Below are 111,278 nucleotides of genomic sequence, written 5' to 3' on the forward strand. Positions count from 1 at the left end.
AAGCCCAGGCCGCGCCCAGTGTGTCGGCGATGCCCATCTGCACGCTGAGGCCCATATCGGCGCAGTCGGCTTCAAGCACGCTCAGCAACGCCTCTTCGCCGCCGAACAGATGCGCGCAGCCCGACAGATCGACGATCAGCCCGTCCGGGGTTTCCTCAGCGACCCAAGGGCTGAACTTGCCTGCCCAGCGGCGCAATGCGGTCAGAAACGCGGCCTCGGCCGGGGCGTTGCGGGGACGGGTGATCAGGGCCGCACACATGGCATGGGCGTCGCGCACCGGTTGCCCCACACGCAAACCAGCGTCCTGAGCTTCGGTATTCAATGAGGTGACGACCTGCATGTTCGATTGTTCGGTCACCACGGCCAAAGGTCCGGAATGCAGGCCCCGCGCAGCGCGGATCATCCGTTCAGCCCCCAGACGGGGGAACCATAGCGAAAGTATTCGGCGTTTGGGCATTGGCAGACATCACGATGTTCTCATTTTGTTCTTAGTTGAGAATCAGCACCTGAGTCGAGTCCGTCCTTATCCACAGGTCAGTCGCTGAATGACCCCGTCTCCATTCACGTACACGTTCAGCCGGTCGATGCGGTAGTCCTGCGTGGCGATGTCATCCGGTCCCAGCACACGCGACCGCTCAGGCAGGTTCGCCTGAATGGTCGAAACCGGCTGGCCAATGGTATCGGCAAAATCTTCGCCCAGACAAAAGGCCAGATCTACCGGGGCGGGCTCAGGCGGCAGCGAGGCGTCTTCGGGCGCGGGCGCAGTTTCAGCGCAGGCCGCTAATAGGACCAGGGTCGGCAAAAATCGGTGCATTGGCGTTCCTCATTCTGGCAATGTCGTTTCTGCAATATCAAACAATTAGCCAACCTGCCATGAAAGCACAGTTGAAAACACCCTGTAATTGACGCAGGGTCGGGGCAAAAGTGACAGGGAGATAAGCACCATGCGTACCCGTGCCGCCGTCGCCGTTCAGGCGGGCAAACCTTTGGAAGTGATGGATGTGAACCTTGAAGGACCCAAGGCGGGCGAGGTTCTGGTCGAAATCAAGGCCACCGGCATCTGCCATACCGATGAATTTACCCTGTCGGGCGCCGATCCCGAAGGCCTGTTCCCGGCCATTCTGGGCCATGAAGGTGCGGGCGTGGTGGTCGAGGTTGGTCCGGGCGTGACCAGCCTGAAGCCGGGTGATCATGTCATTCCCCTTTACACACCCGAATGTCGCGAGTGTGAATATTGCCTACACCCCAAAACCAACCTGTGTCAGGCGATCCGAGAAACCCAAGGGCAAGGGCTGATGCCCGACGGGACGTCTCGGTTCTCGACGCTGGATGGTGATCCGATCCTGCACTACATGGGCTGCTCGACCTTCGCCAACCATACGGTCCTGCCCGAGATCGCGCTGGCCAAGGTGCGCGAAGACGCGCCCTTCGACAAGATCTGCTATATCGGCTGCGGCGTGACCACCGGCATCGGCGCGGTGATCAACACCGCCAAGGTCGAGATCGGCAGCCGCGCCATCGTATTCGGACTGGGTGGTATTGGCCTGAACGTCATTCAGGGTCTGCGTCTGGCTGGCGCGGACCAAATCGTCGGTGTCGACCTCAACCCGTCAAAGGTTGAGATGGCGACCAAGTTCGGCATGACCGATTTCGTCAACCCGACTGAGGTAGAAGGTGATCTGGTGCCTTATCTGGTCAACCTGACCAAGGGCGGTGCGGATTACACTTTTGACGCCACCGGCAATGTCGGCGTAATGCGCGCAGCCCTTGAGTCGGCGCATAAAGGCTGGGGTGAGAGCATCATCATCGGCGTGGCGCCCGCAGGGGCCGAGATCTCGACCCGTCCGTTCCAGCTGGTCACCGGCCGGTCGTGGCGCGGCACCGCGTTCGGCGGCGCGCGGGGCCGGACTGACGTGCCCAAGATCGTCGACTGGTACATGGACGGCAAGATCGAGATCGATCCGATGATCACCCACACCATGGGCCTGGACGACATCAATCACGGCTTCGACCTGATGCATAAGGGCGAAAGCATTCGCTCAGTCGTAGTATACTAAGACTCTATACCGAGGTTTTTCGACAACGGCGCGCTGAGTGGTGCGCCGTTTTTTTGGAACTACTTTCCCGGCCTTGTGGCCCCGGTATCTGACCGCGGCGATCTCACGCGCAAAACAGGGGTGTTGGCCGACGACGTGTTCGCCCGGCTCTCACGCCAGACCACAAAAACGCCCGATGCGATGATAACGCTTGCCCCAACAGCGACCCAGCCATCCGGGCGTTCGCCGAAGAAGATCATGCCAAACAGCGTCGCCCAGATGATCTGGCTGTACTGGCTGGGGGCGACAACACCGGCAGGCGCAGCCCGATAAGCCAGAATGATCAGGTGCTGGGCGATAACAGAGAATACGCCCACCAGTGCCATCATAGCCAGATGCAACAGGGACGGCGGCTGATACACGGCCGGTTGGGCGAGGCTCATCACAACAATAGCCAGCAGCATCGGGTAGAGGATCAGGACGGCCGATCGTTCCTCATTTCCGATCTTGCGCACCAGAACCGAGGCAAAGGCGCTGCAGAAGGCGGCCGTCAGCGCAGCCAGATGGCCTAGCGTGATATCCGTTGCGCCGGGGCGCAGAACGATCAGGACACCGATCAGGCCGACGCCTACTGCCGCCCAGCGCTGAGCGCGGACTACCTCACCCAGTATCGGGATTGACAGGACTGTAACGATCAGCGGGAATGAAAACAAAAGTGAATAGACCTCGGCCAGTGGCAGGACCGAAAACGCATAAAACGCGCAGGACATGCCTGTGACCATCAATCCGGATCGCAACAGCACCAGCCAGGGGTGGCGTGGCATGAAGTTGCCCGTTGCCCGGTCGGTCAGGATCGTGACGGCCATCGGTACAAAGGAGAAGAGTGTGGCAAAAAAGATGATCTGCATCACCGAATAGGTCCCGCCCAGCACTTTGATCAAGGCATCGTGGCTGGCAAAGACCGCAAAGCCCAGAAATGCAAAGCCAAGCCCCCGTAGGGTGGTGTTTTGAGCGCTCATCGATGTGGCCTCGGTCAATGTTGGTGTGGTGGCGACATGCCATAGCAGCGCGGGCGGAGTTCCCGGCTGTCTTTTTTTGTTGCTTACCCTTATTTTGTATGCGCGAATAGCCCCAATTTTATCGCTAACATGACAAAGCTGCCATGATCTGAGATCATTGCAGGATCGGCGGGGCGTCCTTGGGTTGGCGCGCCGATTGCACACCGGCCTTCATCCCCACGCCAATCCGCCGGGCCAAAGCCACCCATGGCGTAGCGGTTTCGGAAGGCAGGGTCTGGGTCGCGACCTCTTCGAACAGGTCCAGCCAGTGGGCGAAGAATTCGGGTTTCACATCGGGCCGTTCGATGTGCACGCGTTGGGGATTGCCGTCATAGCTGCGCTCGTACAGGATGGCGTTGCGCCAGAAGGCGGCGATCTTTTCCTCATGCGCGGGCCAGTCGTCGACATGTTTGTTGAAGACCGGCCCCAGTATCGCGTCCTCGCGCACACGGGCGTAAAACGCGCTGACCTGTGCGTTGATCTGGTCTGGCGTCGCGGGAAAGCGCGGAGGCAGGGTTGGTCTGGTCATTTTGGGCCTGATTTCGACTCTGTTCTGGGCGGATACCCGGTTCAGGCGTCAGGCGACAGGCGTGGTTTTGTCGCGCTGCCCGGGCGTCAGCAGGTGCCGTAGCAAAGCCACCGGATGTGCCTTGAGACTGAGGCGGGTGGCGACGTAATCCTCGACCACCTGCTCGCCCAATGTCATCTGGGGCAGATAGGCTTCGGGTTCATCCAGCGCTTCGCCTTCCAGATCCTGAGAGAACAGCGGCAAGGGTTTGGCGGTGGCAATCGCCTTGGCCTGCCACAAAGCCTCGCGCCGGGTCAGGTCGCAGACGGCGAAGGCGTCGGCCTCGGCCAGCCGCTCGATCACTGACGGCCCTAGTCCTGCCCTACGCCACACGTCATCCACCTGATGGTAGCCATTGCCCCGCGCGGCGGTCAGCCAACTGGCATCCTCTTCACTCAGCCCCTTAATCTGGCGAAATCCTAACCGCAGGGCCAGCCCGCCCTGACCGTCGGGTTCCATCACATTATCCCAGAAGCTGGCATTGATGCAGACCGGGCGGATCTGCACTCCGTGTTCCCGCGCATCCCGCACGATCTGGGCGGGCGCATAGAACCCCATCGGCTGCGAGTTCAGCAGCGCGCAGGCGAAGATGCCCGGATGGTAGCATTTGATCCAGGCCGAGGCATAGACCAGCAGCGCAAAGCTGGCCGCGTGGCTTTCGGGGAAACCGTAAGAACCGAAGCCTTCGATCTGGGAAAAACAGCGTTCGGCGAAGTCCTGTTCATACCCGTTGCGCTTCATGCCGCGCAGGAATAGCGCGCGGAATTCGCTGACGGACCCATGCTTCTTGAACGTCGCCAAAGACCGCCGCAGCCGGTCCGCCTGTTCCGGAGTAAACCCTGCGCCGACAATGGCGATCTGCATCGCCTGTTCCTGAAACAGCGGCACACCTAGCGTTTTGCCCAGCACCTCGCCCAACGCGTCCGAGGGGAAGCTGACCTCCTCCTCTCCGTTCCGGCGGCGGATATAGGGGTGGACCATGTCGCCCTGAATGGGACCTGGGCGGATGATGGCAACCTCGATCACCAGATCATAGAAATTGCGCGGTCGCATCCGGGGCAGAAAGTTCATCTGGGCCCGGCTCTCCACCTGAAACACACCGACGCTGTCCGCCTTGCACAGCATGTCATAGACCGTCGAGTCCTCGGGCGGCAGGGTGGCCAGCGTATAGCTGGTCCGGTGGTGCTGATCGATCAGGTTAAACGCTTTGCGGATGCAAGTGAGCATGCCAAGGCTCAGAACATCAACCTTCAGGATGCCCAGCGAGTCGATGTCATCCTTGTCCCAGCAGATGACCGTTCGGTCCTCCATGGTGGCGTTTTCAATGGGGACAAGCTCGTCCAAACGCCCCTCGGTGATGATGAAGCCGCCTACGTGCTGGGACAGGTGGCGGGGGAAGCCGTCGATCTCATATACCAATGTTAGAGTCTGTTTCAAGCGGCGATCCTCGGGGTCGAGGCCGATTTCACGCATCCGTTCGGCCTCAAGACCCGCGGCTGAAAAGAAGCCCCAGAGCTGAGAGGACAAAGCCGAGATGGTGTCTTCGGTCAGGCCCATGGCGCGCCCGACCTCACGGATGGCGCGTTTGCCGCGATAATGGACGACCGTGGCGCAGAGGCCCGCGCGTTCCCGGCCATAGCGGTCATAGATGTGCTGGATCACCTCCTCGCGGCGTTCATGTTCGAAGTCGACATCGATATCGGGTGGTTCATCGCGCGCCTCGGACACGAAGCGCTCAAAAACCATCGTGCCCATTTCGGGGCTGACCTCGGTGATGCCGAGGCAGAAACAGACGACAGAGTTGGCCGCCGAGCCGCGCCCCTGGCACAGGATGCCGCGCGATCGGGCGAAATGGACGATGTCGCGGACGGTCAGGAAGTAGGGTTCGTATTTCAGCTTGCCGATCAGGGTGAGTTCATGCGCCAGCATGTTTTGCGCCTTTTCCGACGCACCCGCCGGATAGCGCCACTTCAACCCCTCATGCGCCAGACGATGCAGGCGTTGGCTCGGAGTTTCCTGCTCGCTGCCTTCGCTGGGATATTCATAGCGCAATTCGTCGAGCGAGAATGTGAGTTGTTCACTGAGTTCATGGGCGCGGGCAACGGCCCCTTCGTGACCTTTGAAGATGCGCAGCATCTCGGTTTCGGACCGCAGACGTTGTTCGCCATTGGCCAATGCGTTTCGGCCCAACTCGTCTACCTTGCGGCGCAGGCGGATGGCGGTCAGCACATCACCCAGTTTGCGACGCGTGCCGTGGTGCATCATCGGTGTCGCACTGGCAAGGGTAGGGATGCCAAGTTGCTTAAATTCAGTCTCTAATAAAGAGAAATATGCGCTATCTGCACCATCATACCGGGGATGCATCAACAGATGCATCCGCCCGTCAAAGCGGCGCGTCAGTTGGTACGCCTGTGTCCGCCATGCGTCCGCGCCGCCCGTAGACCGGGCCGTCTGTGGCCAGAGCAGCAGGTGGAGGCCGTCGGAAAACTCCAGCAGGTCGGACAGGTGCAGGATACAGTCGCCTTTTTCAGCGCGCAGGCGACCTGTGGACAGGATGCGGCACAGGTTGGCCCAGCCTTGCCGGTTCAGGGGCAGGGCGGTGACAGTGGGTGCGTCAGTAAAAATCAGCCGCGCTGCCGGGATCAGCCGCGGTATCGCGTGGATAGGGTAAGACGGTGGTTTCGGAATGTGATCGGGGCAGGGCGGGCCGATCAGGGTGTTCTGCGCCTCCCACTCCAGCCGTTCGCGGACCTTGCGGGCAATCTCGCGCCCTTGGGTGTGGGCGCGGACGATTCCGGCGACCGAGTTGTCATCGGCAATCGCAATGGCGGGGAGGCCCAGGGTAACGGCACGCTCCATATACTCCTCGGGGTGCGAAGCCCCGGTGAGGAAGGTGAAATTCGACGTGATCGACAGTTCGGCATACATGGCGATTCCATAGTATATTCACGTTTTGTTCTTTTTCGAGTCCTTTACGCCATTGCGCATGAAACGGGTCGCCTGAATGTGGGGTGGCGGGCATGTTCAGGGCAAAACAGGAGACCCGAGATGTTCAAGATCACTGCCTTATCCACCGAAGATGTACGTGCCCTTCAGGCCGGTGGCCCGGATGCCTATGGCGCTACGCCGGAACGTGTTGTCTCAAAAGGGGCAGGCAACCCTTGCCGCCACTGTCTACAGAACATACCCGAGGGCGACGAGATGTTGATATTGGCACATCGACCCTTCTTAGAGACACATCCGCACGCCGAAACCGGCCCGATCTTTCTTTGCGCCGCGCCATGTGAGCGGTATGAGGGAGACGCGCTGCCCGAGATTCTGACCTCATCCCCGGATTATCTGATTAAGGGATACGGACCGGATGATCGGATCGTCTATGGCACCGGTGCGATAACGCCCATCAATCGGATTGAAGCAAAGGTCAGCGACATCTTTGCTCGTGCGGACGTGAGCTATATTCACGTCCGTTCATCCCGGAACAATTGCTATCAGGCGAGAATCGACCGGGCCTAAAGCCTGACCCTGTGCATGCCCCGGCGCGGCTGATCCTGATCGTCTGCCGGGGTGTCCGCCTGTGCCGAGGTGAGGGCCAGAAAGATGTCCTCCAGATCCGCTTCTTCGGTGCGGACGTCGCGGATGCGGATGCCCGCCTGACGGACGGATTCCAGAACCTGCTCGGCGCTGGTCTGCGCGCTACGATACCGCAGGATCAGATTGCCATCTTCGTTCAGCGTGGCCTCGACACCCTCAGCCACGGGCAGGTCCGAGACGGGGCTGTCTGGGATAATCACCATGGTCCGGCTATCCATGCGGCTCAGCAGGTTGGCGGTGCTGTCTTGCGCGATCTTTTCACCCTGATTGATGATGGCGATTTCGTCGCACATCTCCTGCGCTTCTTCCAGATAATGGGTGGTCAGGATGATGGTCATTCCCTGTTCGTTCAGCTTGCGGACATTGGTCCAGAGCATCTGGCGTAGTTCGATATCGACGCCAGCGGTGGGTTCGTCCAGAACCAGAACTTTCGGATGATGTACCAGCGCCTTGGCCAGCAATAGGCGCCGCCGCATTCCACCCGACAGAGTGCGGGCATAGGCCTCGGCCTTGTCGCTGAGACCGACCAGCTCAAGGATTTCATCGCTGCGGCGCTCGGATTTCGGGACACCGTACAGGCCTGCCTGAACCTCCAACGCGCCGCGCGGCGTGAAGAATGGATCCAGGTTCAGCTCTTGCGGCATAACACCTATCGCGGCACGGGACTGTCGCGGATTCTGATCTTGATCGAAGCCCCAGATCGACACGCGGCCCGAGGATTTCACCACCAGCCCGGCCAGAATATTGATCAGGGTTGACTTCCCGGCGCCGTTCGGACCCAGCAACCCGAAAACCGAGCCCCTGGGAACAGTCAGGTCGATGCCTTTCAGCGCGTGCTTCTCAGGTTGACCCTTGCTGCCGCGATAGGTCTTGCGCAGCCCTTCGATCCTGATTGCCGCATCGCTCATGTGGCTCTTGCCCCCGGTTTGCTCATCGCTCATAAACGCACCTAATACATGCCCGCGAGGCCGACAACCGAAGAAGGATCGCCAGCCGTGACCATCAAAGCGCCGGAAACCAAGATCGTCGAAACCGCCCGTGTCGCCTGTGATGGCGGCGAAGGCGCATTGGGCCATCCCCGCGTCTGGTTGCAGATCCCCGAAGATGCCGGTTGGGTCGAGTGCCCCTATTGCGACTGCAAATATGTTCTGAAGGGTTCAGAGCAGGCCTGATTGCGCGCCAGGCACCGGGTTTGGCGAAATTCTGACAAAGCGTACCAGCGTCGACATCGCCATACTTGTTGATCAGGAACTAATCGACTTGGTGCCAAACCACACATGAAATATCTCCCCGGTGCTGAGGCGGCCAATTCCGCTGGCGGTGCCGGTTTCCGGGGGCTCGTATGTAAAGAAGGCTCTTCCAGTCAGCCCGTTGTCACATTCAAGTGTGGCTTTTCCGAATCCCAAACTTCCTTGGGCCCGCCACTCTCCATGACAGCCAAAATTCGCGCTTGTCCGGCCCGCATATGTTCCTTCGCCCCATCCTATGGCGCGGTCGGTGAAGAAAATTCCTCTGTCGCCCGGACAAGCAAAGATCAACTGGATGGGTTACCCTGATTTGGCGCGCAGATTGCGGGCAGTTTAAGCCCCGCCAGGGTAGCCGAGGCGACAAGAGCGATTGCGGTTGCGGGCGCGATGGCCGATAAAACGTGCAGACTGAACATGACGACGATCCAAGAAGGCAGGGCACCATGAGCAAGAGCGAATTCGGAAAAGGCTGTCACCTGCATCTGATCGACGGCTCGGCCTTTATTTTTCGGGCTTATCACGCGCTGCCTCCGCTGACGCGAAAATCGGACGGACTACCGATTGGTGCTGTTTCAGGGTTCTGCAACATGCTGCAGAAGTATGTCGAAGGAAACGCCGGGCCTGACGCGCCCACCCACGTGGCGGTGATCTTCGATAAGGGATCGCACACGTTCCGCAACGATCTGTATGACCTGTATAAAGCCAACCGCGAGGCGATGCCCGAGGATCTGCGCCCGCAGATGCCCCTGACCCGCGAGGCAACGAAGGCGTTCAACATCGCCTGCAAAGAGCTGGAAGGTTATGAGGCTGACGACATCATCGCCACCCTCGCTGTGCAAGCGCGCGATGCGGGTGGTCGCGTGACCATCGTGAGTTCCGACAAGGACCTGATGCAGCTGGTTGGCGGCGGCGTGGAAATGCTGGACGCGATGAAGAACAAGCGCATCGATCGCGACGGCGTGCTCGAGAAATTCGGTGTAGGTCCGGAACGCGTGGTCGATGTTCAGGCTTTGGCTGGGGATAGCGTCGATAACGTGCCGGGCGCGCCGGGGATTGGCGTTAAAACAGCGGCCCTGCTGATCAACGAATATGGGGATCTGGAAAGCCTGCTGGACCGCGCGGAAGAGATCAAGCAGCCCAAGCGCCGCCAGACCCTGATTGAAAAGCGCGACCAGATCGAGCTGTCGAAGAAACTGGTCCAGCTGGACGAGAACACGCCTCTGGATTTCGGTCTCGACGATCTAGAGGTGAAAGACCCCGATCCTGAAACCCTTTTGGGCTTTCTGGCCGAGATGGAGTTTCGCACGCTCACCAAACGCATCGCAGACAAGCTGGGGGCCGAGGCTCCTGTGATCGCTGATGCGCCCGCGCCTGCCACTGAAGAGGTCGAAGCTGAGGCGGTACCGTTTGACAGCTCGAAATACGAATGCGTGCGGGACGCGGCCGCCCTGCAGAAGTGGATTGATCAGGCGTATGAGCGCGGCTGGATTGCGGTGGATACTGAAACCACTGGCCTGAACGAAATGATTGCCGAGTTGGTTGGCATCTCTCTGTGTGTTGAGGCAGGCGAGGCTTGCTATGTCCCGCTGATCCACCGCGAAAGCGCAAGTGATGACCTGTTTGGCTCGGACGCGCTGGCGGAAGGGCAGATGCCGTTGCAAGAGGCGCTGACCCTGCTGAAACCGATGTTCGAGGACCCGTCGATCCTGAAGATCGGGCAAAACATGAAATACGACGCCAAGATCTTCGCCCGATATGGTGTCGACGTTGCACCCATCGACGACACCATGCTGATGTCTTACGCCATGCATGGTGGTGAGCATGGGCATGGTATGGATACCTTGTCCGAGCGGTATCTGAGCCACACGCCGATCCCGATCAAACCTCTTTTGGGTTCAGGTAAATCGGCGATCACCTTCGACAAAGTGCCGATTGATGAGGCGACCGCCTATGCCGCCGAGGATGCCGACATCACCCTGCGCCTGTGGAAGCTGTTCAAACCACAGCTGCACCATGTTCAGGTGACAACCGTCTATGAGACGTTGGAACGCCCGCTGGTGCCTGTTCTGGCCGAGATGGAGATGCACGGCATCAAGGTCGACCGTGATGTGCTGAGCCGGATGTCTAATGCATTTGCCCAGAAAATGGCCGGATTAGAGGCTGATATTCACGAGCTGGCCGGTGAGAACTTCAATGTCGGCTCACCCGCGCAGCTGGGAGAGATCCTGTTCGACAAGATGGGTCTGGAAGGCGGCAAGAAAGGTAAGACCGGGAAATACTCGACCGGGGCCGATATTCTGGAAGATCTCGCGACCGAGCATGAACTGCCGCGCCGGGTACTGGATTGGCGACAACTCAGCAAGCTGAAATCGACCTACACGGACGCATTGCAGACCCATATCAACCCCGATACGGGCCGGGTGCACACGTCTTATTCGATTACGGGTGCGAACACGGGCCGTCTGGCCTCGACCGATCCGAACCTGCAGAACATTCCGGTGCGGACCGAAGAGGGACGGCGCATTCGTGAGGCGTTTATTGCCGAACCGGGCAATGTGTTGGTCAGCCTGGACTATAGCCAGATTGAGCTGCGTATTCTGGCTCATATTGCTGATATTTCGGCTCTGAAACAGGCGTTTTCGGACGGTCTGGACATTCACGCAATGACCGCATCCGAGATGTTCGACGTACCGCTCGACGAGATGACGCCGGATATCCGTCGTCAGGCCAAGGCGATCAACTTCGGTGTGATCTACGGCATCTCGGGCTTTGGATTGGCACGGAACCTGCGCATTCCGCGGGCCGAGGCGCAGGGGTTCATTGACCGCTATTTCGAACGTTTCCCGGGTATCCGAGCCTATATGGACGACACGGTCGCCTTCGCGAAAGAGAATGGTTACGTCCAGACTCTGTTCGGGCGGAAAATCCACACGCCCGAGATCAACGCCAAGGGGCCGCACGCTGGATTCTCGCGGCGGGCGGCGATCAATGCTCCGATTCAGGGCACGGCGGCGGATGTGATCCGGCGTGCTATGGTGCGAATGTCGGATGCGATCGGCGGCTTGCCTGCCAAGATGTTGTTGCAGGTGCATGACGAATTGTTGTTCGAAGTGGCCGAAGACGCAGTGGACCGGGTTGTAGGTGTGGCACGCGACGTGATGGAAGGCGCCTCGGACCCGGCGGTGAAACTGGATGTGAAGCTGGTTGTGGATGCAGGGCAAGGCGCGAACTGGGCTGAGGCACACTAGCGGCGCTGCTCATCAGGCCCCGGCGGGCCATCTTCGCAGCGGGTCAGTCCTGAGGTCTGACCCACCCCTCGACCATACGTTTGACAGAAGGTCCGAGGGTCAGAATGACGATGAAAGCGATGGGCCAGCAAAAGGCCCAGGACGCCATCCAGTCGCCAAGAGTGCCAGGGCCGAACCCAACCGCCTTTACTGTGGCGATGCCGGTGACGATGCAAGACATCAGACCGGACATGATCAGGCCAAAGATGGAATGGGCAAAGCGGGCAGGGATCATTTCAAACTTCCTTGAAAACGGGTTGCCCAAGATGTGCGTTATTTAGGCAGTAAATTCCAGCCTGATGACCGGCGTTAAAGTCGCATCCATGCCAAAGTCGCAGCCGTTCGCGTGGCTGAAGACGTGTATTCGGCGCTAACCCATCCGCTATAGCCAGCGTCGTCCATCGCCGCGAAAAGTTCTGCGAAATCCGTGGGCCCGCGCCCCGGTTCAGACCGGTCAGGGGCGGCCCCGATCTGGGCATGGATAACCTTGGGGTGAAAACGCTCCCAGACAGCCAGCGCGTCACCGTGAATCATGTGCGCATGAAAACTGTCATATTGCAGACCGACATTCGGGCGATCCACACGGCTCAGCACTTCTGTCGCCAGATCATAATCGTTCAGGAAATAGCCGGGCTGGGACACTGGATTGAGCGGCTCGATCGTGAAGGTCTGTTGCGGCGCGAAATCGGCGGCCCACTGCAGGTTGCGCACGAAGCAGTCCGTCGCATCCACCCCGGCAGCGTATCCCGACATGACGTGAATAAATCCGGGTCGCAACACCTCGGAATAACGTAGAACGCGGCGGATATCTGACTGAAACCGCTCTTCACCGCCCCGGATGGCGGCGTAACCCGGTGTCCCACCTGTATAATTCGGCGGAGGCGCGTTGATCAGGACCAGGTCGAGCCCGTTGGACAGCAAAGCGCGCTGGGTTTCTTTTGCCGCAAGTTCGTAGGGGAACAGAATCTCGACTGCTTTGAACCCGGCGTCTGCCGCTGCCTGAAACCGGTCCAGATATGGAAGTTCGGCAAAGAGCAATGAGATATTCGCGGCGAATTTTGGCATTGGCGGCCCTTGGACAGCTTGTGAGCCGACCTTATCCGCGTGTCGGTTTCTGCGAAAGTGACAGAAAACGACAGTTTGTCGAAATTCGACCAGATCGAACCAGTGAAATCGGGGACGTTGCTTGCATTGCGGCGAATCATTTTACCAACGCCGTGCCAATGGAAGGTTTGAACACGATGGCCATGAGCCCAGACCCCGCACGCGGGAGCGGTCTTTCTGCGTCAGCAGGGCAGTATTCTGCTTTGTCGGGTAATGGGTTGGCTGTTGCCTCGATGCTGACCTGGGCGGCCGGGTTTCCGGCGGCCGAAGTTCTGTTGCAGACATGGCCGCCCGTCGCCTTATTGGCCGCGCGACTGGCACTGGCTGTTTTGGTGATGGTACCGGTCTGGGTGATGATGGATGGACCGCGCCGCGTTATTTCGGCCCGCTGGGGCCATGCAATGATCGTCGGCGGCTTTGGGCTTGGGTTGGGAATGTTTCTGTTGATCCTGGCGCAAAAACTGACCGATCCGGTGACGGTGGCGATCATCGCCTCTTGCGCGCCCCTGGTGGCGACATTGCTTGAATTGGCTGCGGGGACACGTCGGTTGAAATGGAACTTTGCACTGGGCGTGCTTGTGTCGATTGTCGGCGGATTGATCGCCACCAGCGCTTTGGCGCCGGCCCAATTGGGCTTGGGCGCGGCCTGCGCCGTTGTTTCAACGGCGCTGTTTTGCTGGGCCAGCATGGCAACCGCCCGGGATTTCCCTGAACTGAGCCAAACCGGGCGTACGACGATCACCTTTATCGGAGGGTTGGCTATGGCTTCGCTGTTGATATTCGGATCAGCGCGATTTGGTGTGGAAGTGACGCCTGCGACAGCCTTCGATGTGCCGCAGGCGGGTATGCTTGCGATCTATGCGCTGGTTGCCATGGGGCTTAGCCAGGTTCTTTTCATCACTTCGGTCGGCAAGCTGGGCGTGGCATTGGCCTCTTTTCACATCAACGTTGCCCCGTTTTACGTCATGCTGATTATGCTGATGCTTGGGGACGAGTGGAACTGGACCCGGGCGCTGGGCGCGGGCATTGTTGCACTGGCTGTCGTGCTGGCGCAGGATCGCATGCCCAAGTCAGCGCAGGTCGGATGAGGGGGTCAGCCCAAAGAACTGCCCGCCTGACCATACACCAAACCAGCCGCCATGGTGCGTTCCGATCTCAACGAGGCGGTAGAAGCTCTTGCGATCTATGCGGGCTTCGAGGTTAGCGCGGATCAATATGTAAGGTGAGGGTTCTTCTGTATCCGGGTTGACGACAACCCGGATTGGATGATCAATTCCGGCAATGGCGCTGTCGCCGACATGGGTTGTGAATGTCAGGGACTGGGTCTCACCTTCACCGTCCCGGTCGAAATCCACGGCGACAAACGGCGCGTCTTCGACAGTGATTCCCACCTTTTCAACCGGCGTTACCAGATAGTATTTTCCATCCTCTTTCTTAAGAATTGAGGAAAAAAGCTTCACAAGCTCGAAACGGTTGATGGGCGAGCCTAAATAACTCCAAGTGCCATCTTTTGCGATCTTGATGTCCAGATCGCCGCAAAACGGAGGATTCCAGAGGTGAACGGGCGGTAAACCCTTGGTTTTGGCTGCTTTGACTGATGCCGCCAGACCATCCGGCGACGGTTTCACAGGTTTTTGTCCGCTCATTGTTTTTGCCATTTCCTCTTAGCGCGATACACTTCAATCATATTAGTCCACGGAAGGGAAAGTCATGACCGAACCTGCCGACCTCGTAGCCGAGATCGAAGCGCTGGAAAACAAGCTGCAAGAGGCCAAGGCCTCGATCACCCGCCGCTTCATCGGGCAGGAGAGGGTGGTGGACCTGACATTGACCGCACTTTTGTGCGGCGGCCATGCCCTGCTGATCGGTCTGCCGGGGCTGGGCAAGACGCGTCTGGTCGAGACCTTGTCGACGGTGATGGGCCTGCATGGCAACCGCATTCAGTTCACACCTGACCTGATGCCTGCCGACATTCTTGGCTCTGAAGTATTGGACACTGCCGACGATGGCAGCCGCCATTTCCGTTTTATTCCCGGTCCTATCTTTTGTCAGTTGCTGATGGCGGACGAGATCAACCGGGCAAGCCCACGTACACAGTCGGCGCTGTTGCAAGCGATGCAGGAACGTACAGTGACCGTGGCCGGCGAAGACCGGTCGTTGGGTACGCCATTCCATGTGTTGGCCACGCAGAACCCGATTGAACAGGAAGGCACTTATCCGCTGCCCGAAGCTCAGCTTGACCGTTTTCTGGTACAGATAGACGTCGAATACCCCGACCGTCAGACCGAGCGGGATATTCTGCTAGCCACAACCGGGGTTGAAGAAGAGGAAGCGCATCAAATTTTCAGCAAAGAAGACTTGCTGGCTGCGCAGGTCCTGTTGCGCCGGATGCCGGTCGGAGAATCTGTTGTTGAACTGATCCTTGATCTGGTGCGGGCCTTCCGTCCCGAAGAAGCCGGTGTATCCGAACGGGTTGCCGAAACTGTCGCGTGGGGCCCGGGCCCTCGGGCAGCGCAAGCGCTGATGATGACAGTGCGGGCTCGTGCGATGTTGCAGGGGCGTTTAGCACCCAATGCCGAGGATGTTCTGGATATGGCACGCCCGGTACTCAGTCACCGGATGGCACTGAACTTTGCAGCCCGGGCTCGTGGTGACAGCCTTGCAGAGTTGATCGAATCCACTGCTGTTGGACTGATCCGGACCGAGGCGGCAGCGTGAATGCCGCGCTGACCCTTCGCGAAAGATCCGAAGCCGAGGCATCACGGCTGCCCGCTCTGTTGGCGCGTGCAGAGCATTTGGCCGGAACCGTTTTACTGGGCGACCATGGTAGGCGGCGGTCCGGTATGGGGGATGATTTCTGGCAATACCGCCCGGCCCAGATCGGTGACAGCCGTCGCATGATCGATCATCGTCGCTCAGCTCGTGGGGACCAGCAGTTTGTACGTGAACGGGAATGGCAGATCGCGCAATCAGTGATGCTTTGGGTCGATCAGGGGGCGTCGATGCGGTTTGCGTCCGACAAAACCCTACCCACCAAAGCGGATCGTGCCCGGCTTTTGGGGTTGGCAACGTCAATCTTGCTGGTCCGAGGTGGCGAGCGTGTTGGCCTGACAGGTACAACTTTGCCACCGCGCCGTGGCAATGCGCAGATCATCCGGCTGGCACAGGCCTGGTCCGAGGATGATCAAACGGATTACGCCCCCCCTGAACACCGCGCCATGATCCCTCATGCTCGTGCCGTGTTCATCTCTGATTTCCTTGGCTCCATGGACGAAGTCGAGCTTGCCTTGACCAAAGCCGCCGACCGCGGCGTGCGTGGCGTTGTTCTACAGGTGCTGGACCCGAGTGAAGAGTCGTTTCCCTATCGCGGGCGCACCATTTTCGAAAGCGTCGGAGGGTCCGTTCGGCACGAAACGCTCAAGGCAGCCGAGTTGCGGGACCGTTATCTGGAACGCCTTGCGCGCCGTAAGGACGCGCTGACGCAGTTATGCCGGGCGACGGGCTGGCAACTGGGCCTGCACCACACCGGCGATAGCGCGCAAGCGGCTCTGTTGTGGCTCTATCGTGCGCTGGACGGGGGAACGCGATGACGGTTCTGGCGGGCATCGGCTTTACCGCGCCTTGGGTTTTGCTGGGTCTTCTGACCCTGCCAATTCTATGGCTCATCCTACGTGCAGTACCGCCCGCACCGATCCGCCGTATGTTCCCCGCGGTTACATTGCTGTTAGGGCTGAAGGATGACGAAAGCGTTTCAGACCGCACACCGTGGTGGCTGTTGCTGCTGCGGATGCTGGCCGCCGCCGCGATCATTATTGGGCTGGCCGGGCCGGTCCTGAACCCATCACGGGATGAGACTGGAACCGGGCCGCTTCTGCTGGTGTTGGATGCCAGTTGGGCCGGCGCCGCGCGCTGGCCGGCGACACTGGACCAGATAGACACTCAACTGACCGAGGCGGGACGCGCAGGCCGCACTGTCGCGATCCTGCGCCTGACAGAGCCTGAAACGCCTGTTTTTCAGGCTGCGGAAGCGTGGCGCGGGCGTTTGCCGGGACTGACCCCAAACCCCTGGCAGCCGAATGAAGATCAGATTGCTCAGACCATCGCCGCTTTGAATGTCGTTGACGGTGGGTTTGATACCCATTGGTTCAGTGACAGGCTGGACTATGTAGACCACGCGGAGTTGGTTTCCAGCTTGCAGGCGCGCGGTGATGTGACGGTCTATCAGGCGGCGTCCAGGCCTCTTGCGCTCCTGCCTGCGGCCTATCAGGACGGGCTGATCCAATTGACCGTACAGCGCGCAGGCCCCGGACCGGAAGATCGAGTGACGGTACTGGCACAGGGGCGTGATCCGGCGGGTACGGCACGGGTGCTGCATTCTGTTGAATTGACCCTTGAAGCCGGCGAAATCACGGCGCAGGTCGATCTGGCGCTGCCATCGGAGTTGCGCGCCCGTATTACTCGGTTTGAAATTCAGGGTCTACGGTCGGCCGGGGCCGTGACCCTGACCGATGACAGCCTGCGTCGGCGCGAGGTTGCGCTGATTGCCGGAACTCTCAACCGTGAAGGGTTGGAGCTGTTGTCACCACTGCATTACCTGACACAGGTCCTGATCCCGACCGCGGATTTTGTCGATGGTGGTTTGCTTGAGGTTCTGCCCGCCAACCCGGATGTGATCGTTCTGTCGGACGTGGCGCAGATGTCGGAACCGGAAGAGGCCGCCTTGATCGAGTGGGTCGAACAGGGAGGCCTGCTTTTGCGTTTTGCGGGTCCGCGCATGGCGGCCAGCGATCTGGGGCGGGACAGCGAAGACACCCTGTTACCTGCGCGGCTGCGCAGCGGTGGACGATCTGTCGGCGGAGCGATGAGCTGGGGCGAGGCCAAGACGCTGGCTCCGTTCCCTGAGAATTCTCCATTCTACGGTCTGGATATACCTGATGACGTGGTTGTCTCGACACAAGTCATGGCCCAACCAGACCCTAATTTAGCGGATCGCGTGATTGCCTCGCTTTCCGACGGTACACCCTTGGTGACTCGCAAGGCATTGGGACTTGGGCAGGTGGTGCTGTTCCACGTCACTGCGGATGCGGAATGGTCCAGCCTGCCGCTGTCGGGTCTGTTCGTTGAGATGCTGGATCGTTTGGCCGTAGCCTCTGCTGCCAAGTCTCGGCAAGAGGCGCAGTTGCAGGGCACCACGTGGGAACCGGTACAGATCATGGATGGCTTTGGTGCCCTGTCGGATGCCGGAACACTGGCCGGTGTCGACGGGGTGCAGCTGATCTCGGGCCAGATCGGGCCGGATTTGAGGCCCGGTCTGTACGAAAGTGGCAAACAGAAGCTGGCATTGAACGTGGTCTCGGAAGAAACCGAACTGCGCCCGGTGATCTGGCCCGCAAACGTGCCGATCAAGGGGCAGGAGGTCAGCACCGAAACCCCACTTGGGGGTCTGTTGCTCAGCCTCGCACTGATCTTGCTGACGGTTGATGTGATTGCCTCACTGGCTTTGTCGGGCAGGTTAGGTCTGGCCCGAACGACAGCTGCTGTGCTGGCTGCCTTTCTGCTGGTGCCCGAAGTACAGGCGCAGACGCCCGAAGATACCGAGTTCGCCCTGGCGGCGACACGTGAACTTGTGCTGGCGCATGTGCTGACGGGTGACGCGCAGGTAGACGATATTGCAGAGGCCGGATTGCGGGGATTGGCTCAAACCTTGTTCTATCGCACCTCGGTTGAACCGGCGAACCCCATTGGAGTTGATCTGGAACGTGATGAGCTGGCATTCTTTCCACTGCTCTATTGGCCCATTACACCGAACCAGTCGCAACCTTCGGCTGAAGCTTACATCAAACTTAACGCTTATCTGCGCTCGGGCGGGATGATCCTGTTTGATACGCGCGACGCAGATATCGCCGGTTTTGGCGCGTCCAGCCCGAATGGCCGCAAGTTGCAACAACTGGCCGGACCGCTGAATATCCCTGCATTAGAACCGATTCCGCGTGATCACGTCCTGACCCGAACCTTCTATTTGCTGCAGGATTTCCCGGGTCGCTATTCCGGTACAGACGTTTGGGTCGAAGCCGCTCCAATGGACGCGGAACAGATCGAGGGGATGCCCTTTCGCAACCTCAACGACAATGTGACGCCGGTCGTTATCGGCGGCAATGACTGGGCCGGAGCCTGGGCCGTGGATCGCAATGGGCAGGCCCTGTTGCCCGTCGGGCGCGGCTATGCTGGGGAACGGCAGCGCGAACTGGCCAATCGTTTTGGCGTCAATCTGGTGATGCATGTGCTGACCGGGAACTACAAATCCGATCAGGTTCACGTGCCCGCCCTTCTGGACAGGTTGGGACAATGACCGGAACCGTCATTTTCGATCCGCTGATTCCGTGGCCCGTTTTGATTGCGGTGGCGGTGATTGCTACCGCTGGGATCACAATGGCTTTGTGGCGCGGCCTGTCAGGCTGGGCTCTGCGGGGATTGGCGGCTCTCGTTATCATCGCGGCGCTGTCCGGTCCGGTCTATCAGATTGAAGACCGCGCTCCGCTGACAGATATCGTTTTGATGATCGAAGATGAAAGCGCCAGCCAGACGCTTTCGGACCGGGCCGAGCAAACTGCGCAGGCCGCCGAGGAACTCGCTGCTGAGATCGAAGCACGAGACAATACGGAACTGCGCCGCATTCAGGTCGGCGACGGTGATGGGGATGAGGGCACGCAGGTCATGGCCGCCCTGAATGAGGCACTGGCCGAAGAACCGCGCGCGCGCATCGCGGGCATTCTGGTGTTGTCGGACGGAATCGTGCACGATGCCGATCAGGCCCCGGAACTGCCAGCACCGATGCACCTTCTGCAATCCGGGCGCGAAAGCGATTGGGATCGCAGGCTTATCGTGCGAAATGCGCCCGCCTTTGCCATTATCGGTGAATCGGTGACTTTGACCCTACGCGTTGAAGACAGCGGAGCGGCCCCGGCGGGTACCGCAACAGCGCCGCTGGAGATTTCCGTGGATGGTGGCGAGCCCGAGCGGTTGAGTATTCCAATCGATCGGGACGTTGAACTGCCCATCACTCTGCCTCATGGCGGGCGAAATGTGATCCAATTCTCAGTGCCTCAGGCCGACGGTGAGTTAACCGACCGCAACAACACCGCGCTGATCCAGATGAACGGCGTTCGGGATCGCCTGCGCGTTCTGCTGGTCTCGGGTGAGCCGCATCCCGGCGGGCGCACTTGGCGCAACCTGCTGAAATCCGACAGCTCGGTCGATCTGGTGCACTTCACCATTCTGCGCCCGCCCGAAAAACAAGACGGTGTGCCGGTCGATGAGCTTTCGTTAATCGCTTTCCCGACCCGCGAGTTGTTTCTGGAAAAGATCAACGATTTCGACCTGATCATCTTCGACCGCTACAAGCGGCGCGGCATCCTGCCTGCGATCTATCTGGACAACGTCACCAGTTATATCAATGACGGCGGCGCAGTTCTGATTGCGGCCGGTCCCGATTTCGCCGGAGCTGACAGCATTTTCCGGTCGCCGCTGGCGCCGATCCTGCCAGCGCAACCGTCCGCGCGTGTCTTCGAGGAACGCTTTGTTCCGAAGGTCAGCGACTTGGGTCAGCGCCATCCGGTCACAACAAATCTTGGCGATTCCGAAGATTGGGGAGCCTGGTTGCGCCAGATCGATGTGAACCATCGCTCGGGCGAGGTTCTGATGACGGGCATTGACGAACGCCCCCTGCTGGTTCTGGACCGAGTGGGCGAAGGGCGTGTTGCGATGCTGGCCTCGGACCATGCCTGGCTGTGGAGCCGCGGCTTTGAAGGCGGCGGCCCGCAGCTGGAACTGCTGCGCAGGCTGGCCCATTGGATGATGAAGGAACCCGAACTCGAGGAAGAAGCGCTGTGGGCCGAGGCCAACGGACAATCCATGCGCATTATTCGTCAGTCTCTTGACGACGAAGTGGGTTCGGTGACGGTGACACGACCGAACGGCGAGACATTGGAGATCACATTGGAAGAGGTTTCTCCAGGCCGGTTCGAGGCGCAGTATTATGGGCCTGAGATTGGTCTTTATCGTTTGCAGGAAGGTGACCACATGGCCGTGATTGGCCTTGGCCCTGCCGCGCCGAAGGAATTTGAACGCACCATCGCAACGGGTGATGTTCTTGAACCGGTTCTGGCCAGCGCGCGTGGTGGCTTGATCCGGTTGGAGGATGGTTTACCGTCGATCCGAAACGTGCGCGCTGGGCGTCCAGCGGCCGGTCGGGGCTGGATCGGCCTGACCCCGCGGAATGCCTATGAGACGCGGGACGTCACGCAGGCTGGTTTGCTACCGCCTTGGCTGGTCTTGCTGTTGGCTGGGGGGTTCCTGCTGGGTGGTTGGCTGCGTGAGGGGCGGCGCTAATCAATCCTGATTGCCGCTCGGTCGGATTGACCTTGTGCATCCACCACAACGAGCGATGTGAAACCGGTTCCCGGATTGGGGATTTCGAACTCTCGTTGCCGCTGCCCGGTCAGCACGGGTACACCATCCGCCAGTACAGAAAACGGCCCGACGCCCCCGCGCAGTTTGACTGTCAGAGGTGATCCAAACGTCTCTAACACGGCATTATTGGGGGGGAACAACAAGTCCGGCGCGGAAGGGTCGTCCTCGAAAGCTGCCGTGCGCGGGCGGAAACGTTGCAAGGGTTGAGGCAATTGAGCAGCGCCCACTAGCAAGGTCGAGGGTGGTGGTGGGCGCAAAGGTGTAAGTTCGGGTTTAACTAGGCGGAATGCTTCGGCCAGAAGCGGTGCGGCGAGGTCGCCTCCGAACGCGCCGGGAACTGGCGTTCCGTCTGCGCGACCCAGCCAGACCCCGATGACGTGCCGTCCGTCAAAACCAACGGCCCACGCATCGCGGTGGCCATAAGATGTGCCGGTTTTATAGGCAAGCGTCCCTGTTGCACCTCCTGCCGGTGGTACAAGCCCGGCCAGAATGTCCGCGACCTGCCAGGCAGAGATCTGTGACAAAACGCGCTGAGTTTGCCGCGCTTCTGCCAGCGTATCGTGATACAGGATCGGGCCTTGTCCTCCGGCAGCCAGAGTGGCGTAAATCTGTACCAGATCGTGCAGGCTCAACCCCACACCACCCAAAGAGATCGCCAATCCTGGGGTGTCGCCATTCAGACGCGGATCTGATCCGGCCGACCGCATTGCCGTCATGACACGGGCGGGTCCCAATTCATTCGTCAGCCGCACAACGGGGATGTTCAGCGACAGTTGCAATGCATCCCGCACCCGCACATCTCCACGGAATGCGCCGTCAAAATTGCGCGGGGCGTATCGACCGAACATCACGGGGCTGTCGCTGATCAGGGTCTCGGGATGGGCCAACCCCTGATCGAAAGCCAGCCCGTAGATCAAAGGCTTCAAGGTCGATCCGGGCGACCGTACGGCCCGGGTCATATCCACAAAGCCCTGTCGCGCGTCCTGATACCCGGCGGACCCGACCGAGGCCAAAACCTCTCCGCTTTGATGATTGGCTACGATCAGGGCCCCGGAAACGCGCGGTCCGATCCGGGTGGCGGCCTGAGCCACCAAAACCTGCAAACGGGCCTGCAACCCGGCATCCAGGGTCAGATTAAAGGCGCTGGTCGCGGGCACTTGTCGCTTCACGCGGTCAGTCAGATGTGGTGCAAGGCGTGGAAACGGGTTCATCCGATCTGGCAGGGGTTCCGTCAGAGCGGCGCGCACTTCAGCCCCGGTCAGGACACCTTGGCGCTCGAGTCTGCGCAGAACCCGGTCACGCGCTTCTCGGGCTGCCTCAGGCTTACGATCCGGGCGTCGGGCTTCCGGAGATTGCGGCAACGCAACCAGCAGAGCCGTCTGCGCGGCGGTCAGCCGGGTTGCGTCTTTGCCAAACCACGCGCGGGTACCGGCGCGTATACCTTCCAGATTGCCTCCGTATGGCGCGTGGGTCAGATAAAGGGTCAGGATTTGTTGTTTGCTAAGCTGCCGCTCCAATGCCAAAGCGACTCTAATCTGGCGGATTTTGCCGCTCCAGCGCCCGGTTGAGCCGTCTTCAATCAACCGCGCCACTTGCATGGTCAGGGTAGATCCGCCTGAAACCGTCCGCCTGTTCCACAGGCTTTGCCCTGTGGCCCGCAGCATGGCGATCGGGTCCACTCCGGTGTGGGTCCAGAACCGTTTGTCCTCATATCGGATCAGCATGGCCGTGAAGTTCGGATCGATTGCGCCGGGTTGTAGTCTCCAGATGCCATCCTCAACCGGAAACGCACGCAGAAGGTCGCCGTTCCGGTCCCGCATTTCGACCGAAGTTTCAGACAATACAGGGGGGAGCACGGTAGCGTCGATCCACTGGTCGGCGCCATCCCGAGCCAGCGCCGTCAGATAGAGCGCACCGGCCAGTGCAAACAAAAGCCGCGGCGGCCTAAGCATGACACCCACCCAAGCAGCGATATGGCGCACGACCGATCACTGAATCTCAACCCGACTTGTCGCCGTGCGCGCACGGTTCTGCGGGCGGTACATATCTTCGACCGAGGCCGCCGGGTGGTGGAAAACCCCCGGCGTTACGGCGCGAGCCACATAGGCCAGCGTCACAGTTTCGCGACCGTACAAGTCAATTGCGGCCAGGAACCGATCCGAGCGGAACTCGGTATGGGTGGCTTCAGACAGACTCAGCCAATCCAGAGACCGGACATCACCCAAGCGCAGAAGGCTCGGGTTGTCGATCTCGATCCCGGCCGCCAGTGGATCGTCCACCATCAAGCGCGCGCTTCCGCTTTCGAACGGCGTGACAGTCAGAACCGTGACGAACCGCTCACCCATGGCAAGGCTGCTTGCGTCGATCGGTTTGCCATCCATCGAATAGTAGTTCCGTTCGATTGCATAACCGGTCCCGCCTGCCTCGGGCGGAATCTCCGGGATGCCCGTGACCGTCAGTGTAATATCCGTTGCTTGACCGTCGGTGGCTGTGATGCTGACCTCATCCGTCTGACCGGATTGGACAATCTGAACAAATGGGCCAGAAACTGACGCGCCGTTGACCATCAAGCCCGATCGCGTTGGGTCAGAATCCAGTGCATGTGCTGCAAGCAACGACCACGAAGCTTCTTGCGTGGACAATGGCGTGCGGCCAGCGCTTACCCGTTGGATCAATACATCGCGGTCAATCGCCTCGCTGCCCGCATCCACGGCAAGGGTCAACAGACCGGCCGCGTCGCGCAGGTGGCTGCCATAGTCATCGCGCCAGACGTTCTGTTGCCCGTCCTGTTGCTGATCCAGCATCCGTGCGGCACGGGTGAACATCGTATCCGCTCGGGTCTGGTCTCCGTAAGAGGCCAGCGCCGCGCCCAGTTGTGCTGCTGCCAAGGGGGTGTCGAACGCGCCCCCTTTGACATCCGCGTAATAGCGCAGATCGCCCATCGAAGCTGCGCCTTCCCGCGCCAGAACCATAAGGGCATAAGCGATGTCCTGACCGCCTTCGTCAAAATCGGGCGCGTAATTGACCCTGTTCCGTAGATTATCCATCGCCTGAGCAAAGGCCCGGTCAGGCACAGGATGTCCCTGAGTGCGGGCGCGGGACAGGAAGTCGGTCACAAAGGCGTCCAGCCAGAAATCCCCGCTATCGGCGCGCCAGAGGCCAAAGGCTCCATTTGCGGCCTGACGGGTCAGAATGCTGCGGATTGAATCCGTGATGCGCTGATCCACCGCCGGACCGTCCCCCAGCCCCGAAGCTTGCGCGACCGAGGACAGATAGAGCAACGGAAGGGCTTTGCTGGTGATCTGCTCGGTGCAGCCATACGGGTAGCGGTTCAGTTGATCCAGCAGACCGGGCGTGTCGAACTTCGCCAGCGCACCGGCAGACAATATCGCTTTGGCTGAGCCGGGGTGAAATCCGTCAAACAGGTCCTGCGAAAACAGGAAGCTGTCGCCTGCGCCCAAAGCGAAGCGCTGCGTCTGGGCAATCAGCGGATCGTTGGACCGCACAGGCATTCGCAGGGTTTGCGACAGGTCGCGCCCATCGGGTGTGGTGATCGAGACGCTGATTTCGGGGTCTCCAATAGAATTGGCCGTGATCGGAATCTCGAACACCGCCTTGCCACCGTCCTCCAGCACAAAACTGTTTGGTGCCGCGCCCAGTTGCAATCCGTTGGATGCGGTCAGACCAAGTGCCATTTCTCCGGGTGTGCCATCGGCGTGGACAATCTCAAGCAGCATCCGACTTTGATCACCGGGGGCCAGGAACCGCGGAAGGCTGGCGGTGACGACCACAGGATCGCGGACGATCATCTCAGTCTCGGCCTGACCAACAGCTTTGGGCGACCAGGCGACGGCCATCAGCCGGACGGTGCCGTTGAAGGCGGGCAGAGGGATGTCGACCTCAACCTCTCCATCTGCGCCGACCTCTACCGGGCCGCTGAACACAGCCATCAAGTCTTGCGTCGGTGGAGGAGATTGGCGGCGCATCCCGTTGTCATTGTCACCGCCGGAGCGAACTGTGCCCATGTCTCCGTTCATGCCGTCGATCAGCCGCCCATAGACGTCTCTCAGATCCACGCCCAGACGGCGTTGTCCGAAGTAATACCCCTGTGGGTCGGGGCTTTCGAATCCTGTCAGGTTCAGAATGCCCACATCCACAGCAGCCAGGGTCAGCCAGACCGGATCACTGTTCGAAGAATTTTCGACCCTAACACGGGCTTTTTGCGTTTGACGCGGCGACGTCACCTCGGGCACATCAATGGCTACGGATAGTTTTTGATCCGCTGGATCGATGGTGGCATGGGTCACGCCCATCGCACGCGCCGGATTCTGGCCAGCGGCAACATCCATTGGGCGAATAACTGTGGCAGTGACATAAGCACCTGCGCCCCAATCTTGCGTAACCTCAATGGGGATCAGGGTTTCACCTTTTGGCACTTCAACCATCTGACGATGAATCAACCGGTTTGAAAGGACTTCGATCTGGGCGACACCCGCCATGCGCGGGACGATCCGCAACTGCGCCGTATCTCCCGCCTGATATGTGTCACGATCCAGCGACATTTCGAGCCGGTCCGGCGTGGTCGAGGCATCTGCAGCCTGATACCAACCCGCATAGAAGTCGACAGCAGTTTCGGCATAAGTACCGCCAATGCGTTGTACCACCAGTTCATAGCGGCCCCAATCCACCGGCTGTGTCAAAGTCAGAGGATCTGTAGTGACATCAACTTCTCCCGTGGCGACGCGGGTGCGGCGCGTTGTTGGCTCCCAATTCCAATCGCCGTAAAGCTGATACCATTGGTAGCGCATTTCAATCTTGTTCAGCGTCCAGCGCAAACGCATCGGACTGGGGGTCAGATCGGGGGCGAGGCCGACGATCTGAAACGCGGCCTCGGTGCCTTCAGGAATAACTTCGTCGAACATGGGTTTGACACCGATCACAGGTTGTGGCGGCAGAACGGGTGCCGTCACGCGGCGTTCAACCGGACGGCCGGAGCCATCGGCCAGTCGGGCGATGATTTCAGCCTCAATCGGCTTGCCATCAGTCTCTAACACGGGGATTTCGACTGCGATTGTAGCTTGGCCCGCCGTGTCAGTCCGCATGTCACCAAAATAGCTGCTCTTGATTGAGGTCTCTGAATCGTAGCGGCCAAAGCGATACCCTTCATAACCCGGCACTGCGTCGGTCGGGCGCGCAATGACCTGACCGTCGATGCTTAGGTCAGACCCCGGCGCACCAAAGAGGTAGCGCGCATCGATAGAAAGCGGCGGACTATCGCCGGGGCGCAGCGGCGCGTTGGGCAGGGTCAGGTCGAAATCGATACGCTCGGGCAGGAAGTCTTCCACCAACACTGTCTGACGTGCCAGCGCATCACCTTTGGGATCGGACTTGATCTCAATCTTCCATGCTCCACGCGGTACGTCTGCAGCGACAGGCAGGGCAAAGACATGCCCCCCGGCAACACCGCCATCCGAGACAGACCTTCGGTATTCTACCCCGTCCGGGCGATACAGGATCGCGGTCAGTGGCAGGCCTTCAATGGCCTGCGCCTCACCATCACGAGACAGGGCAATGACGTGGATCACCTCTCCGGCCCGATAAGCGCCTCGGTCGGTGGTCAGAAAGACATCGACCGGCCCCGCCGGCGCGCGCCCTTCAACGCCGCGATCCGACAGGTCAAAGGCAGGATCGGTCAGGGATAAAAAGCTGAAATCGCTGTCGCCCGCGGCGGCCATTACCAATGCAGGCGCACTGGCCCCCTTGCCGCGGGTCAGGCCGGGTTCAAACCTCACATAGCCGGTTTCATCGGTCTGCGCCGCTGCGATGACAGCGTTTGCCTTTGTGACCAGCGAAACCTCGATCCCTTCGCGCGGCGCTGCATCGCTTAGCCCGCGCACGGTCACGTGTAACCCATCTGTGCCAAGCGCGGTGCTGATCCCCAGATCAGATAGTACAAACCATTGTGTGGGGCCGGGGTCGTCATAGGAGTCGGCCCCCGGAACACGGGCGGTCAATGCATAGATGCCCGCGGGTTGATCGGCGATGGCTTCGGTCATGGGCAGACGCGCCGTCATGGTCTGATTCAACTGGTTTGAAACCTCTGCGGTACCGGTCCAGATGTCCTGGGCAATCTCGTCCGAGAATTCTTCTTCCTGCCATTCGCTGAGCGGGCGGCCAAAGAAATCCTGCTGCACCGCGCGCAGCAGGTTCCGGTCACTGACCCGCCGCAGGATCAGGTCCAGTTTGGTGACATTGACCGTTTCAACCGGCAGGGCCGCATCGACAGATTTCGGAAGGACGTAGCTGCGCCCGGGAAACCGAACCGCAGGTGTTCGGTCGCGCACGTAATGGATCAGTTCAACATTGCGGTTTAAGGCTTCGCCCGAGGCGGCGGGCAAGCCTTTGCGCAGCGTCAGGCGATAGCGCTGCCCATGCGCAACTCCGTCGACGCAGAGCTGTCTGTCCTCGGCTTGCACCACCAAACCGTCGTCGTTGCGCTGAATGAAGGGATCGTAATCGACCCCGGCCTTGACCAGCGGTTCCGAGAACTCGATACAAATCCTGGGGGCAGCCGCATCGCTTTCCACTGAACTGTCCACCACGCGGAAGCCGTATTTTCCAATGGCCTTGCTCAGTGCGGCCAGCACGTCTTCGCGTGGCTGCACCTGCTCGGCCAACCGAAGAACAGGGATCATGTCGCGCCCGCGCTCAACCTTTTCCAAGGCTTCCGCCAGTGTCATCAGGGCAGCAATCTGAGTGCCGGGAGCGTCGGCGCGCAGATAGCCATTGATTGCCGCATGCAGTGCGCGGTTGTGCAGATCGCGTCGCTCGCTCCAATCCGACGGGTTCATGGTCAGCAGCAGGCGCGCATATTCCACCCAAAGATCCGGGGTGTCGCCAAGCGACACGGCGACACCAGTCCACTGTATCGCTTGTATGGCACTGCCCGCGTTGCGCGCCGCATCCAGAACTGTTTGTAGATCGTACCCACCTGCCGGGTGCAGGAACCCCAAATCTCGGGCTTGTTCTTTAGATCGACCCAGATCGGCTGGGCTAAGGACACTCAATGCCTCAGCGCGTGTTTTTCCCAATGTTAGTGCCTGATCGAAATTTGGTACTTTTTGCGCAGACAAGGCCCCTTGATACGCCTCGTGCCGATTCACGCCACTTTTGGGAAAGCAGGCATCGGACCGGGTGTTATAGGTGAATGCCGTACATTGTGCATTGGCCGAGCAGGCCTGAATGCAGGACTTCAAATCGGTGTCGAACAGAGCGTCCAGATCCGAGCCATAAAAATCTGTGTCCCGAGAGGCGACATAGCGGAATTCAGGCACCGCGCTCTGTGCCAGAACGGCAGCGGGAAAGATCAGAAGTGAAAAGATGTAAGCTATTGAAATAAAAACAAAGCGGTGCATGGTGCCCTCCTCTTTGAGCTTAGCCTTGCATGGCGCGTGCCTGTAGCGCAACGGCTTAAACAGATTTTCATTCTCTGCAGGGATGCTGGGATTTGAACGTCTCGGAATCGATCACCATGAGTCTTGCAAACAAACTGGCACAGGAACGGCGCGCGCGTCTGGCCGCCGAGCGTATGCTGGCCCTGAAACAGGCCGAACTTTCGGCGGCCAATCGCAAACTGGGCCAGCACGCGATGGCTCTGACCAGACGTATCGGCGAAACGCAAGCCGAGGTTGAAACCGTTCGCGATGAAAACGAGAAGGTAAAATCCGATCTGACTGTTGCTCATGCCAAGATCGAAGTCGCTGAGCGTCGCCTTTGGCATTCGATCCAGACCATTCAGGACGGGTTTGCCTTTTTTGATGGTGACAGCAGGCTGATCAGCGCGAACGCTGCATATCTGGGCGTTTTTGAAGGCTTGGATGAAGTCGTGCCCGGAATTTCCTACCAGCGAATTCTGCAGCTGCTGACCATAGAAGGCATAGTCGATACTGGCGACGAATCCGCCGAGGAATGGCAGGCCAGAATGCAGGCGCGCTGGGGTCGTGCAAGTCCACCTCCGATCGTCATGCAATTGTGGAACGGCCATTACATCCGCCTGATCGATCAGCGAGGCAGCGGTGGTGATGTTGTAAGTCTTGCGCTGAACATCACCGCGTCGGTCCGGCACGAAACAGAGCTGAAGGCAGCGCGCGAACGGGCCGAAGCAGCCAGTCGGGCCAAATCAGCCTTTCTGGCCAACATGAGCCACGAAATCCGCACGCCGATGAATGGTATCGTCGGTATGACCGAATTGCTGAATGAATCTCCTCTGGATGAAGAACAGCGGCTCTACGTCAACACTATCCGCAACTCGGGTGAGGCGTTGTTGGTTATCATCAACGATGTGCTTGATTATTCCAAGATCGAGGCCGATAGGCTGGTTCTATACCCCGAACCTTTCGATCTGGAGCGTTGCATCCTTGAGGTCGCGATGCTGCTGCAACCCAGCGTACGGGACAAAGGGCTTACATTGCTTGTGGACTACGACCTGTTCCTGCCCACCCTTTTTATTGGTGATCCTGGACGAATGCGCCAGGTGCTGACCAATCTGGTCGGAAACGCGGTCAAGTTCACCACGGACGGGCATGTATTGGTTCGTGTGACTGGCGTTCCGCATTCTCATACACAAACCTGCGACATCCATATCGCCATTGAAGATACGGGAATCGGCATTGATGCGGAGAAAATCAGCCACATTTTTGGTGAGTTCAATCAAGTCGAAGACGAGCGCAATCGCCAATTTGAGGGCACCGGGTTGGGTCTTGCTATCTCCAAGCGTCTGATCACCATGATGGGCGGGTCGGTTTGGGTAGAAAGCGAACCGGGGCAGGGTTCCTGTTTCGGCTTTCGTGTGTCGTTGCCCACTGCGGAAGGTCCACAACCCGAACCTCCGAAACTGGCAGATTGCGTGAAACACGTCATGGTAGTCGAGGATTTGGCCGTAAACCGCGCCATTTTGGCAAAACAGCTTGGCCGGTTGGTGGCTGACGTGACGGTCTGTGCGTCAGGGGCCGAGGCACTGGCAGAAATGCATGACGCGATTGAACTTGTCCTGTGCGATCATGATCTGCCGGACATGGACGGGCTGGACCTTGCCGTCACTCTCAAGGACCGCGGGTGGGGCGCTGCCCCGGTCATCGTGATGTCTGCGAATCCTTCTCTGATCCACACGCATCCTGCCCGCGACCTGATCGACGGTGTTTTGCAGAAGCCAATCCCCAGGGCCGAGTTGTACTGCAGGCTCGTGGCTCTTAATGGCTCTTCGCCGCCCGAGTGTCGCCCAACGCAACGAAGTTACGTCTCTAATAAAGCCGAATCTACGAGGTCGGAAACAAGGCGTATGAAGATTCTCGCGGCAGAGGACAACCACACCAATCAGTTGATCCTGAAAAAGATGGTCAAGGACCTGCACATAGACCTTCGATTTGCGTCCAATGGGGTTGAAGCCGTTGAGATCTTTCAGGAGTTCGATCCGGATTTGATCTTCATGGATATTTCCATGCCGAAGATGGACGGCAAACAGGCCACCACTGAAATCCGCAGGCTTGAGATCGAAACAGGGCGTCATGTCCCGATTGTTGCCTTGACGGCTCATGCCATGGCCGGTGATGATCAGGGCATCCTGTCTGCAGGCATGGATCACTACATGACGAAACCGCTGCACAAAAACCACATTCATCAGATGATCCTGCAACATCAACCTGACGGGGTAAGCAGCGTTGTGGACAATCAACTCGTCCAGGAACTCTTCCCCATGTGCAACCGCAAACAGGATCCCTCTTCATCTGGTTAAAAATACCTCGGGAAGCGCGAGGGGCTGGCCCCTCGCTCAGGTTCGCAATCTACGACCCCAGTTGCAGATTCTATCGGTCAAGCTGCCGGAATCTCAGGCTGTATATGGTCGAACAAAAACGGGTTTATCCTCTTCCGACAGTTCAGCACGATATTCATAGCCGCCTGTATCGAAATCGAGCAGAGCTTTGGGATCAGTCAGGCGGTGCTGAATGATATAGCGCGCCATCGCACCGCGCGCCTTTTTGGCAAAAAAGCTCACGATCTTCGGGGTGCCATTCTTGTCTTCCATGAACACCGGCGTGATGACGCGCAGTTTCAGAGCTTTCGGGTCCACGGCACTGAAATACTCCTGACTGGCGCAGTTAATCAGAACGTTGCTACCGACCTCGTCGCCTTGCGTGTTCAGAGCTTTGCTCAATTGGTCGCGCCAATATTCATAAAGGTTCTTGCCACGCCGGGTTTTCAGCCTGCTGCCCATTTCCAATCTGTAGGGCTGTATCGCATCGAGTGGCCGCAATACACCGTAGAGGCCCGAGAGAATGCGCAGATGATCCTGTGCCCATGCCAATTCGTCGGCATCCAGCGATGTTGCTTCCAGCCCCTGATAGGTGTCACCCGCGAAAGCGAGCGCGGCCGGGCGTGTTGCTTTGGCGTCTGGCGCGTCCGTAAAAGCGCGATATCGGTCGCGATTCAGACGTGCCAAATCATCGCTCAGATCCATCAACTTTTTCAGCTCGCCAAGGGTCAGATTGCGTGCGGTTTTGGACAGTCTGATCGCGTCATCCTGAAAATCGGGCTGTGTGGCTTTAATATTCCGCTCTGCCCAATCCAACCGTTTGGCTGGGGAAATCACTACCAGCATATCCGCCCTCTTTTCTTACCTGCTCTGGCGTATCTAGCCCGCCTCTCGCAGCACGTCCAGAAAGGCAGTGCCAAACCTTTCGTGACGTCGGTTGCCGAGCACCTGTTCAATCCCGCGCAGGTCGTCAGGGCGCATCTGTGCAACCTTCGCCAATTGTGAGGCCGAGCAGGTGAGTGGTTTGTCTATCCCGTCAATCCCGCGGGACAATTGAGACTGAACTTCCAGCAAGCGGTCGTATATTTCGCCCTGATCACGCCCAGCCAGTTTGCGGCGCGCCGGGTGAACGGCTTCGACCGTTCCTGCGATCACTTCAAGGAAAGTGTTGCCATAACGCTCCAGTTTTTTCGCGCCGACCCCACCGATCCGGGCCATGTCGTCCAAAGTCATGGGGCGATTTTCGGCCATTTCGATCAGAGTGCGATCCGGAAAAATGACATATGCCGGGACCCGCGCGGATTCTGCCAAAGCGCGTCGCTTGGCTTTGAGGGCCGACAGCAGCGGTGCATCCTCTTCGGAGACCATGGCTTTCACGGCAGGCCGGCGTGTTGCCTTGCGCAGCGTGTCCTTGCGCAGGTTGATCTGTGCTTCGCCTTTTAGAATTGGTTTGGCTGCCTCGGTCATGCGCAGGGCGCCGTGACGTTCGGGATCGGGGCGCACCAGATCGTGCCCCATCATCTGGCGGAAGATGGCTTGCCATTGCGCGCGCGACCATTCTTTGCCGATGCCCCAGGTAGACAAGTTATCGTGACGGCGTGCGCGGATCTTGTCGGTTTCAATTGCCAGAAGGATGTCGATCAGATGACCGCTGCCGAACCACTCCTCGGTGCGCAGGATCGCGGACAGGGCCATGCGGACAGGGGTTGTCCCGTCAAACACCTCGGGCGGGGTATCGCACAGATCGCATTTCCCACAGGGCGCGGCCAGCTCTCCGAAATAACTCAGCAGTGTCTGGCGGCGACATTCCAGCGCTTCAGCCAAGCCCAGCAAAGCGTTCAGCCTTGCATGATCGGCCATGCGCCGCTCATGAGGCGCAAGACCTTCGTCGATCTGTGACCGCCGCAGGCGGATGTCGTCGGGACCGAACAGGGTCAGAGTTTCGGCGGGCCCGCCGTCGCGCCCGGCGCGGCCGATTTCCTGATAATAGGCCTCGATCGATTTCGGCAGGTCCGCATGGGCAACCCAGCGGATATCCGGCTTGTCGATACCCATTCCGAAGGCAACGGTGGCTACCACGATCAGCCCGTCCTCGCGTGCGAAACGGGTTTCGACGATACGGCGATCTTCAGCTTCCATGCCACCGTGATAATGACAGGCGGTGTGGCCTTCTGCGCGCAAGGCTTGCGCCAGTACTTCGGTCTTGTTCCTAGTGCCGCAATAAACGATGCCGGATTGCCCTTTGCGCGCGGCGGCGAAATCAAGGATCTGCTTGCGCGGCCCGTCCTTGGCAGCAAATGCCAAGTGTATGTTGGGTCTGTCGAACCCGCGCAGGAACTTGCGGGGTTCGGTACCGTCAAACAGCTTTTCGACGATCTCGTCCTGTGTCTCGGCATCTGCCGTCGCTGTGAAAGCAGCCAGCGGCACGTCCAATGCACGCCGCAACTCTCCGATCCGCAAATAATCAGGGCGGAAATCGTGACCCCATTGGCTGACACAATGCGCCTCGTCCACCGCAATCAGGCTGACATTGATCCGGCGCAGCATTCCCAGCGCCGAACCCGCGGCCAGACGTTCGGGGGCCATATAGAGCAGCTTCAGCCGACCGGCTTCCAGCGCGTCCCACACCGCATCGGTTTCCTCAGGGGTGTTGCCGGATGTAAGCGCCCCGGCCTCGACGCCGGCTTCCTGCAACCCGCGTACCTGATCGCGCATCAGGGCGATCAGAGGTGAGATCACCACGGTCACTCCGTCACGCAATAGGGCAGGTAGCTGAAAACACAGGGATTTACCGCCCCCCGTCGGCATGATGGCCAGAACGTTTTCGCCCGCGCTCACGGAATCGACAATCTCTTCCTGCCCGGGGCGGAAGTCGTCGAATCCAAAGACATCTCGCAGCAAAGGCGCGGCGTCGAACATGTGTGGGGCGACCCTGTTTTAAGATTATCTGCTCTTAAGACAGGACAATCACATACTAAGATTCGGTGAACAAGAGGTCAGTAGAAATAGACCGCGTTATTGATCAGGATGATCCGTAGCGCATAAACCCCGATCAGCACGACCAGAGGCGTAAGGTCCAAGCCACCCATGTTCGGAAGGATACGTCGGATCGGGCCATAGATCGGCTCTAACAAACGGTTCAGCCCGTACCAGATTTGCGCGACCAGCTGTTGGTGCAGATTGAGCACCTGAAAGTTGATCAGCCAGCTCATGATCACATGGGCCAGAATGATGAACCAGACAATGTCCAGGATCAGCAGCAGGATTTGGATCAGCGACAGCATAGGTTCTCCGTTTTCTTGTTGGCCGAGACCTAAGCACCAAGACAGCAAAGAGCAAGTGCGCTGAACTCAATGCTTGCGAATTGGGCTAAAGCCCCGTCTTATAAAAGTAACGATAAACAGGGGCAGAGATGGCAGAGATTTCCAAGCGCAAGCGCATTTGGGGCTGGTGGTTCTTTGACTGGGCCAGTCAGCCCTATCACACTTTGCTGGTCACGTTTGTCTTTGGCCCTTACTTCGCGGGCGTCGCGGCCGGGTATTTCACAAATGAAGGGCTGGATGCGCAGCAGGCTGCGGCGCGCGCTCAGGTTGTCTGGGCGAATTGCCTGACGATCACCGGCCTGATCATCGCTTTTGGCGCCCCTTTGTTGGGGGCAATGGCGGACGTGTCAGGGCGACGCATCCCGTGGATCTTTGCTTTTTCAGCCATGTATGCGGTCGGTTCTGCCGCGCTTTGGTACACGATGCCCGACGGCTCGAACATGTGGCTGATGCTGTCCGCCTTTGGTCTGGGATTTGTGGGCGCGGAATATGCGCTGATCTTCATCAACTCACAGCTGCCTGATCTTGGCGATGACAGTGAAGTGGGAGAGATTTCGGGCTCGGGCTTTGCCTTCGGCTACTTCGGTGGATTGATTTCCTTGGCGATCATGTTGGCGCTGTTTGTCGAACAACCCAACGGCAAAACACTGATCGGAATGGAACCCGCCCTTGGTCTGGATGCCACAGCTCGGGAAGGTACACGTTTTGTCGGTCCTTTCACGGCAGCGTGGTTTATTCTGTTCATGGTTCCCTATTTCTTGTGGGTTCGCGACGATGAGACGACGAACACGAAGGGCAGTGTGGGTGAGGCGCTGCGTTTGTTGGCAAAATCAGTTTCTAATCTCCGCCATCGCGTAAGTCTGGCTACTTATCTTGGCTCGTCTATGTTCTACCGCGATGCGCTGAACGGGTTGTACAGTTTCGGTGGTGTTTATGCGCGGCTGGTGTTGGAGTGGGATCTGATCAAGATCGGTATCTTCGGGATCGTCAGCGTTCTGGCCTCGGCCATCTTTGCATGGATTGGGGGCAAGGCGGATAAGAAATACGGCCCCAAACCGGTGATATTGGTGGCGATCTGGGTGCTGATCTTTGTTTGCGTCACCGTAGTGATGATGGATCGGACGCAGATCTATGGCATCAGATTGTCCGAGGGTTCCACCCTGCCAGACCTGGTCTTCTTTGGGTGCGGCGTGTTGATCGGTGGCATGGGCGGTATTTTACAATCTGCCAGCCGTTCGATGATGGTGCGCCACACCGACCCCGAAACCCCGGTGGAAAGCTTTGGCCTCTACGGCTTATCCGGACGCGCGACCGCTTTTGCGGCACCTTTGCTGATCGGAGTTGCAACAACTGTGACCGGCAGTGCGCGTCTGGGGGTGTCACCGATCATTCTGTTGTTTATTCTGGGGCTATTCCTGATGCGCTGGGTCAGACCTGAAGGGGATCAGAGCAGATGATTTTACTACGTTTTTTGGCACTACTGGCAATCATGGCGCTGGCGAATACGGCCGCTGCGCAGCCTTTGGCAAAACAGTTGTTCGGGGCACAGAAGTTAAGCTCGCAACAAAAAGCGGCTGCTTTCGGCAGTTATTCGCGCGGATGTGCGGCCGGATCGGTACAATTGCCCGAAACCGGGCCCACGTGGCAGGCAATGCGGTTGTCGCGCAATCGCAACTGGGGGCATCCCGAGGCGATCGATTACGTGCAGGACCTCAGCCGGTTTGCGGCAAAACAGCCGGGTTGGAACGGTCTCTATATCGGGGATATCAGCCAGCCGCGGGGTGGGCCAATGACCTCGGGCCACCGCTCTCATCAGCTGGGGCTGGATATCGATATCTGGATGCTTCCGGGTGATAACATGCGCCTCTCGCGCAAGGCGCGCGAGAATATCTCGTCCATATCGCTGCGCCGCTCGAATGGAGCTTACGTCAACGGCAACTGGACCAAACAGCACCACGCAGTGCTGCGCGAAGCTGCAAAGGACAAACGCGTGGCGCGTATCTTCGTGTTCCCTGGTGCCAAAGTTCAGATGTGCAACGATGAAAAAGGCAACCGCGCGTACCTGCGCAAGATCAGGCCTTGGTGGGGGCATCACTATCACTTCCATGTGCGTTTGAAATGCCCGAGGGGCTCAAAGGGTTGCGTCAACCAGGATGCGCCGCCCAAGGGCGATGGCTGCGCCGAGGCGCAACAATGGGTGCGAAACATCCTGAACCCGCCGCCGCCCGACCCGAACGCGCCGCCGCCCAAGAAACGCCGGGAATATGTTCTGGCTGATTTGCCAAAACAATGCACCGCTGTCTTGCAATCCAACTGACTGCAGCGCTGTTTCTGGCTTCGGCGGCCCTGGGAGTGGATGTAAAGGCTGCCACTCACCAAAACAGTTTTGCCTGGCGTCATCAGGCGGATGGGTTTGGTGGGTTCTCAGCGCTTCACATCTCGGACACTGGGCAACGGTTGATTGCGCTCAGCGACCGGGCAAATTTAGTGACGGCGCGCATTGAGCGTCACGGAGGCGAAATCGCCGGCATTCGCATTTTGGGACAATGGCCGGTTCTGTCCAGCGAAGGGCGCGTCATGTCAGGGAGTGTTGGCGATTCCGAAGGGATTGCGGCGGCTCTCGACGGTGGGTTCTACATTTCATTCGAAGGGGTGCACCGTGTCGCTTATTACCCCGCTCCGGGCACAAAGGCGCGCGTCTTACCGCGCCCGCGGGCCTTTGACGACCTTGTCGGCAATGGCTCGTTCGAAAGTCTGGCCATCGATGCAAGCGGCCGGCTGTATACGCTGCCGGAAAAAAACCGCACCGAACGTGGGGACATACCCGTTTATCGCTGGAACGGCGATGTCTGGTCGACACCATTTGTCCTACCGCAGCAAGGTGGGTTCAGGCCCGTTGCCGCTGACTTTGGTCCTGACGGGCGGTTTTATCTGTTGGAGCGTAAGCTCTCATTTATCGGGTTTCGCTCGCGTCTGCGGCGATGGGATCTGGCGGATGACGTGCCAAACGCCGAGGAAACCCTTTTTGAGACAGGAACAGGTGCTCATGACAACCTCGAAGGTTTGTCAGTCTGGCGCGATGATCAGGGTCATTTGCGGGCCACGATGATATCGGATGACAACTTTCTGGCGCTGCAACGGACTGAGCTGGTCGAATACCTGCTGCCCGATTGACACGAGGCAGATGAAGGTCTAAACGCACGGCTTGCCTTGGGACGAGCCCTTGGCCAAGTCGCCGCTACCTTGTCAAAACGGGCATCAAAACATGCAACGCGCTTACATTCCCGGCATCATTGCCATGGCCGCCATTGTCGTGGCCTCGAACATTCTGGTCCAGTTCCTGATCCTCGACGGGTTGTTGACCTGGGGTGCTTTCACTTATCCGCTGGCCTTTCTGGTCACCGACATCATGAATCGCGTCTATGGGGTGGGTCCGGCCCGCAAGGTCGTGTTCGCCGGTTTTGTCACTGGTATCATTTGCTCGCTGATCGGTAGCCAGATCATGCTGCAGGGAGACGGTTTCACCTATGCAGCCGTGCCGCTGCGTATTGCCGTAGCATCCGGTACCGCCTTCCTGATCGCGCAACTGACCGATGTTACAATCTTCAATTCACTGCGCGGTGGACGCTGGTGGCGCGCGCCGCTGGTCTCGACGCTGGTGGGGTCGGCACTTGATACCGCACTGTTCTTTACCATAGCCTTCTCAGCCTCGGTCACCTTCTTCGGTGCCAACGCAGATGCCGCGATCAATTGGGCGTGGGAACCTGTGCCATTCATGCTGTCCGGCCCGATGGCACCGCTCTGGGTGACGCTGGCATTCGCCGACTGGTTGGTGAAACTGTCGCTGGCACTGATCGCCCTGGTCCCGTTCAAGGTGATCGTTGCCCGCCTGACTGCGCAGCCCGCCTAAAAAAGTGCTTTGAGAATGGCACAAGTTGTGTCACCATCCTTGTTAACCGCAACAGATAGATAAGGAGGTGATCCAGTGTCGAGAAAGAGATTGGAGAGAGGTGTCGGAACAACCGGGGGGATCGCCTGTTAGGGCAGCCCTTGGCGGAGCGCTCGCTCCGGCTGGTCGATTGATCTAACCGACCCGACCTCCTGAACTTTCGAAGGGCTGTCCCACCGGGGCGGCCCTTTCTGTTTCCCTAAGGCCCTTGTAAGGTCGCACCCATGTTGCGCATCACCGACGATATTGCTCTGCAAGACTGGGAAATGACCGAGAGTTTTGTCCGCTCGTCGGGTCCCGGTGGGCAAAATGTGAATAAGGTCTCGACCGCTGTTGAGTTGCGGTTCGAAGCCGCGCGCTCACCTTCTTTGCCTGATCCGGTCAAAAACAGGCTGAAACGGCTGGCCGGGCGGCGCTGGACCAAGGATGGCGCGATCATCATTCAGTGTGAAGAAACACGTTCCCAGGCCCGCAACCGGGAAATTGCGCGTACCAGACTGGCTGAGTTGATCACCCGCGCGCTTGTCAAACCCAAGCGGCGCATTGCAACGAAACCCACCTTTGGCTCGGTCAAGCGTCGGCTTGCCGCGAAGAAAGCGCGCGGCGACGTCAAGGCATTGCGGGGCAAAGTGTCCGAAGATTGATCTGGCATCTTGTCCGGGCGTTGATAGTCTGACCGCCAAATGAGGTAGGAGGATAACGCCATGAGGCTGGAGGGAAAAACCGCAATCGTCACTGGCGGAGCATCCGGGTTTGGTGCGGGGATCGTAAGCAAATTCCTGGCTGAAGGCGCAAGGGTCATGATTGCGGATATCAATGGCGGGGCGGCAGAAGACCTGGCGGCACAGCTTGGTCCCAACGCTGTGGCGCAGCAGGTCGATGTCAGCGACGGTGCCTCTGTTGAAAAGATGGCGGATTCTGCACTCGCCTCGTTCGGGCAGCTGGACATCCTGGTGAACAATGCAGGCGTCACCCATCTGCCAACACCGCTGGAAGATGTCAGCGAGGAGGACTTTGACCGCGTCTTCAATGTAAACATGAAGTCTGTCTATCTGACCGCCCGTGCGCTGGTTCCGCATATGAAGGCACGCGGATCAGGCGCAATTCTGAATGTGGCTTCCACCGCTGGCCTGTCGCCTCGCCCCAACCTGAATTGGTACAACGCCTCCAAGGGATGGATGATTACAGCAACCAAAACGATGGCGGTCGAGCTGGCCCCCACCGGAGTGCGTGTGAATGCGATTTGCCCGGTGGCGGGCGAAACGCCGCTATTGAAATCCTTCATGGGCGAAGACACTCCTGAGATCCGTGCCAAGTTCCTGTCGACCATCCCATTGGGCCGTTTTTCAACCCCTGAAGACATGGCCAATGCCGCCTGTTTTCTATGTTCGGATGAGGCCGGCATGATCACGGGCACGGCGCTCGAGGTCGATGGCGGAAGATGCATCTGATCCGCTTTTCATCTGGCCAAAATATCTCCGCCGGAGGCGGCGCACATCAGCGCGCTTTCCCGCTCAACCACAGAGACTGAAATGACCCCCGGACCCAAAAACCTGATCACCGATGTCCCCGGCCTGATGGTCGGCAACGCTCAGGATGCCGCCTTGAAATCCGGTACGACTGTCCTGACCTCCGAAGACCCGTTCGTAGCATCGGTCCATGTTATGGGCGGCGCGCCGGGTACGCGCGATACGGATCTTCTCGCTGCGGATAAGACAGTGACTCACGTGGACGCGATATCGCTGTCCGGCGGATCTGCGTTCGGGCTGGATGCCTGTTCCGGTGTCTCGGATGCATTGCGCCAGCAGGGTCGGGGTTATCCGGTTGGTGATGTTGTGGTGCCAATCGTACCAGGTGCGATCTTGTTTGACCTACTCAATGGTGGGGACAAGACCTGGGATGAGAATCCCTATCGCGCCTTGGGGCGTGCCGCGTTCGAAGCCGCGTCGGACCAGTTTGACCTTGGTACCGCCGGCGCGGGAACCGGGGCGTTGGCGGCCATGCACAAAGGCGGGTTGGGCTCTGCCTCGCTGGTCTTGGACAGTGGTGTTACCGTGGGCGCACTTGTTGCGGTCAACCCGTTGGGAAGCGTGACCACGCCGGGTGACCGCCATTTCTGGGCAGCCCCGTTTGAAGTGGACGGCGAATTCGGCGGATTAGGGCCTGATTCCAGCGCGGGGCTCGGCTATCCGACTGCCAGTCTTAAGGCGCAGGCGATGCGGTCGGCGAGCCCGGACAAGGCCAATACCACGATTGCCATCGTTGCGACGGATGCGGTCCTGACCAAACCTCAATGCCAGAGGCTGGCCGTTGCCGCCCATGACGGTATTGCCCGCGCCATTGTACCCGCTCACACGCCGGGGGATGGCGATCTGGTGTTCGGGGTCAGCACGGGCGCGCGAGTGATCACCTCTGATGCAGAACCGGGTGTCATCGGGCACGCGGCTTCGATTTGTCTGGCGCGGGCCATTGCTCGGGCCGTTTATCTGGCGACTCCTGCAGCGGGCGACCTATTGCGCTGCTGGTCCGGGGTACATGACAAAAGTTAAGGACACCCTATTTGTCGCAGTGGCACAATATGTGCGCGCGGCAATCTGCGCGTTGACTCTTTTTTGCGCCGACGATCCATTCGGTGCAGCCAAATATGTATCGGAGCAAAAGCTATGAATCGCATCCTCGCTACCGCAATCGTCGGCCTTCTGGCCCTTCCCGCCTACGCTGAAGGCGACGCTGAGGCGGGCAAGAAAACCTTCAACAAATGCAAGTCCTGTCACATGATCGCCGACCCGGAAGGCGAAGTGATCGTCAAGGGCGGCAAAACCGGCCCCAACCTCTTTGGAATCGCTGGCCGCACCGCCGGAACCTATGAGGGCTTCAAATACGGTGACAGCATCGTTGCTGCAGGTGAGAACGGTCTGGTCTGGGACGAAGCGACCTTTGTCGAGTATTCGCAGGACCCCAAGGCATTCCTTAAATCCTATCTGGATGACACGGCTGCCAAGTCGAAAATGACTTTCAAACTGAAAAAAGGCGGTGAAGACGTCTTTGCCTATATCGCAAGCGTATCGGGTGAATAACACCTGATACTGTGCACCTGTGCACAAGGACCAAAGGCCGCAGCCCCTGCGGCCTTTGGTGCGATTGATAACATTGTGGAACAGCGACACTTTGATATCAGACGGCGTATCGCGGAAAACGCCGCAACGCCAAGCCGACCCGGCAACAGCTAAACTCAACATCAGCGCCCGCCAGGCGGATTGGCAGCAGGAGAGGACAGATGGGAATCATGATCCCGGCTTGGGTCAATGGTGAATTGACCCCGGTAGACAAGCTCGAAGCCCATGAAAAAGGGCTCAAGCACAAGGCTGTGTCGGTGTTTGTCGTGCGGGGTACCGAGATTCTGTTGCAGCGCCGCGCATTGGGCAAATACCATACACCGGGCCTTTGGGCGAATACCTGCTGCACCCACCCGGACTGGGACGAAAGCTCTTCCACCTGTGCCGTGCGCCGTCTGAGCGAAGAGCTTGGGATCACCGGCCTTTACCCCGAATACCGTCATCGTCTGGAATATCACGCCGATGTCGGCAACGGCATGGTGGAAAATGAAGTGGTCGATGTTTTTCTGGCCCATGTCCGCGGGCCATTGAAGATCGAGCCTAACCCGGATGAAGTCATGGATATCCGATGGATCGATTACCACGATCTGTTGGCCGAAGTGACACGTCATCCCAACCGGTTTACGCCATGGTTGAAGATATATCTTCACAACCACGCCGACACGATTTTTGGCCCTGATCTGATCATTTCGGCCAAATCCTGACCACAGCGGCAAATCCCTGCCTTGCAAGGGCGGCTCAAGCCGCCTAAATCAACGCGTCATGGCCAAGCAGAAGACAGACCCGAATTACAAGGTAATCGCCGAAAACCGGCGCGCCCGCTTCGATTACGCAATCGAAGAGGACATCGAATGCGGCATCATTCTGCAAGGGTCCGAGGTCAAATCCCTGCGCGCAGGTGGTTCGAACATCGCTGAAAGCTATGCCACCGTTGATGACGGAGAGCTGTGGCTGGTCAACAGCTACATCGCGCCTTACGAGCAGGCCAAGATGTTCAAGCACGAAGAGCGCCGCCGTAGAAAACTGTTGGTGTCACGCAAACAGATGTCTGACCTCTGGAATGCGACCCAGCGCAAGGGCATGACGTTGGTGCCGTTGGTTCTGTATTTCAACCATAAGGGACTGGCCAAGATAAAGATCGGCGTTGCCAAGGGTAAGAAAACCCATGACAAGCGCGAAACCCAAGCCAAGCGCGACTGGTCACGGCAAAAGCAGCGGCTTTTGAAAGATCACAGCTAGGGTCAGTGCTTCGGGTTAATCGTCTCGTCCGGGTTCATTCGGATTGCTTGAGAACAATGCGATCTTGTTGCCCTGAGGGTCGCGCAGGTAACCAACATAGAAATTGGGGCCATAATTGGCGCGAAATCCCGGTTGGCCCTCGTCGGACCCACCTGCGGCAACAGCTGCCGCGTGAAGATCCCGAACCTGCTTTTGATTGCGCGCTTCGAATGCGGTCATGGACCCGTTTCCGGCCGAAGCCGGACGTCCGTCGAAGGTAGGTTTGACGTAGAATTCAGGCAGAACGGAAGATTGGCCGGGTTCGACGGGCAACGCAAAGCTCAGCCCCTCGGGTCCCTCCTCAAGCTCGTAACCCAGCGCGAACATAAACGCCGAATAAAACCGCTTCGCACGTGTTACGTCATCGGCGCCAACTGTGATGTAGGAAATCATGTTTCGCCTTTCTGCCTAAACACTCCGGTTGACCGCTGAAAACTCAGGCCAACACAAAGTTTGGCTCAACAAGCGCGGCGGTTCAAAAGGCCATCGTCGCCTGTACGGCCCGCTGCCAGCGATCATAGGCCGCGTCGCGTTCGGCTTGCTCTTGCGTTGGTTCGAAGCGGCGATCCAGCGCCCATGTCTCTGCAAACCCGGCCGGATCCGGGTAAATCCCGGCTTTCATACCTGCCAGCCATGCCGCACCAAGGGCCGTTGTCTCTTGCATGACCGGCCGGTCCACAGGGGCGCCCAAACAGTTCGACAGGCCCTGCATGGTCCAGTCAGACGCGCTCATCCCGCCGTCGACGCGCAGGATGACGTCTGCATCAGCCCCCCAGTCGCCCTGCATGGCGTGCCACAGATCGCGGGTCTGAAAGGCAATGCTTTCCAGCGTGGCGCGGGCGATCTCTGCCCGGCCTGAATTGCGTGTCAGTCCGAACATCGCGCCGCGGCAATCAGGTTTCCAATAAGGTGCGCCAAGGCCGGTGAAGGCGGGCACAAGCACCACATGCTGGTTCGGATCAGCCTGCGCCGCCAGTTCGCCACTTTGCGGGGCCGCGTCGATGATCTGTAGCGCATCCCGCAGCCATTGCACGGCAGCCCCCGCAATAAAGATGGACCCTTCCAGCGCATAGGTCCGCTGACCGCCCAGCTGATAGGCAATCGTCGTCAGCAGGCGGTTTTTCGACTCGACCGGCTGTGCGCCTGTATTCAGCAAGGCGAAACAGCCCGTGCCATAGGTGGATTTCATCATCCCCGGCTGGAAACAGGCCTGCCCGATGGTGGCCGCCTGCTGGTCACCAGCAACGCCCAGAATAGCAACATCACCGCCAAACAACGTGGTGCTGCCGAAGTCCGAGGCGCAATCGCGCACCTCCGGCAAGAGGTTCAAGGGTACATCCAGCAGATCGCAAATCTCGGCGCTCCACTCACCTTTGTGGATGTCAAACAACAGGGTGCGGGCGGCATTGGTGGCGTCGGTTGCGTGCACAAGGCCTTCAGTCAGCCGCCAGATCAGGAAACTGTCGATCGTGCCAAACAGCAGTTCCCCGGCTTCCGCCCGCTCGCGGGCACCTGAAACGGTATCCAGCAGCCATTTGACCTTGGTGCCCGAGAAATACGGGTCCAGCAGCAGACCGGTCTGGGCGGTGACGTCATCCTCGCACCCGGCTTGCTTGTAGCGGGCACAGATATCGGCAGTGCGTCGGTCCTGCCAGACGATAGCGTTGTGGATGGCCTTTCCAGATTGCTTGTCCCAGATAACGGTCGTTTCACGCTGGTTGGTGATCCCGATCCCGGCGATCTGATTGACGGAAACGCCGGTGGTTTTCATGACCTCGCGGCACACGTGCAGAACGCTGGACCAGATATCTTCGGGGTCATGTTCAACCCAGCCCTCCCGCGGGAAATGCTGGGGAAACTCCTGCTGTGCGGTGCCAACAGGCTGCATCTGCGCGTCAAACAAAATGGCGCGCGAGGACGTGGTGCCCTGATCAATTGCCAGAATATAGGTCATGTCCGCTCTCCCCCGGTATCGTTTTGCGGGACTTTAGCGCAAACAATACCGAAGGGGCCAGTGCAGAAATCAGACCGGATTTACCGGGATATTGTCGATCAGGCGGACGCCGTCAGCCCAGGCCGTAACGAAAAGACGGGCGGGTTTGCTGGCGCTGGACAGGCTTTCCAACGTTGCAGCACAGCGAAGGTCGATATATTCGATCTTGGAGAACCCAGCCTTCAGCAAGGTTTCCTTTGCATCCTGCGCCAGCGCAGCAAACTCTTTTCCCGCAGCCAGGCCATCAGCCACCTGCCGCATGACATCGTTCATACGTTCTGCGATCTTCAACCCTTCGGGTGAAAGAAGAAGATTGCGGGACGACATCGCCAGTCCCGAAGGTTCACGCACAGTCGGGCAGCCAACAACCTCAATCGGGATGTCCAGATCGCGCGCCATACGGCGGACAACCAGCAGCTGTTGATAGTCTTTTTCCCCGAAATAGGCTCGATTCGCCTGTGTTTGCAGGAACAGCTTGGCGACTACAGTGGCCACGCCTTCGAAATGTCCGGGGCGGAAAGGGCCTTCCATCACGTCGGTCAGGCCGCCGACCGATACCGTTGTCGAAAAACCTTTCGGATAGACTTCCTGCGGGTCCGGCACATAGATCGCATCCACCCCATAGGGGGCCAGTTTCTCAGCGTCCTCATGTTCGGTGCGGGGGTAGTTTTCCAGATCGTCGGGGTTGTTGAACTGCTTGGGGTTCACAAAGATCGTCACGATCACCCGGTCGCAGCCCTCTTTCGCGGCTTGTGCCAGTGACAAATGCCCTTCGTGCAGCGCACCCATGGTCGGAACTACGCCGATCATCTCACCTTTTCGGTGCCATTCGGTGGTTTTGGCTCGCAGCTCGGCCAAAGAGCGCAAAATCGGAGCGGTCATGTCTTGGGTCCTTTAATCGGAGCCTGATCGGCAAAGACATGTTCGTCAGCCGGGAATGTCCGCGCGCGCACTTCGGCGGCGTATTCCGCGATAGCAGCCTCGGCCAACGGACCCAGCTCGGCATAACGTTTGACGAATTTGGGTTTGAAGGCGGTGAAAAAGCCAACCATGTCGTCCACCACCAGAATCTGCCCGTCGCAGCCTGCGGATGCTCCAATTCCAATGGTCGGGATCGCGATCTCATTGGTGATCTGGTCTGCCAGACCTTGAGGAACTTTTTCCAGAACGACAGAAAAGGCGCCAGCCTCAGCCACGGCGCGAGCGTCTGCCATGACGGCTTCAGCCTGCTCGTCACGGCCCTGCACCTTGTAGCCACCCAGCGTGTTGATGGATTGCGGGGTCAGACCGATATGAGCCATCACCGGGATGCCGCGCTTGACCAAAAAGCGGATGGTTTCGGCCATCTCGACACCACCTTCCAGCTTTACGGCCCCGGCGCTGGTTTCCGCCATAAGCCGCGCTGCGTTGCGGAAGGCATCGGCAGGTGAATGCTCATAGCTACCAAAGGGCATGTCGATGACCATCATCGCCCCTTCCAGCCCGCGGGACACGGCCTGACCATGCAGGATCATCATCTCCATCGTGACGCCCAGCGTGGATTCCAGCCCGTGCAGCACCATGCCAACGCTGTCACCGACCAGAACAAAGTCGCAATGCGCGTCCATCAGGCGCGCCATTGGTGTTGTATAGGCGGTCAGTGAAACCAGCGGTTCGCCACCTTTTCGGGCGCGAATATCCTCGGCGTTCGGGGCTTTCTTGCGGGCGGTGGCGCTCATGGGTCGCTCCTGCAGGTATTATGTTGCAGTGCGGCATAGCAGATCGGACGGGGCCGAAGAAACCCCGGTTGCGCGAACATTCCCTTGATTGACCTCAGGTTTACAGGAAGACTGTCAGTAAAACGGCCCCGAAAACAAGGGTACAGCCAGTTTCAGTAGGGAGAGTTTATATGACAAAAATTCTGATCCGGACATTCGCATCGACCCTGGCCGTTGGCGCCAGCCTGATTGCGACACAGGCTTTGGCCAAGTCCGACATCACCATCGCCATGCAGCTTGAACCCCCGCATCTGGATCCCACCAGCGCCGCGGCGCAGGCCATCGACTCGGTGGTTTACACCAATATCTTCGAAGGCCTGACACGTTTCATGGGCGACGGCTCGGTCGTGCCCGGTTTGGCAGAAAGCTGGGAGATTTCCGAAGACGGCACGGTTTACACTTTCAAACTGCGCGATGGCGTGACGTTCCATGACGGCACGACCATGGATGCAGAGGATGTCAAGTTCACCCTGGACCGCGCCACTGCAGACGACAGCGCAAATGCACAAAAGGCGCTGTTTGCCGGAATTGAAAGCGTCGAAGTCGTTGACCCGCTGTCTGTCAAAGTCACTCTGTCCGAGCCAAACGGCAATTTCCTGTTTAACCTGGCCTGGGGGGATGCGGTTATTGTCGCGCCTGACAGCATCGAAGACATCAAGACCAATCCGGTTGGCACTGGGGCCTATACCTTTGGCAACTGGGTTCAGGGCGACAGCATCACGTTGAATCGCAATCCCGACTATTGGGGCGATCAGCCTGCGTTAGAGACTGCTACGTTCAAGTTTATCTCGGACCCAACTGCCGCTTTTGCCGCCATGATGGCCGAGGACGTCGACGTATTTGACAACTTCCCAGCGCCAGAAAACCTGCCACAATTCGAGGCCGATCCACGCTTTCAGGTTCTGGTCGGTTCGACCGAAGGCGAGACGATCCTGTCCACCAACAACAAGCAGCCGCCGTTTGACGACATCCTTGTCCGGCAGGCACTGGCCCATGCCATCGATCGGCAGGCCATCATCGACGGCGCGATGTTCGGTTATGGCACCCCGATCGGCACGCATTTCGCACCGCATCATCCGGCCTATGTCGATTTGACGGGCAATTCGGCTTACGACCCAGAAAAAGCCAAGGCAATGCTGGCCGAGGCCGGGTTCGAAGACGGATTCGAGACCACCTTGCACCTGCCGCCGCCATCTTATGCCCGTCGCGGCGGGGAAATCATCGCTGCACAATTGGCCGAAGTCGGCATCACCGCCGATATTATCAACGTGGAATGGGCGCAATGGCTGGAATCGGTGTTCAAGGGCAAGGATTTCGGCCTGACCATCGTCAGCCATACCGAACCGATGGATATCGGTATTTATGCGCGCCCTGATTATTACTTCCAGTATGACAGCACGGATTTTCAGGCGCTGATGGATGCGTTGAATACCACCACTGATCCCGAAGAACGTACTCGCCTGATGGGGGAGGCCCAGCGTCTCATCTCTGACGATTATGTCAACGGCTACCTTTTCCAACTCGCCAAGCTGGGGGTTGCCAAAGCAGGTGTTCAGGGCCTGTGGGAAAACGCGCCCACGGCGGCAATTGATCTGACCCAGATCAGTTGGTCTGAGTAAGGAATAAACCGGGGCTGTCCGGTGCGGTCCCGGCACTTCACAAGGTTTGGTTGGGTATTGTTATGACGTTGTTTCGTGCCATTTGCCTTATCGTCTTAACCGCTTGCCTTACATCTTTTTCCCCGGGGCAGGCTGCGTCTCAGAACGTATTGGGAGGGCGATTGGATGCTCTGGCCGGTACGCCGGAAAACCCGTTGGAGGTCGGTATTGGCATCCGCATCGACCAGATCACAAGCGTCGATCAAAAGGCCGAAAACTATGGCGCGGTTGTTATTCTGCGGGTGGAATGGACAGATTCTGCACTGTCTTTCGACCGGGAAGAACTTGGGCGCGACATCCGTGTTTTCAACCCACCCAACCTGGCCAATCACGCGGCGGAAATCGGTGCAGTCCTGCCTGCGTTCGTCATTCACAACCAGCAATCCAACAAGTGGATACACGAAAACGCGGCCTCTTTGCGGTATGACGGTCGTGTCGTCTATGTCGAGAAATCCTCGCTGACGTTACAGGCACCGCATTTTGATTTCCGAAAGTACCCGTTCGACACGCAGGAGTTTCACTTCGAGGTCGTGTCCATCTTTCCAACGGAATACGTCTCTTATTACCCGTTGGAGGAATACTCGGGCCTTGGCGACCTGCTGGGGGAAGAAGAGTGGGTTTTGGACAATGCACGGTTGGAAAAGTCCGAGGTCATGGGGTTGTCTGGCAAGGAAAGCGACCAAGTCGCGCTTGTTTTTGAAGGAAATCGCCATCTGACCTACTATGTCATCCGGGTGTTCCTGCCGATGCTTGTCCTGATCTCGGTTGGCTGGGCGCTGTTTTTTCTGGATGAATATCGCCGGAGGATCGAGATTGCGGGCGGCAATCTGTTGGTCTTTGTCGCGTTCAACTGGGCCATCTCTGCCGATTTGCCAAAGCTGGGGTATCTGACCTTTCTGGATTTTGTCCTTCAGTGCATGTTCCTGATGACCGGAGCGCTGATCGTTTTCAATGTTGCACTGCGAAGACTGAAAGTTTCTGGCAAGGAGGGAGCAGCGCGAACCCTGGACAACTATGCGATCAAGTGGATTTATCCACTGGGATATGCAGCGATCGTAGCTTACGCGGTTTTCGCCTATCTTCTGGTGCCTTAGATGCTGGACCAGCGCCTGATGTGACCCTAACGTGGTGCCAATGCTCCGCTATGCCTTCAAACGACTGATTTCACTGCTTGTCAGCCTAGCCGTCGCCTCAGTAGTCATCTTCGCGGTGATTGAGGTGGCGCCGGGCGATCCGGCGTCGTTCATGCTGGGCGTCAACGCGCAGGAGGACACGCTGGCTGCGCTGCGGTCCGAGCTGGGATTGGATGGGTCTAAAATACAGCGCTATTTCAACTGGGTCGGCGGAATGCTGGTGGGGGATTTCGGCACCTCATACACCTACCGTACGCCAGTTTCGCAGATGATCGCAGACCGGCTGTGGGTGTCTCTGCCCTTGGCTCTTTACGCGTTGACCCTTTCTACGTTGATTGCCTTTCCCGCCGGGATTTACGCTGCGGCCCGCCGGGGTAAGCCGGGAGACCTGGCAGTGATGGGAGCAACACAGCTTGGCATCGCGGTCCCCAACTTCTGGTTCGCGATGATGCTTGTGCTGATCTTCGCCATCAACCTGCGCTGGTTCAATGCGGGTGGGTTTGTCGGTTGGGGCGACGGGGTTTGGGCCGGGCTGCATTCGCTGACCCTTCCCGCTGTGGCCCTTGCCTTGCCGCAGGCTGCGATTCTAGCGCGTGTGATGCGGTCGGCGTTGCTGGACATTCTGGGCGAGGATTTCATGCGCACGGCCCGGGCCAAGGGCTTGTCCCGCCGTCAGGCCCTTTGGCGGCATGGGGTGCGAAACGCGCTGATCCCGGTGCTGACCATCATAGGCTTGCAGTTTTCCTTCCTGCTGGCAGGTTCGATCATCATCGAACAGGTCTTTTATCTGCCGGGCCTTGGGCGGCTGGTGTTTCAGGCGATTTCTGCCCGTGACCTCATTGTCGTGGAATCTGTTGTGATGCTCTTGGTCTTTGCTGTGATCACCGTGAACTTCCTTGTCGACCTCGCATATGCCGCAGTTGATCCCAGACTGAGGAGCAGGTCATGAGCCGTAATCTGACCCTCGGCGCCATGCTGTCTTCATTGGTGCTGCTGGCTGCGCTGGTTTCGTATGTCTGGACGCCTTACGACTATGCTGCGCTGGACATTCCCAACAAATTGCAGTCTCCGAATTTACAGCACTGGTTCGGAACCGATCATTTCGGGCGCGACATGTTCTCGATGATCATGGTCGGCGCACGCACTTCGATTGCAGTGGCGCTGGTGGCGGTGGGAATTGGTATGGCGCTGGGCGTTCCACTTGGTTTGACTGCGGCCGCGCGCAATGGGTCCTTGCTGGATGAGGTGATTATGCGCGGCAACGATCTGGTCTTCGCGTTTCCTTCGCTGGTCATCGCTATCCTGATAACCGCCGTGTTCGGTGCCGGTGCGATCAACGCCATCATTGCCATCGGCATTTTCAACATTCCCGTTTTCGCTCGCATCACTCGTGGGGCCGCTTTGTCACTGTGGGAGAGGGAGTTCATCCTTGCTGCCCGTGTCTCGGGCAAAGGGGCGGTGCGGATATCAGCGGAACACATCCTGCCCAATGTCGCCAACCTGCTGATCGTGCAGGGCACCATCCAGTTCAGCCTTGGTATTCTGGCCGAAGCTGGCCTTTCTTATGTCGGTTTGGGCGCGCAGCCCCCGACACCCAGCTGGGGTCGGATGCTCGCGGATGCGCAGACGATGGTCAGTTTTGCCCCGCATTTGGCTCTGATTCCGGGCTTGGCGATCATCGTCACGGTGTTGGGTCTGAACCTGTTGGGCGATGGTTTGCGCGACTGGCTGGACCCTCGGATCAGGGTGGCGCGAGAATGAGTTTGTTGCAGATCGAAAAACTGGCGCTGGAGATCCACGGGGCACCGATCCTGAAAAAGATCAACCTGTCGATCGATCCCGGCCAGATCGTAGCCGTTACGGGCGAAAGTGGCTCGGGCAAGTCGATGACTGCCCTGGCAGTGATGCAGCTTTTGCCGAACGGAGCAGAGGTGGACGGTGCGATCCGACTGGACGGTGACGACCTGCTTACCCGGTCAGAGGTCGAGATGTGCGCCCTGCGCGGCGCGTCCATTGGGATGGTGTTTCAGGAACCGATGACGGCGCTGAATCCCGTGAAAACCATTGGTGATCAGGTGATGGAGACAATCCTGATCCACAAGGCGATGCCCCCGGTCCAAGCCCGTGCCCGCGCCGAGGACGTACTGACTCGCGTTGGCCTGCCGCCGGATCAATTCCCTCTGACCCGCTATCCACACGAACTGTCCGGCGGGCAACGTCAGCGCGTGGTTATTGCCATGGCCATCGCCCTGCGTCCCAGGTTGTTGATCGCGGACGAGCCCACCACGGCGCTGGATGTCACTACACAGGCGCAAATTCTTGATCTGCTCAAGGGGTTGGTGCGAGAATATGACATGGGCCTGCTGATGATCACCCATGATCTGGCCGTAGTGGCCGACATGGCGGACCAGATCACCGTCATGCGCGAAGGAGAAGTAGTCGAGAGCGGGGCGACCAATCATCTGCTGCACAACATGCAGCACCCCTATACCCGCATGTTGTTTGAGGCTTCCGATCATCAGGTCACGCTGCCGGAACCCGCGCGCCCTCATCCCTTGCTGGAGGTAAGTCAGGTTGTCCGGGATTACCGACTGCCCCGTAAAGGCTTGTTGGATGCGCCACGTCATCACCGGGCAGTGGATGGTGTCAGTTTCACCGTCAACAGAGGGGAGCGGCTGGGGTTGGTAGGTGAATCCGGATGCGGAAAATCGACCCTAACACGAGCAATTTTGGGCTTGGAAGAAGTGCAGTCCGGTCAAATCCATCTGGATGGCCAACCGGTGTTTACCGGCCACAAACCGAACCTTGCGGTGCGCCGGAAGATGCAGGTGGTGTTTCAGGACCCGTATGGCAGCTTCAACCCCCGCCATCGTGTCGCACGCCTGATCACGGAGCCTTTTCATTTGCTGGACACCCCGCCAACCGGGTCGGAACGGCTGGATCAGATTGCTGAGATGCTGACGGCTGTCGGCCTTGGTCCAGACGACGCGGGCAAGTACATCCATGAGTTTTCAGGCGGGCAACGGCAGCGGATCGCTATTGCACGCGCCCTGATCATTCGACCCGAACTGATACTGTTCGACGAGGCAGTGTCGGCTCTCGACGTGTCAGTCCGGGCTCAGATCCTCGATTTGCTCGCCGAACTGTGCGAAGTCTATGATCTGACGTATCTGTTCATCAGCCATGACCTGAGCGTTGTCCGCACGATCACCGACCGCGTGCTGGTGATGCAGTCCGGGCGGATTGTCGAGCAGGGTCAGACCGAACAGGTGTTCCAAGACCCGCAGCACCCATACACGCAAACTCTGATTGCCGCCGCGCCCCGATTGCCAGACATCGGCGTAAGTACCTTTTTAGAGCCTGAAGGGAGGCCCAAATGACTCAGAAGATTTGGTTTGATCCCACTTTGTGTCTGATCGGCGGACGTTGGACCCAATCGGCAACGGGAGACAACCTGCCTTTGATGGACCCTTCGGACGGAACCGAGATTTGCCGGATTGCCCGGGGCTCCGAGCGGGATATCAACGCGGCGGTCGAGGCCGCCGGGTCGGCGTTGAATTGCGACTGGGGACGCAAGACAGCGTTGGAGCGTGGCCGTATCCTGACGCGGCTGGGCCAACTGGTGCTGGAACGCGTGGACGATCTGGCGCAGCTTGAGGCAATGGATGTCGGAAAACCGCTGACGCAGGCGCGGGCGGACGCGGTCGCTCTGGCGCGGTACTGCGAGTTCTATGGCGGCGCGGCGGACAAGGTGATGGGAGAGACCATTCCCTATCTCGATGGCTACACCGTTTATACTCTGCGCGAACCACATGGGGTGACGGGCCATATCGTGCCCTGGAACTATCCGATGCAGATCATCGGGCGTTCGGTCGGAGCGGCCTTGGCTATGGGCAATGCCTGCGTTTTGAAACCTGCAGAAGAGGCTTGCCTGACCGCGCTGGCCTTTGCCCATCTCGCGCAACAGGCCGGGTTGCCAGCTGGTGCTTTGAACGTTGTACCCGGTCTGGGGGTCGAGGCGGGCGCTGCGCTGTCCGGGCATCCGGAGGTCAACCATATCTCGTTCACCGGTTCGGTTGCGACGGGTGCCTTGGTTCAGCAGGCTGCAGGACGCAATGTCGTTCCCGTGACGCTGGAACTGGGCGGGAAGTCCCCGCAACTGGTCTTTGATGACGCTGATCTTGATGCAGCCATGCCATTTCTGGTGAATGCGGGCATTCAAAACGCTGGGCAGACCTGTTCAGCTTCGTCCCGCATCCTGGTGCAACGGGGCGTCTATGAGCAGGTCAGATCCCGCATGTCTGAGGCATACAAGCACCTCACCGTAGGGCCCGCGATGCAGGATCTGCGTGTCGGACCACTGATCTCGGACCGGCAGAGGGAGATTGTCAGTGGCTTTCTGGAAAAAGGCATGGATCTGACCATCGCCGCGCAGGGACAGATTGTCAAAGGCGCGCCAAAGACCGGAGCCTATGTCCAGCCCACCTTGTTCGCAGATGTGCCTGCAGATCACCCGCTGGCCAGGGACGAGATTTTTGGCCCGGTCCAGGTTCTGATCCCCTTCGACACTGAAGAACAGGCTCTAACCATAGCAAATAGCACCGACTATGGCCTTGTCGCCAGTGTCTGGACACGGGACGGAGCGCGGCAAATGCGTTTGGCGAAAGCGCTGCACTCAGGTCAGGTCTTCGTCAACAACTATGGTGCCGGAGGCGGTGTAGAACTGCCGTTTGGTGGTGTGGGTAAATCCGGCCATGGCCGCGAAAAGGGGTTTGAGGCTCTGTACGGCTTTTCACAACTTAAGACAGTTGCCGCTTTTCACGGTTAAACGATCACTTTGATCGCTTCTTGCGCACCGACCCCAAACACTCGCTTATAGCGCTCGATCTGGTTTTTCGGGCCCATCGCCTTTTCCGGGTTGTCCGACAGCTTCACCGTTGGGCGCCCATTGGCGGATACTGCCTTGCAGACCAATGAAAACGGTGCCAGCGCGTCATTGGGAACAAGCCCGCGAAAATCGTTGGTCAGCAAAGTTCCCCAGCCGAAGGAAATATTGGCGCGATCTGTGAACTGGGCGTGCAATTCCTGAATTTTTTCGACATCCAGCCCGTCTGAGAAGATGATCCGTTTCCGTTTCGGGTCCTCGCCTCGTGCATTCCACCAATCGATTGCCACCTCGGCCGCTGCTGCCGGATCTCCGCTGTCGATGCGAATACCGGTCCACCCCGCCAGCCAATCAGGTGCGTTGTCCAGGAACCCCTTGGTGCCATAGGTGTCGGGCAGGATGATACGCAGGTTGCCGTCATGCTCGTCATGCCAATCGCTGAGCACGTCATAGGGGGCCTGCGCCAGTTCGTCATCAGAATCGGCCAGCGCGGAATAGACCATGGGTAATTCGTGCGCGTTGGTGCCGATGGCCTCAACCTCGCGCCGCATGGCGATCAGGCAGTTCGAGGTCCCGGTAAACGCGGATCCAAGTCCTTCGATCATGGCTTGTACGCACCAGTCTTGCCAAAGGAACGAATGCCGCCGCCTTGTGCCAAAATCCGCGATACCAAGCCCGTCGATGGCGCCCAGCTTTTTGATTTTCTCCCAAACGCGGGTCATTGCCTGGGCATAAAGCACTTGCAGTTCAAACCGGCGCATTTGATTCAGTACCGCGCGCGACCGCAACTCCATTAAAACTGCCAGAGCTGGGATCTCCCACAGCATGACCTCGTGCCACTTGCCTTCAAAGGTCAGCTCATACTGATCGCCTTTGCGCTCAAGATGATAGGGCGGCAGGCGCATATTCTCGAACCACTCCATGAAGTCCGAGCGGAACATCTGACGTTTCCCGTAGAACATGTTGCCGCGCAGCCACGTGCTTTCGCCCCGGCTGAGGCTGAGAGAACGGATATGATCCAGCTGTTCCCGCAACTCGCCTTCATCGATCAAACGGGCCAGTGGCACGTGATTCGACCTGTTGATCAGTGAAAAAACAACGTCCGTTTGAGGCTTGTTTCGAAACACTGACTGGCACATCAGCAGTTTGTAGAAGTCAGTATCGATCAAAGACCGAACAATCGGGTCGATCTTCCATTTGTGATTGTAGACACGGGTCGCGATGTCGACCATGGGGAACTCCTGCGATTTCCGTAGTTAGATCAATCGACTCCGGAAATGGCAAGAGTCGCTGATTTGGTGACAATGCCAGTTTGACGTCACAATACCGGCATATTGTGCATTGTTTTCTCCGGTTAGTGAGAAGTGGGGATGGAAAGACGAAACTGAGTTTGTGAATGAGTCTCGAGTACGATTTTGATATTGTTAACGTCGCACAGGACGACTTAGATCCTGAAAAGCTGGGGTCCGACTCCAATAGGGAACGACAGGTGCGTGCTGTGTTCCGAGATATCAGAGCCGCGGATGCGTTGCGTGGAACATCACCGAAAATTCGCAAGATTTTCCTGGATGCCGGATTCAGCCTCGAGTCGCGCGACAGCGGCATCGTGCCAGGCGTGTTTCCAGCCGAAGATCAGGCAGATCGGGCGCGAGTTCTGCGGTCGCTGTTTGAAAACATCAGAACCCGTGGGGTTCAGGGTGAGTATTGCGGTGATTTCAACCTTTGGGAGTTTCTGCGCTATGTCCGGACAGCGCAACCCATGGCCGGGATCGTACGCAGTCAGCCGATGCGCATTCAGGCACCTCAGTCAAGCCGGCCCAACCCAGAACGCCGCACAGTTCCGGGGCGCATTGGGTTTGCGCTCGGATTGGCGGTTGTTTTGTTCGTGATGATCAAGCTTTTGGCCGCTGCTGGCGCAACGCCTTAGGTCAGAACAACGCCAGCGTCCCGCATTGCACGTTCAGCTGCGGCAAGCGAGCCGTCCATATCAATCTCGCGACAAGCGGCCATGTGGACCGTGACGTCGAAACCCAAACCGGCGGCATCTACTGCGGAATAATGAACGCAGTAATCGGTGGCCAATCCCACAAGGGTCAATCGACCGATGCCTCGGGTATCCAAATAGCCTTTCAGACCTGTCGGTGTCTGGTGGTCATTCTCGAAGAACGCGGAATAGCTGTCGATAGCACTGCGGAACCCCTTGCGAAGGATAAGGTCGCCATCGGTGCGCAATTCGGGATGAAAGGCAGCCCCCCGCGTGTCTTGAATGCAGTGATCAGGCCACAGAACTTGCGGGCCATAAGGCATTTCGATCAATTCGAACGGGGTTTTGCCATCGTGGGAGCTTGCGAACGAAGAATGCCCTGCCGGATGCCAGTCCTGCGTCAGGATCACGGTCTCGAATTCATCCATCATGGCGTTTATCGGGGCGACGATTTCGTCCCCTCCGGCCACTGCCAATGCGCCGCCGGGGCAGAAATCGTTCTGAACGTCGATTACGAGCAGGGCGTGGGTCATGTCTGCCTCCTTTGACTGCTCTATCGGTAGGCGGCGGGGCGCGGGGCGTCAATGCAATCCCTTGCGACTCTGGGTCTGCAGGGGTAGATCGCGCATATGTATACAATCGCTGCTCTGTATCACTTTACCCGTTTTCCGGACCCCACCGCGCTGCGCGACCCGTTGCTGGATCTGTGCCGCGCGCAGTCTGTCACGGGCACTCTGCTGCTCGCTCACGAAGGGATCAACGGCACCATCGCTGGCCCGCGTTCCGGGATCGATGCCGTTCTGGCACATATCCGATCCTTGCCGGGTTGTGCCGGTCTGGAGTGGAAAGAAGCGACCTCGGACCATCCGCCTTTCGGCAAAATGAAAGTGCGGCTGAAGAAAGAGATCGTGACAATGGGCCAACCGGATATCGATCCACGTGCCCGTGTCGGCAACTATGTCGATCCGCAGGACTGGAATGATCTGATCCGTTCTGACGATGTGGTGCTGATCGACACGCGCAACGATTACGAAGTGGCTATCGGCACGTTTGAGGGCGCAATAGACCCTGAAACAGCCAGTTTCCGCGACTTTCCGGCCTGGTGGGAAGACAACAAGGACCGGTTTCACAACAAGCGGGTCGCCATGTTCTGCACGGGCGGTATTCGTTGCGAAAAATCAACCAACTATTTGTTGGGGCAGGGGGTCGAGGATGTTTATCACCTCAAAGGTGGCATCTTGAGGTATCTGGAAGAAATGCCTGCGGAAGACAGTTCTTGGCAGGGCGAGTGCTTTGTATTCGACAATCGCGTTTCTGTTGGCCACGGTCTCGTTGAAGGGCCACATAAGCTCTGCCACGGTTGCCGTCGCCCGATCCTGCCCGAGGATATGAAACGCCCCGAATATGAGCATGGCGTCTCATGCCATCAATGCATCGACGAGACGTCCGAGGCTGACAAATTGCGCTTTCGCGAGCGGCAAAAGCAGATTCTGCTCGCGCGGGATCGGGGTGAGGCGCATCTGCGGCAGGACTGAATTCGGGTTGCAGGCTTTAGCGTTAGGTTGGATTATCACTCATTAACCAGCTTGAGAGGGCGTTCGTGCACCGCAAACCCACCACTTTGGACGAATGGAAATCGACCCTGCTTGCAGCGTTGGGACTGGTTCTTGCAAGCTTTCTCGCCTGGTACGGCCTTTCGCGCCTGAACGAAGCGACCGCGGGCGACACGATCGGCACAATCGCATCGGTTGGCCTGTTGATCTGGCTGGTGTCGCAGTCCTGGTACTACATGACACAGGTGAAGTCGCCCCGCAGGCTTTTGTTTTTGATGGGCGTGTCGTTCATTCAAGTCGTCCCGTTCCTGTTCGCCGCTGTCTACGGGGCCTTCGGATATAACGACCACTGTGTCATCGGTGCGCACGGTCCGGGAGATATTCTGTATTTTTCCTATGTCACCTTCACCACAGTCGGATATGGAGACATGTCGCCGACCGGCTTGTGTCGCGGGTTGGCTGTGTCCGAAGCCGTGACGGGATACATCCTGCTAGGAATGTTTGTTGCGGCAGCAGTTGCGCTTTACGCCCGCAACCACAATCAGGAAAGACCCTAATTAGGGGTTATTTGTTGTGATCGATCCAGCGAGACATCATTTTCTTGTCACGGAAACACTCGGACGGGATCGGGCGGCGTTTGCTGCGTGATATCCGCTCGGCAAAGGCGACCTGCTTACCTGTCGGGTAATTGTCGAATTGCGAGGTTCCACGCGGTTTGTGGGCCGAAATCCAGTCGGACAACAACCGCCGGTCGCGTTGCGCCTCGACCGGAATTTCAAGGGCTGATTTCTCGGCTATCGCGCGCGCATACCGCATTTGCCGGTCGGTCACTGGCAGCAGGTGGTAGTCGTTATTCGGCCCATTCAGGGCTGCGAGACGTGTTTGCGGGGCCATCGGTTTATCCTCTGACTGTGTAGAACATAAATAGAACATTGGCCGAAAATTTCAAGGTTTGGGGGCGTTTCAGGCAAAAAACCGCCCTTTCGACGATTTTATTGACTGGTCAATCAATAACCGATAGGCCGATTTTCAAATGACCACTTGTCCCGCCAAAACGGGTGAGAAAGAAAAGGACACGGTATGAAGTTTCAGCCCAAAGCCAGCCATTTTATTGACGGCGAGTATGTTGAAGATACGAACGGCGCAGCCATTGATGTGATCTACCCCGCGACGGGAGAGGTGATCGCACGTCTGCATTCAGCAACGCCGGCGATCGTCGATAAGGCTCTAAACAGCGCGAAAAACGCTCAGGCGGCCTGGGCGGCCCTGTCCGGCACCGAACGTGGCCGCATTCTGCGACGCGCGGCTGATATCATGCGCGAACGCAACTACGACCTGTCCGTTCTGGAAACCCATGATACCGGTAAACCGATTCAAGAAACCACTGTGGCCGATGCCACCTCGGGCGCTGATGCACTGGAGTATTTTGGGGGCCTGACGGCCTCGTTGACCGGTGAACATATCCCGCTGGGCGGCGGTGATTTCGTTTATACCATCCGCGAGGCGCTGGGCGTTTGCGTCGGGATCGGCGCATGGAATTATCCCACTCAGATTGCCTGCTGGAAAGGTGCACCGGCACTGGCCTGCGGCAATACGATGGTGTTCAAGCCTTCGGAAACGACGCCCCTCTCGGCGCTGAAAGTAGCCGAGATTCTGGTCGAGGCAGGTGCGCCCAATGGCGTCTACAACGTAATTCAGGGCTATGGGGATGTAGGCGCTTCGCTGGTCACTGACTCGCGTGTGGCAAAGGTTTCGCTGACGGGTTCTGTTCCGACGGGCCGCAAAGTCTATGCTGCTGCGGCGGAAGGCATGAAGCATGTTACAATGGAGCTTGGCGGTAAGTCCCCGATGATCGTCTTTGACGATGCCGACATCGAAAACGCGGTTTCAGGTGCGATTTTGGGTAACTTCTACTCATCGGGTCAGGTCTGTTCCAATGGTACCCGGGTCTTTGTACAGAAAGGCATCAAAGAGGCCTTTCTGAAGCGCCTGTCCGAACGTCTGGCCAACGCAAAAATCGGCGACCCGATGGACGGGGATGTCAGCTTTGGCCCGATGGTCAGCGAAAACCAGATGAACATCGCGCTAAGTTACATCGAAAAAGGCAAAGCCGAGGGCGCGCGACTGGTTTACGGAGGCGAACGAATAGACGGAGACGGTTTTTACATGCAGCCTACTGTATTCGCTGACGTGACCGACAACATGACCATCGCACGCGAGGAAATCTTTGGGCCCGTCATGTCGGTACTGGATTTCGAGACCGAGGAAGAGGTGATGGCTCGCGCCAACGACACCGAGTTCGGCTTGGCTGCAGGCGTATTCACCAATGATCTGACCCGCGGACATCGTATCGTGGCCGGGTTCGAGGCAGGCACCTGTTATATCAACACCTACAACCTTGCCCCGGTCGAGGCACCGTTTGGTGGATCGAAAATGTCCGGCGTTGGACGCGAGAATTCGAAACTGGCAATCAACCATTTCTCGGAAATGAAAACCGTCTATGTCTCGATGAACGACGTTGAGGCTCCGTACTGACGCAAAGCCTTTGATCAGCTGTTATTGATACGTCTGCTCCCGGTGTCTGACGTCGGGAGTAGAGAAAAAGCCCGACCAATTGATGGCGGGCTTTCCCGCACTGGCGGCATCAATGACTGCCCGCGTAGCAGTAGAGTTTGGCACATGATGTGGGCGCGCCGAAGCTGTGAAGTGAGTTTACGGGTATAGCCTGGACAATCGCTGCGCCTGTTACTCTATCCCAACGACGCTCAGCATCTCATCGATCTGCTCACGAGTTGTCTGGCTGTCCTTCAACAGGTTTTCCGCGTCCGCCAGCGGTGTCTCTGGCAACCGCATCGGCGGGTCCAACAGTGCTTTGGCCGTTCGACTCAATGACGCGTACTTCCCGTCCGAAGATTCGAGCCTGCCATCAGAAAACCCGGCCAGCCAGAAATAGCGGTTTGCCGCTTCGTTTTGTTCGAGGCTGCGGAGCAAATCGCCTGCGGCCGCAAAATCCTCTGTTGTGCTTAAAGCTTGCGCCCGTAATGCAATTGCATCCGCTGAGTCGTCCTCGGCCAGCTCCAATAGGGCTTGATGAGGACGCTCCGACAACAGAGCTGCCCGAGCGCGCAATCGGGCCCGATCCGAACGCCGCGTCAGATCTTCCGTTCTGTTAGCCAGCGCAAAGGTCTGCGTAGCAAAGCCAAGAGCAGCAAGGCGTTCCGCCAACGCAATTGCAGTATCGGTTGACAATACAGTAGCCATGTCCGTCCGCATTACCTCCATTGTCTGGCGTAGAAAGGTCACATCGTCCGATCTTTCGGAAAGCAACTGCAAATGCCGATTGAGGGCGGTGTCGCTATCGGGCCCAGTCGGCAGTGTTTCGATCACGTCGAACGCGCGGTCAAATTCCTGGCTCAGGCTCAAAGCGATCGCATGAGTGCGTTTCATCATCGGGCCCAGTTCCGACCGCCTGAATTCGACCGCATAAGATGCAGCCAAATCAAGTTCCTGGGAAGAAACTGTTTTGCGGTCTGACCAGCGGTTTTCGACCAGACGTGCCAAAGCTAGGGGAGCCTCTGTCGCGGCCTCGGTTGAGGCAATAACTTCGGTTAGCAGTACTTCTTCACGTTCACTGTCACCTTCCGCTTCGGCAACGCGGGCCTTGGCTTGCGCGACACTTGGTGTTGCTACCGGTTCAATCCGGTCGACCGACCGAATGATTCTGCGTGCAGCCTCCAGCTGCCGCGCATTCACCAGTGTTTTTGACAACCGCGGCCCAAGCTGGCGGCGCAGATGATCCGGCAGTCTTGCATAGGCTTGTTCGATGGCCTTGATGTTCGCGTCGGGTGACAGTTCCTCTTCGGACAACACTGCCCAAAGCGCAGCGTCGCTGTCACACCGCTGCAGTCCGTTGAATGGGTTCGACGGAAGCGCTGACCGGTCATCAACGACCCGCGCAATTGCTGCAATCGATTTAGCGCTCTCTGGCGGTGTCTCCAACAACTTCAAAACACCCAGTGCTTCGGTGCCAAAGCCGTGTGAGGCGTAGAGCTTAGCCAGTTTTAGAGCCTTTTCACCGTCAAGAATGTCAAATTCCTTGTACAGCTCTGCGCGGAGAGCTGACATTTGGTCAGGAAGGGGAGATTCCCCGGACCATGACGCAAAATTCAGCCCACCGGTCGAGATGCACGCAGGTGTAGGATCGATTGGTTGCAGCTCAGCGTTCAGAACGCTCTGCAATTCGTCCAAAACCGTGGTCAGACGTAAGTTCGAATTCAACCGGGGTGAGACCGCTCTTGTATCGGGTGAGGCGGTGTTGCGTGGCCCTACGGGCGCCAGCTGCAAGTCAAGCAACTTACGATCGGTTCCTTGCAGAAGACGGGTAAACAGCTGGTCCGTTATCCCCTGCTCTGTCATTGTGAGCAGCGGCAGTTTCAGCCCTGTGCCACCGGACGGTGTGACCTCGGCCGTTCTTCCGTTTGTGGGTGGAGGTATATCTTCAAGAAGCGACGGCAATAAAACTCCCGGCGCGATGTCCAGTACGATCATCGAATCCCTGTATAGAAATGCCGACGCTACGCAATTGCATCCAAACTCCATCTCCAATGCGCTGCCGGGCTTTGTCTGTGACAAAGAAGCCAGGCGGTTTGTGTTCAAACGCCCAAAAACCGAGTTGGTCTGGAACGTTATGTCGTCCAAGGCAATTGTAAGGCTTGCGCCGTTTTTACGTTGCGCCAGCACCCAGCCAGTTTCCGGTGGCACGTTGAAAACCAGACGTGTGTATCCGTCATGTTCTCCGGATCGCACCGCCACTTCCTGAGCGGTCGCGACCGTTGCTGCCATGCCCCAAGCCGCGATCAGAAATCCGATACGGTTCATGCCGCAGCCTGCTTGAGCTCTTTTAATGCGTCCTCCAACTCGGAAAAGCCGGGGCGGTTATGCGTTGGGGTATTCTGGCGTCCGACCTCAATACACATGGCGGCATTATGATTATGCAGATTGGCGACCAGTACTTCCTTGATCAGTTGATAGAAGTGGTTGTCTTCTTCAACAACGGTTTTCAGCTTTCCTGCGAACGGGCCAACCAGGCCATAGGCGAGAAAAACACCCAGGAACGTACCCACCAGGGCACCCCCAATCAGCTTCCCTAGTACTTCGGGAGGCTGATCGATCGATCCCATTGTCTTGATCACACCCAGAACCGCAGCAACAATCCCCAATGCAGGCAGGCCGTCAGCTACTGTTTGAAGCGCATGACTCGAGTGCATAGCATGATGAAAATTCGCCTCCATGCGCTTCTCCAGAACCTCTTCAACCTGATGCGGGTCGTCATAATTCATGGCCGCGGACCGCATCGTGTCACAAATCAGGTCGACGGCCTCTTTGTCTGATTGAATCTTGGGGTATACCGAAAACAGGCTGGAATTTCCGGGGTCTTCAATATGCTGTTCGACCTCTACAGGGTTGGAGCGGGCAATACGGATCAACGAAAACAGAAGACATAGAAGGTCGCGATAATCTTCGGGTTTCCATTTCGGACCTTTGAACACTTTTCCCATGTCTTTGATCGTGTGTTTCACGCCGCCCATGTCGTTGCTGATCAGAAAGGCTCCCACGGCGGCACCGCCGATCATCATCATTTCGAATGGAAGGGATTTCATTATGATGGTCATCTTGCCACCAGCCGCGAGGTAGCCGCCGAAGACCATTGCAAAAATGACAACAATTCCAACAATTCCAATCATTTGAGATCTCCAGGTAAGTTCTGTGCAATACTGGGAAACACGAGCGACTATTCCTGAGGGGCCGCAGCATTGCGGCCCGCTATAACGACGCTGATCGTATAGGCCGCCTCGGGACTGAGGCCCGCCAATACCCCAGCCGCTGCATCCACCGGCATGCGGGACAAGAACCCTGCGGCAAAGGTCGGGTCCATGGTTTCAAACAATGCGGCCGCGTCCTTTGGTTTCATGTTCTGGTAGACATCAGTCAGACGCGTCAGATCGTTTTCTGCCGCCTTGTCCGCTACCGCCAGTGTGGCGCGTAGGGAGTCTTCTGCGCCCTGTAGGGCCGTCAGACGCGTTTCTATGGCCTGAGCTGCGATCTCCAGTGCTTTTTCCTGTTCGCGCAATGCGTCTTCTTGCTGTCTGACGCGTTTTTCCCGACGCAGAAGCTCTGTAAGCACAACCTGAACGTCGCGTGCGTCGGCCTCATCAGACTTGCTTTGCAAGGCTTCGGGAGGCGCCGGTTTGGCGAGGGCAGGTCCCGCCTCCAAACCGACGCGGATGACGGCCGAGCCAATCAATAGCAATGAGATAACCGCAAGGACACCGTCGCGCGGACGTGAGAGGCGTTTTTCATTCCGAGCAGGACTCATCCCTGAGCCTCGCCCTGTTTGCGGTCGTGCCGGAAGAACATCAGGCCCTCCGGTGCATTGGAACGCGCCGCACTCTCAACAGCTTCGGTCGGTTCCGCTTTTTCCGCCTGCTCGACCGCCTTCTCCTCTGCAGGCTGAGATTCGTCTGAGGATGAATCTGCAATATCCGGAGCTGCCGATTCTTTGTTGGGCACAACATCGTGCATCGACGCCATCATGAGTTCCAAGCGCTGTGCCACGGTTTCAGCCTTCTGCGTCAGTGCCTTAAGCTGATCCCCTGATTGATCAGAAGCACTCCGCGCGCTTTCCAACGACTTCTTCAGCTCTTCTGCTTGGGTTGACAGCACGGCTACTGCGCCACCGACGCCCCTTTCAAGATCGGTAAACCGCCTGAGACGACGCGACAGCACAAAGCAATAGAGACCCGCGCCCAACGCACCGGCGACCAGCAATATATCTGCAATCAACTCCAATTCCGCCTCCTAACTCAGTACAAATTCCATCACCAGAACATCGCGAACGCGCCCTTCACCAACGACAATTCCAATTCGTCGCAGCAGGTGCCCCCGGATGCGCATCAATGCCAGGGAATCCTCGAGGTCCTTCAACTCTACGGCCCGCAGATATCCGTTCAGGACATCCATGATTCGTGGCTGCATTTTTTCCACATCAGCTATGTACGGCGCGTTAACTTCGAGCTGTGCGTGAAACTTCAAATGCCGCGGCCCGCCGGAATTCACTGATACGACGACCGGCGGTAGATCAATGAATCCGACATCGGCCAGCCCTTTGGCTGGTCCTTCTTTCGTCACGTCTTTATCGGCCTCGATTGCAGCTTTTCCACCTAACGGAATCACTCCGAAAGAGGTCAGGAAATACCCACCCGCAGCCCCGCCAATCGCGAGAAGAAATCCAATGACTATTCCTTTTTTTCCTTTTTTTTCGGTGGCTTCCACCTGCTCTTCGGTTGCGTCGGTCATGACGTCCTCATTCATTCGTTCTGACCCTGTCATAACCTTGCAGGGGCTAACCGATTGTTAAGGGCAATCGTCCAAACAGGGTGTGCGTCGGGCAGAATGCCGGTGAGTCGGAGGTGAGCGTGCAGCAGATTGGAACTGTCTGGGCTAGTTTGGACAAGCGTAAACAATTCATCGTCGCTGGTGCGGTTGTGCTGGTCTTTCTGGGAATTCTCGGGATGTCGCGCCTTGTGACTGCACCGTCTATGACCCTGCTTTATGCGGGTCTGGAAAATGGGGCCGCCGGAGATATCGTACGTGCGTTAGACCAGCGTGGCGTCAAATATGAAATCCGGGGCGGATCGATCTACGTATCCAGCGCGCAGCGCGACGAATTGCGAATGACCCTGGCCAGCGAGGGCCTGCCTGCAAACGGTAACAAGGGGTACGAACTGCTCGATTCTTTAAGCGGGTTTGGTACCACATCTCAGATGTTCGATGCTGCTTATTGGCGTGCAAAAGAGGGTGAACTGGCACGGACTATTGTCGGTAGTCCGCATGTGAGTCAGGCGCGTGTCCATATTGCGAACGGATCCGCCAACCCGTTTCAGCGCAGCGTGGCACCAACGGCTTCGGTTTATCTCGTGCCGTCCGGGGCCGAAGTTACCGGCGATCAGGCCAAGGCCATCCGCTTCCTTGTTGCCTCGGCTGTCAGCGGACTGACGCCCGAACATGTAACGGTGATTGATTCGAACGGAACCGTGATTGGTGGGCAGGATACCGCTGTGGCCGCCGACACTGCCGACGACAAATCGCGTCAGTTGCGAGAACGTGTTTTGCGTCTGGTCGAGGCACGTGTCGGTACTGGTAATGCGGTGGTCGAGGTCAGTGTGGATACCGAAACCAAGACGGAATCCATTCGCGAGCGGCGCTTTGATCCCAAGGGTCGTGTGGCGATCAGCACGGATGTCGAAGAACGTTCGGACAGCGCCCGAAATCAGTCATCGGATGTCACGGTGGCGTCGAATTTGCCGGATGGTGACGGGGCCAGCGGGGACGAATCCAACTCGACCGCCACCCAGACACGTGAGCGGGTGAACTACGAAGTCTCCGAGACTGAACTGGAAGTGCATACGGCACCTGGCGCGATCAAACGCCTGACGGTTGCAGTTCTGGTCAACGGGACAAGATCGGTGGATGCGTCCGGTTCCGAGACATTTACACCTTTGCCCCGGGAGGAACTGACTGCGCTTGAAGAACTTGTGGCTTCGGCAGTCGGGTACGATGCGACGCGCGGGGATGTTATCACGCTGAAATCTCTGGATTTACCCTCGGTTGAACCTCAGGGTACGCTGGTGTCGTCATCACTCTGGCAAAACACCCATCTGGACGCCATGTCCTTGATACAGATGGTTGTGCTGGCCTTGGTTTCGCTGGTGTTGGCACTGTTCGTGATCCGTCCAATTCTGACGAAGCCAACATCGACATCTGCGTTGCTGGCTGCCGGGGATGGGGCGAATTCAGGCCCATTGGCTCTGACTGGTGAAGTAGCGCCGGATGAACCGGAAGAGTTCGCGACGCTGCCCGTGGAGGGCAGTGTTCCGGTACTCGGCTCAAATGTCACGGAAGATCCTGTCGATCGATTGCGAGCAATGATCGGTGACAAGCAGGAAGAGACTGTCGAGATCCTGCGCAGCTGGCTTGAAGAAGGCGAGGAGCGGGTGTGATGTCGATTGCCCATCTGCTTGAGGATTTCACCACTCAGACCGGTACGGGACCTGTCCTGCTTCTGGATGAGGACGCGCTGGAAGAACAACGCCTCGCTGCTTTTGAAGACGGTTATGGGGCGGGTTGGGAAGATGCTTCTCAGGCGCAGGAACAAAGCCGCGGCCAGGTATCGACCGAACTGGCCAGGTCGCTTGAGGATATGTCTTTCACCTATCACGAAGCGATCGCCCGGATGACGCTGTCTCTGGAGCCCATGTTTTCCAGCCTTGTTCAGACCGTTCTGCCTGAGATGGTCGAACGCGGCTTGGCTGCCCGTCTTGTCGAACAACTCTGCGAGATGGCGCGTTCTCAGGCGGGGCAGCCGATGCAGATTATGGTGCCGCCGGGATGCGCCGAGGATGTATCGGCGCTGTTGCCGCAAGACTTGCACTCCACCCCTCAGGTTGTCGAATTCACTGAGTTGGAGCCCGGTCAGGCCCGCCTTCAGGTTGGCACAAGTCGCCGCGAAGTGGATTGCAACGCTTTGCTGATCGCAATCGCACAGATCTTTGACGCTTATGTCTTTGAGGCAAGAGAGGCTTTGTCCAATGAATGACACCCAGATTCCGAAATCGGAAAAACCCAACCCGTTCGATTCGGTCCCGATTGAAGTGACCGTTTCAGTTGGTCGCGCGCGCCCACTGATCCGCGATTTGTTGAACATGGGGGAAAATGCAGTGCTGACCTTGGATAAGCGCATCGAAGACCCAGTTGATCTTTATGTTGGGGATCAGTTGGTCGCACGCGGGTTGCTGGAGGAAATGGAAGGCGATCAGGCGGGGCAACTTTCAGTGCGCCTGACCGAGATTGCGGATTTGCAAAATGGAATCGGTTGATGCGCTATGTGATCTGGCTGGCTTTGGTGGTCGTGTTGATGCCCTCACTGGCCGCAGCCCAGGACTTGACCTTGTCTTTGGGCGAGGGCGGGTCGATTTCCGCCCGGACAATCCAGCTGATTTTGCTGATCACAGTGCTGAGCATTGCTCCGGGGCTGGCGATCATGATCACCTGCTTTCCGTTCCTGATCACTGTTCTTTCAATCCTGCGGCAAGGGATTGGCCTGCAACAATCTCCGCCTAATATGTTGCTGGTCAGTCTGGCGCTGTTCCTGACCTATTTCATCATGGACCCGGTGTTTTCCGAAGCATGGGCCACAGGGATACGTCCGATGATGGACGAAACGATGGAGGTGGAACCGGCGATGGAGCGCGCGTTAGAGCCGTTTCGTGCCTTCATGGCGGCCCGGTTGGATGCAAACACGTTCTACTCCATGGCAGCTTTGCGGCCTGGCGGCGAGGCAATGGAGCTGTCGGCACAGGCACCGTTGTCAGTTTTGATGCCATCTTTCATGCTGTCGGAAATCACGCGCGCGTTTCAGATCGGGTTTCTGATTTTCCTGCCGTTTTTGATCATCGATCTTGTCGTGGCTGCTGTATTGATGTCGATGGGCATGATGATGGTGCCACCGGCCATTGTGTCTTTGCCATTCAAGCTGGCGTTTTTTGTGATCGCAGACGGATGGGCTTTGATCGCGGGGGCATTGGTGCGCAGCTACACACCGTGATCTTGACCTTAAAACCCGGTGAACCCTACAAAAGAGGGCAGACGACTCTGCCCCACTATTGTCCAAGACGTTTTTCAACGCTCAGGTACGCATGGACCGGATTAGCCTGTCTTTTTCAGGTCTTTGATCAACTGGTTCAGGTTGCCTTTGCGGGCATCCAGCATCGCGCCGATTTCGGTACGTTCGGTCAGCAACAGATTCACACCTTCGATGAACATGTTGTAGAACTTATCGCGTCCCGACTTGTCCGACACAAGGAAAGTCACGTCAAACGGGGCTGAGCCGCGCAGTTTGACCAATGTGCGTACTTCATATCCGGCCTTGATCTTGCGGGCATTGCGCACATTTACTTCACCGCCGATGAATTCACGGAAACGACGACCATATTTGCGCGAGATATAGCTCTGAAACGCCTTGGTGAATTGCTTAAGCTGGGAAGGCGAGGCCGTTCGGGCATCTGCGCCGAGGGCATAGCGCGCCATGATCGGAACGTCTGCATATTGCACAAAGATCTTCTCAAAGTCGCGCAACATCGCGTTTTCCGACTTACCCGACGCGATAACCCGGTTGATTTCGGTGACCACGCTATTGACCAGTGCCTTGGCGGCTGCCTCGGTCTGGGCAAACGCGGTTTTCGGCACCACGGCCAAAGCCAGACCAGCTGCGATAAAGTGACGGCGGTTCAACTCGTTATTCAGCATAGGGGTCCTCGTAGGGGTCTAGATAGGGGTCCCTGACCGGGTCTGTCCCGGTTTCGGCGTAGGGGTCAGAATACAAATCCAGATAGGCGTCTTCGTCATCTCTTGCCAGTTCAAAGCGACGGTTCTGCAGATAGATCAGGCGTGCCTGTGCATAACTGTCGGCACTTTCGTAGAGTATCGAGTCCACGGTGTCCGAGAACCGACCCCGATCACCCATGCGACGCACGACTTCGGCGTAGACGCCAAGGTTGTCGACGGGGCGGGTCGGGCTGAAGTTGATCGGGTTCGAGAACAGGTTGATCACGACTCCGATAGCATCCCTTTGTGTCGATGGGCCGTAGAAAGGCAATTCAATATATGCGCCTTCACCAACCCCCCAGACGTGCAAAGTCTCGCCGAAATCAGTGTCAACGGGCGGCAGGTTAAGCTCATCCGCAGGCGCGGACAGGCCAAAGCCGCCTACGGTCATGTTGATCACGAAGCGTAGCAGCGCATTGCCCATCTGTTTCGGGTTGCCCTGAAGCAGGTAGTCGACCGCTTGTCCGGGCAGCGAGATGTTTTCAGCGAAAGTGCTGAAACTGGTGACCATAGGATCAGGAACGATTTGCACGTAACCTTTAGAGGCAGGTCGGAACAGGAACCGGTCAACGCCCAGATTAAACTTATGAATTCCCCGGTTCGTGTTTTCGTAAGGGTCAAACACTTCGCTGCGCGAGGTTTCCTCCGGAGGCGTGGTTGCGCAAGCGGACAGAACGGCCATGAGTGATAGTACAACAATGTGTTTCAGGCGAAATCTGCTCGACACGATCTTTGCTTCTCCCAAAGGCCCGGCACCTGTTCTGTCGGGCTCACAATCACAAATCACCAATACTTACACGCTGGTGTGGCACAAGTTTTTGTCACATAGTCTTTTCTGGTCTCAAATGAAACACCTTGCGTGTAACCTGTCCGTTAGGTCCGGGTAAAGTGATTGAGTATCTACAAGTCATAATAAGTAAAGATATGCTCAGGCCGCGCGCAAGCCGGAAATTGCCGTATTCCGTCTTTCCCCGACCGTACTTCCCGGATAGCGTCCGGCAGAGTCAATTAGGGAAGGACCCTCTCAATGAGCATCGCTGCAAAACTGGAAAGCCTCGGTGTCACGCTAGGCGACGCACCTGCACCAGCGGCCAACTATGTGCCTTTCGTGCGTGTGGGTAATATCGTGTATGTGTCCGGTCAGATATCGAAAACAGATGAACTGATCACCGGTAAGTTGGGTGATGATATGGATGTCGAAGCCGGAGCTGCTGCGGCGCGCGTCTGCGCCATCAATCTGCTGGCACAAGTCAAAGCAGCATGTGGTGGTGATATTGATAAACTGGTGCGTGTGATCAAGCTGACTGGCTTTGTGAACTCGACCGCAGATTTCACGGCACAGCCGCAGGTGATCAACGGCGCGTCCGACTTCCTGGTCGAAGCGCTGGGCGACGCTGGTCGTCATTCGCGTTCCGCTGTCAGTGCGGCGTCACTGCCATTGGGCGTGGCAGTTGAAATCGAAGGCATATTCGAGGTCGAATGATACCAGCGTTGCCAGCCGCGTTTCTGCAGGCCCCGATTGCTCATCGGGCTCTGCATGACATATCGGATAACCGCCCGGAAAACAGCCGGGCGGCCATTCGCGCTGCCATTGATGCCGGATACGGGATCGAGATTGATCTTCAGCTGACTTCGGACGACCGGGCCATGGTGTTCCATGATTATGACATGGCGCGCTTGACTGGTCAGCCCGGGCCGATCCGGCAGGTGTCGGCGGTCGCAGCATCCGGTGCGACCCTTCTGTATGGCGAGGATGGCATTCCAACGCTGGATGATGTGTTGGAAATAGTCGCGGGCCAAGTGCCGTTGCTGATTGAGCTGAAAGATCAGGACGGGGTGATGGGCACAAATATCGGCGCCCTGGAGCGCGACACCGTGCGCGCATTGCAGGACTACGAAGGGCCGGTGGCCTTGATGTCCTTCAACCCCAACTCAGTCGCTGAACTAGCACGGCTAGCGCCGCATCTGCCGCGCGGTCTCACAACCTGCGCCTATGAGCCCAGCGTCGAGCTTTTACCGCAAGATATCTGTGATCACTTGCGTGATATTCCCGATTTCGATCGTGTCGAGGCCGGTTTCATCAGCCATGAAGCCGCTGACCTGTCCCGCGCACGCGTGGCCGAGTTGAAAGCGCAAGGCGTGCCGATCCTGTGCTGGACGGTTCGAACGCCTGAACAGGAGGCGGAGGCTCGCAAGGTTGCCGACAATGTGACCTTCGAAGGATATCTGGCAGCGCATTCAGCTTGAACCTTGACGCCGCCGTCACAGATAAAGGGCTGGCGTGGAGGACATATGGATCAGGCACAAATCGAAATTCAGGTACTGGGTGCCCTGTCGCAAATTTCTGCGGCCGAGTGGGATGCCTGCGCCTGCCCCGAAACTGATGATGGCGGACGACCTCTTGATCCCTTTACCACACATCGCTTTTTGCTGGCACTCGAGGAAAGCGGTTCGGTTGGGCGCGGCACGGGTTGGCAGCCGCAATACCTGACGGCCTTTCTTGACGGAATCCTGATAGCGGCAGCCCCGATGTATGCCAAATCGCACAGTCAGGGTGAGTATATCTTCGACCACAGCTGGGCCCATGCCTACGAAAGCGCGGGCGGGCGGTATTATCCCAAACTGCAAATTGCGGTGCCGTTCACACCCGCTACCGGGCGGCGTTTTCTGGTGCGCCCAGGGTATGAAAGGATCGGAATGTCCGCTCTGGTACAGGGTGCAGTGCAACTGGCGGCTGACAATCAGGTCTCGTCGGTTCACGCGACCTTTTGTACCGAAGAGGAAGCATTGACCGGTGAACAGATGGGTCTGATGCTGCGCAGCTCGCAACAGTTTCACTGGTTGAATGGCGGCTATGCTGATTTCGATGGGTTCCTCATGTCCCTGTCGTCGCGCAAGCGTAAAAACATCCGCAAGGAACGGGCGCAGGCCTGCGGCTTCGGGGGCGAAATCCACACACTTACAGGCGATGACCTGCGCCCGGAACACTGGGACACGTTCTGGCGGTTCTATCAGGATACCGGGGCGCGAAAGTGGGGTTCACCCTATCTGACGCGCCAGTTTTTTGACATCGCGCAAGAGACTATGGCAGATGACATGGCCTTGGTTTTGGCTGAACGGGACGGCTGTGCCATCGCGGGCGCGTTGAACTTTATTGGCCGAGAAACTCTATTTGGTCGGTATTGGGGTTGCATAGAACATCATGCCTGCCTGCATTTCGAACTGTGCTATTATAGGGCGATAGACTTTGCCATTGCCCACGGTCTGGCCCGTGTCGAGGCCGGCGCTCAGGGCGAACACAAGCTGGCGCGAGGCTATTTGCCGACGCGCACGTATAGCTTGCACTGGGTTGGCGATCCGGGTTTTGCCGATGCGGTCAAAAAATATCTGGACGCCGAAGGCCGCGCAGTGGGAGAAGAGATCGAGATTCTGACGGATTACGGTCCGTTCAGGAAATCGAACCCGGAGGAACAGCAATGACTGAACTTTTGTCGACCGAGACCCGTGGCCCGCTGCTGGATCCGCTGTTCAAAAACGGCTGGACCATGGTCGAAGGTCGCGACGCGATCACCAAGACTTTCATTTTCGACAACTTCGTGCATGCTTTTGGCTGGATGACGCAAGTGGCGATCTGGGCCGAGAAATGGAACCACCATCCCGAATGGTCCAATGTCTACCGCACGGTCGAGGTTGTTCTGTCCACTCATGACGTGGGCGGCCTGTCAGCGCTAGACGCCAAGCTGGCCCGAAAGATGGACAGTCTTTGCTAGCGATCGTTACCTGAACCTTCGCCACCGGCAAGGGATGCGGCAGTGCCCATCTGCCTGAACTCTGTGGGTGTTACGGTTCCGTCACCGACGTCAATGGATCTTGGTATACCCGTGGTTTTGTTCCCGATCTGGCGGACACTGCGTGCAGCCGGGTTGATGTCCAGACATTTGTTGTCATAACAGGTCAGGCCGGACAGGTTGATCTGAATGCGGGCCTGCCCGTCCGATCCCGTCACAACGGGAGCTTGCGGAACATCGCAGCCCGCAGCCAGTGCCAAAGCGCCTAAACCGATCCATTTGTTCATGCCAGGCTCCTGTCTATGGCAGGCCTAGTCCAGCTGGCCGTTTTCATTCCGATCTGCCGAATCAAAATCTTCGCCCATCTGCGCATCATATTCCGCTCTTGAAACAAAACCGTCCTTGTTCCGATCAACGTTCTGGAACTGCTTTATGTCCAGAAACGGCTTGGCTTCGTCCTGACCCAGTGTGCCGTTCTTGTCTTCGTCCATGGTCTGAAACGCATAGTCTGAAAAAGCGTCGAACTCGTCCCTGGACAGGAATCCGTCGTTATTCGCGTCGATTGTGTTCAGCTCTTTTTCATGCAGTTCGGCCACGCTTTCTGCGTTTGATGCCGTCGCGAGAAATGCAGCTGCGATTACGAGAATTGCCCGTTTCATACCCAATCTCCTCAGCACGCGTATCTTTGACCTTCAAAACCACCAGCGGCAGCGCCAGCCGCGGTCAGAATGGTCTTGCCCGACCCGCCACCAAACTGGTTGCCGATTGCACCGCCGATCAACGCACCGCCCAGTGTTCCGCCAAGGCACGCAATCTCGTGCTGCCGTGCGGCTTGTTGCTGAGGGGTCGGTGCCGGTCCGCAGGCCGCAACAAGACCCCCGCCGACCAGGATGAGTGAAAATACCTTAAGTTTCATGAAAACCTCCCCAAGTTATACGTGGAGTATTCGCGTATTGGGGCGGTGCATCAAGTTAAATTGAGACCTTGTGGCCCCGGGCAGACCGGGGCCAGCAAAATTCAGATCACCTCCAGCAGACCTTCACCTGCCGAAATTTCACAGGTGCCGGGGTTTTCTTCCAGGTTCAGCGCGGTGACCTTACCGTCCTCGACCAGCATCGCATACCGTTTGGAACGTGCGATCAGGCCCACAGGAGGAGCGTCGAAATCCATGCCGATGGCCTTGGTGAACTCTGACGCCGCGTCTGACACCATGGTCAATCCTGCTGCGGTCGCGCCGGTGGATTCACCCCAGGCCTGCATTACGAACGGGTCGTTGACCGACAAACACATGATCTCTTCCACGCCCTTGTCGTCGAATTGTTTTTTCGTACGCATGAAGCTTGGCACATGTGCCGTGGTACACGTGCCGGTATAGGCCCCGGGCACTGCGAAAATAACAACTTTGCGCCCTTTGGTCTTGTCTGAAATCCGAACTTCTTCCGGCCCTTCCGCCCCCATCTGGATCAGTGTGGCTTCGGGTAGGGTGTCTCCTGTTGAAATCATTTTTTAGCTCCTGTCATTTGGATTTGCAGAATTGGGCTTAGCCGCAATATAGGTGGTCGAAACAGAGTGACCACGGGAAAACTGCAGGGTGGGCAAAACATGAGCCATATTGTCGTGATTGGCGCAGGGCAGGCGGGCGCGTCTTTGGTGGCGCGTTTGCGCAAAGACGGGTTCGAAGGAGAGATTACACTGATCGGGGCCGAACCGCATTTGCCCTACCAGCGGCCGCCCTTGTCCAAGGCCTATCTGTTGGGTGAGATGGAGCTGGAGCGCCTGTTCCTGCGGCCCGAAAGCTTCTATGCCGACAACAACATCAACGTGCGCCTGGGGCAGCGCGTGACCGGTATCGACCCCAAGGCCAAAACGGTCACTCTGGGTGATGAGGTCATCTCGTATGACGAACTGGCGTTGACCACCGGATCGGACCCGCGCCGGTTACCCGCTGCCATCGGAGGTGATCTGGACGGCGTGCACGTGGTGCGCGATCTGGCCCATATCGACGATATGGAGCCCAAAGTAACCGAAGGTGCCCGCGCGCTGATCGTGGGCGGCGGCTATATCGGGCTCGAAGCCGCAGCCGTCTGCGCCAAGCGCGGTGTCAGGGTGACACTGGTCGAGATGGCAGACCGCATCCTGCAACGGGTCGCGGCCCCCGAGACGAGTGATTATTTCCGCGCGTTACACAGCGACTACGGCGCTGACATTCGCGAAGGCGTTGGGTTGGAGCGTCTGATCGGCGAAAGCGGCACGGTTACGGGGGCTGTGCTTACGGACGGCACCGAGCTGGACGTTGATTTCGTCGTGGTTGGTGTTGGTATCGCACCCGCGACCCAACTGGCCGAGATGGCGGGGCTTGAACTGGATAACGGCATCAAAACCGACGCCCATGGCCGCACATCTGACCCGGCTATCTGGGCGGCCGGCGATTGCGCCTCTTTCCCGCATGGCGAAGGTCGCATCCGTCTGGAAAGCGTCCCGAACGCGATCGATCAGGCTGAGATCGTGGCCCAGAACATGCTGGGTGCAGCCAAGGATTATGTGGCAACCCCTTGGTTCTGGTCGGACCAGTACGACGTCAAGCTTCAGATCGCGGGTCTGAACACCGGACACGACCGCGTGGTGACCCGAAAGGGCGAGGGTCAGACCGTGTCTTTCTGGTACTACAAGGGCGACACGCTGATTGCAGTGGATGCGATGAATGATCCGCGTGCATACATGGTCGGCAAGCGCTTGATCGAAATGGGCAAGACAGCTGACCCCGAGGTTGTGGCAGACCCGAACGCGGACCTGAAACCGCTGCTCAAGGCGTGAGGATCATTGCCGGAGAATTCCGGGGTCGCGCCCTGGCCTCGGTGGGTAAGGGTGATGCAGGCGCATATCTGCGTCCCACCACTGACCGCGTGCGTGAAAGTCTGTTCAATGTGCTGACCCACCAGATCGACTTTGACGGTTTGCGTGTGTTGGACCTGTTCGCGGGAACCGGGGCGCTCGGGCTTGAGGCGCTGTCGCGGGGTGCGGCACATGTGACGTTCGTTGACGACGGGCGTGTGGCTCAGGGATTGATCCGCAAGAATATCGACCTGACCCGCAGCGCTGGTCGCACCGATCTGATCCGCCGCGACGCAACCCGGTTGGGTGGCAATCCGGGCGCGCCTTATGATCTGGTCTTTTTGGACCCGCCTTACGGGAAATCCATGGGTCAAAAAGCCGTCGCCGGGTTGGTCAATGGCTGGATCGTGGATGATGCACTGTTGGTTTGGGAAGAAAACGCCCCAATGCAGGCTCCCGCAGGCTTCGTGCTGCAAGACAGCCGCAAATATGGCGACACCCACATCGCATTGATGTGGAAAGGTGTTTCAAACTGAAGCACTCTGCGCGGTTTGCCGCTGTGCCCTGATTTGCGTTTGAAACAAGCCTTGGATACTTCGTGCCTCAGGCTAAGCGGAGGCTCACAATGCACGACCTGGTGATCTTTGATTGCGACGGTGTTCTGGTGGACAGCGAGGTGATTTCGAACCAGGTGCTGGTGGACAATCTGGAAGGTTACGACCTGCATCTGACTCTACCTGAATGCATGTCCCTGTTTGTGGGCGGAACCATGGTTGACGTGCGCGACAAGGCCCGCGCGATGGGCGCTGAACTGCCCGAAGGCTGGATAGATCAGGTCTATACTGAAACCTACGACCGCCTGCGCGCAGGGGTGCCATTGGTGTCCGGTATCGCAGACCTTCTGGAAAGACTGGAACAAAAGGACATCCCTTTTTGCGTCGCGTCGAACGGTAGCCCGGACAAGATGAAGATCACACTGGGTCAGAACGGGCTTTGGGACCGGTTTAAAGACGTGATGTTCTCGGCCCATGTGCTGGGGACAGGCAAGCCGGATCCAAAGATGTTCCAACTGGCAGCCGAGCGTTTTGGCGCAACGACACCGGTGGTGATCGAAGACAGTCATAACGGTGTCACGGCTGCGATCCGGGCGGGCATGCGGTGTTTGGCTTATGCGCCACACGGCGGCGGAGAAAAGCTGGCTGATCTGGGGGCCGAAGTGATCACGGACATGTCACAGGCGCAGGGGTTGTTGGGACTTTGACCCACAGCTGTGTTAGGGTGCAGGCATGGACCGCACGCTGACACCCCTTGTCTGGACGTTTTCCAGCGATACCGAAGCCTCAACCGGCCCAGAGCGCAAACCCATGCGCGCGCCGGTCTTCATCCACGACGCGGTTACGCCGTGGGGGGCTGAAACGATGCTGCTGAAACTCCTGCGCGAACAGGCCGCTGATCAGGACGAATAAGTCGGGTGATATTTGCCACCGGGTGACAGGGTAAAGATTTCGACCCCATCTGTCGTTACGCCCACCGAATGCTCGAACTGAGCCGACAGCGATTTGTCGCGGGTCACGGCAGTCCAGTCATCAGCCAGAGTCTTGGTTTCTGGGCGGCCCAGATTGACCATAGGCTCGATGGTAAAGAACATACCCTCTTCCAGAACGGCACCTGTACCCGGACGGCCATAATGCAGCACATTGGGTGGCGCGTGAAACACGCGGCCCAGACCATGACCGCAGAAATCACGCACAACGCTCATGCGATGCGCTTCGACATAGGCCTGAATGGCGTGACCGATGTCGCCGAAGGTGTTACCGGGCTTGACCATCTCGATGCCCTTGAACAGCGCGTCATGGGTCACCTGAATCAAACGTTCGGCTTTACGCGGCAGTTTGCCCGCCACGTACATGCGCGACGTATCGCCGAACCAGCCATCCACGATGACGGTGACGTCGATATTCAGGATGTCGCCATCCTTCAGCTTTTTCTCACCGGGAATACCATGGCAGACAACGTGATTCACGCTAATGCAGCTGGCATGCTGATAACCCTTGTAACCAATGGTGGCCGAGGTCGCACCGGCGTCTTCGACCATCTGCGTGATCAGCCCGTCAAGTGCACCCGTGGTCTGACCGGGAAACACGTGCTCGGCAATATCATCCAGAATCCGCGCCGCCAAAGCCCCCGCCGCGTGCATCCCGGCGAAGTCGCTTTGTTCATAGATGCGAATGCCGTCCTTTGTCAGGCGGCCACGATGCTCTTTCATCGACGCTAAGCTCCAAATGTTGCGCGCAGCATTCCTTTTACGCTGCTTGTGCAGAAAGTACCAGAGGGTGCAGGATCGCAGGTCGCTTGCCGGGTCAAGTACAACTTTTTTTCAACAGATCAAGGCGGCAGGTTCTCCATGCCCGCAGCCGGAGGTTCCATAGCCGTTCTCAAAGGCCCTCGTTTTTGCTAGGGTATCAGTATAGATCAAAGCAAATTTGGAGAATGCAATGGCCTATCACGTGAATCGCGAATTATTCGCGAATGTTGTCGAAGCCGCCGTGCTGGACGAAGAATTCAGAGCCAGATTATTGGATAACCCAAGTTCAACAATGAATAGCGTTGGAATGTGTATCCCTGATTATACAATTGGAGAATTCAATGAAGTTTTCCGGAATCGTGTTGATCCCCTTTTGACGGAGGCACAAGAAATTCTGCAGGCCAATATGCCGCTGTCCGCCAAAAACCTACCAAGTTTTTCCTGCGCGGCCTGTACGGTAGCTGCCTGGGCGGTCGCCGCCATAATCGTGGCCGTTGGCGCAGCAGGCCTTGTAAACCTCACATTGACGTCGGGGCCTGTCTTAGCTCTGGCAAGTTTTGTTGGGACTTCCACCTTAGCTGCGTTAACGTTCATACAATCACTCGTTGCGACCATCGGAGGCGGAATTCTGGCAGTTGCAAATGCTATTTGCACTTGGATTGGTGCGTGCCCGTAGTCGAAGAAGCTCAGACACTAACGGTTGTCAGGGTTGCGCAGTTGCTGCGAGAAATGTGCGCAGCTTAAGCTTGTTGGTGAAATGCGTTGTTCAAAGTAACCCCTTCCGGCGAAATCCGTGTCCCATATACCAAACGCTCGACGCCCTTTGCCTGAGCGGCCTCGAATGCCGCCGCATAGGTGGGATCAATATCTTCCGCCAACGCGAACCGATCACAATCGGTCCGCTGAACCAGATACAGCATGATCGCCTGGTGTCCCTGTTCCGCCATGGCCGCCAGCTCGCCCAGATGCTTTGTCCCGCGAGCCGTGACGCTGTCGGGAAACTCGGCCAGTCCGGGTTGGCGTGAGAGTGTCGCGCTTTTGACCTCGACATAAGCATCCGGCAGGCCGGGTTGTGTCAGCAGGAAGTCGATGCGGCTGTTTTCGCCATATATGACTTCGGCCCGAACCGTTTCATACTCGGCCAGTTCGGGTACCGCGCGCGCTTCCAACGCCGCTCGCAGGGCCTTGTTCGGCACCGATGTATCGACGCCGGTAAAATGCCCGTTCTCGTGATCCACCAGCCGCCACCCGTATTTCAGCTTTTTCTTGGGATCGTCATTGGGCTCCAGCCAGATCTTCTCGCCCGGTTCTGCCAGCCCCATCATCGATCCCGGATTGGCGCAATGGGCCGTCACCTCGCGTCCGTCTTCCAGCGTGCAATCGGCCAGAAAGCGTTTGTAGCGGCGGATCAGGCGGGCGGGGACAAGAGGGGTTTCAAATCGCATGGTTCAGGGCCTATACCTGCCCCTACGGACGATCAAGAGGGGAGAGCGCCATGGCCAATCCAACCGCAGCGATGCTGGTGATCGGGGATGAAATCCTGTCGGGTCGCACCCGTGATGCGAATATGCACTTTCTGGCGCAGGAGCTGACCAAGCATGGCATCGACCTGAAAGAGGTCCGCATCGTCAGCGATGACGCCTCGGCCATCGAAGCGGCCGTCAAAGCGCTGTCTGACACCTATGATAACGTCTTTACCAGCGGTGGCATCGGCCCCACCCATGACGATATCACCGCCGATTGCATTGCCCGCGCCTTCGACACTCCGATTAACGTCCGCGACGACGCGCGCGCGTTGTTGCAGGCGCATTATGACAAGTCCGGACTGGAACTGAACGCCGCCCGCCTGCGTATGGCGCGCATTCCAGATGGTGCAGCGCTGATCGACAACCCGGTCTCAACGGCACCAGGGTTCACCCTTGCGAACGTGCATGTAATGGCTGGAGTTCCTTCGGTTTTTCAGGCGATGGTGGCCAGCATCCTGCCAAAGCTGACCGGAGGCAGCCCGCTTCTGTCGCAAACCTTGCGCGTGGATCGTGGTGAGGGCGACATTGCCGCAATCCTGTCTGCACTGGCTGAGGATTTTAGTGACTTGTCCATCGGTTGTTACCCTTTTCAGATCAATGGTGCGTTCGGGGCCAACGTGGTTGTACGCGGGACCGATGGTGTGCGCATTGACGCCGCCACAACCCGCCTGGCGAAAGAGCTTGAGCTTTGAGCCTCAACTGGGCGGATATTGTTGATGGCACGTGGCCCGCCGCACGCTATCAGACGCTTGGCCCGTTTCAACTGCGCGAAGGCCAGGGCGGAGGGTCGCGTGTGTCTGCGGCCAGTGCGTTGGGACCGGCCGGTGAAGCGGATATTGACGAAGCTGAGGCTGCAATGCTGGCCATGGGGCAAAAACGCATCTTCTGCCTTCGACCCGGGGACGAAGCTCTGGATGCCAAGCTGGCCCAACGGGGATACGACATTCTTGACCCGGTCAACATTTACGTCTGCCCTGTCTCGCGGCTGACCGATCAGCCGATTCCGCCGGTCATGGTGTTTTCGATCTGGGAACCGCTTGAGATCATGCGCGAAATCTGGGTCACAGGCGGTATCGGGCCAGAGCGGCTGGCGGTGATGGAACGTGCCAAAGGTCCTAAGACAGGCTTTTTGTTGCGTCACAATGATAAACCCAGCGGCGTGGCTTTTGTGGCGATGCATGGGGATGTCGCAATGGTCCATGCGCTCGAAGTATTGCCCGAGAACCGTCGTCAGGGGTTAGGCCACTGGACCATGCGCGCGGCGGCGCTCTGGGCGCGGGATCACGGTGCGCAAAATCTCAGCGTGATCTGCACCAAGGCCAATGAAGGCGCCAATGGTCTTTATCGCGCCCTCGGGATGGAGATCGCAGGCGAATACCATTACCGTCACCTTGTCTGAACTGAAGAGGTCGCCGTGACACAAAAAGACATGCCTACCGCGCTGAACCTGCCTATGGTCGATCCGTTGCCACCGGAAACGCAGAAATACTTTGATATCTGTGTCGAAAAACTGGGTATGGTGCCGAACGTGCTGAAAGCCAACGCATTCGACATAGACAAGCTGAACACCTTCACGGCGATGTACAACGATCTGATGCTGGCTGACAGCGGGCTGACCAAGCTGGAACGTGAAATGATCGCTGTGGTCGTCTCGGCGATCAACAAGTGCTTCTACTGCCTGGTCGCGCATGGGGCGGCGGTTCGTCAGCTTTCGGACAACCCGCAACTAGGTGAGATGCTGGTGATGAACTATCGCGTGGCCCCTCTGGAGCCCCGCCAGCGGGCGATGCTGGACTTTGCTGCGAAGATGACCACCGCCAGCGCCGAGATCGAGGAGCCCGACCGCCAGCGCCTGCGCGATGTAGGCTTTTCCGACCGCGACATCTGGGACATTGCCAATGTCGCCGGGTTTTTCAACATGTCAAACCGGGTGGCCAGCGCAACAGCGATGGTGCCCAACGAAGAATACCACGCGCAGTTTCGATGATCCGCGCTGCTGCCCTTATATCCCTGCTGATGACAGGACCGGTTGTGGCGCAGGACCTGACCCTACCGGCCAGCGCCCGCCAAATCAGCGACCGGACCTCGCCACTCGACAGCTATGACCTGCCAACAGGGCCTTATTCGAATGGCTCCGTGCCCTCTGACACTCTCGAAGGGCGGGTAGAACGCTATACGTGGCGGCTTCAGGCAGGGTCGAGCACGACTTTGCAGCTTCTCGCCCCGCTGCGGGATCAGATCGAGGCACAGGGTTACCAGATCCTGTTCGAATGCGACGCGCGGGCTTGTGGCGGTTTCGACTTCCGCTTTGGCACCGAAGTGGTGCCAACCCCGGACATGTATGTCGCCATTCAGGATTACCGATTTTTGTCGGCGACCAAGGGGCCTGTTGCCCTTAGTCTGCTGGTCAGCCGCAACCCCCCGGACGGCTATGTACAGATGATCCGGGTGACACCCCAAGATGCGCCGGACCCGGATCCGGTTGTGGTCGAGCAAGCCGTGGAAGGTACGGTCGGGTTGCTGGAGACTTTGGCGGCAACGGGCCATGTGATTCTGGATGATCTGCATTTTCCGACGGGCGAGGTTGCGCTGGGCGAGGGTCCGTTTGACTCGCTGAACCTGCTGGCCGGATACCTGTCCGACAACCCGAGTGCGCGGTTGGCCCTGGTGGGGCACACCGACGATACCGGTGCTTTGCAGGCAAATATTGCGGTCAGTAAAAACCGGGCTGCCGCAGTACGAACCCGCCTGATTGATGCACATGGCGTGGCACCCGACCGGATTGAAGCTCAGGGTGTTGGCTACCTGTCTCCTCTTACGTCGAACGCAACACCGCAAGGGCGCGATCTGAACCGTCGGGTCGAAGCAGTTTTGCTCGTCAACTGACCCACCACAGGTACATCGGCAGTCCGATCGTGATGTTGAACGGAAACGAAACGCCCAGCGACAGAGTCAGATAGATTCCGGCCTCGGCCTTCGGCAGTGCGATTTTCATGGCTGCGGGCACCGCTATGTATGAGGCCGAAGCCGACAGCACCATGAACAGGAACAGGCTACCCTTTGACAAGCCGATCATGACACCCACGGTCCAAGCCATCATCGCACCGATCAGGGGCATCAAGACGCCAAAGGCGAACAGGCCAACCGACAGCTTGTCTCGGTTGCTGATCAGGCTGCGGCCCGCCGACAGGCCCATATCCAGCAGGAACAGGCAGAGGATGCCGGTGAAGGGCGCGACGATGAAGGATGCGATCATCTGCATGCCTTTGCCACCTGTGATGGCTCCGATCAGGAATGCACCGCTGAGCAGCACAATCGAGCCGTTGGCCAGTAGGTCTCTCCACAGCTTGTCATCCTTTACGCCGTTGCCGCCGGTCTTGTGTGCAAGCCACAGCGCCGACAGAATTGCGGGCACTTCCATTGCTGCTGCTACGGCCACCATGAACCCGTCATGGGTCATTCCTACAAGGTCCAGAAGGCTGGTGGCAGTGACGAAGGTAACGATCGAGATTGATCCGTAATGCCCCGCCACCGCTGCCGCGTTCAGCGCATCCAGCCGTGTCATAACCCTCAGCAGGCCAAAGGCCACGAAGGGAATCGCAAAGGACAGGGCCACACCGCTCAGCAGAGTCAGGAACAATTGCAGGTGAATGCCATGCGCGGCCAGACTGGCACCGCCTTTGAACCCGATGGCCAGCAGCAAATAGAGCGACATGAACTTGGCCGCGCCCGCCGGGATCGACAGATCGCTGCGCACAAAGGCCGCCAGAAGCCCGAGAGCAAAAAACAATATGGTTGGCACAAGCAGGTTGCTGGACAGCGTCTCGATTACTCCGGGCATATTTTACTCCTGATCCCTCGCTTCGGGGGTAGGTGCCTTAAAAAAATAGCTTCGCCCAATACTATCTTTCTTAATTTAAATTAGTTTCAGGCTATGAAATGCGCCCAACCTTGCGCCAGTTGGAATACGTCGTCACAGTCGGCCGCCTAGGGCGGTTCAGTTTGGCTGCCGAGGTTCTGAATGTCAGTCAGCCCAGCCTGTCAGCGCAAATTGCAACGGTAGAACAGGAGCTTGGCATTCGTATTTTTGATCGCAACCGTGGCGGAATTCAGGTGACGACGAAGGGCGAAGAGTTCATCTCACGTGCGCAAAAGATACTCGCAGAGGTCAAGGACCTGCGCCACGCCATGTCGAACGATATGCCTGTCGGAGGAAGGTTGCGACTGGGTGTTTTGCCTTCGATCGGGCCTTATCTGTTGCCGCAAGCGATTAAAGAGGTGCACCGCCTCCGCCCCGGATTGCGCATTGTCGTGCGTGAGGAAAACACATTGGATCTGGAGCAGGGCCTGAAATCCGGTCGATTTGATCTGATCCTGTCGACGCCCGAGGACCACCCCAATACCGTGCAACATCGGTTGTTCAACGAAACTCTGTGGATTGCTGTGGCTGTTGATGATGTACTGGCGCAGGACCTGCAGGGTGTCAGTGCCGCAGACCTGCAAAATCGGTTGTTCCTGACCCTCGATCAAAGCCACCGTCTGTCGCGCATCGTCTATGCGTTGGCGGCGGAATGCGGTGGTGTTGTCTCGGATGAATATGAAGGCACGACGCTTGATTCCATTGTCCTGATGGCGGCCTCGGGTGTTGGTGTTGCTGTGTTGCCGGATCTTTATGCTCGCAGGCAGGGGATTTACCGCGATGAGGTGAAGCTGCGCCCACTCTCCATTCCCAATGCAAATCGCGACATTGCTCTGTTGGCACGCAATTCCGAGACCCCGCCACCGGGCCAGAACGTACTGATGGACAGCTTGCGCTCTTCAGCCCGGTCCATGGGTCTTTCGGTAATCGACCCCAAAAAAATGACCCGCACTATCACATGCAGGCCATAGGGTGGTCTTCAGGGAGAAATTACCAGTCCATCGGACCTTTGTCGTGGAATGAGTCTACGAGGAAATCGATGAAAGCCCGCACTTTAGGTTGCGTGAAACGGCCCGGCGGGTAGACGGCGTAAACGCCCTGAACCTCGTCGGGCAGGGACGGCATGGCATCGACAACCAGCCCTGCTTTCAAGGCTTCAGCGTAAAGATAGCTGGGCAGATAGGCGATACCAAGACCGGAAACTGCCGCGTTCAACAGAGATTGGCCGTCATTCACACTCAACCATCCTGCCGTTCGAACCTGGCGTTTTTCGCCAGACGGCGCTGTCAGTTTCCAGACATTGCCCGAGGATTGGCTGGAATAATGCAGCAGCTTGTGTTCGTTCAGATCGTCGATCTTCTGCGGCCGGCCAAATCTTTCGACATAGCTGGGCGCGGCGACCATGCGTTTGACTGTTTCGGTCAGTTTGCGGGCGCGCAGCGTACTGTCTTCCAACTCACCAATGCGCACAGCCACGTCAAATCCCTCGGAAATCAGCTCGACATAGCGGTTGTTCAATACCATGTTCACCGTGATATCTGGGTAGGCCGCAAGGAACTCGGACAGGACGGGAGACAGATGATTGACGCCGAAATCCGTGGCAACGCTGATGCGCAAAAGGCCGGAGGGGGCTGATTGCATCGACGTGACCAGCGAATCCGCTTCACCTGCATCATTCAGAACGCGCCGCGCGCGGTCATAATAGGCCAGTCCAATTTCTGTTGGTGATACCCGGCGCGTGGTGCGGTTCAACAGACGGGCTCCCAGCCGCGCTTCAAGGCTCGATACGTGTTTGGACACAGCCGATTTGGAGATGCCCATCTTCTTGGCCGCATCGGTGAAGCCACCCTGGTCCACCACGTTGGCGAAGGCTTCCATTTCGGTCAGTCGGTCCATACTCGTTCCCCAGATCTTGATTTCCGTCCTGACTATGGCGTTGAATCTGGGCGGAAACGGGGCAGACATGGGATAATATCAGGGATTTGAATCGGATCGTTTGCGTATGGGAAACGCCGAAACAGTGGTTTCCAAACTCGCCTCAGACACTGTGATGCTGTGTTTTTTGGGCAATCGCGCTAGGCTGTTAACTTGAGAATGGCATTTTTGTGACCAGGGAGGAGATCATGAAGACCTTTTTCGCCATCGCTGCCCTTTGTCTATCGGCCAGTGTTGCATACGCTGGAGGAGAGACGCCATCGAACCCAGATGCAAAGGTCTATTTCGTCAACCTGTCGGACGGCGACACCGTGCAATCGCCGGTCACCATTGTCTTTGGCCTCAGCGGTATGGGAGTCGCTCCTGCCGGGACAGAAAAGGAAAACACGGGCCATCATCACTTGCTGATCGATCGCCCCCCGCTGGGTGAGGGTGAGGATGGCGCGGATGAGCTGGCCTATGGCTTGCCATCAGACGACAATCATCTGCATTTCGGCGGTGGCCAGACTGAAGTGACGCTGGACCTGCCCGCCGGTCAGCACACGCTGCAACTGGTTCTGGGCGATGCAGGCCATGTGCCGCACGCCGCGCCGATTGTCTCCGATGTGATTACGATTACGGTGGAGTAAGCCTTTCCAGATGACGGGACGATTTCTAGAACACAGCCCTCGCCGCCAGAATCCACAGGGGCAGGGTCACTGCGCTCAGAAGGGTTGATTGCGCGATTAGCGTGGCCACAAGCTTTCTGTCAGCCCCAAACCCGGACGCCAGAACATGGGCGGCGGACGCGGTGGGCAAGGCCGCAAACAGGATCAACACAGGCGCCAGCCCATTGGCCCCGTCAGTCAGCAGGCAGACAAGAAAGGTTGCGCTCGGCACCAAAACCAGCTGGGTCAGGCAAACATATCCGCTGAACCGGTCCATCTTTGCCAGAGCGGTCCAGTTCATGGTTGCCCCGATCGAGATCAGCGCAATCGGAATTGCAGCTGCCGCGACCATCTCTAGCGGAGCCAGAATGGGCGCGGGAACGGTTATGCCGGAAAGGCCGACTGCCACGCCCAGTACACTGGCCAGCAAAAAGGGGTTCAGCGCCACTTTGGACAGGGTTTGCAAGATGCTCAGACTGCCGCCTTTGGACAGCACCAACACCGCCAGCGTGTTAGCGACGGGCACTGCCATTCCGATCGCTACCGCCATCTGACCGATTGTGCTTTGCCCCAGGGTTTGTGTTGCGACCAGAGCGATTGCCGAATTAAATCGCCATACGGTTTGCCAGCCGCCTGCAAAATCCAAAAACCGCTCCGGACCGATGGGCCGGGCTGCCCAACCCAATAGCATAGCAAAGATCAGAATGGCCCAGACAGCCGGTCCGATCTGCAACACATCTGCGACAGCAATGGGGCGTTTGCAGGCCGCGACAAACAGCAGCGCGGGAAACAGGATTTCAAAGTTCAGCTTGTCGAGGCCCTGCCACGCATTCACGGACAACCGCGCCCGGATGACGCCGCCCAACGCGACCATCAGGAAACTCGGGGCCAGCCCCGACAATATGGTGGCAAAGACCATGGCAGGCCGTCCCTACATTTAACGCTGCCACTCTAATCGGGCGTCAGTCGCTGGCAAGGTGATATCCGACGTGCCGATGTCGGAACTGACAGTTACTACAACCCCGCCGCCAGCCGTGTCCCCTGGTTGATCGCGCGTTTGGCGTCAAGTTCTGCCGCCACATCCGCACCACCGATCACATGTGGGGTGATACCCCGCTCGATCAGCGCGTCCGCCAACGACCGTTCTGAAACCTGACCGGAACACAGTACGACAGTGTCTGCAGGGATCACGGTCGGGTCTGCGCGCTCTTCGCCAAAGCTGACATGCAGACCATCATCGTCGATACGCTCGTAGTTCACGCCGCCCACGAAGTTGACGTCTTTCATCTTCAGCGTTGCGCGGTGAATCCAACCGGTGGTCTTGCCCAGCCCCTTGCCATGCGCCTGTTTCTTACGCTGCAGCAATGTGACCTGACGTGCAGGGGCGGCTGGTTGCGGCCCTTCAGGCGCCAGCCCTGAACGGTGCTCGGACGGATCCGTCACCCCCCATTCCCTCATCCAAAGCGGCAAGTCAGTCGCGGCGCTGTGGCTGTCCTCCAGCAGGAACTCGGAGACGTCAAAGCCGATTCCACCCGCGCCGATCACGGCGGCGGATTCGCCCACATCGGCCTTGTCGCGCAGCACGTCGATGTAACTCAGGACATTGTCGCGATCCTGTCCCGGAATCTGCGGATCACGCGGCGTGACACCGGTGGCGATGACCACTTCGTCAAAGCCGGTCAGGGCGTCAGCGGTGATCTCTCGGTTCAATTCCACCTTCACGCCCAGATCATCGATCATTGTGCGGTACCAGTCGACCAGCCCCCAGAACTCTTCTTTTCCCGGCACCTGCTTTGCCATGTTCAACTGACCGCCGACTTCGCTGGCACGGTCGAACAGGGTGACGTCATGGCCGCGCTGAGCAGCGGTTAATGCCGTCGACAGGCCTGCGGGGCCTGCGCCAACTATCGCAACGCATTTACGCGTTTTGGCCGGTTCAATGACCAGTTCCGTCTCGTGGCAGGCGCGCGGGTTGACCAGACAGGATGTCAGCTTGCCGCTGAACGTGTGATCCAGGCAGGCCTGATTGCAGGCAATACAGGGGGCGATCTTAGCCGCCTCGCCTTCGATCGCCTTTTTCACGAAATCAGCATCCGCCAGCATCGGGCGAGCCAGCGAAACCATGTCCGCACAGCCCGTTGACAGAACCTCTTCAGCGACCTCTGGTGTGTTGATCCGGTTCGAGGTGATGACGGGAATTGACACTTTACCCATCAGTTTTTTTGTCACCCAGGCAAATGCCGCACGCGGAACGCTGGTGGCAATGGTCGGGATCCGTGCCTCGTGCCAGCCGATGCCGGTGTTGATAATCGTGGCTCCGGCCTTTTCAATCTCCTGCGCAAGTTGCACGACCTCGTCATGGGTCGAGCCATTGGGCACCAGATCGATCATCGACAGCCGGTAGATAATGATGAAATCGGTGCCAACAGCCTCGCGCGTTCGGCGTACAACTTCGATCGGCAGGCGCATCCGGTTTTCATAAGACCCGCCCCATCGGTCAGTACGTTTATTGGTATGGGTCACAAGGAACTGGTTGAGGAAATATCCCTCGGATCCCATGATCTCGACCCCGTCGTAGCCCGCCTTTTGGGCCAGAAGGGCGGCGTTCACGATGTCGCTGATCTGCTTTTCGATACCCTCTTCATCCAACTCGTTCGGCGGGAATGGAGAGATAGGGGATTTCACCGGGCTGGGCGCCACGCATTTCGGTCCGTAGGCATAGCGGCCTGCATGCAGGATCTGCATGGCGATTTTACCGCCCGCCTCATGCACCCGCTGCGTGACGATGGAATGGTTCGCCACCTCTTTGTCATTGGTCATCATCGACGCGCCGGGCAGAACTGAGCCTTCAAGGTTTGGACCAATCCCGCCTGTCACCATAAGCGCCACACCACCGCGCGCCCGGTCAGCATAGAATTCTGCCACCCGGTTCCAGTCACCGGTTTCCTCAAGTCCGGTATGCATCGAACCCATCAGCACGCGGTTTTTCAAAGTGGTGAAACCTAGATCCAGCGGTGCCAGCATGTTTGGGTACGCAGTCATGGTGGAACTCTCCCTCCCGAATTTGCCTGCTAGATTGACGTTCGCGTCAACTTTGTCACGCGAAACCCCACGTCACCCTCTTTGCTGTCACGCCAGCGATTGCTAGAGGTGGGCGGAACAACCCGATGAGGCCGCGTATGACCCCTGAAGAAATCGCCAAACTGCCCTATCGCCCCTGCGTCGGGCTGATGCTGATGAATGCCGAGGGTAAAATTTTCGTCGGCCAACGAAACGATCGTCATAAGGACGCCTGGCAAATGCCTCAGGGTGGCGTGGACAAGGGCGAAGACCCGCGCGATGCAGCCCTGCGTGAGCTGTGGGAAGAAACCGGTGTAACTGCTGATCTGGTCGAGGTCGTGGCCGAAACTGATGGCTGGCTGCCTTATGATTTGCCCCATGACATCGTGCCAAAAATCTGGAAGGGCCGTTATCGCGGGCAAGAGCAGAAATGGTACCTGCTGCGCTTCACGGGCCGGGACGATCAGATCGACATCGAAACCCAACATCCCGAATTCACCCGCTGGAAATGGCAGGACCCTGCGCGCCTGATCGAAGAGATCGTGCCCTTCAAACGTGAGGTGTATGAAAAAGTAGTCGCGGTATTTGCCGGGCATCTTGGCCGGTAAGTCCCTCTAAATCTCACGTTTGCCTCGCTGATCCGCACGTTGGCGTGAGGGGGCGTGGCCCGGAACTTGGGGCGTCTATAGCTTGGTGCCCATGAAGGACACCACGCGCGATATTCCGATGCAAGCACCCGCCGGTCGCAGGTTCACCGGCACTGATCGTCGCGCTCCGTTGCGCGGTGGGCTGCAACGCTGCGGGGAATATGGTGCCGGTCAGACAGCCGGACGGTTTTACCCGGTCGCGTGTGTGGCGCTGGAGGTGACCCAGCGCTGCAACCTGGATTGCACGCTCTGTTACCTCTCGGATCGCGCCGAGATGACCTATGACCCGCCTCTTTCAGTTCTGCTGGCCCGACTGGCCACAATCCACGACCATTATGGCGAAGGTGTCTCGGTGCAGCTGACCGGGGGCGATCCGACCCTGCGCAAGGTCAAGGATCTTGAGGTTCTGTGCCGCGAAATCCGCAGGCTGGGTATGCGATCCTGTCTGATGACCAACGGTATTCGCGCCAGCCGCGCGTTCCTGACCCGCCTGGCGGCGGCGGGGCTGGACGACGTGGCCTTTCACGTGGACATGACGCAGGAGCGCTCCGGGTTTCACTCCGAGGTTGAACTGAATCGGGTGCGTCGAAAATACATCGACCGAACACGTGGCCTCGGGCTGCGCGTCTTGTTCAACACAACCGTTTTCGAAGGCAACTTCTCGGAACTTCCCGATCTGGCCCGGTTCCTGCGCGACCAGCCCGAAGTCGCCTTTGTCTCGTTCCAGATGCAAGCCGATACGGGGCGCGGTATTCTTCGGGCGCGGCCTGATACGATCACGCAGGATAGCGTGATCCGGGCGGTTGAAGCTGGATATGCGGCGCCGTTGAATTTCGATGCTGTCTCGGTTGGTCATTCCCAATGCAACCGCTATGCCAGCGTCCTGACGGCCGGGGGGCGGACCGTTTCGGTTCTGTCGAACCACGGTCTTGTGCGGCGTGTGATTGGTGCACTGGAACAGGTTGAGGAAGGACGCGCGGTGCATCTCGACATTCGGGCAACCGTCCTGCGACTGGCTGTTCGACAACCTTTTCTGGCCTTGCGTGTCGCAACGCATCTGGTTGCGTGTACGCTAAAATTGGGTCCGGGTCTGTTGCGGGGGCGGGTCCGGCGGCAGGCTATTTTCATCCACAACTTCATGGCGGCCGACGCGTTAGAGGAAGATCGCTGCGCCGCGTGTGTGTTCATGGTCGTCACGGCAAACGGGCCTTTGTCGATGTGTGTTCACAACGCAGAGCGGGATTTCCATTTGCAGGTGCCGGACAGGCTGGAGGGTCCAAAAGGTTCGCAATGGTGGAATGCAGCAAGCCGAAGCTTGTCCAGCCAACCTGACCTGCCGGGGCTGGGCGACCCCGATCTGGCACCGATCAAACGGTTGAAGGGCCAACTGAGAGCCCGACGCCGGAACCAGAAGGACACGTCATGAGATTTATGATTGCGGCATTGCTGCTGCCGTTGCTGGCCGCCTGCGCCAGCGTCGAGCGACTGGCTTTGCCCGCACCGGACCCGTTGCAAAACCCGGCACTGACGCAGGCGGCATTGCCGCCCGGCGCAAAGGTGGATCACAGCGATTGGAGTGCGTTTCTCTCGCGCTATGTCTCGCCTGACGCGAAGGGGGTAAATCGGGTGGCCTATGCGCAGGTGACGCAAGCTGACCGTGTCCGGCTGGCGGCGTATCTAACTGATCTGCAATCGGTTGACCCCGCCCAGCTGACCCGAGATCAGCAACTGGCCTATTGGATCAACCTCTATAATGCGTTGACGGTTGACGTGGTTCTGGACAATTACCCTGTTACCTCGATCCGCGACATCAAAGACGGCCCGCTGTCAATTGGCCCCTGGAATCGTTCTCTGGCGCAGGTGGCCGGGCAAAGCCTGACTCTGAACGACATCGAACATCGCATCATCCGCCCCACATTTGACGAGCCTCGTATCCATTATGCTCTGAACTGCGCCGCCGTGGGCTGCCCGAACCTGAAGGACCGGGCTTGGCAGGCCAGCACGCTTGAGGAAGACTTCGCTGCCGCTGAACGCGCCTACGTCAACGACCCGCGCGGGGTGCGGTTCGATGATCGTGGGCGGTTGATCCTGTCGAAGGTCTACATCTGGTTCCGCGAGGATTTCGGTGAAAGCGAAAAGGATGTGGTTGCGTCTATCGCGCAAGTGGCAGAGCCGGAATTGAATGCCCGGTTAACGCAAGCGCCCCGTGTCAGTGCCTACAAATACGATTGGGCACTGAACGTTGTGGGGGGCTCATAGTAGTGTGACTTAGCGACCTACAGCAAGCCTTCGGCGCGCAGCAATTCCTGCATATTGGCTTCGGGGCGTGGGCCGATATGGCTGATCACTTCGCGGGCGCAGACATTGCCGATTTTGGCACAGGTCTCGTAATCGCGGCCTGTGGCCATGCCAAACAGGAAACCCGCCGCAAACTGATCGCCCGCGCCTGTTGCATCGACGGGGACAACCTTTTCGACCGGAACGTCAATGCGGCTGTCACCATTCAGAACAGTAACACCGTCACCGGAACGGGTGCAGACCACTAGCGGACAGATCGCGGCGGTTTTGGTTAGAGCTCCCTCAAGATCGTCGGTTTCGAACAGGGATTTGATCTCAGCCTCGTTGCCGATCACGAAGTCCAGCTCGTTTTCGATCAGCAGCAGGAAATCGACCCGGTGGCGTTCCACGCAGAACGGATCGGAAATGGCGATACCCGCCTTGCCGCCACCTTTGTGACACGCACGTGCAGCCTCAAGAAACGCGGCTTTGCCTTTTTCCTTATCGAACAAGTAACCCTCGAGGAACATGATCTGGCTGTTGCCGGCGACATCATCGGATACGTCCTCGGACGACAGTTCCGAGGAAATCCCCAGATAGGTGTTCATTGACCGTTCGCCATCGGGCGAAACGAAGATCATCGAACGCGAGGTCGGCAATTCACCGCCCGGAACCGGCGGGTTCACGAAATCAACGCCATCTTCGTTCATCGCATCCGCGTAGAAACGGCCCAGAGCGTCATCGTGAACGCGGCCGATGAACGCGGCATCCAGCCCCAACGTACCAGCCCCCGCGATGGTGTTTGCGACCGAGCCACCTGGCGTTTGCACCCGGCCTTCCATCGAAGCATAAAGCACCTCACCACGCTCCTGCTCGATCAGCTGCATGATGCCTTTCTCGATGCCCATCAGCTCCAGGAAACTGTCATCGGCCTGGGAAATCACGTCCACAACGGCATTTCCGATGCCGGTCAGTTGGTAGGTCTTCATTCGGTTTTGTCCTCGAATTGACAGAGATCACGGATGATACAGGTCGGACATTGCGGCTTGCGCGCCTTGCAATGGTACCGGCCATGCAGGATCAACCAATGATGCGCATGGAGTTGAAAGTCAGCAGGTATGTTGTCTTCGATGGCGCGCTCGACCGCGTCAACGTCTTTGCCGGGACAGATGCCGGTGCGGTTGCCAACCCGGAAGATATGCGTATCCACGGCCTGAGCGGGTTGCCGCCACCACATGTTCAGAACCACATTGGCCGTCTTGCGCCCGACACCGGGCAGCGATTGCAGCGCAGCGCGGGAGTTGGGCACTTCTCCACCGTAGTCTTCGACCAGAATCCGGCTGAGCTTTACGACGTTCTTCGCCTTCTGACGGAACAGGCCAATGGTCTTGATATGCTCGATCAACCCCTCTTCGCCCAGATCCAGCATCTTTTGCGGCGTGTCGGCGATCTTGAACAGCTCGCGCGTGGCCTTGTTAACCCCAGCGTCGGTCGCTTGCGCCGACAGCGCGACGGCGACAACCAGAGTATAGACGTTCACATGCTCAAGCTCGCCCTTGGGTTCCGGGTCGGCCTCCTGAAAGCGCGTGAAAATCTCGCGGATCGTATGATAGTCGAGTTGTTTTGCCATCCGGGCCTTAATGCCGTCCGCCGTGCCGTGACACAAGCCTAAAGCCATTGCGCAAGTTCCGGGTCGCGGCAGCGTTGCCTGCGCGCTATGGTTTTGTCAGGAGATGAGGTGGAACCATGAACGTGCAAACCCCAGAAAGCGGATATCACTACAACGTCATGCGCCGGGCTATCGACCTGATCGATCAGGATGGTGAGAACCTGAGCCTTGAAGATCTGGCGCGCCAGATGGATATGAGCCCGGCCCATTTCCAGCGCCTGTTCTCGCGTTGGACCGGAGTGTCGCCGAAAAGATACCAACAGTACCTGACACTGGGCCACGCAAAGGCATTGCTGCGCGAACGGTTCACGACCTTGGAAACCGCGCATAACGTTGGTCTTTCCGGCAGCGGCCGCCTGCACGATCTGTTCCTGAAATGGGAATCCATGAGCCCCGGCGAATATGCCCGCAAAGGTGAAGGCCTGACGATCTATTGGGGTTGGTTCGAATGCCCCTTTGGACCTGCGCTGGTTATGGGCACCGGCAAGGGTATCTGCGGCATGGCCTTCGGGGCAGAGACCGGTGAAGAGGCCGCGATGGAAGACATGATTTCGCGCTGGCCCAAAGCAGAGTTTGTCGAGGATCCGATGCGTTTGCGCCCCTGGGTGCTGAGCGCCTTTGGTTCAGCCAGCGACCGGCTGGAGCCTACACCGCTCTATCTGATCGGCTCACCCCTTCAAATCAAGGTGTGGGAAGCACTGATGCATATCCCGTCGGGGCAGGTCACGACCTATTCCGAGATCGCGCAGCGCGTGGGTTCACCGCAAGCCGTGCGTGCTGTGGGCACGGCAGTTGGCCGTAACCCGGTCAGTTGGCTGATCCCCTGCCACCGCGCATTGCGCAAATCAGGTGGTCTGGGCGGGTACCATTGGGGCCTGCCTGTGAAGCGCGCGATGCTGGCCTATGAAGCGGCGCAAGCCGACGCCTGATTGACAGAGGACCCAGCCACTGCCAAAAGGCGCCGCAGGTTCGGGTCTCCTGCCGTTCGCGGCTATTTGGCTTAGGTGAAACCCGGTTTGAAGAACATCTGTTGCCCTTTTCTGGCGCACGGATGGCAATGCGAACCCCGTCCTGATTTCGCGCCCGTTCAAGGAAACGAGGCACATGATGACACGAATCCAAGCCGTCGCTCCGGTTGAAGAGCTGAAAGTGCAGGCGAAACGCCTGCGTGAAAAACTGAAAACGACAGGCGTATCGCTGTCGCATAGCGCCGCATTGGAACTGCTGGCCCATCAGCATGGCGTACGAGACTGGAACACATTGCATGCAATGGCCGGAAATCGGATGCACTTACGCATAGGTGACCGGGTTGAAGGACGATATCTGGGTCAGGCGTTCACTGCGGAAATTCGCGGCATAACCATGCTGGGCGATGGCGCGCGCCGCTGTGTGACCCTGCACTTTGATACGCCGGTTGATGTGGTACGGTTCGATAGCTTTTCCGCCTATCGACAGCGCGTTACCGGAGAGATTGGTTGGGATGGTCGATCCCTACGTCACACTTCCGATGGTGAGCCCCAGCTTGTGGTGCGGCCTGTTTGAAACACTAAGGGCGAGGCAACCGCGTTGCCCCGCCCAATCTGTCTGGCTCACCGGGAAGCTTATTCTGCGGCCCAACCGCCAACCGCTTTGACTTCAAGAAAGTCTTCAAGACCGAAGACACCGCCTTCGCGCCCGTTGCCAGATTGCTTCATGCCTCCGAACGGAGAGCCCGCGCTGCGTGATTGGCCGTTCATCTCAACCATGCCCGACCGCAGAACCCGCGCCATGCGATTGGCGCGCGCACCGTCTTGGGTCTGAACATAGTTGGTCAGGCCGTAAGGCGTGTCATTGGCGATTTCGATGGCCTCTTCTTCGGTGTCGAAGGGGATCATGGTCAGAACGGGGCCGAAGATTTCTTCGCGTGCGATGGTCATCCGGTTGTTGGCGTCGGCGAAGACCGTGGGGCGGACATAGTAGCCCTTGTTCAACCCTTCGGGACGTCCAGTGCCACCAGCAACCAGGCGCGCACCTTCGTCGATGCCTTTCTGGATCAGGTCCTGAATCTTGCTCCACTGGAGCTCGTTCACAACCGGGCCGATATGACGTCCGTTTTCAGCGGCAGGACCGACCTTGACCATGTTGGCAACTTCTGTTGCCGTTTCCACGGCCTTGTCGTAGATCGGGCGTTGTACCAGCATCCGGCTGGGGGCGTTACAGCTTTGGCCGGTGTTTTGCATCATGTGCAGAACGCCGCGCTTGACTGCCTTCTCATCCGCGTCCTCAAAGATTACGTTCGCACCTTTGCCGCCCAGTTCCAGATGAACTTTCTTCAGTGTCTCGGCCGCGTTCTTCGATATTGCGGTGCCCGCGCGGGTCGAACCGGTAAAGCTGACCATATCCACGTCCCTATGGCCCGAAAGCTGAGAGCCGACACCCACTCCGTCACCGTTGACCAAATTGAACACACCGGGCGGGAAGCCTGCTTCGTCCATCATCTCGGCAAAGATCATCGCGTTCAGCGGGCTTTGTTCTGAGGGTTTCAACACCATCGTGCACCCCGCAATTGCAGCAGCACCAACTTTGAGCGTGATCTGGTTCATCGGCCAGTTCCACGGCGTGATCAAAGCAGCAACGCCAACCGCTTCATGGATGATCCGGTCATTCGGTGCGTGATCCCCCAATGGGCGCTCGAATTCAAACGCCTTGGCAGCGCGGATGAAGTTCTTCAGGTGGTAGATGCCGGCGCCCGCCTGCGCCGAGCGGGCCAGATCGATCGGGGCGCCCATCTCAAGCGACATTGCCTGCGCCAGATCTTCGGCCCGGGTCGCGTATAGTTCGACCAGTTTTTCCACCAGCGCGATTCGGGTTTCTACCGGAGTCGCCATCCAGCCGGGCAAGGCGGCCTTGGCGGCTGCAACGGCCGCATTTGTGTCGGCCTCAGCGCCAAGCGAAATTACCGCGCAGGGCTCCTCGGTCGAGGGGTTGATGACTTCAAAATCATTGGGCTGCGAAGGTGCGACCCACTGACCGTTAATATAGAAATCTCGCTTTTCGATCATCGTGAGCCCTCCTGAAGGTTCGCCTGAAGTCGGCTGATCGGGGCCACTCTGTCACCCATGCACAGACGGAGCAATAGTGAATTTGATCAAATTATTTTCTCCTAATGCTCACAAATTCCGTACCCCTGGACGCGCTGGATGGTTTAACCTCCGCGCAAAGTGATTAGGTTTCAGGCAACCGACTCAGGTTTTTCACAGGAAAGGAGATGCCCCATGGGTTTGCGCATCAACGATACCGTCCCGAACTTCACAGCAGAAACAGATCAGGGTACCGTTCAGTTTCACGACTGGATCGGTGACAGCTGGGCCATTCTGTTCTCGCACCCGAAGGATTTCACCCCTGTTTGCACAACCGAGTTTTCGGCCGTTGCGCAGTTGAATGACGAATGGGCCGCGCGCAACACTAAAGTGATCGGCGTATCGGTCGATGGCGTAGAGGACCACAAGAAGTGGAAGAAGGACATCGAGGAATACGGCAAGGCCAATCCCGGTTTCCCGATTATCGCTGATGATGGTCTGGCTGTGTCCAAGGCTTTCGACATGCTGCCCGCCGAAGCTTATCTGCCTGATGGCCGCACACCAGCTGACAGCGCCACAGTACGCTCGGTCTTTATTATCGGCCCGGACAAGCAACTGAAGCTGTCGATGACTTACCCGATGACCGTGGGCCGGAATTTTGCCGAAATCCTGCGCGCGCTGGACGGGTTGCAGATGTCGGCCAAAGGCGTGGCGACACCGGCCAACTGGGTGCCGGGCGAAGATGTGATCATCCCACCGACCGTGTCGAACGAAGATGCCAAGGCCAAGTTTGGCGAGTTCGAAACGATCTTCCCCTATCTGCGCAAGACCAAAGCACCATCGTAAATCGGATGTCGGGTCAAGGGGGCGGTTAGCCCCCTTGGCTTATGACCCGGACACTGTTTTGGTGCAATCAGTGGTGGTCGGGACATCAGTGACGCGTTGCGGGTGCCAATACAGTTTGGTCCGGTAGGATGCGCGTTTGAATTCACGGGTCACCTTGTCACTCAGCGGTGGTCGTGTCTGAATTGTAGATCCGCCAATCTCGCTTGCGATTTCCTGATTGCCGCTGCCAAGCAGCGCGTGAACCGGCTGACCTGTCAACCAATGCATTTGCAGGAAGGTATCGACTGGGCGGTCGATCTGTTCGGTGACTTTCAGCAAGCGTTCAGCTGCGCGGCGTCCGACCATCTGACAGACGCATTGCAGACCTATAATCCAGGGCAGGATCAGGCGCTGATCATCTTTCTTGATCAGGGTCTGCGATGGCAATTCGCGTTGCTTCACAGGGATTCGGATATAGTGATCTGCCGTCGCAAACTGCTGCAGCAAATCCAGAGCGCGTTGCATCCGGCCGGGGTCAATCCGAAGATCATCTTCAGTAATGATCGCCAGATCAATTTTTTCGTCAACCATCTTCTGCCAGATCCGCCGATGGCTTTGAAACACACCGATTTCGGCAGGGCGAAGAACAAACGGGTAATGTGGACGATGCAGCGTTCCCATATGCACCTGCACATCCGCGATCTGATCCGGGTCGCGCCCATTTACGGCCTCGAACAGTTCGGCGTTGGGAAGGTCTTTGCACAGCTGCTCGGCATTCGCTCGTCGGGCCGTGCTGGATGACATATGGATAACAAAGGATCGCATGCCCCCGTGCATAGAGCACGAGGGCATGGGGGGGAAGGGTAACCGGAGAGAAACCCGACCCCCTAAGCGATCAGAAATTGTAGCGGAGTCCGAGGTTGACACTGAACGTATCCAAATCATCTTCTACATCGCCGGTCAGGGCTCCGTTCGGCGCCAGACGCTGTGACGAGACATCAAAGGCACGGGCATAACGGGCGTCAACGGTAAGGGCGGTTGACGTGTTGATGTCATACGCCACACCGGTGATCACCTGGGCGGCAAAGGTGGTGTCGCTGTCATCCAGCGCCACACCCGGGCCGTAGGAAAAATCCAAATCCGAATAGGTGGCACCCAGACCAAACCCGGCAAACGGGGTCAGCGCGCCAGCCTGTTTGAAATCGAACAGCACATTGGCAAACAATGAGGTCTGCGTGATATCACCCGAGATATTACCCTCGACCCCCGGCCCGTTGCCGGTAAAGTTCACGCCGTCCACGTCACTGTCGCGATATGACAGCTCCAGCTCGATCCGCGTTCCGATGGTGTCATTGGACCATTGCGGAATCTCTTTACCGATCGCGACACCCAGACCGAAACCTGCGTCGAAATCAGTATCGACCGACTGCGTCGCACCACCGATCGTGCCAGCGAAATCGCTGCCCTGTAGCTGGCTGTAACCGATGAAGCCCTGAATGTAAGTGCCGTCGCCCAGACTCTGCGCGGCAAGCGCCGTTGAGCTGACCGCCAGAGCTGTAGAGGCGAGAATGAGGCGCGTGAACATAACCTTCTCCATTATTCCAAAGTCCGCATGGCACGGATGTGGGCAAGGCGGACAAAAAAGAAAGCCGCCGGACCTTCACTTCGTTTCACAGGTTTTTAGGAATGCGTGAGTGAATAGACCCGAGTTATTACGGGCACATCCCGCCGCTGTTTCAGGAGCTTTGACCCGAGGGGTCTGAAACGCCCTTTACCAACGGCTCGCACAAAAGCTCATCGACAAAAAAGCTTAGCAATTGCAACCGGCTGGAGACGCCTGCCTTTCGATACACCGCTGCGCTCTGCGCCTTGATCGTCCCCTCTTTGGTCTGTCGCATTTCGGCGATTTCAGCGATTGACAGACCTTTGATCGACAACATGGCAACGTCACGCTCGGCGTCACTCAGCTTCCATTCGCTGAACTGGCGTTCGATGATCTGGGCAAAGGCCCCCTGCGCCACACCCAGTTGCCGTTGCATGTTGCGCACCCGCCTGGTCTGAGAACGGATCAGGGCGATTGTGGCGCTCAGGCCTCCGACAAGCGCCAGCGCCAGAAACAGCTCAAACGAATGAAAGTGACGAAACCCCGCGCTTTCACCGCCTGTCCAATCCAGCGCTGCATCCGTCATGAAAAAGGCGGCGCAAAAGGCCTGCACCACCAGAAGGAGCCAGAGTAAAGACGTCTGAGATACTTGCATACAGCCCCTTGGATATTGAAAATTCAGTCGTCGTCGTCTTCTTCAGACTCGATGGCGGTCACCACCCCGTCTGTGTCAGACAGGACCAGTTCAGTTTCCACACCATCCTTGATGAGTTCAACCTCGATTTCGCCATCTTCAAATTCGATCTCTTCGATCTGGTATCCTAGAGCTTCAAGAGCCGAGCGGATTTCGGCTTCGCTTGTACCCAGTTTGTCGCCCAGTCCGACATTGGCCAAAGCAAGTACCGGTGCGGTGGCGATCAATCCTGTCAGTGTCAGCAGTTTCAAGGTTTCCATATCGCATCTCCTTTTTTGCGTTGTGGCGATGTTGTTGAACTGGGGACATGGGCAGGGCGCTGCGATTGGCTTTTGGTTGAAATGGGGCGAATTGAACCAAGGTTTATGCACTTTGCGGCCATTCCTGCCCGTCAGGTTCTGGTCGCAATCAAAATGTGATAGTTTGTCTAAGGGAAACATACAGGCATGTGACCAACGATGTCGGGCTTTCTGACTGTCTTGAACAGGAGAGGACCATGGCTTTTACAGATTGGTACGTCGAGGGGGAAAGCTTCGGAAACTGCAATTGCGGCTATGCCTGCCCCTGCCAGTTCGAGGAATTGCCGACGCATGGCAATTGCCGGGGCTTTGAAGTGCTTGAAATCGGCAGCGGGTATTTTGGAAAAACGGATCTCAGTGGAACCAAGGCTGCCTTGATCTATGCATGGCCCGGGCCAATTTTCGAAGGTGGCGGTGAAATGCAGGTGATTGTCGACCCCGCAGCTACGCCAGCGCAGCGCGATGCGCTGGAAAAGGTCTTTCACGGGGAAGAAACCGAAGAGATGGCAACGCATTGGTACGTGTTCCGGGCCATGTGTGAGACGGTGCATGACACGTTATACCTGCCGATTGAGTTTGAGATGGATATCGAAGGGCGAACAGCCAGTGTTACTGTTGGTGACGTTCTAAAGTCGACCGGGCGTCCGATTCAGGCCCCGCATGGCGGCGGAGAACATCGCGTACGCATTGATATTCCCGGCGGGATCGAATTCACCATTGCCGAGATCGGCAGTGCCTCGACCCGCGCCGATGCGGCGATCAAGCTGGATTTGAATGACAGTTACGGCCAGTGGCACGTGTTGAAACACGGCCCGGGTGGTGTCGCCCACTGACCGGAGGGCTGTCAGGCGGCTTTTGCAGGTGCGTTTAGGCGCGCTTTCCAGCATGGAACCGTCAGATCCGCCGTCAGCACCTGGACCTCAAAGGGTTTCAGGACCGGCAATACGGTTGAACCATAACCGCCTCTGCCATTGGACAGTTCCGGGAACAGTTCGAGCAGTTCTCGCTGGGTGGCTGGTGCCATTGCGTCAAGGGTAGTGTCACCGGGGTAAAAGGACTCGGACCAGATTCCTTCGACATTCACCAGTTCATGCTGATCAAACAGGATGTGAATATACTCCACTCCTTGCGCTGGCATTTCCTGAACGATGGTTTGTCCGTTGATCAGCGCCTTTGCCGGGGCCAACATCGTTGCCTCGCAATGCATCAGTTCCATCATTGCCGATGTGACAGCAATCCGATGCTGCGGGGAGATGACGAGATCGCGGCTGGGACCGTTCGGCCCGAAACAACCCGTCTTGATCCGTACCGGGCACAGGTGAGGGTTTCGCTGCAACTCGGACGCTGACAAACGGCGTTTGCCGATCCAGCGTACCGGGCAGGCGTGGCCGTCAGCAGTGACAACCGGGTCGCCGGGCCTCAATGCTTCGACCCGGCGCAGCCCCGTCGGGGTCTGGATCAGCGATCCGGCGGTAAAACACACGAAAGAAGGCAAAGACTGATACGCGGATGACGGCGCGGTTCCGGCAAAGCTGGTATCTGAAATCGTATCATTCAATTCGGCCTGACCCGAAGTGAATATGACGTAACGAGGGTTTGAAAACTGGATCAGGATGAATGTAACCGGTGCGCCATCGACCGTGCCTGTGTAGTTTTCAAAGGTACTGAAATCCTGGGTTGATCCGGAAAATCCGGGCAGAGATCCAAGATCAAGTTGCGAACTGCCGTCCGGGTCAGGGTCTTGCAGCAGGGCGTCATTATCCGTGATCTCGACGGAGATCGCGGCAGTAACTTCAACGCTGCGGTTGCTGAACGGGTCTGCGCTGATTTCGTAAACAGTAATTGAGGCCACGGTCGAACAGCTTCCCTGAAAGCGGCAATTCCCCCCTTAAGGTTGAGCTAATACACGCAATAAGTGTTAATATTTGATTTACCAATACTGGGCGCAACGACCCGTCATTCTGCCTGCAAACAAAAAAGGCCCCGGTCGAAACCGGGGCCTTTCTCAGTCAGTCTGAGGGGCAGATTACTCTGCGCTTTCCTCTTTCTTTTCTTTCTTCTCGGGAACGATCTCTTCGCCGGTTTCCTGATCGACCACTTTCATCGACAGGCGAACCTTGCCGCGATCGTCAAAGCCCAGCAGTTTGACCTTCACTTCCTGACCTTCCTTCAGAACATCCGACGGATGGTTCAGGCGGCGGTTTTCGATCTGGGACACATGAACCAGACCGTCGCGCTTGCCAAAGAAGTTCACGAAGGCGCCGAAATCGACGATCTTGACCACTTTACCGGTGTAGATCTGACCTTCTTCCGGCTCTGCCACGATCGAATAGATCATGTCATAGGCCTTCTGGATCGATTCACCATCAGGCGAGGCAATCTTGATGACACCGTCGTCGTTGATGTCGACCTTGGCACCCGAAACCTCGACGATCTCACGGATGACTTTACCGCCCGAGCCGATCACTTCGCGGATCTTGTCGGTTGGGATATTCATGGTCTCGATGCGCGGCGCGTGGACCGAGAATTCGTTGGTCTCGGACAGGGCTTTGCCCATTTCACCCAGAATGTGCATGCGGCCGTCTTTGGCCTGAGCCAGAGCAGTTTCCATGATCTGCGACGTGATGCCTGCGACCTTGATGTCCATCTGCAGCGAGGTGATGCCGTTCTCGGTACCCGCCACTTTGAAGTCCATGTCGCCCAGGTGGTCTTCGTCACCCAGAATGTCGGTCAGAACAGCATACTCGCCGTCGTCTTCCAGGATCAGACCCATGGCAACACCGGCAACCGGTGCTTTCAGCGGAACACCTGCATCCATCATCGACAGCGAACCGCCGCAGACAGACGCCATCGAGGACGACCCATTCGATTCAGTGATCTCTGAAACCACGCGAACGGTGTAAGGGAAGTCGGTTGGCGCAGGCAGAACCGCCTGCAACGCGCGCCATGCCAGTTTACCGTGACCGATTTCACGACGGCCCGGACCACCCACACGGCCAACTTCACCAACCGAATACGGAGGGAAGTTGTAGTGCAGCAGGAAGTTCGATTTGAAGTTGCCATGCAGCGCGTCGATGAATTGCTCATCGTCACCGGTGCCCAGCGTGGTCACAGCCAGCGCCTGCGTTTCACCACGGGTGAACAGGGCGGAACCGTGTGTACGCGGCAGCAGCGAGGTTTCGGCTTCGATGGCACGCACGTCGGTAGTCGAGCGACCATCGATACGCTTGCCGCCTTTGACGACGTCACCGCGCAGAATGCCTGCTTCCAGCTTTTTCATCGCCGAGCCCAGGTTCGCGTCTTCCAACTGTTCCTCGGTCAGCGCTTCTTTGATCGCTTCACGTGCAGCCGCAACAGCGGCGGTGCGCTCTTGCTTGTCGGTGATCGCGAAAGCGGCGCGCATCTGCTCTTCACCGGCAGCGGAAACAGCGGCGTAGAGATCCGAGTAATCGGGGGCGACGAATTCAAACGGCTCTTTCGCGGTTTCTTCGGCCAGATCGATGATCAGGTCCAGAACCGGCTGAATCTGCTCATGCGCAAAGTTCACGGCGCCCAGCATCTCGGCTTCGGACAGTTCGTATGCTTCGGATTCCACCATCATAACGGCGTTCTTGGTACCGGCCACAACCAGGTCCAGACGCTGTTCGGGGTTCAGGCGCAGGTCCTGCATGTCGTCCACGGTCGGGTTCAGGACGTACTCGCCATCCACGAAACCAACGCGAGCGCCAGCGATCGGGCCGCGGAACGGCGCGCCGGAAATGGTCAGAGCAGCCGAAGCGGCAATCATCGCAACGATGTCGGGGTCGTTGACCAGATCGTGGCTCAACACGGTGCACATCACCAGAACTTCGTTCTTGAAACCGTCAACGAACAGCGGGCGGATCGGACGGTCGATCAGACGCGCGGTCAGCGTCTCTTTCTCGGTCGGGCGCGCCTCGCGCTTGAAGAAGCCACCCGGAACCTTACCGGCGGCATAGTATTTTTCCTGATAGTGAACGGTCAGCGGGAAAAAGTCCTGACCGGGTTTTTGCTGCTTGGCAAAGGTCACGTTGGCCATGACGCTGGTTTCGCCCAGCGTTGCAATCACGGTGCCGTCGGCCTGACGGGCAACCTTGCCGGTTTCCAGTGTAAGCGTCTCTTCGCCCCACTGCATCGATTTCTTCGTTACATCAAACATATGCGTATCCTAAAAGGGAGCACTCCCGGCCCTCCGGGTCTCCCGTTTGCATGGCGGCCCCATTGCCGCCGACCCCACTTTATCTTCCATTCGAGTGCCGGGGTCAGGGCACAACGTCTCAGATATCGCGCGCATACATTAGAATGCGGGTAAAGGAAAGCGAAACCGCATGGAAGAAAACGCCGACTAGCGTTGGAATGGCGCGATCGCGCCTTAAAAGGGCCGCTCACGCGATTTACGCAGCGCCCGGATATCTTTCGCGGGTTCTGCCTCGGGTGTCTGGGCCATTTGTTCTGCGTCACTGCCCTCGGACTTTAGAAACGCCAGTGCTGCGATCGACCAGAGCCAAGAATACAACCACAGCAACGCCCCGCTTGCAGCGACCCCTCTGAGAATGATCTCAGGATCGAAATTAGGCAAACTTTGCGTGGTAAGGATCGAGACAAGCGACACTAGGATCGGCATCATGGCGTACAAAGCTGTGAAAAACCCAAAATAGAACTGCAAGAAGATCGAGACGAAAAACACGCAGAACAGGGGGAAAAAGCTGCGCCCGAACCCGTTGAAAAAGGCGTGACTTGGAGCGCGATGACCAGAGGAATGTGCGGCGCTGGCCATGGGCACGGCCATGGCCGCGCAGAACGCGGCCAGTACGAAGGTCATCACGATCAGTTTGCTGCCCACGGCAACAAACGCAAATGCAATCTGTGTGGATTTCGCGGCATTCTGAATTGCGGTCCATGAGAAGGGTTCTCCCACCTGCCACATGGCAAAAGCTATCGCGAGTAGATTGACCACAAGAACCAATACGGTCAGCGCCGCGGCGTAGAACAATCCAATCATCACCGAATACAGGGCCATGGCCCGGTAATCCGTGTGTCGCTTATCCCCTTTCAGTTCCAGCGCTGTGCGTATGCCAAACAGGGTAAAAAACGCGGTTGTGATCGGCTCACTGACAAAGCTGGCCATGCCGAGCGTGAATACCCCCAGAACCGTCCAGACAACAATCGAGGCAAGACTGATCACAAGGACCGGGACGATCATGCGCAACATCACGCGGATCGACAGCAAAAGAGAGTTGAGGATAAGCATCATGGGGGAAGTGCCCGTCAAAATCACTGAAGTAACAAAGTGCGAAACTACCTGAAGGAGAGTAGCTTGCAAGAGGTGGGGCGAGATAAATACATTCTCGTGTGTGAATGCGTTTTGTAAAAAAGTGGTTGCAGTGTAGGTTGTTACCATTGAACCTGCGGTTGAAAGGACGGAAACGCGCCAGGGAGTAGAACACTCATACCCGTCGGCCGCCCGAATACCTTGGCGTTTGCAGATAGCGAACAGAAGGGCAATCGAATGGCACAATCAAAGAAGATGCTGGATCCGGATCCCCGGGTTTACGACTTCGAAACGGAATATGAGCTGGGGCAGGATAACGTCCGGCCGTTTGGCCTGGACATCCACAACCCGGTCTTTCTGATCTCGAGTATCATGATTTTTGCGTTCGTCCTGATCGCATTGGCCAACCAAGAGGCGGCAGCTGCGTTTTTCGGCTGGCTCCGGCCTTGGCTGACCAGCACATTTGATTGGTTTCTCGTCCTTTCGGTCAACGCAATCACCCTGTTCTGCCTCGTTCTGATCATCCTGCCGGTCGGCAGTGTGCGGATCGGTGGTAAAGACGCCAAGCCTGATTATTCCTATGCCGGATGGATCGCGATGATGTTCGCCGCTGGTATTGGTATCGGTCTGCTGTTTTTTGGCGTGATGGAGCCGGTATATTATAACTTTGCCGAAGGCGGAAATGCACGGCCTCTGGGTATTGATATCGCCGTTCCCGGCAATGAGTATGTCGGCGTTGTCGGCACTATCCATCACTGGGGCCTGGAAGCTTGGGCGGTTTATGCCGCGGTCGGCCTGAGCCTTGCGATCTTCGCCTATAACCTGAACCTGCCGCTGACCCTGCGCTCGGCCTTCTATCCGATCCTAGGTGAACGCGTCTGGGGCTGGTGGGGTCATATCATCGACACTCTGGCCGTTTTCGCCACGTTGTTCGGGCTGACCACCTCTTTGGGACTGGGCGCACAGCAGGTTGCAGCGGGTCTTTACGAGGTCTTCGGTATCGAGCCCAGCCCGACCGTGGTAGTGCTGCTGATCATCGGTATCACGATGATTGCATTGGGGTCGGTTCTGATGGGGATGGATGCCGGTGTCAAACGGCTGAGTGAGATCAACATGATCATGGCCGTCGGCCTGTTCGTCTTTGTAATCGCAGTAACGGGTATTGGCACTGCGATTGCCCGGTATTTCAACGTGATGCGGGATTACGTCATGCATCTACCTGCGTTGTCCAACCCGTTCGGGCGAGAGGACACCAGCTATTTCCATGGCTGGACAACTTTCTACTGGGCGTGGTGGATCGCGTGGTCACCCTTTGTTGGCATGTTTATTGCCCGAATTTCAAAGGGTCGTACCGTTCGTGAGTTCATCATCTGCGCGCTGCTGGCACCGACAGCGGTCTGCGCCCTTTGGATGTCGACCTTCGGCGGCGCTGCGATCGACATGTTGAACGCAGGCGGAGCAGAAGGTGTTCGCGCAACAGTGATTGACAGCTACGCTCCGGAAGGTGCGTTGTTCGGCTTCCTGAAGGAACTACCGCTTTACAGCATCGTGGCCCCGATCGCTCTTGTCTTGATCGTTATCTTTTTTGTCACCTCGTCCGACTCAGGCTCGTTGGTGATCGACACGATCACTGCAGGCGGCAAGATGGACGCGCCGGTGGTTCAGCGCGTGTTCTGGTGCACTCTGGAAGGTCTGGTCGCCATTGCGTTGCTGTTGGGAGGCGGTCTCTCCGCGCTACAAGGTGCGGCTGTTTCAACTGGCATACCTTTTACGCTGGTGGTTTTGATCATGTGCTATTGCCTGTGGCTGGCGCTGAAATCGGAAAAAGCAAAGATGTAGGGAAGGTCCATGAAGGCCGTAACGCCCGCTTTTCAGCGGGCGTTACTTTGGGGAGACGAACATGGCCGCACCGAGATCGAAAAGACACTGGATCTACAAGTGCTCGTTCATCCAGAGCCAACAACCGCATTGATCAATAAGGGTCGATGCACCTTCACCGTCTCGCTGCATAGTTCACCACCCAGGCCAGATTGCGCGTGCGTAGTGCGAGGTTCGCTGTGGTCCCAATTTGCGGCAACATGCCTTTCTTTCTATTCTATGTCAGCCCAGCGTATTCATTTGTAATCTGTGCGACGTAATACGCCCGGAGGATACCGTATGAAGTTCAGCAAAAGAGCGCCCAGCATATTCGGGATCCGACTTGTCCATCTGCTAATCATCTCCCTCGTCTGCTTATTGGTGTCGGAGGTGCTTTCACGCATCTATATTGCGAAATTTTGGACCGAAACCAAAAGATCGTATTTTCTGGACAGCGGTGAAGTGCGGGGGCGGTTGGCCAGCCACACATACCTCCCGTATATCCCGGCGTCCGGTTACTCGACTTTGACGAACCGCCATAATTCTCTTGGGTTCAGGGGCGAAGAAATCGACATCGCGAAACCGGCCGGTACCACGAGGATCGTGGCGATCGGAGGGTCAACGACCTACGGAACTCATGTTCAGAACTACAGTCAAGCCTACCCGGCGCAACTCGAAGCTTTGCTGAACGTCGACTCCCAGGACTTTGAGGTTGTGAATGCCGGTGTTCCCGGCTGGGTTTCGACGGAACATCTCATCAATCTTCAGACACGAGTTCTTCCGCTCAACCCTGATATTATTATCATATTCCAGGGCAGGAATGAGCTATTTGCGCAAGCTTTCAATAACTTCAAGCCAGACTATTCTCATCTCAGAACGTCGAATTACAGTTTCCTTCACACGAACCACTCGCTGAAACGTGTCTTCAATTTTTCCAGATTGGCGATGCTGGTGGTTTCGATTCAACCAAGATGGTTTGGATGGGACCGGTATGAAGAGCACCCGGGATACGGTCAGAACCGGTACGAAAACAGGCCAACTTTGGAAGAACTAATCGACAATCTCGAAAAACCTGAGAACATTGAAACTTACCGCTCCAACACGATGTCAATGATCGGAATGGCCCGGGCAAACGGTGTCAGGGTGGTTTTGGCGACTATGCCATTTCAGGCGGAAAAATTTGCGAGCGGGGTTCTGCCGGTTCGTATCGTCGCTCCAACACCCGAAGATCGCGCAACCCTGTATGAAGCCCTATCCTCACAGGTCGAGGAGAACAATCAGGTCGTCCGGGCGCTGGGTAAAGAATACGGAGTTCCAGTTGTGGAACTGGCCGACCTGAACTCAAGGCCAGAGCTGTTCCTGGATGATGTCCATTTTGACGAAGTCGGAAATGAAGAGCGCGCCAAAATCCTGTTTGAAGCGCTGAGAAGCCACGAGCTTCTGGAGCAATAGCCGCATCATCGCGTCAGGGTCATTTGAGCGGTAACTTGACCTGCATTGCCGACGCCCTCTTGGTGTGCCTGCGGCAATTTTGGCTTTCCACTAGCTGTCAAAAAAAAACGCCCGCCAAAATGGCGGGCGTACAAATCAGACGGTCCGGGTTTCAGAACCGGTACAAAACGCTCAAAATGGCGCTTAGCGGCGGATGCCCAGCTTTTTGATCAGGTCCTGGTAACGCGCTTCTTCTTTGCCTTTCAGGTAGTCCAGCAGCTTACGGCGCTGGGCAACCATTTTCAGCAGACCGCGACGACCGTGGTTGTCTTTTTTGTGGGTCTTGAAGTGCTCGGTCAGGGTGGTGATGCGCGAGGTCAGGATAGCAACCTGTACTTCAGGCGAACCGGTGTCGCCGTCTTTGGTTGCGAATTCTTTCATGACGCGTGCTTTTTCAGCGGCAGTGATCGACATCGGGGTCTCCTTTGAAGGTTAGAGTTGATGGCGCAGGCCGGGATGTCGTCCAGCACAGGCCCATGGAGAAAACCGCACCGATTCCGATGCGGATGGGCGCGTATAGGCGCATTTTCATCAAATGGCAAAGGGAATCTGCGGGCTCAGACCATTTGCCCATACTGCGCCAGCTGCGCTTCAGTGATCAACTGAATATCGGCCACTGTCATACCTTCAGCCCCGTAAACTTGTGCCACTTCCTGACCGTTGATCATGACGCGCGTCAGGTTGGCGTTTTCAGCGTCAGGTTCCACCTCAATCTCCGGGTCGACCTCATCCTTCCAGGTTACAAGCAGCTTGTCCTCACCGGGTTGGAAGCCCATGACAGTGACGTCTTTCTCACCTGGGCCCAACACGATGTCATCGGCGCCCTGCCCACCGGTCACCACATCCCCGCCGCCTGCCACAATGGTATCTTCACCAGCGCCGCCATTCAGGAAATCCTTTTCGGCTGCGCCGTTTTCGATGCCGAAGACAAAGTCGTCGCCGTCGCCGCCGAAGATCGTATCTTCACCAGCGCCACCGTTCAGGGCATCGTTTCCGAACCCGCCCTGCAATGCGTCATCATCGGCTCCGCCCGTCAGAGTATCGTCGCCCTGACCGCCATAGAGCTCGTCTTCTCCGTCGCCCCCATCCAGTGTGTCGTCCCCAAAATGGCCGAACAAGGCGTCGTCCCCCTCGTTGCCGAACAGAAGGTCGTCATCCGCCTCTCCGTGCAGAACATCATCACCCTGACCGCCCGAAATCGTATCCGTACCGTCGCCCCCGTGCAGAACGTCATCGCCCTTGCCGCCGTCGATGGTGTCATCGCCGCCAAACCCGTTGACCTGGTCGACACCATCCTGTCCGGTGATCTCGTCCGGGCCATCGCTACCGGCAATCACAAGGTCACCTTCAAATTCCGAGATGACAGTGCCAGTGGACGGGCTTTCGATGTCGGGGTTTACCGGGTCTTCGACGTTTTCGCTAATCTCAAGAAACTCTCCGGTATCAGATTCAGTTTCTGCGTCCTCGTTGGGTCCGTCCTCTGAAACGTCCTCGTCTTCGATCAGCATTTCGCTCATTGCGTATGCAGCGCCGCTGATGGCGGCCAGTCCGATTAATCCGGCTAGAAACATGACACCCCTCCGATGGCAGAATGCTCCGAGGGTGAACATCCCATGCGATCGGCAATCGGATCAAAGTCAAGTTGTTGAAATGGTTAATAATTTGTCACCAAAGCTCGGGCTGTTGAGTGTAGGCGATATAAAGTGGGTGCTTGGGGTGACCGCCTTTGGTCAACCCCAGATGGAACAGCGGCTGGCCAGTGCGGCGCAGCAGAGTTTCCACCGCCGGGCCCCGGCCCAGATGTGTACCATGGGTGCCCCAGGCGGCGATAACCTGATCAGCCCACTGAACTCCGTCCAGAATGGCGGCGTCATTTTCCGGGCCTACCGGATCGGCAGCAGCGCGCATCTTGCGCGGGTCGGTGTCGCGCCAAGCAAAGATGTTGGTCACCTGAAACGCGCCAAACCCCAAGGCCCGCGCGCGACGTTCGCAGCGTTCAACTGTCGGGTCGTTCTGCACCTCGGTCGCGGTCGATGGGTTCAGCATCACAAACAATGCCTTCCGCCCCGCAGTATCCCAGGCGCGGGTGAGGCTATAGCGGTACTTTTCGCAGTCGGAATAAACGGCGGTCGAGGGCGCGTCGCCCTTGGTATGGGAACGGGTGATCATGCCCAATCGCCTAACACGTGATTTAGGCGACGAACACCCGGCTGGGGTGCAATTCGCCGGATTTATAAACCCCCACGGCCACGGCCTTGCCATCCAGCGAGGCCCATGCCTCGTCGCCGTATTCAACATCTGAGGCCAACACCATGC

General features: G+C 57.9%; 110 protein-coding genes (2 of these 110 running past the window's edge). 58 read left to right on the forward strand and 52 right to left on the reverse strand.

The genetic code is table 11. From position 1 onward, the window contains the following. A protein-coding gene (locus tag ACR0K5_RS15190; protein ID WP_480630496.1) for a DUF6504 family protein crosses the window boundary here: on the reverse strand, positions 1-457 show its 5' portion. 1,196 nt of this gene lie to the left of the window's left edge; only the first 457 of its 1,653 coding nucleotides appear in the window; it begins with the start codon at positions 455-457; the stop codon falls past the left edge of the window. Positions 458-523: 66 nt separating this feature from the next. Further along, positions 524-814, reverse strand: a complete 291-nt coding sequence (locus tag ACR0K5_RS15195; protein ID WP_480630497.1) for an I78 family peptidase inhibitor — start codon at positions 812-814, stop codon at positions 524-526. 130 nt (positions 815-944) lie between these two features. Between ACR0K5_RS15195 and ACR0K5_RS15200 the strand changes: the two genes are divergently transcribed. Beyond that, complete coding sequence (locus ACR0K5_RS15200) at positions 945-2,057, forward strand: S-(hydroxymethyl)glutathione dehydrogenase/class III alcohol dehydrogenase (protein ID WP_480630498.1); 1,113 nt, start codon at positions 945-947, stop codon at positions 2,055-2,057. Between the two features lie 59 nt (positions 2,058-2,116). Here ACR0K5_RS15200 and ACR0K5_RS15205 read toward each other — a convergent pair whose 3' ends face one another. The 3 genes from ACR0K5_RS15205 to ACR0K5_RS15215 form a co-directional block, all read right to left on the reverse strand. After that, positions 2,117-3,055, reverse strand: a complete 939-nt coding sequence (locus ACR0K5_RS15205; protein WP_480630499.1) for a DMT family transporter — start codon at positions 3,053-3,055, stop codon at positions 2,117-2,119. Between the two features lie 154 nt (positions 3,056-3,209). Beyond that, on the reverse strand, positions 3,210-3,623 hold the full coding sequence (locus tag ACR0K5_RS15210; protein ID WP_480630500.1) for a group III truncated hemoglobin: 414 nt from the start codon (positions 3,621-3,623) through the stop codon (positions 3,210-3,212). A gap of 48 nt (positions 3,624-3,671) precedes the next feature. Beyond that, a complete protein-coding gene (locus tag ACR0K5_RS15215; protein ID WP_480630501.1) occupies positions 3,672-6,590 on the reverse strand; it encodes an error-prone DNA polymerase in 2,919 nt (972 codons plus the stop codon). 120 nt (positions 6,591-6,710) lie between these two features. Here ACR0K5_RS15215 and ACR0K5_RS15220 point away from each other — a divergent pair, with 120 nt between their 5' ends. Beyond that, entirely contained in the window at positions 6,711-7,175 is a 465-nt protein-coding gene (locus tag ACR0K5_RS15220) for a DUF1203 domain-containing protein (RefSeq protein ID WP_480630502.1), read from the forward strand. On the opposite strand, the gene ACR0K5_RS15225 is transcribed toward ACR0K5_RS15220, so the two are convergent. After that, complete coding sequence (locus tag ACR0K5_RS15225; RefSeq protein WP_480630640.1) at positions 7,172-8,161, reverse strand: ABC transporter ATP-binding protein; 990 nt, start codon at positions 8,159-8,161, stop codon at positions 7,172-7,174. The two genes, ACR0K5_RS15220 and ACR0K5_RS15225, sit on opposite strands and share 4 nt — an antisense overlap. Positions 8,162-8,248: 87 nt before the next feature. Here ACR0K5_RS15225 and ACR0K5_RS15230 point away from each other — a divergent pair, with 87 nt between their 5' ends. Both ACR0K5_RS15230 and polA read left to right on the forward strand, forming a co-directional pair. Then, complete coding sequence (locus tag ACR0K5_RS15230; RefSeq protein WP_480630503.1) at positions 8,249-8,425, forward strand: zinc-finger domain-containing protein; 177 nt, start codon at positions 8,249-8,251, stop codon at positions 8,423-8,425. 518 nt (positions 8,426-8,943) lie between these two features. Continuing rightward, positions 8,944-11,748 (forward strand): DNA polymerase I, encoded by a 2,805-nt coding sequence (gene polA / locus ACR0K5_RS15235; protein WP_480630504.1) that lies wholly within the window; start codon positions 8,944-8,946, stop codon positions 11,746-11,748. A gap of 43 nt (positions 11,749-11,791) precedes the next feature. Here the strand turns inward: polA and ACR0K5_RS15240 are convergent, their stop codons facing one another. After that, positions 11,792-12,022, reverse strand: coding sequence for a DUF2798 domain-containing protein (locus tag ACR0K5_RS15240; RefSeq protein WP_480630505.1), 231 nt, complete (start codon positions 12,020-12,022; stop codon positions 11,792-11,794). Between the two features lie 74 nt (positions 12,023-12,096). After that, on the reverse strand, positions 12,097-12,852 hold the full coding sequence (locus ACR0K5_RS15245) for a hydroxypyruvate isomerase family protein (protein WP_480630506.1): 756 nt from the start codon (positions 12,850-12,852) through the stop codon (positions 12,097-12,099). A 158-nt stretch (positions 12,853-13,010) separates the two neighbouring features. Between ACR0K5_RS15245 and ACR0K5_RS15250 the strand changes: the two genes are divergently transcribed. Next, a complete protein-coding gene (locus ACR0K5_RS15250) occupies positions 13,011-13,979 on the forward strand; it encodes a DMT family transporter (RefSeq protein WP_480630507.1) in 969 nt (322 codons plus the stop codon). Here ACR0K5_RS15250 and ACR0K5_RS15255 read toward each other — a convergent pair. After that, positions 13,962-14,537, reverse strand: a complete 576-nt coding sequence (locus ACR0K5_RS15255) for a DUF1285 domain-containing protein (RefSeq protein WP_480630508.1) — start codon at positions 14,535-14,537, stop codon at positions 13,962-13,964. The genes ACR0K5_RS15250 and ACR0K5_RS15255 overlap by 18 nt on opposite strands. A 64-nt stretch (positions 14,538-14,601) precedes the next feature. Between ACR0K5_RS15255 and ACR0K5_RS15260 the strand changes: the two genes are divergently transcribed. From ACR0K5_RS15260 to ACR0K5_RS15275, 4 genes are read left to right on the forward strand one after another with little or no spacing between them, the layout of a single operon-like run. Beyond that, positions 14,602-15,609 (forward strand): AAA family ATPase, encoded by a 1,008-nt coding sequence (locus ACR0K5_RS15260; RefSeq protein ID WP_480630509.1) that lies wholly within the window; start codon positions 14,602-14,604, stop codon positions 15,607-15,609. Further along, the gene (locus ACR0K5_RS15265; RefSeq protein WP_480630510.1) at positions 15,606-16,481 is read left to right on the forward strand and encodes a DUF58 domain-containing protein; all 876 of its coding nucleotides are present in this window, start codon (positions 15,606-15,608) and stop codon (positions 16,479-16,481) included. The genes ACR0K5_RS15260 and ACR0K5_RS15265 overlap by 4 nt, the downstream gene beginning before the upstream one ends. Further along, positions 16,478-19,240: a DUF4159 domain-containing protein gene (locus ACR0K5_RS15270; protein ID WP_480630511.1), complete on the forward strand. Its 2,763-nt coding sequence runs from the start codon at positions 16,478-16,480 to the stop codon at positions 19,238-19,240. The genes ACR0K5_RS15265 and ACR0K5_RS15270 overlap by 4 nt, the downstream gene beginning before the upstream one ends. After that, positions 19,237-21,279 carry a hypothetical protein gene (locus tag ACR0K5_RS15275; RefSeq protein WP_480630512.1) on the forward strand — a complete coding sequence of 681 codons (2,043 nt, stop codon included), beginning with the start codon at positions 19,237-19,239 and terminating at the stop codon, positions 21,277-21,279. The genes ACR0K5_RS15270 and ACR0K5_RS15275 overlap by 4 nt, the downstream gene beginning before the upstream one ends. Here ACR0K5_RS15275 and pbpC read toward each other — a convergent pair. Next, complete coding sequence (pbpC, locus tag ACR0K5_RS15280; RefSeq protein WP_480630513.1) at positions 21,276-23,312, reverse strand: penicillin-binding protein 1C; 2,037 nt, start codon at positions 23,310-23,312, stop codon at positions 21,276-21,278. The genes ACR0K5_RS15275 and pbpC overlap by 4 nt on opposite strands. Before the next feature lie 36 nt (positions 23,313-23,348). Continuing rightward, positions 23,349-28,775, reverse strand: a complete 5,427-nt coding sequence (locus ACR0K5_RS15285; RefSeq protein WP_480630514.1) for an alpha-2-macroglobulin family protein — start codon at positions 28,773-28,775, stop codon at positions 23,349-23,351. 116 nt (positions 28,776-28,891) lie between these two features. Between ACR0K5_RS15285 and ACR0K5_RS15290 the strand changes: the two genes are divergently transcribed. After that, positions 28,892-31,150 (forward strand): response regulator, encoded by a 2,259-nt coding sequence (locus tag ACR0K5_RS15290; RefSeq protein WP_480630515.1) that lies wholly within the window; start codon positions 28,892-28,894, stop codon positions 31,148-31,150. Positions 31,151-31,243: 93 nt separating this feature from the next. Here ACR0K5_RS15290 and yaaA read toward each other — a convergent pair whose 3' ends face one another. The 3 genes from yaaA to ACR0K5_RS15305 all read right to left on the reverse strand — a co-directional run bounded on the left by yaaA (position 31,244) and on the right by ACR0K5_RS15305 (position 34,452). Further along, positions 31,244-32,014, reverse strand: a complete 771-nt coding sequence (yaaA, locus tag ACR0K5_RS15295; protein WP_480630516.1) for a peroxide stress protein YaaA — start codon at positions 32,012-32,014, stop codon at positions 31,244-31,246. A gap of 33 nt (positions 32,015-32,047) precedes the next feature. After that, positions 32,048-34,087 (reverse strand): DNA helicase RecQ, encoded by a 2,040-nt coding sequence (gene recQ / locus ACR0K5_RS15300; RefSeq protein WP_480630517.1) that lies wholly within the window; start codon positions 34,085-34,087, stop codon positions 32,048-32,050. Positions 34,088-34,164: 77 nt separating this feature from the next. Continuing rightward, positions 34,165-34,452 carry a YggT family protein gene (locus tag ACR0K5_RS15305; RefSeq protein ID WP_005980077.1) on the reverse strand — a complete coding sequence of 96 codons (288 nt, stop codon included), beginning with the start codon at positions 34,450-34,452 and terminating at the stop codon, positions 34,165-34,167. 128 nt (positions 34,453-34,580) lie between these two features. Here ACR0K5_RS15305 and ACR0K5_RS15310 point away from each other — a divergent pair, with 128 nt between their 5' ends. From ACR0K5_RS15310 to smpB, 10 genes are all read left to right on the forward strand, one after another. Next, a complete protein-coding gene (locus ACR0K5_RS15310) occupies positions 34,581-35,948 on the forward strand; it encodes an MFS transporter (RefSeq protein ID WP_480630518.1) in 1,368 nt (455 codons plus the stop codon). Further along, positions 35,945-36,808 carry a penicillin-insensitive murein endopeptidase gene (mepA, locus tag ACR0K5_RS15315; protein WP_480630519.1) on the forward strand — a complete coding sequence of 288 codons (864 nt, stop codon included), beginning with the start codon at positions 35,945-35,947 and terminating at the stop codon, positions 36,806-36,808. Before ACR0K5_RS15310 ends, mepA begins: the two co-directional genes overlap by 4 nt. Further along, the gene (locus tag ACR0K5_RS15320; RefSeq protein WP_480630520.1) at positions 36,781-37,665 is read left to right on the forward strand and encodes an esterase-like activity of phytase family protein; all 885 of its coding nucleotides are present in this window, start codon (positions 36,781-36,783) and stop codon (positions 37,663-37,665) included. Before mepA ends, ACR0K5_RS15320 begins: the two co-directional genes overlap by 28 nt. Before the next feature lie 91 nt (positions 37,666-37,756). After that, positions 37,757-38,401: a queuosine precursor transporter gene (locus tag ACR0K5_RS15325; RefSeq protein WP_480630521.1), complete on the forward strand. Its 645-nt coding sequence runs from the start codon at positions 37,757-37,759 to the stop codon at positions 38,399-38,401. Between the two features lie 263 nt (positions 38,402-38,664). Next, positions 38,665-39,084 carry an alternative ribosome rescue aminoacyl-tRNA hydrolase ArfB gene (gene arfB / locus ACR0K5_RS15330; RefSeq protein WP_480630522.1) on the forward strand — a complete coding sequence of 140 codons (420 nt, stop codon included), beginning with the start codon at positions 38,665-38,667 and terminating at the stop codon, positions 39,082-39,084. A gap of 60 nt (positions 39,085-39,144) precedes the next feature. Continuing rightward, positions 39,145-39,891, forward strand: a complete 747-nt coding sequence (locus tag ACR0K5_RS15335) for an SDR family oxidoreductase (RefSeq protein ID WP_480630523.1) — start codon at positions 39,145-39,147, stop codon at positions 39,889-39,891. An 81-nt stretch (positions 39,892-39,972) separates the two neighbouring features. After that, positions 39,973-40,989 (forward strand): P1 family peptidase, encoded by a 1,017-nt coding sequence (locus tag ACR0K5_RS15340; protein WP_480630524.1) that lies wholly within the window; start codon positions 39,973-39,975, stop codon positions 40,987-40,989. Between the two features lie 114 nt (positions 40,990-41,103). After that, a complete protein-coding gene (locus ACR0K5_RS15345; RefSeq protein ID WP_480630525.1) occupies positions 41,104-41,517 on the forward strand; it encodes a c-type cytochrome in 414 nt (137 codons plus the stop codon). A 200-nt stretch (positions 41,518-41,717) separates the two neighbouring features. Continuing rightward, positions 41,718-42,260: an isopentenyl-diphosphate Delta-isomerase gene (gene idi / locus ACR0K5_RS15350; protein ID WP_480630526.1), complete on the forward strand. Its 543-nt coding sequence runs from the start codon at positions 41,718-41,720 to the stop codon at positions 42,258-42,260. Between the two features lie 58 nt (positions 42,261-42,318). Next, positions 42,319-42,795, forward strand: a complete 477-nt coding sequence (smpB, locus tag ACR0K5_RS15355; RefSeq protein WP_480630527.1) for an SsrA-binding protein SmpB — start codon at positions 42,319-42,321, stop codon at positions 42,793-42,795. A 15-nt stretch (positions 42,796-42,810) separates the two neighbouring features. On the opposite strand, the gene ACR0K5_RS15360 is transcribed toward smpB, so the two are convergent. From ACR0K5_RS15360 to panB, 4 genes are all read right to left on the reverse strand, one after another. After that, positions 42,811-43,227, reverse strand: coding sequence for a VOC family protein (locus tag ACR0K5_RS15360; RefSeq protein ID WP_480630528.1), 417 nt, complete (start codon positions 43,225-43,227; stop codon positions 42,811-42,813). An 82-nt stretch (positions 43,228-43,309) separates the two neighbouring features. Further along, on the reverse strand, positions 43,310-44,788 hold the full coding sequence (gene glpK / locus ACR0K5_RS15365) for a glycerol kinase GlpK (RefSeq protein ID WP_480630529.1): 1,479 nt from the start codon (positions 44,786-44,788) through the stop codon (positions 43,310-43,312). Between the two features lie 69 nt (positions 44,789-44,857). Then, complete coding sequence (gene panC, locus ACR0K5_RS15370; protein ID WP_480630530.1) at positions 44,858-45,709, reverse strand: pantoate--beta-alanine ligase; 852 nt, start codon at positions 45,707-45,709, stop codon at positions 44,858-44,860. Further along, positions 45,706-46,545: a 3-methyl-2-oxobutanoate hydroxymethyltransferase gene (gene panB / locus ACR0K5_RS15375; RefSeq protein WP_480630531.1), complete on the reverse strand. Its 840-nt coding sequence runs from the start codon at positions 46,543-46,545 to the stop codon at positions 45,706-45,708. The genes panC and panB overlap by 4 nt, the downstream gene beginning before the upstream one ends. Before the next feature lie 170 nt (positions 46,546-46,715). On the opposite strand from panB, the gene ACR0K5_RS15380 reads away from it, so the two are divergent. The 6 genes from ACR0K5_RS15380 (at position 46,716) to ACR0K5_RS15405 (ending at position 54,203) form a co-directional block, all read left to right on the forward strand. Further along, positions 46,716-48,203 (forward strand): ABC transporter substrate-binding protein, encoded by a 1,488-nt coding sequence (locus ACR0K5_RS15380; RefSeq protein ID WP_480630532.1) that lies wholly within the window; start codon positions 46,716-46,718, stop codon positions 48,201-48,203. A 161-nt stretch (positions 48,204-48,364) separates the two neighbouring features. Continuing rightward, entirely contained in the window at positions 48,365-49,336 is a 972-nt protein-coding gene (locus ACR0K5_RS15385) for a ligand-gated ion channel (protein WP_480630533.1), read from the forward strand. Positions 49,337-49,376: 40 nt separating this feature from the next. Continuing rightward, positions 49,377-50,324 carry an ABC transporter permease gene (locus ACR0K5_RS15390; protein WP_480630534.1) on the forward strand — a complete coding sequence of 316 codons (948 nt, stop codon included), beginning with the start codon at positions 49,377-49,379 and terminating at the stop codon, positions 50,322-50,324. Beyond that, entirely contained in the window at positions 50,321-51,136 is an 816-nt protein-coding gene (locus tag ACR0K5_RS15395) for an ABC transporter permease (RefSeq protein WP_480630535.1), read from the forward strand. Before ACR0K5_RS15390 ends, ACR0K5_RS15395 begins: the two co-directional genes overlap by 4 nt. Beyond that, positions 51,133-52,755 carry an ABC transporter ATP-binding protein gene (locus tag ACR0K5_RS15400; RefSeq protein ID WP_480630536.1) on the forward strand — a complete coding sequence of 541 codons (1,623 nt, stop codon included), beginning with the start codon at positions 51,133-51,135 and terminating at the stop codon, positions 52,753-52,755. Before ACR0K5_RS15395 ends, ACR0K5_RS15400 begins: the two co-directional genes overlap by 4 nt. After that, positions 52,752-54,203, forward strand: coding sequence for an aldehyde dehydrogenase family protein (locus ACR0K5_RS15405; RefSeq protein WP_480630537.1), 1,452 nt, complete (start codon positions 52,752-52,754; stop codon positions 54,201-54,203). Before ACR0K5_RS15400 ends, ACR0K5_RS15405 begins: the two co-directional genes overlap by 4 nt. Here ACR0K5_RS15405 and pncB read toward each other — a convergent pair. Continuing rightward, a complete protein-coding gene (pncB, locus tag ACR0K5_RS15410) occupies positions 54,200-55,492 on the reverse strand; it encodes a nicotinate phosphoribosyltransferase (protein ID WP_480630538.1) in 1,293 nt (430 codons plus the stop codon). The two genes, ACR0K5_RS15405 and pncB, sit on opposite strands and share 4 nt — an antisense overlap. Before the next feature lie 164 nt (positions 55,493-55,656). Here pncB and ACR0K5_RS15415 point away from each other — a divergent pair, with 164 nt between their 5' ends. Then, complete coding sequence (locus ACR0K5_RS15415; protein ID WP_480630539.1) at positions 55,657-56,187, forward strand: hypothetical protein; 531 nt, start codon at positions 55,657-55,659, stop codon at positions 56,185-56,187. Here ACR0K5_RS15415 and pncA read toward each other — a convergent pair. Then, entirely contained in the window at positions 56,184-56,777 is a 594-nt protein-coding gene (gene pncA / locus ACR0K5_RS15420; protein ID WP_480630540.1) for a bifunctional nicotinamidase/pyrazinamidase, read from the reverse strand. The genes ACR0K5_RS15415 and pncA overlap by 4 nt on opposite strands. A 96-nt stretch (positions 56,778-56,873) precedes the next feature. Here pncA and trhO point away from each other — a divergent pair, with 96 nt between their 5' ends. Together trhO and ACR0K5_RS15430 are read left to right on the forward strand one after the other, a co-directional pair. Continuing rightward, positions 56,874-57,779, forward strand: coding sequence for an oxygen-dependent tRNA uridine(34) hydroxylase TrhO (trhO, locus tag ACR0K5_RS15425; RefSeq protein ID WP_480630541.1), 906 nt, complete (start codon positions 56,874-56,876; stop codon positions 57,777-57,779). Between the two features lie 65 nt (positions 57,780-57,844). Then, positions 57,845-58,354: a potassium channel family protein gene (locus tag ACR0K5_RS15430; protein WP_480630542.1), complete on the forward strand. Its 510-nt coding sequence runs from the start codon at positions 57,845-57,847 to the stop codon at positions 58,352-58,354. Positions 58,355-58,361: 7 nt separating this feature from the next. Here ACR0K5_RS15430 and ACR0K5_RS15435 read toward each other — a convergent pair whose 3' ends face one another. After that, positions 58,362-58,691, reverse strand: coding sequence for a hypothetical protein (locus tag ACR0K5_RS15435; RefSeq protein WP_480630543.1), 330 nt, complete (start codon positions 58,689-58,691; stop codon positions 58,362-58,364). 186 nt (positions 58,692-58,877) lie between these two features. Here ACR0K5_RS15435 and betB point away from each other — a divergent pair, with 186 nt between their 5' ends. Continuing rightward, positions 58,878-60,332 (forward strand): betaine-aldehyde dehydrogenase, encoded by a 1,455-nt coding sequence (betB, locus tag ACR0K5_RS15440; RefSeq protein WP_480630544.1) that lies wholly within the window; start codon positions 58,878-58,880, stop codon positions 60,330-60,332. 210 nt (positions 60,333-60,542) lie between these two features. On the opposite strand, the gene ACR0K5_RS15445 is transcribed toward betB, so the two are convergent. The 5 genes from ACR0K5_RS15445 to ACR0K5_RS15465 are packed head-to-tail and all read right to left on the reverse strand — an operon-like array spanning position 60,543 to position 65,153. Next, the gene (locus tag ACR0K5_RS15445) at positions 60,543-62,675 is read right to left on the reverse strand and encodes a hypothetical protein (RefSeq protein ID WP_480630545.1); all 2,133 of its coding nucleotides are present in this window, start codon (positions 62,673-62,675) and stop codon (positions 60,543-60,545) included. Continuing rightward, a complete protein-coding gene (motA, locus tag ACR0K5_RS15450; RefSeq protein ID WP_480630546.1) occupies positions 62,672-63,541 on the reverse strand; it encodes a flagellar motor stator protein MotA in 870 nt (289 codons plus the stop codon). The genes ACR0K5_RS15445 and motA overlap by 4 nt, the downstream gene beginning before the upstream one ends. A 47-nt stretch (positions 63,542-63,588) precedes the next feature. Next, positions 63,589-64,173, reverse strand: a complete 585-nt coding sequence (locus ACR0K5_RS15455; protein WP_480630547.1) for a MotE family protein — start codon at positions 64,171-64,173, stop codon at positions 63,589-63,591. Next, positions 64,170-64,646, reverse strand: coding sequence for a hypothetical protein (locus ACR0K5_RS15460; RefSeq protein WP_480630548.1), 477 nt, complete (start codon positions 64,644-64,646; stop codon positions 64,170-64,172). Before ACR0K5_RS15460 ends, ACR0K5_RS15455 begins: the two co-directional genes overlap by 4 nt. 9 nt (positions 64,647-64,655) lie before the next feature. Further along, positions 64,656-65,153, reverse strand: coding sequence for a flagellar basal body-associated FliL family protein (locus tag ACR0K5_RS15465; protein ID WP_480630549.1), 498 nt, complete (start codon positions 65,151-65,153; stop codon positions 64,656-64,658). A 119-nt stretch (positions 65,154-65,272) separates the two neighbouring features. Between ACR0K5_RS15465 and fliF the strand changes: the two genes are divergently transcribed. The 4 genes from fliF to fliP are packed head-to-tail and all read left to right on the forward strand — an operon-like array spanning position 65,273 to position 68,460. Next, complete coding sequence (gene fliF / locus ACR0K5_RS15470; protein ID WP_480630550.1) at positions 65,273-66,856, forward strand: flagellar basal-body MS-ring/collar protein FliF; 1,584 nt, start codon at positions 65,273-65,275, stop codon at positions 66,854-66,856. Beyond that, positions 66,856-67,452, forward strand: a complete 597-nt coding sequence (locus ACR0K5_RS15475) for a FliH/SctL family protein (RefSeq protein ID WP_480630551.1) — start codon at positions 66,856-66,858, stop codon at positions 67,450-67,452. The genes fliF and ACR0K5_RS15475 overlap by 1 nt, the downstream gene beginning before the upstream one ends. After that, a complete protein-coding gene (locus tag ACR0K5_RS15480; RefSeq protein WP_480630552.1) occupies positions 67,445-67,732 on the forward strand; it encodes a FliM/FliN family flagellar motor switch protein in 288 nt (95 codons plus the stop codon). The genes ACR0K5_RS15475 and ACR0K5_RS15480 overlap by 8 nt, the downstream gene beginning before the upstream one ends. Next, positions 67,732-68,460, forward strand: coding sequence for a flagellar type III secretion system pore protein FliP (gene fliP, locus ACR0K5_RS15485; protein WP_480630553.1), 729 nt, complete (start codon positions 67,732-67,734; stop codon positions 68,458-68,460). The genes ACR0K5_RS15480 and fliP overlap by 1 nt, the downstream gene beginning before the upstream one ends. 101 nt (positions 68,461-68,561) lie before the next feature. Here the strand turns inward: fliP and ACR0K5_RS15490 are convergent, their stop codons facing one another. Next, the gene (locus ACR0K5_RS15490) at positions 68,562-69,161 is read right to left on the reverse strand and encodes an MlaC/ttg2D family ABC transporter substrate-binding protein (protein ID WP_480630554.1); all 600 of its coding nucleotides are present in this window, start codon (positions 69,159-69,161) and stop codon (positions 68,562-68,564) included. Continuing rightward, positions 69,151-69,921 carry an MlaA family lipoprotein gene (locus tag ACR0K5_RS15495; RefSeq protein ID WP_480630641.1) on the reverse strand — a complete coding sequence of 257 codons (771 nt, stop codon included), beginning with the start codon at positions 69,919-69,921 and terminating at the stop codon, positions 69,151-69,153. Before ACR0K5_RS15495 ends, ACR0K5_RS15490 begins: the two co-directional genes overlap by 11 nt. A 345-nt stretch (positions 69,922-70,266) precedes the next feature. Here ACR0K5_RS15495 and ACR0K5_RS15500 point away from each other — a divergent pair, with 345 nt between their 5' ends. The 4 genes from ACR0K5_RS15500 to ACR0K5_RS15515 are packed head-to-tail and all read left to right on the forward strand — an operon-like array spanning position 70,267 to position 73,009. Further along, entirely contained in the window at positions 70,267-70,722 is a 456-nt protein-coding gene (locus ACR0K5_RS15500; RefSeq protein ID WP_480630555.1) for a RidA family protein, read from the forward strand. Beyond that, positions 70,719-71,486 (forward strand): glycerophosphodiester phosphodiesterase family protein, encoded by a 768-nt coding sequence (locus tag ACR0K5_RS15505; RefSeq protein ID WP_480630556.1) that lies wholly within the window; start codon positions 70,719-70,721, stop codon positions 71,484-71,486. The genes ACR0K5_RS15500 and ACR0K5_RS15505 overlap by 4 nt, the downstream gene beginning before the upstream one ends. A 45-nt stretch (positions 71,487-71,531) precedes the next feature. After that, positions 71,532-72,719: a GNAT family N-acetyltransferase gene (locus tag ACR0K5_RS15510; RefSeq protein ID WP_480630557.1), complete on the forward strand. Its 1,188-nt coding sequence runs from the start codon at positions 71,532-71,534 to the stop codon at positions 72,717-72,719. Continuing rightward, positions 72,716-73,009 carry a 4a-hydroxytetrahydrobiopterin dehydratase gene (locus tag ACR0K5_RS15515; protein ID WP_298851785.1) on the forward strand — a complete coding sequence of 98 codons (294 nt, stop codon included), beginning with the start codon at positions 72,716-72,718 and terminating at the stop codon, positions 73,007-73,009. Before ACR0K5_RS15510 ends, ACR0K5_RS15515 begins: the two co-directional genes overlap by 4 nt. Here ACR0K5_RS15515 and ACR0K5_RS15520 read toward each other — a convergent pair. The 4 genes from ACR0K5_RS15520 to ACR0K5_RS15535 all read right to left on the reverse strand — a co-directional run bounded on the left by ACR0K5_RS15520 (position 73,006) and on the right by ACR0K5_RS15535 (position 74,530). Then, positions 73,006-73,314, reverse strand: coding sequence for a hypothetical protein (locus tag ACR0K5_RS15520; RefSeq protein WP_480630558.1), 309 nt, complete (start codon positions 73,312-73,314; stop codon positions 73,006-73,008). The two genes, ACR0K5_RS15515 and ACR0K5_RS15520, sit on opposite strands and share 4 nt — an antisense overlap. Before the next feature lie 24 nt (positions 73,315-73,338). Then, positions 73,339-73,686 (reverse strand): EF-hand domain-containing protein, encoded by a 348-nt coding sequence (locus ACR0K5_RS15525; protein WP_480630559.1) that lies wholly within the window; start codon positions 73,684-73,686, stop codon positions 73,339-73,341. Between the two features lie 11 nt (positions 73,687-73,697). Beyond that, positions 73,698-73,943, reverse strand: a complete 246-nt coding sequence (locus ACR0K5_RS15530; RefSeq protein WP_480630560.1) for a glycine zipper 2TM domain-containing protein — start codon at positions 73,941-73,943, stop codon at positions 73,698-73,700. Positions 73,944-74,044: 101 nt separating this feature from the next. Then, on the reverse strand, positions 74,045-74,530 hold the full coding sequence (locus ACR0K5_RS15535) for a redoxin family protein (RefSeq protein ID WP_480630561.1): 486 nt from the start codon (positions 74,528-74,530) through the stop codon (positions 74,045-74,047). Positions 74,531-74,629: 99 nt separating this feature from the next. Here ACR0K5_RS15535 and ACR0K5_RS15540 point away from each other — a divergent pair, with 99 nt between their 5' ends. The 4 genes from ACR0K5_RS15540 (at position 74,630) to ACR0K5_RS15555 (ending at position 77,325) form a co-directional block, all read left to right on the forward strand. After that, on the forward strand, positions 74,630-75,841 hold the full coding sequence (locus ACR0K5_RS15540; RefSeq protein ID WP_480630562.1) for an NAD(P)/FAD-dependent oxidoreductase: 1,212 nt from the start codon (positions 74,630-74,632) through the stop codon (positions 75,839-75,841). After that, positions 75,838-76,395 (forward strand): 16S rRNA (guanine(966)-N(2))-methyltransferase RsmD, encoded by a 558-nt coding sequence (gene rsmD / locus ACR0K5_RS15545; protein WP_480630563.1) that lies wholly within the window; start codon positions 75,838-75,840, stop codon positions 76,393-76,395. Before ACR0K5_RS15540 ends, rsmD begins: the two co-directional genes overlap by 4 nt. 89 nt (positions 76,396-76,484) lie before the next feature. Further along, entirely contained in the window at positions 76,485-77,120 is a 636-nt protein-coding gene (locus tag ACR0K5_RS15550) for an HAD family hydrolase (RefSeq protein WP_480630564.1), read from the forward strand. A 25-nt stretch (positions 77,121-77,145) separates the two neighbouring features. Continuing rightward, positions 77,146-77,325 carry a hypothetical protein gene (locus ACR0K5_RS15555; protein WP_480630565.1) on the forward strand — a complete coding sequence of 60 codons (180 nt, stop codon included), beginning with the start codon at positions 77,146-77,148 and terminating at the stop codon, positions 77,323-77,325. Here ACR0K5_RS15555 and map read toward each other — a convergent pair. After that, complete coding sequence (gene map, locus ACR0K5_RS15560) at positions 77,313-78,125, reverse strand: type I methionyl aminopeptidase (protein ID WP_480630566.1); 813 nt, start codon at positions 78,123-78,125, stop codon at positions 77,313-77,315. The genes ACR0K5_RS15555 and map overlap by 13 nt on opposite strands. 229 nt (positions 78,126-78,354) lie before the next feature. On the opposite strand from map, the gene ACR0K5_RS15565 reads away from it, so the two are divergent. Beyond that, entirely contained in the window at positions 78,355-78,840 is a 486-nt protein-coding gene (locus ACR0K5_RS15565) for a hypothetical protein (RefSeq protein ID WP_480630567.1), read from the forward strand. A 64-nt stretch (positions 78,841-78,904) separates the two neighbouring features. On the opposite strand, the gene sfsA is transcribed toward ACR0K5_RS15565, so the two are convergent. Beyond that, the gene (sfsA, locus tag ACR0K5_RS15570) at positions 78,905-79,609 is read right to left on the reverse strand and encodes a DNA/RNA nuclease SfsA (protein WP_480630568.1); all 705 of its coding nucleotides are present in this window, start codon (positions 79,607-79,609) and stop codon (positions 78,905-78,907) included. Positions 79,610-79,659: 50 nt separating this feature from the next. On the opposite strand from sfsA, the gene ACR0K5_RS15575 reads away from it, so the two are divergent. Genes ACR0K5_RS15575 through ACR0K5_RS15590 form a run of 4 tightly spaced genes read left to right on the forward strand, consistent with a single transcriptional unit; the run spans position 79,660 to position 82,576 of the window. Further along, on the forward strand, positions 79,660-80,382 hold the full coding sequence (locus ACR0K5_RS15575) for a competence/damage-inducible protein A (protein ID WP_480630569.1): 723 nt from the start codon (positions 79,660-79,662) through the stop codon (positions 80,380-80,382). After that, the gene (locus tag ACR0K5_RS15580; protein ID WP_480630570.1) at positions 80,379-81,089 is read left to right on the forward strand and encodes a GNAT family N-acetyltransferase; all 711 of its coding nucleotides are present in this window, start codon (positions 80,379-80,381) and stop codon (positions 81,087-81,089) included. Before ACR0K5_RS15575 ends, ACR0K5_RS15580 begins: the two co-directional genes overlap by 4 nt. A 30-nt stretch (positions 81,090-81,119) precedes the next feature. Beyond that, positions 81,120-81,677, forward strand: a complete 558-nt coding sequence (locus ACR0K5_RS15585; protein ID WP_480630642.1) for a peroxidase-related enzyme — start codon at positions 81,120-81,122, stop codon at positions 81,675-81,677. Continuing rightward, positions 81,674-82,576, forward strand: coding sequence for an OmpA family protein (locus ACR0K5_RS15590; RefSeq protein WP_480630571.1), 903 nt, complete (start codon positions 81,674-81,676; stop codon positions 82,574-82,576). The genes ACR0K5_RS15585 and ACR0K5_RS15590 overlap by 4 nt, the downstream gene beginning before the upstream one ends. On the opposite strand, the gene ACR0K5_RS15595 is transcribed toward ACR0K5_RS15590, so the two are convergent. Further along, positions 82,569-83,531: a sodium-dependent bicarbonate transport family permease gene (locus ACR0K5_RS15595; protein ID WP_480630572.1), complete on the reverse strand. Its 963-nt coding sequence runs from the start codon at positions 83,529-83,531 to the stop codon at positions 82,569-82,571. The genes ACR0K5_RS15590 and ACR0K5_RS15595 overlap by 8 nt on opposite strands. Positions 83,532-83,629: 98 nt before the next feature. Here ACR0K5_RS15595 and ACR0K5_RS15600 point away from each other — a divergent pair, with 98 nt between their 5' ends. Beyond that, a complete protein-coding gene (locus ACR0K5_RS15600) occupies positions 83,630-84,580 on the forward strand; it encodes a hydrogen peroxide-inducible genes activator (RefSeq protein WP_480630573.1) in 951 nt (316 codons plus the stop codon). A gap of 19 nt (positions 84,581-84,599) precedes the next feature. Here the strand turns inward: ACR0K5_RS15600 and ACR0K5_RS15605 are convergent, their stop codons facing one another. Further along, positions 84,600-85,505, reverse strand: a complete 906-nt coding sequence (locus ACR0K5_RS15605; protein WP_480630574.1) for a LysR family transcriptional regulator — start codon at positions 85,503-85,505, stop codon at positions 84,600-84,602. 227 nt (positions 85,506-85,732) lie between these two features. Here ACR0K5_RS15605 and ACR0K5_RS15610 point away from each other — a divergent pair, with 227 nt between their 5' ends. Further along, a complete protein-coding gene (locus tag ACR0K5_RS15610; protein ID WP_480630575.1) occupies positions 85,733-86,173 on the forward strand; it encodes a DUF4399 domain-containing protein in 441 nt (146 codons plus the stop codon). 25 nt (positions 86,174-86,198) lie between these two features. On the opposite strand, the gene ACR0K5_RS15615 is transcribed toward ACR0K5_RS15610, so the two are convergent. Together ACR0K5_RS15615 and ACR0K5_RS15620 are read right to left on the reverse strand one after the other, a co-directional pair. Then, positions 86,199-87,110, reverse strand: a complete 912-nt coding sequence (locus ACR0K5_RS15615; RefSeq protein ID WP_480630576.1) for an AEC family transporter — start codon at positions 87,108-87,110, stop codon at positions 86,199-86,201. Positions 87,111-87,205: 95 nt separating this feature from the next. After that, positions 87,206-89,233 carry an FAD-dependent oxidoreductase gene (locus ACR0K5_RS15620; RefSeq protein WP_480630577.1) on the reverse strand — a complete coding sequence of 676 codons (2,028 nt, stop codon included), beginning with the start codon at positions 89,231-89,233 and terminating at the stop codon, positions 87,206-87,208. Positions 89,234-89,370: 137 nt separating this feature from the next. Here ACR0K5_RS15620 and ACR0K5_RS15625 point away from each other — a divergent pair, with 137 nt between their 5' ends. The 3 genes from ACR0K5_RS15625 (at position 89,371) to ACR0K5_RS15635 (ending at position 92,157) form a co-directional block, all read left to right on the forward strand. Beyond that, complete coding sequence (locus tag ACR0K5_RS15625; protein ID WP_480630578.1) at positions 89,371-89,859, forward strand: RNA pyrophosphohydrolase; 489 nt, start codon at positions 89,371-89,373, stop codon at positions 89,857-89,859. A 91-nt stretch (positions 89,860-89,950) separates the two neighbouring features. After that, positions 89,951-91,324 (forward strand): radical SAM protein, encoded by a 1,374-nt coding sequence (locus ACR0K5_RS15630; RefSeq protein WP_480630579.1) that lies wholly within the window; start codon positions 89,951-89,953, stop codon positions 91,322-91,324. Then, positions 91,321-92,157, forward strand: a complete 837-nt coding sequence (locus ACR0K5_RS15635; protein WP_480630580.1) for a DUF547 domain-containing protein — start codon at positions 91,321-91,323, stop codon at positions 92,155-92,157. Before ACR0K5_RS15630 ends, ACR0K5_RS15635 begins: the two co-directional genes overlap by 4 nt. Before the next feature lie 17 nt (positions 92,158-92,174). On the opposite strand, the gene ACR0K5_RS15640 is transcribed toward ACR0K5_RS15635, so the two are convergent. Both ACR0K5_RS15640 and nth read right to left on the reverse strand, forming a co-directional pair. After that, on the reverse strand, positions 92,175-93,164 hold the full coding sequence (locus ACR0K5_RS15640; RefSeq protein ID WP_480630581.1) for an adenosine kinase: 990 nt from the start codon (positions 93,162-93,164) through the stop codon (positions 92,175-92,177). Next, on the reverse strand, positions 93,161-93,805 hold the full coding sequence (nth, locus tag ACR0K5_RS15645; RefSeq protein WP_480630582.1) for an endonuclease III: 645 nt from the start codon (positions 93,803-93,805) through the stop codon (positions 93,161-93,163). Before nth ends, ACR0K5_RS15640 begins: the two co-directional genes overlap by 4 nt. A gap of 116 nt (positions 93,806-93,921) precedes the next feature. Here nth and ACR0K5_RS15650 point away from each other — a divergent pair, with 116 nt between their 5' ends. After that, positions 93,922-94,773 (forward strand): methylated-DNA--[protein]-cysteine S-methyltransferase, encoded by an 852-nt coding sequence (locus tag ACR0K5_RS15650; protein ID WP_480630583.1) that lies wholly within the window; start codon positions 93,922-93,924, stop codon positions 94,771-94,773. A 178-nt stretch (positions 94,774-94,951) separates the two neighbouring features. Further along, positions 94,952-95,386: a glyoxalase superfamily protein gene (locus ACR0K5_RS15655; RefSeq protein ID WP_480630584.1), complete on the forward strand. Its 435-nt coding sequence runs from the start codon at positions 94,952-94,954 to the stop codon at positions 95,384-95,386. A gap of 59 nt (positions 95,387-95,445) precedes the next feature. On the opposite strand, the gene ACR0K5_RS15660 is transcribed toward ACR0K5_RS15655, so the two are convergent. Beyond that, positions 95,446-96,885, reverse strand: a complete 1,440-nt coding sequence (locus ACR0K5_RS15660) for an aldehyde dehydrogenase family protein (RefSeq protein ID WP_480630585.1) — start codon at positions 96,883-96,885, stop codon at positions 95,446-95,448. Positions 96,886-97,098: 213 nt separating this feature from the next. Between ACR0K5_RS15660 and ACR0K5_RS15665 the strand changes: the two genes are divergently transcribed. Continuing rightward, positions 97,099-97,749, forward strand: a complete 651-nt coding sequence (locus ACR0K5_RS15665) for a peroxiredoxin (RefSeq protein WP_039543105.1) — start codon at positions 97,099-97,101, stop codon at positions 97,747-97,749. Between the two features lie 39 nt (positions 97,750-97,788). Here ACR0K5_RS15665 and ACR0K5_RS15670 read toward each other — a convergent pair whose 3' ends face one another. The 4 genes from ACR0K5_RS15670 to ACR0K5_RS15685 all read right to left on the reverse strand — a co-directional run bounded on the left by ACR0K5_RS15670 (position 97,789) and on the right by ACR0K5_RS15685 (position 100,285). Further along, positions 97,789-98,553 carry a glycosyltransferase family 25 protein gene (locus tag ACR0K5_RS15670; RefSeq protein WP_480630586.1) on the reverse strand — a complete coding sequence of 255 codons (765 nt, stop codon included), beginning with the start codon at positions 98,551-98,553 and terminating at the stop codon, positions 97,789-97,791. A gap of 70 nt (positions 98,554-98,623) precedes the next feature. Further along, positions 98,624-99,313, reverse strand: a complete 690-nt coding sequence (locus ACR0K5_RS15675; protein ID WP_480630587.1) for an outer membrane protein — start codon at positions 99,311-99,313, stop codon at positions 98,624-98,626. A 151-nt stretch (positions 99,314-99,464) separates the two neighbouring features. Then, complete coding sequence (locus ACR0K5_RS15680; RefSeq protein ID WP_480630588.1) at positions 99,465-99,917, reverse strand: helix-turn-helix transcriptional regulator; 453 nt, start codon at positions 99,915-99,917, stop codon at positions 99,465-99,467. A 92-nt stretch (positions 99,918-100,009) separates the two neighbouring features. After that, on the reverse strand, positions 100,010-100,285 hold the full coding sequence (locus tag ACR0K5_RS15685) for a PepSY domain-containing protein (protein ID WP_480630589.1): 276 nt from the start codon (positions 100,283-100,285) through the stop codon (positions 100,010-100,012). A 236-nt stretch (positions 100,286-100,521) separates the two neighbouring features. Between ACR0K5_RS15685 and ACR0K5_RS15690 the strand changes: the two genes are divergently transcribed. After that, a complete protein-coding gene (locus ACR0K5_RS15690; RefSeq protein ID WP_480630590.1) occupies positions 100,522-101,157 on the forward strand; it encodes a DUF1326 domain-containing protein in 636 nt (211 codons plus the stop codon). Between the two features lie 11 nt (positions 101,158-101,168). Here the strand turns inward: ACR0K5_RS15690 and ACR0K5_RS15695 are convergent, their stop codons facing one another. The 3 genes from ACR0K5_RS15695 to ACR0K5_RS15705 form a co-directional block, all read right to left on the reverse strand. Next, positions 101,169-102,176 carry a Hint domain-containing protein gene (locus tag ACR0K5_RS15695; RefSeq protein ID WP_480630591.1) on the reverse strand — a complete coding sequence of 336 codons (1,008 nt, stop codon included), beginning with the start codon at positions 102,174-102,176 and terminating at the stop codon, positions 101,169-101,171. Positions 102,177-102,350: 174 nt separating this feature from the next. Continuing rightward, positions 102,351-104,501 carry a polyribonucleotide nucleotidyltransferase gene (gene pnp, locus ACR0K5_RS15700; protein ID WP_480630592.1) on the reverse strand — a complete coding sequence of 717 codons (2,151 nt, stop codon included), beginning with the start codon at positions 104,499-104,501 and terminating at the stop codon, positions 102,351-102,353. Positions 104,502-104,714: 213 nt separating this feature from the next. Then, positions 104,715-105,596 carry a hypothetical protein gene (locus ACR0K5_RS15705; protein ID WP_480630593.1) on the reverse strand — a complete coding sequence of 294 codons (882 nt, stop codon included), beginning with the start codon at positions 105,594-105,596 and terminating at the stop codon, positions 104,715-104,717. A 255-nt stretch (positions 105,597-105,851) separates the two neighbouring features. Between ACR0K5_RS15705 and ACR0K5_RS15710 the strand changes: the two genes are divergently transcribed. Continuing rightward, a complete protein-coding gene (locus tag ACR0K5_RS15710) occupies positions 105,852-107,453 on the forward strand; it encodes a BCCT family transporter (RefSeq protein WP_480630594.1) in 1,602 nt (533 codons plus the stop codon). A gap of 318 nt (positions 107,454-107,771) precedes the next feature. Beyond that, on the forward strand, positions 107,772-108,923 hold the full coding sequence (locus tag ACR0K5_RS15715; RefSeq protein ID WP_480630595.1) for an SGNH/GDSL hydrolase family protein: 1,152 nt from the start codon (positions 107,772-107,774) through the stop codon (positions 108,921-108,923). A 183-nt stretch (positions 108,924-109,106) separates the two neighbouring features. Here ACR0K5_RS15715 and rpsO read toward each other — a convergent pair whose 3' ends face one another. From rpsO to truB, 4 genes are all read right to left on the reverse strand, one after another. Then, complete coding sequence (gene rpsO / locus ACR0K5_RS15720; RefSeq protein ID WP_008757925.1) at positions 109,107-109,376, reverse strand: 30S ribosomal protein S15; 270 nt, start codon at positions 109,374-109,376, stop codon at positions 109,107-109,109. Between the two features lie 143 nt (positions 109,377-109,519). Continuing rightward, on the reverse strand, positions 109,520-110,533 hold the full coding sequence (locus tag ACR0K5_RS15725) for a calcium-binding protein (RefSeq protein WP_480630596.1): 1,014 nt from the start codon (positions 110,531-110,533) through the stop codon (positions 109,520-109,522). Between the two features lie 94 nt (positions 110,534-110,627). Continuing rightward, the gene (locus ACR0K5_RS15730) at positions 110,628-111,131 is read right to left on the reverse strand and encodes a DUF1643 domain-containing protein (protein WP_480630597.1); all 504 of its coding nucleotides are present in this window, start codon (positions 111,129-111,131) and stop codon (positions 110,628-110,630) included. A 22-nt stretch (positions 111,132-111,153) separates the two neighbouring features. Beyond that, positions 111,154-111,278, reverse strand: the final stretch of a protein-coding gene (truB, locus tag ACR0K5_RS15735; RefSeq protein ID WP_480630598.1) for a tRNA pseudouridine(55) synthase TruB. The gene runs 781 nt beyond the window's last position; 125 of the gene's 906 nt are visible here — the last part of the coding sequence; its start codon lies off the right edge, out of view — the gene reads right to left on this strand; its stop codon occupies positions 111,154-111,156.

The sequence above is a fragment of the Ruegeria sp. AB9 genome (assembly GCF_056542585.1).

What these genes read in the sequence shown, in the direction of transcription:
- ACR0K5_RS15195 (WP_480630497.1), bottom strand. Translation starts at nt 814, where the DNA reads ATGCACCGATTTTTGCCGACCCTGGTCCTATTAGCGGCCTGCGCTGAA.
- ACR0K5_RS15200 (WP_480630498.1), top strand. Translation starts at nt 945, where the DNA reads ATGCGTACCCGTGCCGCCGTCGCCGTTCAGGCGGGCAAACCTTTGGAA.
- ACR0K5_RS15205 (WP_480630499.1), bottom strand. Translation starts at nt 3,055, where the DNA reads ATGAGCGCTCAAAACACCACCCTACGGGGGCTTGGCTTTGCATTTCTG.
- ACR0K5_RS15210 (WP_480630500.1), bottom strand. Translation starts at nt 3,623, where the DNA reads ATGACCAGACCAACCCTGCCTCCGCGCTTTCCCGCGACGCCAGACCAG.
- ACR0K5_RS15215 (WP_480630501.1), bottom strand. Translation starts at nt 6,590, where the DNA reads ATGTATGCCGAACTGTCGATCACGTCGAATTTCACCTTCCTCACCGGG.
- ACR0K5_RS15220 (WP_480630502.1), top strand. Translation starts at nt 6,711, where the DNA reads ATGTTCAAGATCACTGCCTTATCCACCGAAGATGTACGTGCCCTTCAG.
- ACR0K5_RS15225 (WP_480630640.1), bottom strand. Translation starts at nt 8,161, where the DNA reads ATGAGCGATGCGGCAATCAGGATCGAAGGGCTGCGCAAGACCTATCGC.
- polA (WP_480630504.1), top strand. Translation starts at nt 8,944, where the DNA reads ATGAGCAAGAGCGAATTCGGAAAAGGCTGTCACCTGCATCTGATCGAC.
- ACR0K5_RS15240 (WP_480630505.1), bottom strand. Translation starts at nt 12,022, where the DNA reads ATGATCCCTGCCCGCTTTGCCCATTCCATCTTTGGCCTGATCATGTCC.
- ACR0K5_RS15245 (WP_480630506.1), bottom strand. Translation starts at nt 12,852, where the DNA reads ATGCCAAAATTCGCCGCGAATATCTCATTGCTCTTTGCCGAACTTCCA.
- ACR0K5_RS15250 (WP_480630507.1), top strand. Translation starts at nt 13,011, where the DNA reads ATGGAAGGTTTGAACACGATGGCCATGAGCCCAGACCCCGCACGCGGG.
- ACR0K5_RS15255 (WP_480630508.1), bottom strand. Translation starts at nt 14,537, where the DNA reads ATGAGCGGACAAAAACCTGTGAAACCGTCGCCGGATGGTCTGGCGGCA.
- ACR0K5_RS15260 (WP_480630509.1), top strand. Translation starts at nt 14,602, where the DNA reads ATGACCGAACCTGCCGACCTCGTAGCCGAGATCGAAGCGCTGGAAAAC.
- ACR0K5_RS15270 (WP_480630511.1), top strand. Translation starts at nt 16,478, where the DNA reads ATGACGGTTCTGGCGGGCATCGGCTTTACCGCGCCTTGGGTTTTGCTG.
- ACR0K5_RS15275 (WP_480630512.1), top strand. Translation starts at nt 19,237, where the DNA reads ATGACCGGAACCGTCATTTTCGATCCGCTGATTCCGTGGCCCGTTTTG.
- pbpC (WP_480630513.1), bottom strand. Translation starts at nt 23,312, where the DNA reads ATGCTTAGGCCGCCGCGGCTTTTGTTTGCACTGGCCGGTGCGCTCTAT.
- ACR0K5_RS15285 (WP_480630514.1), bottom strand. Translation starts at nt 28,775, where the DNA reads ATGCACCGCTTTGTTTTTATTTCAATAGCTTACATCTTTTCACTTCTG.
- ACR0K5_RS15290 (WP_480630515.1), top strand. Translation starts at nt 28,892, where the DNA reads ATGAGTCTTGCAAACAAACTGGCACAGGAACGGCGCGCGCGTCTGGCC.
- yaaA (WP_480630516.1), bottom strand. Translation starts at nt 32,014, where the DNA reads ATGCTGGTAGTGATTTCCCCAGCCAAACGGTTGGATTGGGCAGAGCGG.
- recQ (WP_480630517.1), bottom strand. Translation starts at nt 34,087, where the DNA reads ATGTTCGACGCCGCGCCTTTGCTGCGAGATGTCTTTGGATTCGACGAC.
- ACR0K5_RS15305 (WP_005980077.1), bottom strand. Translation starts at nt 34,452, where the DNA reads ATGCTGTCGCTGATCCAAATCCTGCTGCTGATCCTGGACATTGTCTGG.
- ACR0K5_RS15310 (WP_480630518.1), top strand. Translation starts at nt 34,581, where the DNA reads ATGGCAGAGATTTCCAAGCGCAAGCGCATTTGGGGCTGGTGGTTCTTT.
- mepA (WP_480630519.1), top strand. Translation starts at nt 35,945, where the DNA reads ATGATTTTACTACGTTTTTTGGCACTACTGGCAATCATGGCGCTGGCG.
- ACR0K5_RS15320 (WP_480630520.1), top strand. Translation starts at nt 36,781, where the DNA reads ATGCACCGCTGTCTTGCAATCCAACTGACTGCAGCGCTGTTTCTGGCT.
- ACR0K5_RS15325 (WP_480630521.1), top strand. Translation starts at nt 37,757, where the DNA reads ATGCAACGCGCTTACATTCCCGGCATCATTGCCATGGCCGCCATTGTC.
- arfB (WP_480630522.1), top strand. Translation starts at nt 38,665, where the DNA reads ATGTTGCGCATCACCGACGATATTGCTCTGCAAGACTGGGAAATGACC.
- ACR0K5_RS15335 (WP_480630523.1), top strand. Translation starts at nt 39,145, where the DNA reads ATGAGGCTGGAGGGAAAAACCGCAATCGTCACTGGCGGAGCATCCGGG.
- ACR0K5_RS15340 (WP_480630524.1), top strand. Translation starts at nt 39,973, where the DNA reads ATGACCCCCGGACCCAAAAACCTGATCACCGATGTCCCCGGCCTGATG.
- ACR0K5_RS15345 (WP_480630525.1), top strand. Translation starts at nt 41,104, where the DNA reads ATGAATCGCATCCTCGCTACCGCAATCGTCGGCCTTCTGGCCCTTCCC.
- idi (WP_480630526.1), top strand. Translation starts at nt 41,718, where the DNA reads ATGGGAATCATGATCCCGGCTTGGGTCAATGGTGAATTGACCCCGGTA.
- smpB (WP_480630527.1), top strand. Translation starts at nt 42,319, where the DNA reads ATGGCCAAGCAGAAGACAGACCCGAATTACAAGGTAATCGCCGAAAAC.
- ACR0K5_RS15360 (WP_480630528.1), bottom strand. Translation starts at nt 43,227, where the DNA reads ATGATTTCCTACATCACAGTTGGCGCCGATGACGTAACACGTGCGAAG.
- glpK (WP_480630529.1), bottom strand. Translation starts at nt 44,788, where the DNA reads ATGACCTATATTCTGGCAATTGATCAGGGCACCACGTCCTCGCGCGCC.
- panC (WP_480630530.1), bottom strand. Translation starts at nt 45,709, where the DNA reads ATGACCGCTCCGATTTTGCGCTCTTTGGCCGAGCTGCGAGCCAAAACC.
- panB (WP_480630531.1), bottom strand. Translation starts at nt 46,545, where the DNA reads ATGAGCGCCACCGCCCGCAAGAAAGCCCCGAACGCCGAGGATATTCGC.
- ACR0K5_RS15380 (WP_480630532.1), top strand. Translation starts at nt 46,716, where the DNA reads ATGACAAAAATTCTGATCCGGACATTCGCATCGACCCTGGCCGTTGGC.
- ACR0K5_RS15390 (WP_480630534.1), top strand. Translation starts at nt 49,377, where the DNA reads ATGCTCCGCTATGCCTTCAAACGACTGATTTCACTGCTTGTCAGCCTA.
- ACR0K5_RS15395 (WP_480630535.1), top strand. Translation starts at nt 50,321, where the DNA reads ATGAGCCGTAATCTGACCCTCGGCGCCATGCTGTCTTCATTGGTGCTG.
- ACR0K5_RS15400 (WP_480630536.1), top strand. Translation starts at nt 51,133, where the DNA reads ATGAGTTTGTTGCAGATCGAAAAACTGGCGCTGGAGATCCACGGGGCA.
- ACR0K5_RS15405 (WP_480630537.1), top strand. Translation starts at nt 52,752, where the DNA reads ATGACTCAGAAGATTTGGTTTGATCCCACTTTGTGTCTGATCGGCGGA.
- pncB (WP_480630538.1), bottom strand. Translation starts at nt 55,492, where the DNA reads ATGGTCGACATCGCGACCCGTGTCTACAATCACAAATGGAAGATCGAC.
- ACR0K5_RS15415 (WP_480630539.1), top strand. Translation starts at nt 55,657, where the DNA reads ATGAGTCTCGAGTACGATTTTGATATTGTTAACGTCGCACAGGACGAC.
- pncA (WP_480630540.1), bottom strand. Translation starts at nt 56,777, where the DNA reads ATGACCCACGCCCTGCTCGTAATCGACGTTCAGAACGATTTCTGCCCC.
- trhO (WP_480630541.1), top strand. Translation starts at nt 56,874, where the DNA reads ATGTATACAATCGCTGCTCTGTATCACTTTACCCGTTTTCCGGACCCC.
- ACR0K5_RS15435 (WP_480630543.1), bottom strand. Translation starts at nt 58,691, where the DNA reads ATGGCCCCGCAAACACGTCTCGCAGCCCTGAATGGGCCGAATAACGAC.
- betB (WP_480630544.1), top strand. Translation starts at nt 58,878, where the DNA reads ATGAAGTTTCAGCCCAAAGCCAGCCATTTTATTGACGGCGAGTATGTT.
- ACR0K5_RS15445 (WP_480630545.1), bottom strand. Translation starts at nt 62,675, where the DNA reads ATGAACCGTATCGGATTTCTGATCGCGGCTTGGGGCATGGCAGCAACG.
- motA (WP_480630546.1), bottom strand. Translation starts at nt 63,541, where the DNA reads ATGATTGGAATTGTTGGAATTGTTGTCATTTTTGCAATGGTCTTCGGC.
- ACR0K5_RS15455 (WP_480630547.1), bottom strand. Translation starts at nt 64,173, where the DNA reads ATGAGTCCTGCTCGGAATGAAAAACGCCTCTCACGTCCGCGCGACGGT.
- ACR0K5_RS15465 (WP_480630549.1), bottom strand. Translation starts at nt 65,153, where the DNA reads ATGACCGACGCAACCGAAGAGCAGGTGGAAGCCACCGAAAAAAAAGGA.
- ACR0K5_RS15475 (WP_480630551.1), top strand. Translation starts at nt 66,856, where the DNA reads ATGTCGATTGCCCATCTGCTTGAGGATTTCACCACTCAGACCGGTACG.
- ACR0K5_RS15480 (WP_480630552.1), top strand. Translation starts at nt 67,445, where the DNA reads ATGAATGACACCCAGATTCCGAAATCGGAAAAACCCAACCCGTTCGAT.
- fliP (WP_480630553.1), top strand. Translation starts at nt 67,732, where the DNA reads ATGCGCTATGTGATCTGGCTGGCTTTGGTGGTCGTGTTGATGCCCTCA.
- ACR0K5_RS15490 (WP_480630554.1), bottom strand. Translation starts at nt 69,161, where the DNA reads ATGCTGAATAACGAGTTGAACCGCCGTCACTTTATCGCAGCTGGTCTG.
- ACR0K5_RS15495 (WP_480630641.1), bottom strand. Translation starts at nt 69,921, where the DNA reads ATGGCCGTTCTGTCCGCTTGCGCAACCACGCCTCCGGAGGAAACCTCG.
- ACR0K5_RS15500 (WP_480630555.1), top strand. Translation starts at nt 70,267, where the DNA reads ATGAGCATCGCTGCAAAACTGGAAAGCCTCGGTGTCACGCTAGGCGAC.
- ACR0K5_RS15505 (WP_480630556.1), top strand. Translation starts at nt 70,719, where the DNA reads ATGATACCAGCGTTGCCAGCCGCGTTTCTGCAGGCCCCGATTGCTCAT.
- ACR0K5_RS15510 (WP_480630557.1), top strand. Translation starts at nt 71,532, where the DNA reads ATGGATCAGGCACAAATCGAAATTCAGGTACTGGGTGCCCTGTCGCAA.
- ACR0K5_RS15515 (WP_298851785.1), top strand. Translation starts at nt 72,716, where the DNA reads ATGACTGAACTTTTGTCGACCGAGACCCGTGGCCCGCTGCTGGATCCG.
- ACR0K5_RS15520 (WP_480630558.1), bottom strand. Translation starts at nt 73,314, where the DNA reads ATGAACAAATGGATCGGTTTAGGCGCTTTGGCACTGGCTGCGGGCTGC.
- ACR0K5_RS15525 (WP_480630559.1), bottom strand. Translation starts at nt 73,686, where the DNA reads ATGAAACGGGCAATTCTCGTAATCGCAGCTGCATTTCTCGCGACGGCA.
- ACR0K5_RS15530 (WP_480630560.1), bottom strand. Translation starts at nt 73,943, where the DNA reads ATGAAACTTAAGGTATTTTCACTCATCCTGGTCGGCGGGGGTCTTGTT.
- ACR0K5_RS15535 (WP_480630561.1), bottom strand. Translation starts at nt 74,530, where the DNA reads ATGATTTCAACAGGAGACACCCTACCCGAAGCCACACTGATCCAGATG.
- ACR0K5_RS15540 (WP_480630562.1), top strand. Translation starts at nt 74,630, where the DNA reads ATGAGCCATATTGTCGTGATTGGCGCAGGGCAGGCGGGCGCGTCTTTG.
- ACR0K5_RS15550 (WP_480630564.1), top strand. Translation starts at nt 76,485, where the DNA reads ATGCACGACCTGGTGATCTTTGATTGCGACGGTGTTCTGGTGGACAGC.
- ACR0K5_RS15555 (WP_480630565.1), top strand. Translation starts at nt 77,146, where the DNA reads ATGGACCGCACGCTGACACCCCTTGTCTGGACGTTTTCCAGCGATACC.
- map (WP_480630566.1), bottom strand. Translation starts at nt 78,125, where the DNA reads ATGAAAGAGCATCGTGGCCGCCTGACAAAGGACGGCATTCGCATCTAT.
- ACR0K5_RS15565 (WP_480630567.1), top strand. Translation starts at nt 78,355, where the DNA reads ATGGCCTATCACGTGAATCGCGAATTATTCGCGAATGTTGTCGAAGCC.
- sfsA (WP_480630568.1), bottom strand. Translation starts at nt 79,609, where the DNA reads ATGCGATTTGAAACCCCTCTTGTCCCCGCCCGCCTGATCCGCCGCTAC.
- ACR0K5_RS15575 (WP_480630569.1), top strand. Translation starts at nt 79,660, where the DNA reads ATGGCCAATCCAACCGCAGCGATGCTGGTGATCGGGGATGAAATCCTG.
- ACR0K5_RS15585 (WP_480630642.1), top strand. Translation starts at nt 81,120, where the DNA reads ATGCCTACCGCGCTGAACCTGCCTATGGTCGATCCGTTGCCACCGGAA.
- ACR0K5_RS15590 (WP_480630571.1), top strand. Translation starts at nt 81,674, where the DNA reads ATGATCCGCGCTGCTGCCCTTATATCCCTGCTGATGACAGGACCGGTT.
- ACR0K5_RS15595 (WP_480630572.1), bottom strand. Translation starts at nt 83,531, where the DNA reads ATGCCCGGAGTAATCGAGACGCTGTCCAGCAACCTGCTTGTGCCAACC.
- ACR0K5_RS15600 (WP_480630573.1), top strand. Translation starts at nt 83,630, where the DNA reads ATGCGCCCAACCTTGCGCCAGTTGGAATACGTCGTCACAGTCGGCCGC.
- ACR0K5_RS15605 (WP_480630574.1), bottom strand. Translation starts at nt 85,505, where the DNA reads ATGGACCGACTGACCGAAATGGAAGCCTTCGCCAACGTGGTGGACCAG.
- ACR0K5_RS15610 (WP_480630575.1), top strand. Translation starts at nt 85,733, where the DNA reads ATGAAGACCTTTTTCGCCATCGCTGCCCTTTGTCTATCGGCCAGTGTT.
- ACR0K5_RS15615 (WP_480630576.1), bottom strand. Translation starts at nt 87,110, where the DNA reads ATGGTCTTTGCCACCATATTGTCGGGGCTGGCCCCGAGTTTCCTGATG.
- ACR0K5_RS15620 (WP_480630577.1), bottom strand. Translation starts at nt 89,233, where the DNA reads ATGACTGCGTACCCAAACATGCTGGCACCGCTGGATCTAGGTTTCACC.
- ACR0K5_RS15625 (WP_480630578.1), top strand. Translation starts at nt 89,371, where the DNA reads ATGACCCCTGAAGAAATCGCCAAACTGCCCTATCGCCCCTGCGTCGGG.
- ACR0K5_RS15630 (WP_480630579.1), top strand. Translation starts at nt 89,951, where the DNA reads ATGAAGGACACCACGCGCGATATTCCGATGCAAGCACCCGCCGGTCGC.
- ACR0K5_RS15635 (WP_480630580.1), top strand. Translation starts at nt 91,321, where the DNA reads ATGAGATTTATGATTGCGGCATTGCTGCTGCCGTTGCTGGCCGCCTGC.
- ACR0K5_RS15640 (WP_480630581.1), bottom strand. Translation starts at nt 93,164, where the DNA reads ATGAAGACCTACCAACTGACCGGCATCGGAAATGCCGTTGTGGACGTG.
- nth (WP_480630582.1), bottom strand. Translation starts at nt 93,805, where the DNA reads ATGGCAAAACAACTCGACTATCATACGATCCGCGAGATTTTCACGCGC.
- ACR0K5_RS15650 (WP_480630583.1), top strand. Translation starts at nt 93,922, where the DNA reads ATGAACGTGCAAACCCCAGAAAGCGGATATCACTACAACGTCATGCGC.
- ACR0K5_RS15655 (WP_480630584.1), top strand. Translation starts at nt 94,952, where the DNA reads ATGACACGAATCCAAGCCGTCGCTCCGGTTGAAGAGCTGAAAGTGCAG.
- ACR0K5_RS15660 (WP_480630585.1), bottom strand. Translation starts at nt 96,885, where the DNA reads ATGATCGAAAAGCGAGATTTCTATATTAACGGTCAGTGGGTCGCACCT.
- ACR0K5_RS15665 (WP_039543105.1), top strand. Translation starts at nt 97,099, where the DNA reads ATGGGTTTGCGCATCAACGATACCGTCCCGAACTTCACAGCAGAAACA.
- ACR0K5_RS15670 (WP_480630586.1), bottom strand. Translation starts at nt 98,553, where the DNA reads ATGCGATCCTTTGTTATCCATATGTCATCCAGCACGGCCCGACGAGCG.
- ACR0K5_RS15675 (WP_480630587.1), bottom strand. Translation starts at nt 99,313, where the DNA reads ATGTTCACGCGCCTCATTCTCGCCTCTACAGCTCTGGCGGTCAGCTCA.
- ACR0K5_RS15680 (WP_480630588.1), bottom strand. Translation starts at nt 99,917, where the DNA reads ATGACGGATGCAGCGCTGGATTGGACAGGCGGTGAAAGCGCGGGGTTT.
- ACR0K5_RS15685 (WP_480630589.1), bottom strand. Translation starts at nt 100,285, where the DNA reads ATGGAAACCTTGAAACTGCTGACACTGACAGGATTGATCGCCACCGCA.
- ACR0K5_RS15690 (WP_480630590.1), top strand. Translation starts at nt 100,522, where the DNA reads ATGGCTTTTACAGATTGGTACGTCGAGGGGGAAAGCTTCGGAAACTGC.
- pnp (WP_480630592.1), bottom strand. Translation starts at nt 104,501, where the DNA reads ATGTTTGATGTAACGAAGAAATCGATGCAGTGGGGCGAAGAGACGCTT.
- ACR0K5_RS15705 (WP_480630593.1), bottom strand. Translation starts at nt 105,596, where the DNA reads ATGATGCTTATCCTCAACTCTCTTTTGCTGTCGATCCGCGTGATGTTG.
- ACR0K5_RS15710 (WP_480630594.1), top strand. Translation starts at nt 105,852, where the DNA reads ATGGCACAATCAAAGAAGATGCTGGATCCGGATCCCCGGGTTTACGAC.
- ACR0K5_RS15715 (WP_480630595.1), top strand. Translation starts at nt 107,772, where the DNA reads ATGAAGTTCAGCAAAAGAGCGCCCAGCATATTCGGGATCCGACTTGTC.
- rpsO (WP_008757925.1), bottom strand. Translation starts at nt 109,376, where the DNA reads ATGTCGATCACTGCCGCTGAAAAAGCACGCGTCATGAAAGAATTCGCA.
- ACR0K5_RS15725 (WP_480630596.1), bottom strand. Translation starts at nt 110,533, where the DNA reads ATGTTTCTAGCCGGATTAATCGGACTGGCCGCCATCAGCGGCGCTGCA.
- ACR0K5_RS15730 (WP_480630597.1), bottom strand. Translation starts at nt 111,131, where the DNA reads ATGATCACCCGTTCCCATACCAAGGGCGACGCGCCCTCGACCGCCGTT.